Source organism: Leclercia adecarboxylata (genome assembly GCF_023639785.1).
Classification (GTDB): domain Bacteria; phylum Pseudomonadota; class Gammaproteobacteria; order Enterobacterales; family Enterobacteriaceae; genus Enterobacter; species Enterobacter adecarboxylatus_D.
Map to the genome: position 1 here is coordinate 4235311 of NZ_CP098325.1, position 113412 is coordinate 4348722.

Genomic DNA, 113412 nt, shown 5'->3' on the forward strand with positions numbered 1-113412 from the left:
TCCTGCCACCGTTACAGCAAAAAGTTTCTGATAAAGATAAGGCACTGCTTCAGGAGCTGTGCTTTGGTGTCCTGCGCACGTTACCCCAGCTGGAATGGCTGATCGGCAAACTCATGGCGCGTCCGATGGCGGGCAAGCAGCGTGTCGTTCACTATCTGATCATGGTCGGCTTCTATCAGTTACTGCATACCCGTATTCCGCCTCATGCTGCGCTGGCAGAAACCGTAGAAGGCGCGGTCGCAGTAAAGCGCCCGCAGCTTAAAGGGCTAATTAATGGCGTTTTGCGTCAGTTTCAGCGTCAGCAAGATGAGCTGCTGGCTGAATTTGCCGGCACGGAAAAACGTTTTCTGCATCCCGACTGGTTATTAAAACGTCTGCAGAAGGCCTATCCAGAACAGTGGGAAGCGGTAATTAATGCCAATAACCAGCGTCCACCCATGTGGCTACGCGTTAACCGCAATCACCACACACGCGATGCCTGGCTGGCGCTGCTGGAAGAGGCCGGGATGTCCGGGTTCCCGCACCCTGAATACAGCGATGCGGTGCGTCTGGCGGCCCCTGCTCCGGTACATGCCCTTCCAGGATTTGAACAGGGCTGGGTGACCGTTCAGGACGCCTCAGCACAAGGCTGTATGACCTGGCTTGAACCGCAAAATGGCGAGCGGATCCTCGATCTTTGCGCCGCGCCTGGCGGTAAAACAACCCATATTCTGGAAGTTGCGCCGCAGGCAAGCGTGATGGCCATCGACGTTGACGAACAGCGTCTCTCTCGCGTCTATGACAACCTCAAACGTCTGGGAATGAAGGCCGAGGTTAAGCAGGGTGACGGACGAACACCTGCGCAGTGGTGTGGGGATGAGCAGTTTGATCGTATTTTACTGGATGCCCCTTGCTCAGCTACCGGGGTTATCCGTCGTCACCCGGATATTAAATGGTTGCGCCGTGACCGTGATATCAAGGAACTGGCGCAGCTGCAGTCGGAGATCCTTGATGCCATCTGGCCACATCTGAAAACAGGCGGAACGCTGGTTTATGCCACCTGTTCCGTACTGCCGGAAGAGAATAGCCAGCAGATTGCCGCGTTCCTGAAGCGTACCCCAAATGCCCGTCTGCAGCTGACCGGCACACCAGAGCTGCCCGGCAAACAAAACCTGCCAGGGGCAGAAGAAGGCGATGGCTTCTTTTACGCTAAGCTAATCAAAGAGTGATGTTGATAACGGGTCACAAGATATGAAGATAATCATTCTGGGCGCGGGACAGGTAGGCGGTACGCTGGCAGAAAACCTGGTCGGTGAGAATAACGACATCACTATCGTAGATACGAATGGCGATCGTCTGCGCGGGCTGCAGGATAAATTCGATCTGCGTGTGGTCCAGGGCCATGGCTCTCACCCGCGAGTGTTGCGAGAAGCCGGGGCTGATGACGCAGACATGCTGGTTGCTGTCACCAGTTCAGATGAAACCAATATGGTTGCCTGTCAGGTGGCCTATTCGTTATTTAATACCCCGAATCGCATCGCGCGTATCCGTTCTCCGGATTACGTTCGTGATGCCGATAAGTTGTTTAATTCCGAAGCGGTTCCGATCGACCATTTAATCGCACCAGAGCAGCTGGTTATCGACAGTATTTACCGATTGATCGAATACCCAGGCGCATTGCAGGTTGTTAATTTTGCGGAAGGCAAGGTTAGTCTTGCGGTAGTGAAAGCCTATTATGGCGGCCCGTTAATCGGTAACGCACTGTCTACGATGCGCGAACATATGCCGCACATCGATACACGCGTCGCCGCGATTTTCCGTCATGACCGTCCTATCCGACCGCAAGGCTCAACCATTGTCGAAGCGGGTGACGAAGTTTTCTTTATCGCCGCATCACAGCATATCCGCGCGGTAATGAGTGAGCTTCAGCGCCTGGAAAAACCCTACAAGCGCATTATGCTGGTCGGTGGCGGTAATATCGGCGCCGGTCTGGCACGACAGCTTGAAAAAGATTACAGCGTTAAATTGATCGAACGCGATCAACAGCGCGCCGCTGAGCTGGCAGAAAAACTGCAAAATACGATCGTTTTTTATGGCGATGCCTCGGATCAGGAGTTGCTGGCGGAAGAGCACATCGATCAAGTCGATCTCTTTATTGCTGTTACCAATGATGATGAAGCGAACATCATGTCAGCGATGCTGGCGAAACGGATGGGTGCCAAAAAAGTTATGGTGCTGATCCAGCGCAAAGCCTATGTCGATCTGGTGCAGGGCAGCGTGATTGATATTGCGATTTCGCCGCAACAGGCCACGATCTCTGCCCTGCTGAGTCATGTGCGAAAAGCAGATATTGTGGGCGTTTCTTCCCTGCGTCGTGGTGTGGCAGAAGCTATCGAAGCCGTGGCACATGGGGATGAAAGCACATCTCGTGTTGTTGGACGCACCATCGATGAAATTAAGCTCCCGCCGGGCACGATCATTGGTGCAGTAGTGCGGGGTAATGATGTGATGATTGCCAATGACAACTTACGTATTGAACAGGGCGATCACGTCATTATGTTCCTGACGGATAAAAAGTTTATTACCGACGTTGAACGCTTATTCCAGCCAAGTCCTTTCTTCCTGTGATCGACAAAAAGGTGCTGTTATCAGCACCTTTTCTTTTTAACCCAATAATTCGTAAGGGTTATATTTCTGTGACGCATGTCTCTCATCAATGGCAATCCGCTAATGATTTGTTAAACTTGTATTTGTCAGCTGGCACAAGGAGAACAAAATGAGTTTTATTAAAGAATTTCGCGAATTTGCGATGCGCGGAAATGTAGTGGATTTGGCTGTGGGTGTAATTATTGGTGCGGCGTTTGGCAAGATCGTTTCATCTCTGGTTGCCGATATCATCATGCCACCCCTGGGGCTGTTAATTGGCGGGATCGATTTTAAACAATTCGCCTTAACGCTACGTGAAGCACAAGGTGATGTCCCTGCTGTGGTAATGCACTATGGCGTATTCATTCAAAACGTATTTGATTTTGTGATTGTTGCTTTCGCCATCTTCATGGCTATCAAGCTTATCAACAGATTAAATCGTAAGAAAAAAGAAGAACCGGCCGCCCCGGCTGCGCCATCAAAAGAAGAAGTACTGCTTACTGAAATTCGTGACTTGCTGAAAGCGCAGAACAACCGCACTTTGTGATCCTCTTGAAGCAAGAAGGCCAGTGGTAAGAAAGCGATCTGCTTGCTTGCCACTGGCCTCCCAGTTACCCCGTTTTGCATGTTTAGTTTTACGCATATAACTTCCTTTCCCTTTCTTGTTTTTCTCGACTCGCTGTCTGAATAAAGGATCGTGTAATAGTGCTTCGATGGCATTGTCGTTAATCTGACCTTTTTTGTGCTGATAATGGCTCATACTGTCTCCAGTGTTTAAAATATCGACGCGAGTGTAGGTGGAGTTAATAATAAAATCAACATCCGCGAGACCCGCCATTTGCCCCTTGTTCAAGGGTTTCCAGAATAGAACAATAAACGCTACTGTGTGCGGTACCGCAGCACGCATCATTCAGCCTCTGCAACGAGAGACGCATGGTTTGTAGTTCTTCAATGCGCGCTTCGACTTCACTCAGCCTCGTCTGCACAATGCTTTTCGACTCCTGACATGTGTGATGTTCAGGATCGATGCGTATCGACAGCAACTCGCGGATCGACTCCAGCGTAAACCCCAGCTGTCGGGCATGACGAATAAATTTCAGACGCTGAAGATCCTTATCGGTATATAACCGAAAGCCACCTTCAGTGCGAATCTCATGCTCCATCATCTGTTGCTTTTCGTAATAACGAATAGTATCAGGCGTGACGTCAGCCAGCTTCGCAATCTCACCAATACGATACATCGCTACTCCTCATTTATTTTTTGCATTAACCGATTGGCGTAATCGCCATGCAAAAATTCAGTACTGACTCCCGCCTGTCGAAGTTTAAGCTCCAGCAGGGCAAGACGATGAGTGTAGTCCGAATGTTCTGCAGAACCCTGCCTGACGGTAGTGAGCAAGTGAGACAACTCAATAGCCTCTTTACGCTGTTCAATTTCAGGAGGGAGACAACCGGCATTTTTCAACATGCGATAGCCGGCACGCAGGTCAGCAGGTACATGTGAATCATCATCCAGTATCAAAGGCTGGCCGTTGCCGGGCAGGTTATCAAATTCACCCTGACGTTGAGCATCCAGAATGTGTCTCTCTGCCCATTGGTCGAGTAACCACATAGCAAACTCCAGAGAGAAGAAAAAGAATATAACTATTGTAGGAAAGTGGGGATTCAGCAGATATAAAAAAACCCGCCGAGGCGGGTTTTTTTACGTTACTACAGATTACTCTGCAGCAGCTTCTGCTTTCTCTGAACGATCAACCAGCTCGATGTAAGCCATCGGCGCGTTGTCGCCTGCACGGAAGCCACACTTCAGAATGCGAGTGTAACCACCGGCACGGCTCGCGAAACGCGGGCCCAGTTCGTTAAACAGTTTTGCCACGATCTCGTTATCACGAGTACGGGCGAATGCCAGACGACGATTAGCAACGCTGTCAGTCTTGGCAAGAGTAATCAGCGGCTCAACTACGCGACGCAGCTCTTTCGCTTTAGGCAGGGTCGTCTTGATGATTTCATGACGAACCAGTGAACCTGCCATGTTGCGGAACATAGCCTGGCGATGGCTGCTGTTGCGGTTCAGTTGACGACCACTCTTACGATGGCGCATGACCTTATCCTTCTCAGTAAAACCTTAACCTGTGATCCGGTTACTCGTCAGCAATGCTTGCCGGTGGCCAGTTTTCCAGGCGCATGCCCAGAGACAGACCACGTGAAGCCAGCACGTCTTTAATCTCGGTAAGAGATTTTTTACCCAGGTTCGGCGTTTTCAGCAACTCAACCTCGGTACGCTGTACCAGATCACCGATATAGTGGATAGCTTCTGCCTTGAGGCAGTTAGCAGAGCGGACAGTCAATTCCAGATCGTCAACAGGGCGCAGCAGGATCGGATCGAATTCTGGTTTCTCTTCTTTCACTTCCGGCTGACGTACATCACGTAAGTCAACGAAAGCTTCCAGTTGTTCTGCCAGGATGGTTGCCGCACGACGAATCGCCTCTTCAGGATCGATTGTGCCGTTGGTTTCCATTTCGATGACCAGCTTGTCCAGGTCGGTACGCTGTTCTACACGCGCTGCTTCAACATTGTAGGCAATACGCTCTACAGGGCTGTAGCATGCGTCGACCAGCAGACGGCCGATTGGGCGCTCATCTTCTTCCGAATGAATTCGGGCAGAAGCCGGCACATAACCACGACCGCGCTGAACTTTGATACGCATGCTAATAGCTGCGTTCTCATCGGTCAGGTGGCAGATCACGTGCTGCGGCTTGACGATTTCGACATCACCATCATGGGTGATGTCGGCTGCAGTCACAGGGCCAATGCCAGATTTATTCAGAGTAAGAATAACTTCATCTTTACCCTGAACTCTCACCGCCAGCCCTTTCAGGTTGAGCAGGATTTCAAGGATATCTTCCTGAACGCCTTCTTTGGTGCTGTACTCATGAAGTACACCATCAATCTCAACCTCGGTCACCGCGCAACCCGGCATCGATGAGAGCAGAATACGGCGCAGTGCGTTACCCAGAGTATGGCCAAAGCCACGCTCTAAAGGCTCAAGGGTCACCTTGGCGTGCGTCGAACTCACTTGCTCGATATCTACCAGGCGCGGTTTTAGAAACTCTGTCACAGAACCCTGCATTGTGTCCTCTCTTTGGTACTAAGCTTTACTTGGAGTAAAGCTCGACGATCAGGTGTTCGTTAATGTCCGCAGACAGATCAGAACGTTCCGGCTGACGCTTGAACGTGCCTTCCATCTTGCCAGCATCAACTTCCAGCCAGGTTGGCTTTTCACGCTGCTCAGCCAGCTCCAGAGCGGCTTTCACGCGAGATTGCTTTTTCGCTTTCTCACGAATGCTAACAACGTCATTCGCTTTAACCTGATAAGAAGCGATGTTAACAACACGACCGTTTACCATGATTGCTTTATGGCTAACCATCTGACGTGCTTCAGCACGAGTGGCGCCAAAGCCCATACGGTATACAACGTTGTCCAGACGACCTTCCAGCAGAGCCAACAGGTTTTCACCGGTGTTGCCTTTCAGACGTGCTGCTTCTTTATAGTAGTTACGGAACTGACGCTCCAGCACACCGTACATACGGCGAACTTTCTGCTTTTCACGCAACTGCACACCATAGTCAGACAGACGCGGTTTACGCGCACCGTGCTGGCCAGGAGCTTGTTCAATTTTACACTTGGTATCGATCGCGCGAACGCCAGACTTAAGGAATAAGTCGGTGCCCTCACGACGGCTCAGCTTGAGCTTAGGACCCAAATATCTTGCCATTTTCTATCTCCAACAAACCTGGAAAACGAACGCGTTATACGCGACGTTTTTTCGGCGGACGACAACCGTTATGAGGGATCGGAGTCACATCAGTAATATTAGTGATGCGGAAACCAGCGGCGTTCAGAGCACGAACGGTAGATTCGCGACCCGGACCCGGACCTTTTACCATAACTTCCAGATTCTTGATGCCGTATTCTTTTACGGCTTCAGCGCAACGCTCTGCTGCAACCTGAGCTGCGAACGGAGTGGATTTGCGAGAACCACGGAAACCGGAACCACCGGCTGTTGCCCAACCCAGTGCGTTACCCTGACGATCAGTAATAGTAACGATGGTGTTGTTGAAAGAAGCATGGATATGAGCCACGCCGTCAGAGACTTGTTTTCTTACACGCTTACGTGCACGAACTGGTGCCTTTGCCATTATTCAATCACCCCGATTATTTCTTGATCGGTTTGCGCGGACCCTTACGGGTACGTGCGTTGGTCTTAGTACGCTGACCGCGCACTGGCAGACCACGACGATGACGCAAACCGCGATAGCAACCAAGGTCCATAAGGCGCTTGATGCTCATGCTAACTTCACGGCGCAGATCACCTTCAACGACAAATTTGGCAACTTCGTCACGCAGCGTGTCGATTTGTTCTTCAGACAGCTCACTGATCTTAACATCTTCAGCGATACCCGCTGCAGCCAGAATGGCTTTAGAACGGGTCTTGCCGACGCCATAGATCGAAGTTAATGCGATCACAGCATGTTTCTGATCAGGAATGTTAATGCCTGCTATACGGGCCACTATGCACTCCTACTATTTAATATGTACGCACCATGCTGAAAAGCCCGTTTTCAGGATACTCAAATGGAAACGTACAGACATACAAAAGATTGGCTGGCTAATCTAGCCAGCTCAACCCAACTTTGCAAGAAAAATATGCGAAATAATCAGCCTTGGCGCTGTTTATGCTTCGGCTCGGCACTGCAAATCACACGGATGACACCATCACGCTTAACGATTTTGCAGTTACGGCATAATTTCTTGACGGAAGCACGAACTTTCATTTTTACTCTCCGTAACTTCTCGGGCGACCTTTTAGCGGCCGTAGCCTTTCAGGTTCGCCTTCTTCAATGCAGACTCGTACTGACTTGACATCATCAGAGTTTGCACTTGAGCCATAAAGTCCATAATCACGACAACAACGATAAGCAGTGAGGTTCCACCGAAGTAGAACGGTACTTTCATTGCATCACGCATGAACTCCGGGATCAGGCAAATAAAAGTAATATAAAGCGCACCAACCAAAGTCAGGCGAGTCATTACTTTATCGATATACTTCGCCGTTTGCTCTCCCGGACGAATTCCTGGTACAAATGCACCGGACTTCTTCAGGTTATCTGCTGTTTCACGTGGGTTGAAGACCAACGCCGTGTAGAAGAAACAGAAGAAGATGATCGCAGACGCATAGAGTAACACATAAAGCGGTTGCCCAGGCTGCAAATACAGCGAAATTGTTGTCAGCCAGTTCCAACCAGTACCGCCCCCGAACCATGACGCGATGGTCGCCGGGAACAGAATAATACTGGAAGCGAAGATTGCCGGGATTACCCCTGCCATATTCACTTTCAGCGGTAAATGTGTGCTCTGTGCAGCATAGACACGACGACCTTGCTGACGTTTTGCGTAGTTTACCACAATGCGGCGTTGACCACGTTCAACGAAGATAACAAAGAACGTCACTGCAAATACTAATACTGCAACCAACAGCAACAGGAGGAAGTGCAGGTCGCCTTGACGCGCTTGCTCGATCGTATGGGCAATGGCTGGCGGGAGTCCCGCAACAATACCAGCGAAAATAATGATCGAAATACCGTTACCGATACCACGTTCAGTAATTTGTTCGCCGAGCCACATCAGGAACATTGTTCCTGAGACCAGACTTACAACAGCGGTGAAATAGAATGCAAAGCCCGGGTTAATAACCAGGCCCTGCATACCAGGCATATTCGGAAGACCGGTAGCAATACCGATCGACTGAAATATTGCCAGCACCAGAGTGCCGTAACGGGTGTACTGGCTGATCTTACGACGACCAGACTCCCCTTCTTTCTTCAGTTCTGCCAGGGCCGGATGAACGACCGTCAGCAGCTGGATAATAATCGATGCCGAAATATACGGCATGATACCCAGAGCAAAGATAGAAGCACGGCTGAGAGCACCACCAGAGAACATGTTAAACATTTCAATGATGGTGCCACGCTGTTGCTCAAGCAGTTTGGCAAGTACAGCGGCATCAATACCAGGGATCGGAATAAAAGAGCCAATACGGAAAACAATCAGCGCACCGATTACAAACAGAAGTCTGCGTTTCAGTTCACCAAGCCCACCTTTGGCACTTTGAAAATCTAATCCCGGTTGTTTAGCCATCTGCTACTTATTCCTCAATTTTACCGCCAGCAGCTTCGATAGCAGCACGAGCACCTTTAGTAACACGCAGGCCACGAACAGTTACCGGAGTAGAAACTTCACCAGACAGGATCACTTTCGCGAACTCAATCTGAATACCGATAATGTTTGCTGCTTTCAGCGTGTTCAGGTCTACAACGCCGCCTTCAACTTTCGCCAGGTCAGACAGACGAACTTCGGCTGTGATCGCTGATTTGCGAGAAGTGAAGCCGAACTTCGGCAGACGACGGTACAGTGGCATCTGGCCACCCTCGAAACCGCGACGTACGCCACCGCCAGAACGAGAGTTCTGACCTTTGTGACCACGACCACCGGTTTTGCCGAGGCCAGAACCGATACCACGACCCAGGCGTTTACCCGCCTTTTTAGAGCCTTCGGCCGGAGACAGAGTATTTAAACGCATCTCTTACTCCTCAACTTTAACCATGAAGTAAACCGCGTTGACCATACCACGAACAGCAGGAGTATCCTCGCGCTCAACGGTATGACCAATACGACGCAGACCCAGGCCAAGCAGCGTTGCCTTGTGTTTCGGCAGACGTCCGATTGCACTGCGGGTTTGTGTAATTTTAATAGTCTTTGCCATGGTCAATTACCCCAGAATTTCTTCAACGGATTTACCACGCTTGGCAGCGACCATTTCTGGAGATTTCATATTTTCCAGGCCATCAATAGTTGCACGAACCACGTTGATCGGGTTGGTGGAACCGTATGCTTTAGCCAGAACGTTATGAACTCCAGCGACTTCCAGAACGGCGCGCATTGCACCACCGGCGATGATACCGGTACCTTCGGAAGCCGGCTGCATGAAGACACGAGAACCCGTGTGAGTACCCTTAACTGGGTGCTGCAGGGTGCCGTGGTTCAGCGCGACGTTAATCATATTGCGACGGGCTTTTTCCATCGCTTTCTGGATCGCTGCTGGAACTTCACGCGCTTTACCGTAACCAAAACCAACGCGACCGTTACCATCACCAACTACAGTCAGAGCTGTGAAGGAAAAAATACGACCACCTTTAACGGTTTTAGATACGCGGTTAACCGCGATCAGCTTTTCCTGCAGTTCGCCAGCCTGTTTTTCGATGTGAGCCATCTTACACCTCTACCTTAGAACTGAAGGCCAGCTTCACGGGCAGCATCTGCCAGTGCCTGGACGCGACCATGATATTGGAACCCGGAACGGTCAAAGGACACAACTGTGATGCCTTTTTCCAGAGCGCGCTCAGCAACAGCTTTACCTACAGCTGCAGCGGCGTCTTTGTTACCGGTGTACTTCAATTGTTCTGTAATAGCTTTTTCTACAGTAGAAGCAGCTACCAGAACTTCAGAACCGTTTGGTGCAATGACCTGTGCGTAAATATGACGCGGGGTACGATGTACCACCAGGCGAGTTGCACCCAGCTCTTTGAGCTTGCGGCGTGCGCGGGTCGCACGACGGATACGAGCAGATTTCTTATCCATAGTGTTACCTTACTTCTTCTTAGCCTCTTTGGTACGCACGACTTCGTCGGCGTAACGAACACCCTTGCCTTTGTAAGGCTCAGGACGACGGTAGGCGCGCAGATCTGCTGCAACCTGACCGATCAGCTGTTTATCAGCGCCTTTCAGCACGATTTCAGTCTGAGTCGGACATTCTGCAGTGATGCCTGCTGGCAGCTGATGTTCAACAGGGTGTGAGAAGCCCAGAGACAGGCCTACTGCATTCCCTTTGATCGCTGCACGATAACCTACACCAACCAGCTGAAGCTTTTTAGTGAAGCCTTCGGTAACACCAACAACCATTGAGTTCAGCAGGGCACGCGCGGTACCAGCCTGAGCCCAGCCATCAACGTAACCAGTACGTGGGCCGAAGGTCAGAGCGTTGTCTGCATGATTAACTTCAACAGCATCGTTGAGGGTACGAGTCAGCTCGCCATTTTTACCTTTGATCGTAATAACCTGACCGTCGATTTTTACATCAACGCCGGCAGGAATAACGACCGGTGCTTTAGCAACACGAGACATTTTTTCCTCCGATTAGGCTACGTAGCAGATAATTTCGCCACCAAGACCAGCCTGGCGCGCTGCACGATCAGTCATAACACCTTTAGAGGTAGAAACAACTGCGATACCCATGCCGGCCATAACTTTTGGCAGCTCATCTTTTTTCTTATAGATGCGCAGACCTGGGCGGCTGACACGCTGAATGCTTTCTACAACAGCTTTACCCTGGAAATACTTAAGAGTAAGTTCCAGTTCCGGCTTGGTGTCGCCTTCAACTTTAAAATCTTCGATAAAACCTTCTTCCTTCAGCACGTTGGCAATTGCCACTTTCAGCTTGGCGGAAGGCATGGTGACCGCAACTTTGTTCGCGGCCTGACCGTTACGGATACGGGTCAGCATATCCGCGATCGGATCTTGCATGCTCATCTGTCTTTACTCCCGTGATTCAATTGGTAATTACCAGCTAGCCTTTTTCAAGCCTGGTACTTCACCGCGCATGGCGGCTTCACGCAGTTTGATACGGCTCAACCCGAACTTGCCCACGAAACCATGTGGACGACCTGTTTGACGACAGCGGTTACGCTGACGAGACGGGCTGGAATCACGCGGCAGAGACTGCAGCTTGAGAACAGCATTCCAACGATCTTCGTCGGAAGCGTTCACATCAGAAATGATCGCTTTCAGTTCAGCGCGTTTAGCGAAGAATTTATCAGCTAAAGCCACGCGCTTTACTTCGCGTGCTTTCATTGATTGCTTAGCCATTCAGTAACCCTACCTTACTTGCGGAACGGGAAGTCAAACGCAGCCAGCAGAGCGCGGCCTTCTTCGTCAGATTTCGCAGTAGTGGTAATGGTAATATCCAAACCACGCACGCGATCGACTTTATCGTAGTCGATCTCTGGGAAGATGATCTGCTCACGGACACCCATGCTGTAGTTGCCACGACCGTCGAAAGACTTAGCGGACAGGCCACGGAAGTCACGGATACGAGGAACAGCAATAGAGATCAGGCGCTCAAGGAACTCCCACATGCGTTCGCCACGCAGAGTTACTTTACAGCCGATCGGATAGCCCTGACGGATTTTGAAGCCTGCAACAGATTTGCGTGCTTTGGTGATCAGCGGTTTTTGACCGGAGATTGCTGTCAGATCAGCTGCTGCGTTATCCAGCAGTTTCTTGTCAGCGATCGCTTCACCAACACCCATGTTCAGGGTGATCTTCTCGACCCGAGGGACTTGCATGACAGAATTGTAGTTAAACTCAGTCATGAGTTTGTTAACTACTTCGTCTTTGTAGTAATCATGCAGTTTCGCCATCGTACTACTCCAAATTACTTGATAGTTTCGCTGTTAGACTTGAAGAAACGGACTTTTTTGCCGTCTTCGAATCTAAAGCCTACACGGTCAGCCTTACCGGTTGCCGCATTGAAGATTGCAACGTTAGAAACCTGAATTGCAGCTTCTTTTTCAACGATGCCACCTGGCTGGTTCAGGGCCGGAACCGGCTTCTGATGTTTCTTAACCAGGTTGATACCTTCAACGACGAGTTTGCCGGAAGACAGAACATTTTTTACTTTACCGCGTTTACCTTTATCTTTACCGGTTAACACGATAACTTCGTCATCACGACGGATTTTCGCTGCCATGATTCGCTCCTTAGAGTACTTCTGGTGCCAGAGAGATAATTTTCATGAACTTTTCAGTACGAAGTTCACGAGTTACCGGCCCAAAGATACGCGTGCCGATAGGCTGCTCGCTGTTATTGTTTAAAATAACGCATGCATTACCATCGAAGCGAATGACAGAACCGTCAGGGCGACGAACACCCTTCCTGGTGCGCACCACTACCGCTTTCAGCACATCACCTTTCTTGACCTTACCACGTGGAATTGCTTCCTTGATGGTGATCTTGATGATGTCGCCTACGCCTGCGTAGCGACGGTGCGAGCCACCCAGAACCTTGATACACATTACGCGACGTGCACCGGAGTTGTCGGCGACGTTCAGCATAGTCTGTTCTTGGATCATTTCAGTGCTCCGCTAATGTCAACTACTACCTGAGACTCTAAAATCAGAGCCGTTAAAAAGCCCCATATCGAGGGCGCGGCATTATAACACCGCTTCTGCAATATGGGTAGAAAAAATAAACGGCCCATTGCTGAGCCGTTTATTCGTATCGAGAAGGCTACTCTATTACAGAACCGCTTTCTCTACAACGCGAACCAGCGTCCAGGACTTAGTCTTGGACAGTGGACGGCATTCACGGATTTCAACCTTGTCGCCGATACCACATTCGTTGTTCTCGTCATGTACGTGCAGTTTGGTCGTACGCTTGATGAATTTACCGTAGATCGGGTGTTTCACAATGCGTTCGATAGCTACAACGATGGATTTCTCCATTTTGTCGCTAACAACACGACCTTGCAGAGTACGGATTTTATCGGTCATTACGCACCCGCCTTCTGAGTCAGTAAAGTCTTAACGCGTGCAACATCACGACGCACTTGCTTCAGCAGGTGAGTCTGTTGCAGCTGGCCACTTGCAGCCTGCATACGCAGGTTGAACTGCTCACGCAGCAGGTTCAGCAGCTCAGCGTTCAGCTCTTCTACGCTTTTTTCACGCAGCTCATTTGCTTTCATTACATCACCGTCTTAGTTACAAAGGTGGTTTTGATAGGCAGTTTCGCTGCTGCCAGGCCGAAGGCTTCACGGGCCAGCTCTTCCGGAACACCGTCCATTTCATACAGGACTTTGCCCGGCTGAATCAAGGCAACCCAGTACTCCACGTTACCTTTACCTTTACCCATACGAACTTCCAGCGGCTTCTCGGTAATTGGTTTGTCCGGGAATACACGGATCCAAATTTTACCTTGACGCTTAACTGCACGGGTCATAGCACGACGTGCTGCTTCGATCTGACGTGCAGTCAGACGACCACGGCCAACAGCTTTCAGACCGAAAGTGCCGAAGCTAACATCCGTACCCTGCGCCAGACCACGGTTGCGGCCTTTGTGCACTTTACGGAATTTTGTACGCTTTGGTTGTAACATCAGCGACGCTCCTTATTTACGGCCTTTACGCTGCTGCTTTTTAGGTTGCGCAGCCGGTTTTTCCGGTTGTTCAACAGCAGCCATACCACCCAGGATCTCACCTTTGAAGATCCATACCTTAACGCCGATTACACCGTAAGTGGTGTGCGCTTCAGAGGTGTTGTAGTCGATGTCAGCACGCAGAGTGTGCAGCGGTACGCGACCTTCGCGGTACCATTCGGTACGTGCGATTTCCGCGCCGCCCAGACGGCCGCTAACTTCAACTTTGATACCTTTAGCGCCCAGACGCATTGCGTTCTGTACAGCACGCTTCATAGCACGACGGAACATAACACGACGTTCCAGCTGTGAAGTGATGCTGTCAGCAACCAATTTAGCGTCCAGTTCAGGCTTACGAACTTCAGCGATATTGATCTGTGCAGGAACGCCAGCGATATCCGCTACGACCTTGCGCAGTTTTTCTACGTCTTCGCCTTTCTTACCGATTACGATGCCAGGACGAGCAGTGTGAATGGTCACACGGATGCTCTTAGCTGGACGCTCGATAACGATACGAGATACAGACGCTTTAGCCAGTTCCTTAGTCAGGTACTGACGTACTTTAAAATCGCTGTCCAGGTTGTCAGCGAATTCTTTGGTGTTCGCAAACCAGGTTGAGTTCCATGGTTTTACAATACCCAGGCGAATACCATTAGGATGTACTTTCTGACCCATTGCTAGTCTCCAGAGTCTCAGCGATCGGACACAACCACAGTAATGTGGCTGGTGCGCTTCAGGATGCGATCTGCACGACCTTTCGCACGCGGCATAATGCGCTTCATGCTCGGGCCTTCGTCTACGAAGATTTTCGCGACTTTCAGATCGTCAATGTCTGCGCCATCGTTGTGTTCAGCGTTAGCAATGGCAGATTCCAGAACTTTCTTGACCAGTACAGCCGCTTTCTTATTGGTGTAAGTCAGAATATCCAGGGCCTGCGACACTTTCTTACCGCGAATCAGGTCAGCAACAAGGCGAACCTTCTGAGCAGAAGAACGAGCATGGCGATGTTGAGCTAAAGTTTCCATCTCTTCCTCCTACCTTATTTCTTCTTCGCTTTTTTATCAGCAGCGTGGCCGCGATAAGTACGAGTCGGTGCGAATTCACCCAGTTTGTGGCCGACCATTTCGTCGGAAACAAATACTGGAACGTGCTGACGACCATTATGGACAGCGATGGTCAAACCGATCATGTTAGGAAAGATCGTTGAACGACGGGACCAAGTGCGCAGGGGCTTCTTGTCTCCGCTTTCCACCGCTTTCTCTACCTTCTTCAGCAAGTGCAGGTCAATAAAAGGACCTTTCTTGAGAGAACGTGGCATGGCTTATCCTCTAATATTATTTGCTACGGCGACGTACGATAAATTTATCAGTACGCTTGTTGCTGCGGGTCTTCTTACCTTTGGTCTGAACGCCCCACGGAGTTACCGGGTGCTTACCAAAGTTACGACCTTCACCACCACCATGTGGGTGATCGACTGGGTTCATCGCAGTACCGCGAACGGTAGGACGAACACCACGCCAGCGTGCAGCACCTGCTTTACCCAGAACGCGCAGCATATGCTCAGCATTGCCCACTTCGCCCAGGGTAGCGCGGCAGTCTGCTTCGACTTTACGCATTTCACCAGAACGCAGACGCAGGGTGACATAAGCACCATCACGCGCAACGATCTGAACGTAAGTACCAGCGGAACGTGCCAGCTGACCGCCTTTACCTGGTTTCATTTCTACGTTATGAACGGTAGAACCAACCGGGATATTGCGCATCGGCAGGGTGTTACCTGCTTTGATTGCAGCATCAACGCCAGACTGAATCTGGTCGCCAGCTTTCAGGCCTTTAGGGGCCAGGATGTAACGGCGTTCGCCATCTTTGTACAGAACCAGCGCGATGTTCGCGGAACGGTTCGGATCGTACTCAAGACGCTCAACAACTGCTGGGATACCGTCTTTGTTGCGTTTAAAGTCAACAATACGATAAGCCTGCTTGTGGCCACCACCGATGTGACGAGTGGTGATACGGCCATTGTTGTTACGACCACCGGATTTGCTGTTCTTTTCCAGCAACGGAGCAAAAGGCTTGCCCTTGTGCAGCTCAGGGTTAACCACTTTAACAACGTGGCGACGACCCGGAGATGTCGGTTTACATTTAACAACTGCCATTGTATTACTCCTCCGACTTACTCAGCGCCGCCAACGAAGTCCAGATTCTGGCCTTCTTTCAGGGTGACGTAAGCTTTTTTCCAGTCGCTACGACGACCGATACGCTGTCCGTGACGTTTAACTTTCCCTTTAACTACCAGGGTGTTAACGACTTCGACTTCGACTTCAAACAGTTTCTGCACAGCAGCTTTGATTTCTGCTTTGGTCGCGTCTTTAGCAACTTTGAGAACGATGGTGTTAGTTTTTTCCATCGCAGCAGACGCTTTTTCAGAAACGTGCGGTGCACGCAGCACCTTCAGCAGACGTTCTTCACGAATCATGCCAGCATCTCCTCAACTTGCTTAACAGCATCAGCAGTCATTACGACTTTGTCGAAGGCGATCAGGCTAACCGGGTCGATACCAGTTGCATCGCGTACGTCAACCTTGTGCAGGTTGCGCGCAGCCAGGAACAGGTTCTCGTCCAGCTCACCGGTGATGATCAGCACATCTTCCAGAGCCATGTCTTTCAGTTTCTGTGCCAGCAGCTTAGTTTTAGGCGCTTCTACAGAGAAAGATTCGACAACGATCAGACGATCCTGACGTACCAGCTCGGACAGAATGCTTTTCAGCGCGCCGCGGTACATCTTTTTGTTAACTTTTTGACTGTGGTCCTGCGGGCGAGCAGCGAAGGTCACGCCACCGGAACGCCAGATCGGGCTCTTGATAGAACCTGAACGCGCACGGCCGGTACCTTTCTGGCGCCACGGCTTTTTGCCGGAACCAGTTACTTCAGCACGAGTCTTCTGAGCACGAGTACCCTGACGAGCACCAGCTGCATAAGCAACAACAACCTGGTGAACCAGCGCTTCGTTGAAATCACGACCGAAGGTAGTTTCGGAAACAGTCAGCGCGCTCTGCGCGTCTTTCAATACTAATTCCATTGCTATCCCCTTACGCCTTCACAGCTGGTTTAACGATCAGGTCGCTACCGGTTGCACCCGGAACTGCACCTTTAACCAGCAGCAGGTTGCGCTCAGCGTCAACACGTACTACGTCCAGGCTCTGAACGGTTACACGTTCGTTACCCAGCTGACCTGCCATTTTCTTGCCTTTGAACACTTTGCCCGGAGTCTGGTTCTGACCGATAGAACCCGGAACGCGGTGAGACAAGGAGTTACCGTGAGTAGCGTCCTGGGTACGGAAGTTCCAGCGCTTAACGGTACCAGCAAAACCTTTACCTTTAGAGGTACCGGTTACGTCAACTTTTTTAACTTCTGCAAACAGCTCAACGCTAATGTCCTGACCTACGGTGAACTCTTCGCCTTCAGCAAGACGGAATTCCCACAGACCACGGCCAGCTTCTACGCCAGCTTTAGCGAAGTGACCAGCTTCCGGCTTGGTTACACGGTTAGCTTTTTTAGCACCAGTGGTAACCTGAACGGCACGGTAGCCATCGTTAGCCAGATCTTTAACCTGAGTAACGCGGTTTGCTTCAACTTCGATTACGGTTACTGGGATAGAAACGCCATCTTCAGTGAAGATGCGGGTCATACCCACTTTTTTACCGACTAAACCAATCATTGTATCAACCTCTCAATCGCTCGATGACCTGATTAACCCAGGCTGATCTGCACGTCTACACCGGCAGCCAGATCCAGACGCATCAGAGCATCAACGGTTTTCTCAGTTGGCTCAACGATGTCAACCAGACGCTTGTGAGTGCGGATCTCATACTGATCACGCGCGTCTTTGTTAACGTGCGGAGAGATCAGAACGGTAAAGCGCTCTTTGCGGGTCGGCAGCGGGATCGGACCACGGACTTGCGCACCAGTGCGCTTAGCAGTCTCGACGATTTCCGCGGTTGATTGATCGATCAGACGATGATCAAACGCTTTAAGGCGGATACGGATTCTTTGGTTCTGCATGAGACCAGAGCTCCAATTATTTTATAAACGAAAATGATCACTACTCAGACCCATTACGATTGATGGGAGAGTGTAACCGTTCTTACGTAGCCCCCCGATTGGGAGCATTGTTAGGCAACTGAAAAAGATTGCTGCCCGGGGTTCAGATTGAACCAGCTGTCAATTACGACAAGCCCGCGCATTATACGTAAATCTGGGCAAGACGCAAGCCCAGTTTAGAAAATAGACGGCAGGGCTCAATTTTGCGTGGCGCCTCGTAAACGTACTGCAAAATTGCTGCGTCGGGCCAGCAGTCAGGAAGACATTTCGCAGAGTTATATTTTGCTATTTGTTTGGCCGTCAGGTTTGAGAGGAGTATGGACGCACATATTTCATGGAGGTCGAGGCCAATGCTCACTACCCTACCCTTTCTCATTGCCTATCTGGGTTTAACCATCCTGCTTGTTCGTGAGGATATTCGATCGCATCTTCTGCCGGATAAGTACCTTTGTCCGCTACTGTGGATGGGATTGCTTTACCATCTTTGCCTTCGTCCCGGGCAGCTGCCTGCCGCAGTCGCAGGCGCGATTGCGGGCTATGCGGGTTTCGCGGTGATTTATTGGGCTTATAAATTGATTCGAAAACGCGAAGGTCTCGGATACGGTGACGTGAAGTATCTGGGTGCGCTGGGCGCATGGCATGGATGGTGCGTGCTTCCTGTACTGGCTTTATCAGCCGCCCTGCTGGCAACACTTTATCTTTTGATACACGCGATGTGCAAACCTGGAAAACAGATATTAAAAAACCCGCTGCCATTTGGGCCTTTTATGGCGGCAGCGGGTTTAATGGTGGGTATGGACAGCCTGATTAGCTTTCCACTTTAATCTGCGACTGGAGGTAATTTTGCAGTCCAATTTTACCGATAAGGTCCAGTTCAGTTTCCAGCCAGTCAATATGACCTTCTTCATCGGCCAGGATCTGAATCATCATGTCGCGGCTAACGTAATCGTGAACGCTATCCGCATAAGCGATGGCTTCACGCAGATCTTTCGCCCCTTCAAGTTCCAGGGTCAGATCCGAACGCAACATTTCTTCAACGTCTTCACCAATGCCCAGCTTGCCGAGATCCTGCAGGTTGGGGATCCCCTCAAGAAATAAAATACGCTCGATGTACTTATCGGCGTGTTTCATCTCATCGATGGACTCATGGTATTCAACATCGTTGAGGCGGGTTAGCCCCCAGTTCTTGAACATTCTCGCATGGAGAAAGTATTGATTGATTGCGACAAGCTCATTTCCCAATAATTTATTGAGATAACTTATGATTTTAATATCACCTTTCATTATAGTCCCTCCGCTTCCACTCATTGAAGCGTAGATGGGGCTACAGGGATGTCAAAAAAAAGAGTGAGCCTCAGGCAATCTCTTTGTATTCCGGGATCTGCATCAATTCATCCTGCATGATCTCACGGGCAGCACGAACGCACTTACCGCATTGATTTCCTACCGGAATAAACTTTCGCAGCTGCTGAAAAGATTGGGGTTGAAACTGGCGAACGGCCTGCCGAATTTTTTTATCACTTACACCGTTACATAAACAAACGTACATAACCACTCCCGTTCAAAATATGCGCAAAGTGTAAGTGAGAATAATTATGATTACAATAGCACAAGCGTCAGGATACGGGGCGGGAGCGAACAAAAAATGCGAAAATTTGTGACATGGCAAAGCTGCAAAAACAAAAAAGGACGCCGGAGCGTCCTTTTTAATTCAGGGGTAATTAATTAGCCCAGAACTTTAGCAACAACACCCGCGCCAACGGTACGGCCACCTTCACGGATTGCGAAACGCAGACCGTCGTCCATCGCGATTGGGTGGATCAGGGTAACAACCATTTTGATGTTGTCGCCTGGCATTACCATCTCAACGCCTTCTGGCAGTTCGATGGTACCGGTCACGTCAGTAGTACGGAAGTAGAACTGTGGACGGTAGCCTTTGAAGAACGGAGTATGACGGCCGCCTTCGTCTTTGGACAGAATGTACACTTCAGATTCGAACTTGGTGTGTGGCTTGATTGAGCCTGGCTTCGCCAGAACCTGACCACGTTCGATTTCTTCACGCTTGATACCACGCAGCAGAACACCAACGTTCTCACCCGCACGGCCTTCGTCCAGCAGTTTGCGGAACATTTCAACGCCAGTACAGGTAGACTTCGCAGTCTCTTTGATACCAACGATTTCAACTTCTTCGCCAACTTTGATGATACCGCGCTCTACACGACCGGTAACAACGGTACCACGACCGGAGATGGAGAATACGTCTTCGATTGGCAGCAGGAATGGCTTGTCAATCGCACGCTCTGGCTCAGGGATGTAAGAATCCAGGTAGCCAGCCAGCTCGATGATTTTCTCTTCCCACTCAGCTTCGCCTTCCAGCGCTTTCAGCGCGGAACCGCGAACGATTGGGGTGTCATCGCCCGGGAAGTCGTACTGGGACAGAAGTTCACGAACTTCCATTTCTACCAGTTCCAGCAGCTCTTCGTCATCAACCATGTCGCATTTGTTCAGGAACACGATGATGAAAGGAACGCCTACCTGACGACCCAGCAGGATGTGCTCACGGGTCTGAGGCATTGGGCCGTCAGTCGCAGCAACAACCAGGATCGCGCCGTCCATCTGCGCAGCACCGGTGATCATGTTTTTAACATAGTCGGCGTGGCCCGGGCAGTCTACGTGCGCGTAGTGGCGAGTCGGGGTGTCGTATTCAACGTGGGAAGTGTTGATGGTGATACCACGAGCTTTTTCTTCTGGTGCGTTATCGATCTGGTCGAATGCACGAGCAGAACCACCGTAGGTTTTAGCCAGAACGGTAGTGATTGCAGCAGTCAGGGTAGTTTTACCGTGGTCAACGTGGCCGATAGTACCAACGTTGACGTGCGGTTTTGTACGTTCAAATTTTTCTTTAGACACGGCTATATTCCTTACTATAGTGCTCTCCCCTTTGGAGAGAGCACGGGACTTAGGTTTTAATCCTGTGGATTATTTACCACGGGCTTCAATTACGGCCTGAGCAACGTTGTTCGGCGCATCATCATACTTCAGGAATTCCATAGTGTATGATGCACGACCTTTGGTCAGAGAACGCAGCTGAGTTGCATATCCGAACATTTCAGACAGTGGAACTTCAGCGTGGATCTTAACGCCAGTTACTTCAGATTCCTGACCACGCAGCATACCGCGACGACGGCTCAAGTCACCGATAACGTCACCGGTGTTCTCTTCAGGAGTTTCTACTTCAACCTTCATGATCGGCTCAAGCAGAACTGGTTTCGCTTTCTTAAAGCCTTCTTTAAAGGCGATAGAAGCTGCCAGTTTAAACGCCAGTTCAGAGGAGTCAACGTCATGGTAAGAACCGAAGTGCAGACGAACACCCATGTCTACTACCGGATAACCAGCCAGTGGACCAGACTTCAGCTGCTCCTGGATACCTTTATCAACGGCAGGGATGTATTCGCCAGGAATTACACCACCTTTGATGTCGTTGATGAACTCGTAACCTTTCGGATTAGAGCCCGGCTCCAGTGGGTACATGTCGATCACAACGTGACCATACTGACCACGACCACCAGACTGCTTAGCGTGTTTACCTTCAACATCGGTAACTTTCTGACGAATCGCTTCGCGATAAGCAACCTGAGGTTTACCTACGTTAGCTTCAACGTTGAATTCACGCTTCATACGGTCAACGATGATGTCCAGGTGCAGTTCACCCATACCGGCGATGATGGTCTGGTTAGATTCTTCATCAGTCCATACGCGGAATGATGGGTCTTCTTTAGCCAGACGGCCCAGAGCCAGACCCATTTTTTCCTGGTCAGCTTTGGTTTTTGGTTCAACGGCGATAGAGATTACCGGCTCTGGGAACTCCATGCGCTCCAGAATGATTGGGTGATCTGGGTTACACAGGGTGTCACCAGTAGTCACGTCTTTCAGACCGATAGCAGCAGCGATGTCGCCCGCACGAACTTCTTTGATCTCTTCACGTTTGTTCGCGTGCATCTGTACGATACGACCGAAACGCTCACGTGCAGCTTTCACGGAGTTCAGGATGGTGTCACCGGAGTTAACCACACCAGAGTACACGCGGAAGAACGTCAGGTTACCCACGAACGGGTCGGTAGCGATTTTGAACGCCAGAGCAGCGAACGGCTCGTCATCACTTGCGTGACGCTCAGCCGGCGTGTCTTTACCGTCGTCCAGGATACCGTTGATCGCAGGAACGTCTACCGGGGATGGCAGGTAGTCAACTACCGCATCCAGCATCGCCTGAACACCTTTGTTCTTGAACGCAGAACCACAGGTAACCAGGATGATTTCGTTGTTCAGAACACGCTGACGCAGAGCTTTTTTGATCTCTTCTTCAGTCAGTTCTTCACCACCCAGGTATTTCTCCATCAGGTCTTCTGAAGCTTCAGCAGCGGACTCGATCAGGTTCTGGTGCCATTCGTCAGCCAGGTCCTGCATGTCAGCCGGAATATCTTCATAAGTGAAGGTTACACCTGCGTCTTCTTCATTCCAGTTGATGGCTTTCATTTTCACCAGGTCGATAACACCGGTGAAACCTTCTTCAGCACCAATTGCCAGCTGCAGCGGAACAGGGTTCGCGCCCAGACGGGTTTTGATCTGACCAACAACTTTCAGGAAGTTCGCACCCATGCGGTCCATTTTGTTAACGAACGCAATGCGTGGAACTTTATATTTGTTTGCCTGACGCCATACGGTTTCAGACTGTGGCTGAACACCACCAACTGCGCAGTAAACCATTACCGCACCATCAAGAACACGCATGGAACGTTCTACTTCGATAGTGAAGTCAACGTGGCCCGGGGTGTCGATGATGTTTACGCGATGCGGTTCATACTGCTTAGCCATACCAGACCAGAATGCAGTAGTCGCTGCAGAGGTGATGGTAATACCACGCTCCTGCTCCTGCTCCATCCAGTCCATGGTAGCGGCGCCGTCATGAACTTCACCGATTTTGTGGTTTACACCGGTGTAGAACAGAATACGTTCGGTGGTAGTGGTTTTACCGGCGTCGATGTGCGCACTGATACCGATGTTACGGTAGCGTGCGATGGGTGTTGTACGAGCCATTTGATTCCTCGTTTATCTTTTTAGGCGTTCAGTTAAGTAACCCAAAGCGGGCTGCTTCGCTGAAGCGCCCGCCTGGTGACTAATACTCCGAAGGGATTACCAACGGTAGTGTGCGAACGCCTTGTTGGCTTCTGCCATACGGTGAACGTCTTCACGTTTCTTAACTGCAGTACCTTTGTTGTCTGCAGCATCAGAAAGTTCGTTCGCCAGACGCAGAGCCATGGATTTATCACCGCGTTTACGAGCAGCTTCAACGATCCAACGCATTGCCAGAGCATTACGACGGACCGGACGAACTTCAACTGGTACCTGATAAGTAGAACCACCAACGCGGCGAGACTTAACTTCTACAGTCGGGCGCACGTTGTCGAGAGCGACTTCGAAAGCTTCCAGTTCATTTTTACCAGAACGCTGAGCCAGGGTCTCCAGCGCGCTGTATACGATTGCTTCTGCAGTAGATTTTTTACCATCTACCATCAGGATATTTACAAATTTTGCCAGCAGTTCTGATCCGAATTTCGGATCTGGAAGAATTTTACGCTGACCAATGACGCGACGACGTGGCATGGGAATACTCCGTTGTTAATTCAGGATTGTCCAAAACTCTAAGAGTTTAGTGTGACATTAAGATAAATCAGTTTGGCCTTACTTAACGGAGAACCATTAAGCCTTAGGACGTTTCACGCCGTATTTGGAGCGAGATTGCTTACGGTCTTTAACGCCGGAGCAGTCAAGCGCACCACGAACGGTGTGGTAACGAACACCCGGGAGGTCTTTTACACGACCGCCACGGATCAGGATCACGGAGTGCTCCTGCAGGTTGTGACCTTCACCACCGATGTAGGAAGTCACTTCAAAACCGTTGGTCAAACGCACACGGCATACTTTACGCAGTGCGGAGTTTGGTTTCTTAGGAGTGGTGGTATATACACGAGTACATACACCACGTTTCTGCGGGCAGGCTTCCAGCGCAGGCACGTTGCTTTTCACAACTTTGCGTGCACGTGGTTTGCGTACCAGCTGGTTAACTGTTGCCATTAAATAGCTCCTGGTTTTAGCTTTTGCTTCGTAAACACGTAATAAAACGACCTCATACAATATGAGGACGCGAAATTTTAGGGCTACGTCGAAAAGGTGTCAAGAATTATACAGCGATCTCAGATCACCAGTTCATTTGGCCGGCGTGCTGGATGGCCAGATTGACGAAATCAGTATAGCTAACCACGTCAATACTGGTTGAAATTTGACCAGATAAACCGCGTGCATCAATGTCATCTTTAAGCGCTGAGACAGAGATGGGGGCATTGCAGAGAATATCAACATAGCGGCTGCCTTCCACCGCGGCCAGAACGCCATCCTGAATGAGCAGCACAGCGTCGCCCTCACGCAGCATGCTTAACAGGCTTTCGATGTCGCAGTGCCAGGGGGAGTGGCTCAGGGTATGGAGCATGACCGCCTCAGAATGTCAGTATGGTGTCGTAATGGGAGAGCTGTTCACGCAGCAAAGACGGCGCGAGTACGGTGGCGTCCAGCACAAAAGGCGTGCTCTCATTCAGGCCACGCGCCTGCAGTGAAGAAGCACAGACATAAAACGTCTCGATGTCATACAGCGGCAGGACTTTAAACGTGGCGATGTAATCGCGCGCCAGAACAGCTTGTGGCTGCTGGCCGGCAAGCAGCTGAAACACGCCGTCGCCAATAAAGAAAACGCCGATCTCTTCCGTTAACGCAGACGTAGCCAGTAACGCATCCAGCCCTTCCCTTCCGGAAGCGCTGCCATGCGGAGCAGAATTAAATACAAACGCAACGCGGTTCATCAGAATTGCACCATCCGGTCGCAGGTTAATGCAGCCTGAGCCAGCGCGCCAAGGCCGCTCAGGGAAAAGCCGTCATTAAGATTCGCAGCGGGCAAGCCCAGGCGTTGCGCTTCGTTCGCGTCGCTCACGCCCCGACGTAGTGCCGCCGCCACGCAGATATGCAGGGCAACGCCGTGTTCCTGATTCAACGCCTGCCAGGCACGCACCAGATCGAACTCGTCTGAAGCTGGCGACGTCAGCTGGTTAGCGTTATACACCCCTTCCCGATAAAAAAAGACGCTGACAAGCTCGTGACCAGCCGCCAGCACTGCACGGGCAAACTGCAACGCGCTGCTGGCCTGCTGTGTACCGTAAGCCGGGCCTGTCACCATGAGTGCAAAACGCATTACTTCTCTTGCCCCAGGAAATCGCCGCTTTTGAACTGACGGATGTAGAGATACACCGTGTGCTTGGAGATATTGAGACGATCGGCCACCTGGTTAATGGCGTCTTTAATATCGAAAATGCCTTTTTCGTAGAGGTTAAGCACGATCTGACGATTCTTGGCATTGTTAGAGACATTGCGATCGGCATTAACCTCCTCAATGGTGAATTCCAGCGTCTGGGTAACGAGGTCTTCAACGGAAGAGGCGAAGTTGACAGAGGATCCGACATCCGGCGTTTCTGGCGGAATAAAGGTACTCATGATCTGGGAGAACGGCACATCAAGGTTCATGTTGATGCAGAGTAAGCCAATCACGCGATGGTCGCGGTTGCGAATGGCGATGGTCACAGACTTCATGAGAACGCCGCTCTTCGCGCGGGTGAAATAGCATTTGGAGACGCTGCTGTCCGCGCCGGTCATGTCATGCAGCATACGCAGTGCAAGGTCGGTGATTGGCGAGCCAATTTTACGGCCAGTATGCTCACCATTGGCAATGCGGATGGCAGAACATTTCAGATCTTGCAGGGAGTGCAAAACGATTTCGCAGTGGGACCCAATGAGCATCGCTAACCCGTCCACTACCGCTTCGTAGGATTTAAGAATATCGAAATCGGTTTGATCGAAAGGACGTTGATCCAGCAAATCAAGTTCGCTGGTTTCGTTGGTTAAGAGCGACCTGGTCATGAAAAAAACACTCCTTTTCAGGAGCCTGTCGGTAGGTTTTCAGGGCAGGCTCATTATTTACACGGGCAATTAAATTAATACAGCGTAGGTAGCGCTTCCAGTGTTAATTATATCTGCACCACAATAAAAAAACCGCCGCTTTAAAGGCGGCGGTTTTTACCGGTTTACTTCTTGGTGGCTTCTGCCGGCGCTTCTGGCTTCGCGTCAGGCTTAGCATCCGCCTTCGGCGCTGGCTTGATGTCCAGCAGCTCTACGTCGAACACCAGTGTGGAGTTAGCCGGGATACCCGGGACGCCCGTTTTGCCATAAGCCAGATCCGGTGGGATGACCAGCTTGATTTTACCGCCTTTCTTGATGTTTTTCAGGCCTTCGGTCCAGCCAGGGATAACACCATCCAGACGGAAGGAAAGCGGCTCACCACGGGTATAAGAGTTATCGAACTCTTTACCGTCGGTCAGCGTACCTTTGTAGTTAACAACTACGGTATCGCTGTCTTTCGGTGCGTCGCCGGTACCTTCTTTCTCTACTTTGTAGACCAGGCCAGTAGGAGAGGTTTTCGCGCCTTTCTCTTTAGCGAAAGCATCACGGTAGGCTTTGCCTTTCGTTTCGTTCTCAGCCGCGTCTTTCTCCATCTTCTCCTGCGCGGCGCCTTTCACGCGTGCTTCGAAAGCTTGCAGAGTCTGTTCGATTTCCTGGTCAGACAGTTTGCTCTTGTCCGCAAACGCATCCTGAACGCCAGCGATCAGCTGAGCCTGGTCCAGTTTGATGCCCAGTTTTTCCTGCTCTTTCAGAGAGTTTTCCATGTAACGGCCCAGAGATGCGCCCAGTGCGTAGGCTGATTTCTGGTCGTCATTTTTGAACGCCGCATTGCTGTCAGCAGTCGCAGCAGGTTTCGCAGGCGTATCAGCAGCGAAAGTCAGCGGCGCATGCAGAGCGACAGCCATCGTGGTCGCCAGCAGCGTTACTTTAAACAGTGATTTCATCCATTTCTCCAGGGCCGGGGACTCTCACCCCGTGTTAAGCGTAAATGAGTAGCGTACTATAAAACGTTGAGGAACAAATCTACAGGTAGACACCCCTGATTCGCACCACATTTCAGACTATTTTTGTTTAAATTAGTTTCTTAGCGAGGGGATGTTTACTGCGCGCAGGGATAATCTCGGGTAATATTCGCCGCCGCCAGCCCCGGCCGGGGTTAAAGAGACAAACGAGGTGAATCATGCAGAATACAGAAATGGAAGCACGTCTGGCTGAGCTTGAAAGCCGCCTGGCTTTTCAGGAGATCACCATCGATGAGCTGAATCAGACCGTAACCGCACACGAACTGGAAATGGCCAAGCTGCGGGATCTGTTGCGTCTGCTAACAGAAAAAGTGAAAGCGTCGCAGGCATCACACATTGCGTCACAGTCGGAAGAGACGCCGCCGCCCCACTATTAAGACGTAAAAAAAGCGGGAATATCCCGCTTTTTTGCGCTTAAGGCGTAACGATTAGTGGCAACCGCAGCCGCCGTTGCCGCCGCAACCGCCTTTACCGTGGTCGTGACCATGGTCGTGATCGTGGCCGTGCCCGCCGCAGCAGCCATCGTGACCGTGATCGTGGTCATGGCCGTGCGCACCGTGAACGTGGCCGTGAGCCAGCTCTTCTTCAGTGGCTTCGCGGATTGCAACCACTTCAACGTTGAACTTCAGGTTCTGGCCAGCCAGCATGTGGTTGCCGTCAACCACAACGTGGTCGTCTTCAACTTCGGTGATTTCTACTGGAACCGGACCCTGGTCAGTTTCAGCCAGGAAACGCATGCCAACCTGCAGCTCGTCAACGCCCATGAAGACGTCTTTAGGAACACGCTGCACCAGGTTTTCATCGTACTGGCCGTAAGCGTCGTTAGACGCAACTTCTACGTCAAATTTGTCGCCAACTTCATGACCGTTCAACGCGTTTTCCAGACCGGAAATCAGGGAACCGTGACCGTGCAGGTAGTCCAGCGGCGCACTCACCGGAGACTCATCAACCAACACACCGTCTTCTGTACGTACCTGATAGGCCAGGCTGACCACCAGGTCTTTTGCTACTTTCATGATATCTCCTGAGCGTGGGAAAATTGCTGGCGCAGATTGTAACGGAAATCTGCACCCGTGTACCCTTTAGCTTAAAAAAACTCAGGGCATATCGCTAGTCGGGATGAAAAATCCCGATCACTTGCTCTTCTTTGCGAACGTGCTCGCGCGCCTCTTTATCGGCCTCACGCATCTGGTGTCCGCACTTAACACACTCAACAATATCGATATTATTCTCCCGCCACATGGCCAGTGAATCCTGAGCCTGACAGGCCGGGCATTTCGCGCCGGCGATAAAACGTTTACGTACCGCCATTCTCTACCTCGTTATTCAAACTCGTCCCAGCCATCCAACTGCCGCCGCTCCTGCTGCATCTCACGCTGGAAAATCTCTTCCAGCTCACGACGCGCCTCCCGTACGCGAGAGATCTGCACCGTATCGGTATGCACCGGCATCAGCTCGCGCAGCATGCGCATATCCAGACGACGAAAATGTAACTGGGCGCGCTGGGCCTGATGTGGATGCATGCCCAGCGTCACCAATGTTTTACGCCCCAGTTCCAGCGCACTGGAGAAGGTCTCACGGGTAAAATACTTTACCCCGGCCTGGAGCAACTCGTGTGCTTCAACACGTCCTCGCGCACGGGCAAGAATATGCAGATGCGGAAAATGCTGCTGGCAGATTTCCACAAGTTTCATGGTGTCTTCAGGATCATTACAGGTGATGACTATCGACTCTGCCGCCTCTGCCCCTGCGGAGCGCAGCAGTTCGACCTGAGTGGCATCCCCGTAATAGACCTTGTAACCGTATTTGCGCATCAGGTTGACCGCGCTGATGTCGCGCTCCAGTACCGTCACGCGCTTTTTATTCGCCATCAGCAGGCGCCCGATAACCTGACCGAAACGTCCAAAGCCCACCACAATCACCTGGGGTTTATCATCTTCCACCCAGGGCGCTTCGTGCTCATCTTCCGGGGCATTGATGCGGCGGGACAAATGCTTATCGATAAGCTTCATCAGCAGCGGTGTGGTCATCATCGACAGCGTCACGGTCACCAACAGCAAAGCCATCTGATCATGCTGGAACAATCTCTGGGATGATGCTGTGGAGAAGAGCACAAAAGCAAACTCTCCCCCCTGGCTCAGCACCCCGGCCAGCTGTGCACGCTCCGTCTGACGCAAGCCATAAACCCGCGCCAGCACATACAGCACCAGCATTTTGACGCCCACCAGCACGGCAACGCTCATCACGACCCACAGGATATGGGTGTAGAGCACGCCGAGGTTCAGCGCCATGCCGACAGAGATAAAGAACAACCCTAGCAGCAGCCCTTTAAAGGGATCGATGGCAATTTCCAGTTCGTGCCGGTACTCACTCTCCGCCAGCAGCACGCCCGCAATGAAGGTGCCCAGCGCCATCGACAGCCCCAGCGCGTCCATAAACAGCGCCGATCCCAGTACCAGCAGCAGCGTCGCGGCGGTAAACACTTCCCGCACCCCGGATGCCGCAATAAAGCGGAACACCGGGCGAAGCAGATAGCGTCCGCCCACCAGCATGCCGGCAAAGGCCAGCACCTTCATGCCGATCTTCATCCAGTCGAAATGTTCATCTCCCGATCCCGCCAGCAGCGGAACCAGAGCCAGCGCCGGGATCACCGCCAGATCCTGAAACAGCAGAATTGAGAAGCCCAGCTGTCCCGCCTCGCTCCGGTTCATGCCCTTATCGCGCATCAGCTGTAACGCCATTGCCGTGGAGGACATCGCCAGGCCAATCCCGCCTACCACCGCAGCCTGCCATGAGAACTGGGTCAGCATCAGGAGCCCGCCGAGGATCACCGCGCTACACAGCACCTGCGCGGCGCCTACGCCAAAGATAGAACGCCGCAGCTGCCAGAGCTTCGCCGGGTTCAGCTCGAGGCCGATGATAAACATCAGAAAGACGACACCCAGTTCCGAGAAGTGCAGGATTTCATCCACATCGCTGATGAACCCCAGCCCCCACGGGCCGATGGCGATGCCCGCCAGCAGATAACCCAGCACCGCGCCAATCCCCAGACGCGACGCCAGCGGCACCGCCACTACGGCGGCAAGCAGGAACAATACCCCTGCCAGCAAAAGATCAGATCCTTCCATCAGTGGCCTCCCGTCAGCGTTGGCGCCGCCAGCCAGTCGCCGTACGCTCTGGCATGGCTGGCCAGCTGATCCTGGGGCTGTCGGCGCGCCCAGTAGACCACAATCGGGCTTAGCCAGTGCATACGGCACATGGCCGCCGTGAGCTCGAACGGGCGTAAAATATCGTTCATCGAATAGCGATTAAGCCCATCGTGGCGGTAAGCACTCTCCGGCTCGCCGGTGGTAATGACGCTCCGCCAGTACTTTCCCGCCAGCTGGTTTCCTCCCGGACCGCTGGAAAAGCCGCGGCTCAGCACGCGGTCCAGCCACTCCTTCAGCAGCGCCGGGCAGCTGTAGGTATAGAGAGGATGCTGGAACACGATAACGTCGTGCTGGCGCAGCAGCTCCTGTTCACGAGGGATGTCGATAAAAAAATCGGGGTAGTGCGCATAGAGATCGTGCACCGTCACATTACTGAGCTGAAACGCCGGTTGTAGCAAAACCCGGTTGGCGACCGAGTCCTGAGACTCCGGATGGGCATACAGCAGCAGCACTTTTGCTGTCTGGGACATCATTCCTCTCCCGGGTCGTCATCACTGTTGTTTTGGGCTACCATGGCACACCCACGCGGCGCGTGGCGGCACACTTAACCTGATTATAATGACAACTTAACATAGTCGGAACATACGGCGCTCTATGATTGTTTTCTCCTCATTACAAATTCGTCGCGGCGTACGTGTCCTGCTGGACAACGCTACAGCCACCATTAACCCGGGCCAGAAAGTGGGCCTGGTGGGCAAAAACGGCTGTGGTAAATCCACGTTACTGTCATTGCTGAAAAACGAAATCACTGCCGACGGCGGTAACTTCACCTACCCCGGCAACTGGCAGCTGGCCTGGGTAAACCAGGAGACGCCCGCCCTGAGCGTACCGGCGATGGACTATGTTATCGACGGCGACCGTGAGTACCGCAAGCTGGAAGCCGAACTGCACGCCGCTAACGAACGTAACGACGGTCATGCGATCGCCACCGTACACGGCAAACTCGACGCCATAGATGCCTGGACCATCCGTTCCCGCGCCGCCAGCCTGTTGCACGGCCTGGGGTTCAGCAACGAGCAGCTGGAGCGTCCGGTGAGTGATTTCTCCGGTGGCTGGCGCATGCGCCTTAACCTGGCCCAGGCACTGATCTGTCGTTCTGACCTGCTGCTGCTTGATGAACCGACTAACCACCTCGATCTGGATGCGGTCATCTGGCTGGAAAAGTGGCTGAAGAGCTATCAGGGCACGCTGATCCTCATCTCCCACGACCGTGACTTCCTCGATCCGGTGGTGGACAAAATTATTCATATCGAACAGGAAACCATGTTCGAGTACACCGGCAACTACAGCTCGTTTGAGCGCCAGCGTGCGGTGCGACTCTCCCAGCAACAGGCGATGTACGAGAGCCAGCAGCAGCGCGTGGCGCACCTGCAGAGCTTTGTCGATCGCTTCAAAGCGAAGGCGTCAAAAGCAAAACAGGCCCAGAGCCGAATCAAGATGCTGGAACGTATGGAGATGATTGCCCCGGCGCACGTCGACAACCCGTTCCACTTTAACTTCCGGGCCCCGGAAAGCCTGCCCAACCCGCTGCTGAAAATGGAAAAGGTCAGCGCTGGCTATGGCGATCGCATCATCCTGGATTCTATCAAGCTCAACCTGGTGCCGGGTTCCCGTATCGGCCTGCTCGGGCGCAATGGTGCCGGTAAATCGACGCTGATCAAGCTGCTGGCAGGCGAGCTTGCGCCTGTGCGTGGCGATATCGGTCTGGCGAAGGGCATTAAGCTTGGCTATTTCGCCCAGCATCAGCTGGAATTTTTGCGCGCTGACGAATCACCGCTGCAGCATCTGGCGCGTCTGGCGCCGCAGGAGCTGGAGCAGAAGCTGCGCGACTATCTGGGCGGCTTCGGTTTTCAGGGCGATAAAGTCAGCGAAAATACCGAGCGCTTCTCCGGGGGCGAAAAAGCGCGCCTGGTGCTGGCGCTGATCGTCTGGCAGCGCCCTAACCTGCTGCTGCTCGATGAACCGACTAACCACCTCGATCTCGACATGCGTCAGGCGCTGACCGAAGCATTAATTGAATTCGAAGGCGCGCTGGTGGTCGTTTCGCACGACCGCCACCTGCTGCGCTCCACGACCGACGATCTCTATCTGGTGCATGACGGCAAAGTCGAGCCGTTTGATGGCGATCTGGAAGATTATCAGCAGTGGCTGAGCGACATTCAGAAGCAGGAAAGCCAGCCAGCAGAAGGGGCTAAAGATAACGCCAACAGCGCCCAGGCCCGTAAGGATCAGAAGCGTCGCGAAGCGGAACTGCGCACCCAGACCCAGCCGCTGCGTAAAGAGATAACCCGTCTGGAAAAAGAGATGGAGAAGCTCAACGCCACGCTTGCCACGGTAGAAGAGAAGCTCGGTGACAGCGGCCTGTACGATCAGAGCCGCAAGGCGGAACTGACAGAGTGTCTGCAGATTCAGGCAAAAACCAAATCCAGCCTTGAAGAGTGTGAAATGGCCTGGCTCGATGCTCAGGAGCAGCTTGAAGAGATGCTGCAGGCAGAATAATTCCCGCCCGCCCGGCTTATCAGGTGGCAAACCCGCCGCCTGATAAGCCGCGATTTAACAAACGTTAAAGGTCCCGGGCTGTATAGTAAAAGCAGACCACAAAAATACTTCACATCCCTATGACGCAAACAATCCCATCTGATTTCAATTTTTCCCACGACGAGCGCGCGATCTTTGTGCCCATGCGCGGCGTGGCGAACCCCCATCTGCAAACCATGCTCCCGCGCCTGCTGCGCCGCAAGTTACAGTTCACACCCCACTGGCAGCGGCTCGACCTGCCGGATGACGACTTCGTGGATCTGGCCTGGAGTGAAGATCCCGCAGGGGCACAGCATAAACCGCGACTGGTGGTGTTCCATGGTCTGGAGGGAAGCCTGCACAGCCCTTATGCCCACGGCCTGATCCATGCCGCGAAAGCGCGCGGCTGGCTTGGGGTGGTGATGCATTTTCGCGGTTGCAGCGGCGTACCTAACCGGCAGAAACGGATCTACCACTCCGGCGAGATCGAGGATGGCCGCTGGTTCCTGAACTGGCTGGTGCAGACCCACGGTCCGGCCCCCACTGCGGCGGTAGGCTATTCACTGGGGGGCAATATGCTCGCCTGCCTGCTGGCAAAAGAGGGCGATAATGTCCCGCTCGACGCGGCGGCCATTGTCTCTGCGCCCTTCATGCTTGAGCAGTGTAGCTATCATATGGAAAAAGGGTTTTCGCGCGTTTATCAGCGCTACCTGCTGAACTTACTGAAAGCCAATGCCGCCCGCAAACTGAAGGCCTACCCGGACACGCTCCCCGTCAGCCTTCAGCAGTTGAAACGCGTGCGCCGCCTGCGCGAATTTGACGATTTGATCACCGCGAAAATCCACGGTTTTGCCGATGCTATCGACTACTATCGCCAGTGCAGCGCCATGCCGTTGCTGAATCAGATCACCCGGCCTACGCTGATTATTCACGCGAAAGACGATCCCTTTATGGATCATCACTCGATTCCGGCGCCGGAACATTTACCGGCTAACGTAGAGTATCAACTGACCGAACATGGCGGACACGTGGGCTTTATCAGCGGCACGCTGCGTCGACCGCAGATGTGGCTGGAGACGCGTATCCCGGACTGGCTGACCACATATCTGGAAAAATCAAAATGATCATTCCCTGGCAGGATCTGGCTCCCGAAACGCTGGACAATCTGATTGAAAGCTTTGTATTGCGTGAGGGCACAGATTATGGTGAACATGAACGCACGCTTGAAATGAAAGTCGCCGATGTTAAACAGCAGCTTAAAAGCGGTGAGGCCGTTCTGGTGTGGTCCGAATTGCACGAGACGGTGAATATCATGCCCCGTGGTCAGTTTCGCGACTGATCGCACACTCTTTCCACTCAGGGAGTTGCTATGTCCGCCAGACATCCGGTTATTGCCGTTACAGGGTCGAGTGGTGCAGGTACCACTACCACCAGCCTCGCCTTTCGTAAGATTTTCTCGCAGCTACATCTGCGTGCTGCAGAGGTAGAGGGCGACAGCTTTCACCGCTTCACCCGCCCTGAGATGGATATGGCAATCCGTAAAGCGCGCGATTTAGGCAAACATATTAGCTACTTTGGCCCTGATGCGAACGACTTTGGCCTGCTGGAGCAAACCTTTGCAGAATACGGTCGCAGCGGGACCGGCCAGTCGCGCAAATACCTGCATACCTATGATGAAGCGGTGCCGTGGAACCAGGTGCCAGGTACCTTTACCCCCTGGCAGCCGCTGCCGGAGCCTACCGACGTACTGTTTTATGAAGGTCTGCACGGCGGCGTCGTCACGCCGCATCACGACGTGGCGCGCCATGTCGATCTGCTGGTGGGCGTGGTGCCTATCGTCAACCTGGAGTGGATCCAGAAGCTGACGCGGGATACCAGCGAACGCGGCCACTCCCGTGAAGCGGTGATGGATTCCGTGGTTCGCTCCATGGAAGATTACATTAACTTCCTCACGCCGCAGTTTTCCCGCACCCATATTAACTTCCAGCGCGTCCCGACCGTGGACACCTCGAACCCCTTTGCTGCAAAAGCCATCCCTTCGCTGGACGAGAGCTTTGTGGTGATCCATTTCCGCAATCTGGACGAGATCGATTACCCCTGGCTGCTGGCGATGCTGCAGGGTTCATTTATTTCCCACATGAATACGCTGGTGGTGCCTGGCGGCAAAATGGGGCTGGCGATGGAATTGATCATGACGCCGCTGGTGCAGCGGTTAATGGAAGGCAAGAAGATCGATTGAGAAGGTTTGCCGGATAGCGCTGCGCTTATCCGGCCTACGTCCGTGCCGTTGCAGGCCCGGTAAGCGCAGCGCCACCGGGCAACGGACTCACGCCTCAATCACTTCATACGAATGGGTAATCTTGACCGCTTTTTCCAGCATCAGCGCTACGGAACAGTACTTCTCCGCAGAGAGATCTACCGCACGGGAGACCGCCGCGTCTTTAAGGGCTTTGCCGGTCACCACGAAGTGAAGATTGATATGGGTAAACAGGCGCGGCGCTTCATCCCGGCGCTCTGAGGTCAGTTTCACTTCGCAGTCGGTCACATCGTGACGCCCTTTTTGCAGAATCGATACCACGTCGATAGCGCTGCATCCACCCGCCGCCATCAGAACCACTTCCATTGGACTTGGCGCTTTGTCACCGGAGTTGCCATCCATCAAAATCTGGTGCCCCGAGGCGGACTCACCGAGGAACGTTAACCCTTCAACCCATTTCACACGTGCTTGCATTTTAATTAACTCCAGGATTGCATTTTTCCTGACAGATTACGCGTCAGTAACAATTCTGACAACGGAAGTCGACCTGCATCAAGCTGAAGCGAGACACCAGGAGACATGCGGCAAAACCTATGCTAAAACAGTCGTGATGCTACAGTAATACATTGACGTTGCACATGTATGCAGAGGACATCACACATTACAGGCTGCTAATTATTGTGACAGCCGGCTCCCCAGGTAAGGGGAAGAATTCGATTGCAACCCCAGAGCGAAGGTACACAGCCTGACTCTGGAGACAGCTTATAACAGAGGATAACAGCGCATGGTGCTTGGCAAACCGCAAACAGACCCGACTCTCGAATGGTTCTTGTCTCATTGCCATATTCATAAGTACCCATCGAAGAGCACGCTGATTCACCAGGGTGAAAAAGCGGAAACGTTGTATTACATCGTCAAAGGCTCAGTAGCAGTGCTGATCAAAGATGAAGAAGGCAAAGAGATGATCCTCTCTTACCTGAATCAGGGAGACTTTATCGGTGAACTGGGCCTGTTTGAAGAAGGTCAGGAGCGTAGCGCCTGGGTTCGTGCGAAAACCGCGTGTGAAGTGGCTGAGATCTCTTATAAGAAATTCCGCCAGCTGATCCAGGTTAACCCGGATATCCTGATGCGCCTCTCTTCGCAGATGGCTCGCCGTCTGCAGGTCACATCCGAGAAAGTGGGCAACCTCGCCTTCCTGGACGTGACGGGCCGTATCGCTCAGACGCTGCTGAACCTGGCGAAACAGCCAGACGCGATGACCCACCCGGACGGTATGCAAATTAAAATTACCCGTCAGGAAATTGGTCAGATCGTCGGATGTTCTCGTGAGACAGTGGGTCGTATCCTGAAAATGCTGGAAGATCAGAACCTGATTTCCGCCCACGGTAAAACCATCGTGGTTTACGGAACACGTTAATTCCACTCAGACGGCGTGGCATCCCAGGATGACACGCCGTTTTTGTCTCTCTCTCCCATGTGGCGCAGGCTCATTTATCACCCGGAAGTTAACTACGCACTGCGGCAAACCTTGGTGTTGTGTCTCCCTGTGGCTGTGGGTTTAGTTCTCGGTTATCTGCAATACGGTCTCCTGTTCTCCCTCGTCCCTGCCTGCTGCAACATTGCTGGCCTCGACACACCGCACAAACGCTTTTTTAAACGCCTGATGATTGGCGGCTCGCTGTTTGCCGGCTGTAGCCTGGCCGTACAGTTGCTGCTGGCGCGCGATATTCCGCTGCCCCTCATTCTGACGGTGCTGGCGATGACATTAGGCGTCACGGCAGAGATCAGCGCCCTGCATGCCCGCCTGCTGCCCGCCTCGTTGATTGCCGCCATCTTTACCCTGAGTCTGGCGGGAAATATGCCGATCTGGGCACCGCTGCTTATCTACGCGCTGGGTACCCTCTGGTACGGGCTGTTTAACTGGTTCTGGTTCTGGATGTGGCGCGAGCAACCGCTGCGTGAATCCCTGAGCGTGCTCTACCGCCAGTTGGCCGAATATTGCGAAGCCAAATACACCCTGCTGACCCAGCATACCGACCCTGAAAAATCGTTACCGCCGCTGCTGGCCCGGCAACAGAAGGTGGTCGACCTGATTAGCCAGTGTTATCAACAGCTGCACATGCTCGCCGCGAACAGAAATCATGAGTACAAACGCCTGCTGCGCACCTTCCAGGTGGGGCTGGATCTGCAGGAGCACATCTCCGTCAGCCTGCATCATCCGAAGGAGGTGCAAACGCTGGTGGAGCGCAGCCACGCCGAAGCGGTGATCCGCTGGAACGCCCAGACCGTCGCCGCCCGTCTGCGCGTGCTCGCGGATGACATTCTCTATCATCGCTACCCTACCCGCTTCAACATGGACAAACAGCTCGGCGCGCTGGAAAAAATCGCCCGCCAGCACCCGGATAACCCGGTGGGGCAGTTCTGCGCATGGCACTTCAGCCGTATTGCCCGCGTGCTGCGCACTCAGCGCCCGCTCTATCCGCGCGACCTGATGGCGGACAAGCAAAAACGCCTGCCGCTGATCCCCGCCCTGAGAAGCTATCTGTCGCTGAAATCGTCCGCCCTGCGTAATGCGGCCCGCATCAGCGTGATGCTGAGTATCGCCAGCCTGATGGGCATGGCGCTGCATCTGCCGAAGCCGTACTGGATCTTAATGACCGTCCTGCTGGTGACGCAAAACGGCTACAGCGCCACGCGGGTGCGCATTCTCCACCGGGCGGCCGGTACCCTGGCGGGACTGGTTATTGCCGGCGTCACCCTGCACTTCCACGTACCGGAAGGCTATACCCTGGCGGGAATGCTGATGGTCACCCTGGTGAGTTATCTGTTCATTCGTAAAAATTACGGCTGGGCGACGGTGGGCTTTACGGTGACCGCCGTGTACACCCTGCAGCTGATCACGTTGAATGGGGATCAGTTTATTCTCGCCCGGCTGGCCGATACCCTGATTGGCTGTTTGATCGCCTTCGGCGGGATGGTCTGGCTGTGGCCGCAATGGCAAAGCGGGCTGCTGCGCCAGAACGCCCACGACGCGCTGGAGGCCGATCAGGAGGCTATCCGCCTGATCCTCAGCGACGATCCGCAGCCCACGCCGCTGGCGTGGCAGCGCATGAAGGTCAACCAGGCGCACAACGCACTGTTTAACTCCCTCAACCAGGCGATGCAGGAGCCGGGCTTCAACTCAGCCTATCTGGCGGATATGCGGCTGTGGGTGACGCACAGCCAGTTTATCGTCGAACATATCAATGCGATGACGACTCTGGCGCGTGAACATACGATGCTGACGCCCGATCTGGCGCAGCGTTATCTGCAGTCGTGTGAAATTGGGCTTCAGCGCTGTCAGCAGCGTCTGGAGTATGACGCGCCGGGCGAGAGCGGGGACAGTAATATTCTGGAAGCGCCAGAAACCCTGACGCACGGCCCCATGAGTACGCTGGAACAGCATCTGCAACGCATTCTGGGACATCTGAACACCATGCACACCATTTCGTCGGTGGCGTGGCGCCAGCGCCCTCATCACGGTATCTGGTTGATCCGACGGCTGAAGCGCACAGCGCATTAAACGCCGGGTGGCGCTGCGCTTACCCGGCCTACGGTCTTGTAGGCCCGTGCAAGCGTAGCGCCGCCGGGCAACACAGCTACTGCTGAACCACGCGCTTCACCGCGGCGGCAAAGCGGTTCATCCCTTCGTCGATATCCGCGCTTTCCACCAGCAGCGACGGCGCAAAGCGCATCACGTCCGGCCCGGCGTTGAGCACCATCGCCCCTTCACTGGCAGCGGCGTAGAGGAAATCACGCGCCCGGCCTTTGTACTGCGGCTTCAGCTCGGCGCCAATCAACAGCCCCATGCCACGAATATCACTAAAGACATCGTACTGAGCGTCGATCTGCTGGAGATGCTTCACGAACTGCTCGCGCTTCGTATTGACGCCGCTCAGCACTTCCGGGGTATTGATGATATCGAACGCCGCCCCGGCGACCGCACACGCCAGCGGGTTACCGCCGTAGGTGGAGCCGTGAGAGCCTACGTGGAAGGCCGAGGCGATATCCTGCGTGGTGAGCACCGCGCTGACCGGGAACCCGCCGCCGAGCGCCTTGGCGCTGGTCAGAATGTCCGGCGTCACGCCGTAGTGCATGTAAGCAAAGAGATCCCCCGTACGCCCCATGCCGCTCTGCACTTCGTCAAAGACCAGCAGCGCCTGGTGCTGGTCGCACAGATCGCGCAGCCCCTGCAGGAATTCTGGCGTTGCCGCCATCACGCCGCCTTCGCCCTGGATTGGCTCGACGACGACCGCGCAGGTGTGATCGTCCATCACCGCTTTTACCGCATGCAGATCGTTAAACGGCACGTGGATGATGTCGGCCGGTTTCGGGCCAAAGCCGTCGGAATATTTTGGCTGACCGCCCACGGTCACGGTAAACAGCGAACGACCGTGGAACGCGTTGTGGAAGGCGATGATTTTGCTTTTAAACGGGCTGTGGCGCGTGGATGCGTAATACCGGGCCAGCTTGAAGGCGGTTTCGTTGGCTTCGGTGCCGGAGTTCATAAACAGCACGCGCTCAGCAAAGGTGGCGTCGATGATTTTGCGCCCCAGACGTAGCGCGGGTTCGTTGGTAAAGACGTTACTGGTGTGCCACAGGGTTTCGCCCTGGGTTTTCAGCGCCTCGACCAGCGCCGGGTGGCAGTGACCTAACGCCGTCACTGCAATGCCGCCTGCAAAATCAATGTACTCTTTGCCCTGTTGATCCCAGACGCGGCTGCCCTTCCCTTTCACCGGGATAAACTCAGCCGGTGCATAAATTGGCAGAATTACTTCATCGAATGTCGCGCGCGTAATTGCAGATTGTTCAGTTGCCATGTAACCCCACCCTTTTTTAAGCAAAAAGCAGAAGTGAAAATATAATCACGAAATATGCTTAAAAAATCACTTCATGGCAACTAAAAATCAACGATTAAGGAAATTAGCCAGCAGCTGGTGGCCCTGCTCGCTGAGAATACTTTCCGGGTGGAATTGCACTCCTTCCAGATCCCATTCACGGTGGCGGATACCCATGATCTCCTGCGTCTCGCTCCAGGCGGTGACCTCAAAGCAGTCGGGTAAGGTGGGCGGGTCGATGACCAGCGAGTGATAGCGGGTGACGGTAAGGGGGTTATTCAGGCCCTGGAACACTCCCGTACCGGTGTGCGTTACCGGGGAGGTTTTGCCGTGCATCACTTTAGCGGCCCGGACAATGGTGGCGCCAAAGACCTGGGCAATGGCCTGATGTCCCAGGCAGACGCCCAGAATGGGTAAATGACCGGCATAGTGCCGGATCACCGCCAGCGAAACGCCGGACTCGTCCGGCGTGCAGGGGCCAGGAGAGATAACGATTTTCTGCGGATTGAGCGCCGCAACATCCTCCAGAGAGAGCACGTCGTTGCGCCGGACCTCCACCTCCGCACCCAGCTCGCAAAAATACTGGTACAGGTTCCAGGTAAAGGAATCGTAATTATCAATCAGCAGAATCATGGCGGCTCCTGAAAAAATGGCCGCCCTATTCTACTCAGTTTCCCGGGCTTCGCTTACCACTTTACTGAAGATTGCGTTCAACGCGCTCAGATCGCCCATCGCACCGCTCTGGTTGGCCTGCGCCCACTTCTCAGGATCGATATCGCGCCAGTCAAGCTGATAGCCTGCATGAATCGCCAGCTGCTCAAAGAAGATACGCTGAACAATGCCGTTGCCGATGCGGAACGGGTGCAGGACGTTGATTTCGCAATAGTAGTGGCTGAGGCGATTGATAAATTCCGCTTTCTCGAGCCCGACGAGGTATCCCTCCTCCTCCAGATCCTGCATCAGGGCATTGCCCTCTTTTTCGATGTAGGCGAAGTGGCAGAACCGGGTGTCGCCCTGGTAGATATCCATTTCACGAATATCACCCGCCCAGTCGAAGATATCCTGGTAGATGTGCTGGTGAATGGCGCACAGGTGCGGCAGACCACGCAGCGGTGGCCCCAGGCCCAGGGTAGCCGCGCGCAGAGCGGTGAATTCATACGCCGCCTGGGCAAGACGCTCCGCCTGGCGAATGCCCAGCCGGTTGCGCATCACATTGATCCCCGGATACAGATAAGGATCGCGATCGTTGCCGTATTTATCGCTCATAGTGCCTCCTGAGTTCCTCAAGACGCAGCAATGCCTCATCGGCGCTGAGCGTGACTAGCGGACTGTCGACACCTTCAAGACGGCGACTGGCCTGAAAATTCGCGTTTCGCTGTTGCTCCCAGAGACGGGATTTTTGCTTCTCAGTGAGTTTTTTCACCTGTTACCTCCCTGCTTGTGCCCGTGTTGCCACAAGTATAAGCAGCAAACTGCGGTTTCGCAGGGAGATACAGGCAACGCGGGCAACGTCTGCCCGCGCCAAAAGGGATTAAGGCAGGACTTTCGCAGAGAGGATAACAACCGGTTTTGTCGGCACATTCTGGTAAGGGCCTACGTCATGCGTCTGCACCTGAGAAATTTTATCGGCCACATCCATGCCTTTCACAACTTTACCAAATACCGCATAGCCGAAATCACGCTGGCCGTGATCGAGGAAAGCGTTGTCCGCCACGTTGAGGAAGAACTGGCTGGTAGCGCTGTCTTTATCGGCGGTACGCGCCATTGAGATGGTGCCGCGGGTGTTGCGCAGGCCGTTATCGGCTTCGTTCTTGATAGGCGGGTTCGGCTGCTTCTGCTGCATCTGCTCGTTGAAGCCGCCGCCCTGCAGCATAAAGCCTGGGATTACACGGTGGAAAGTGGTGCCGTTATAAAAACCGCTGTTCACGTAATCGAGGAAGTTTTTCACAGAAACAGGGGCTTTCTGACTGTTCAGTTCCAGCTCAATGTTACCGGCAGAGGTGGTCAACAGAACGTGCGGGTCTCCTTTCGCTGCCAGCGCAGCAGGAGAGAGGGCTGAAAGAGCAAGTACAGCCGCGACAGCCGCCAGGGTTGATTTGAGCATGAGAATTCCTTAACAAAGCGCAGTAAAGAAAGCGAATGGCTTGATTCTAAAGAGCAGTATGAACGTAGGCCAGCCATTTACCTAATTTTACCAATTTGAAACAGATGTAACCGCCGGGCAAATTCACGCCAGCGATATTAACGTGATTCATATCACTTATTTTTATGCAATTGATGAATAATTTATCTTAAAAGATTTAATTAGATCACATTCGCGACTAAAATCTGGCCGCTCGCAGCGCAGTCAACGCGCTTTACATATCTATTCACAGGCCAGTCATGACTAACAGCAACCGTATCAAGCTCACATGGATCAGCTTCTTCTCCTACGCCCTCACCGGTGCGTTGGTAATTGTCACCGGGATGGTGATGGGAAATATCGCAGACTATTTCAACCTGCCCGTTTCCAGCATGAGTAACACCTTTACTTTCCTTAACGCCGGGATCCTGATCTCCATTTTCCTTAACGCCTGGCTGATGGAAATCGTCCCGCTGAAAACCCAACTGCGTTTTGGCTTTGTGCTGATGGTGCTTGCCGTGGCGGGCCTGATGCTTAGCCACAGCATTGCCCTGTTCTCCGCCGCCATGTTTGTGCTGGGGCTGGTCAGCGGGATCACCATGTCCATCGGGACCTTCCTCATTACCCATATGTATGAAGGCCGCCAGCGCGGCGCGCGACTGCTGTTCACCGACTCCTTCTTCAGCATGGCCGGGATGATCTTCCCGATGGTGGCCGCCGCGCTGCTGGCCCGCAGCATCGAGTGGTACTGGGTCTATGCCTGCATCGGTCTGGTCTACGTGGCGATCTTTATTCTGACCTTCGGCTGCGACTTCCCGGTACTGGGTAAAAAAGCGCAGACCACCAGCGAACCGGTCGCGAAAGAAAAATGGGGTATTGGCGTGCTGTTCCTCTCCATCGCCGCCCTGTGCTACATCCTGGGCCAGCTGGGCTTTATCTCCTGGGTGCCAGAGTATGCGAAAGGTCTGGGCATGAGCCTGAATGATGCCGGTAAACTGGTGAGTGACTTCTGGATGTCATACATGTTCGGCATGTGGGCGTTCAGCTTTATCCTGCGCTTCTTCGATCTGCAGCGGATCCTCACCGTACTGGCCGGCGCCGCGACCGTGCTGATGTACCTGTTCATCAACGGTTCCCCGGAGCAGATGCCGTGGTTCATTCTGACGCTCGGCTTCTTCTCCAGCGCCATTTACACCTCGATCATCACCCTGGGTTCTTTGCAGACCAAAGTGGCTTCGCCGAAGCTGGTTAACTTCGTGCTGACCTGCGGCACTATCGGCACCATGCTGACCTTCGTGGTAACCGGCCCGATTGTGGCCCACAGCGGCCCGCTGGCGGCGTTACACACCGCTAACGGTCTCTATGCCGTGGTGTTTGTGATGTGTCTGGTGCTGGGCTTTGTGACCCGCCACCGCCAGCACAACGCGGCGGCAGCGGCTCACTAACCCTTAAGCCCCTTTGCGCTCGGTAAAGGGGCTGTTTCTGGTAAAGAACACCTCTTCCCCGCCGCTGTCCATCTGTACCCAGGTCTGCGCCAGCTGGGTCGTCGCAATCACCCTGCCCTGACGAATCGACCAGCGCACCGGCACCTGGCAGCGCACCGCTTCAAAGCCGCTTTCCGCTGGCAGAATAATCAGATTCGCCGGGTTCCCCGTTTCGATACCGTAATCATTCAACCCAAAGGTGCGCGCGCTGTTGTGGGTGATCAGGTTAAGGCCGCTATCAATTTGCTGATAGCCCATCATCTGGCAGACATGCAGCCCCATATGCAGAACCTGCAGCATATTGCCGGTACCCAGCGGATACCAGGGGTCAAACACGTCGTCATGGCCGAAGCAGACGTTAATCCCCGCCTCCAGTAACTCCTTCACCCGGGTGATGCCGCGCCGCTTTGGATAGTCATCAAAGCGCCCCTGCAGGTGGATATTCACCAGCGGATTGGCAACGAAGTTGATCCCGGAGAGCTTCAACAGACGAAACAGCCGTGAGGTATAGGCGCCGTTATAGGAGTGCATTGCGGTGGTATGGCTGGCGGTAACGCGCGGGCCGATCCCCGCTTCATACGCCAGCGCGGCTACCGTTTCGACAAACCGCGACTGCTCGTCGTCGATCTCATCGCAGTGAATATCCAACGGGCGGTCATATTTCTTCGCCAGTTCAAAAGCGATATGCAGCGACTGCACGCCGTATTCCCGGGTGAACTCAAAATGCGGGATAGCGCCTACCACGTCGGCCCCCAGCCGTAGCGCCTCCTCCAGAAGCGCGGCTCCGTTGGGATAGGAGAGGATCCCCTCCTGCGGGAACGCGACGATTTGCAGCTCAACCCATGGCGCGACCTCCCGCTTAACGTCCAGCATCGCCCTGAGGGCGGTGAGAGTCGGGTCGGAGACATCAACATGAGTGCGCACAAACTGGATGCCGTTGGCGATCTGCCACTTCAGGGTTTTCCAGGCCCGGGCTTTAACATCCTCGTGGCTGAGCAGCGCCTTGCGCTCCGCCCATCGTTCAATGCCCTCAAACAGCGTCCCGGACTGATTCCAGCTCGGCTCCCCCGCGGTCTGGGTGGTATCCAGGTGGATATGCGGCTCGATAAACGGCGGAATAGCTAACCCCCCGCGGGCGTTTAACACCTCATAGCTCTCGCTCTGCTTTTCGCCCGTCGGGGTGATTTCGCCAAAATGACCGTTCTCAATAGCCAGTTGCCATAAGCCGTCACGCCCCGGTAAACGGACGTTCTGGATAAGCCATAGCGGTGCTGTAGACATCATATTCTCCCTAAAATGGGGGCTGAAATTCAGGAGTAACTGAAAGCAAAAATTAGCCTTCTATTTTGTACACAAAATCATCGATTACGAAAAGCCTGAGATTTCCACTACTTATAAAAAACCTGACAAATCAAAGATCTACCCATTAAGGAGTAGTGGAAGGCGTATTTGATTTGCATCAATAAGCGGCTTTGCTGAATCGTTAAGGTAGGCAGTAATAGAAAAGAAATCGAGGCAAAAATGAGCAAAGTCAGACTCGCTATTATCGGTAACGGCATGGTCGGCCACCGCTTTATTGAGGATCTTCTTGATAAAGCCGACGCCGCCCGGTTCGACATTACCGTGTTCTGTGAAGAACCCCGTAAGGCGTACGACCGCGTGCACCTCTCCTCCTATTTCTCTCACCACACTGCCGAAGAGCTCTCTTTAGTGCGTGAAGGTTTTTACGAGAAACATGGCGTGAAGGTACTGGTGGGCGAGCGCGCGATCACCATCAACCGTCAGGAAAAAGTGATTCATTCCAGTGCGGGACGCACGGTTTTTTACGACAAGCTGATCATGGCGACTGGCTCATACCCGTGGATCCCACCCATCAAAGGGTCGGAAACTCAGGATTGCTTCGTCTATCGCACCATCGAAGATCTCAACGCCATTGAATCCTGCGCCCGTCGCAGCAAACGCGGCGCGGTTGTCGGCGGCGGCCTGCTCGGCCTCGAAGCCGCTGGCGCGCTGAAAAACTTAGGCGTTGAAACCCACGTCATCGAATTTGCCCCGATGCTGATGGCAGAGCAGCTTGACCACATGGGTGGTGAGCAGCTGAAGCGTAAAATTGAAAGCATGGGTGTGAAAGTTCACACCAGCAAAAATACCAAAGAGATCGTGCAGGAAGGCACCGGGGCGCGTAAAACCATGCGCTTCGCCGACGGCAGCGAGCTGGAAGTCGACTTTATCGTCTTCTCCACCGGTATTCGCCCGCGCGACAAGCTGGCTACCCAGTGCGGTCTGGCCGTGGCCCAGCGCGGCGGGATCATGATCAACGCCACCTGCCAGACTTCCGATCCGGATATCTACGCCATCGGCGAATGCGCCAGCTGGGAAAATCACGTCTACGGTCTGGTTGCGCCGGGCTACAAAATGGCGCAGGTGGCTGCCGACCATATCCTCGGCAATGAAAATGCCTTCACCGGGGCGGACATGAGCGCCAAGCTGAAGCTGCTGGGCGTTGACGTCGGGGGTATTGGTGATGCGCATGGCCGCACGCCAGGCTCCCGCAGCTACGTCTACCTCGACGAAAGCAAAGAAGTTTATAAACGTCTTATCGTCAGCCCGGATAACAAAACCCTGCTCGGTGCGGTGCTGGTGGGTGATACCAGCGATTTCGGCAACCTGCTGCAGCTGGTGCTGAACGCTATCGAACTGCCGGAGAACCCGGATGCGCTCATCCTGCCTGCCCACGCGGCCAGCGGTAAGCCCTCTATCGGTGTCGATAAGCTGCCAGACAGCGCGCAGATCTGCTCCTGCTTCGACGTCACTAAAGGCATGCTGGTTGCCGCCATCAACAAGGGCTGCCACACCGTCGCGGCGCTGAAGGCCGAAACCAAAGCCGGTACCGGCTGCGGTGGCTGTATCCCGCTGGTGACCCAGGTGCTGAACGCCGAGCTGGCGAAACAGGGTATCGAAGTCAACAACAACCTGTGCGAGCACTTCGCTTACTCTCGCCAGGAGCTGTACCACCTTATCCGCGTTGAAGGCATCAAATCCTTCGACGAACTGCTACAGAAACACGGCCAGGGTTATGGCTGCGAAGTGTGTAAACCGACCGTCGGTTCCCTGCTGGCCTCCTGCTGGAATGAGTACGTGCTCAAGCCGCAGCACACCCCGCTGCAGGACACCAACGACAACTTCCTGGCGAACATCCAGAAAGACGGTACCTACTCCGTGATCCCTCGTTCTGCCGGGGGCGAAATTACCCCGGAAGGGCTGGTGGCGGTAGGTCGCATCGCACGCGAATTTAACCTCTACACCAAAATCACCGGCTCCCAGCGTATCGGCCTGTTCGGTGCGCAGAAAGACGATCTGCCAGAGATCTGGCGCCAGCTGATTGAAGCGGGCTTCGAAACCGGCCATGCCTATGCCAAAGCGCTGCGTATGGCGAAAACCTGCGTCGGCAGCACCTGGTGCCGCTACGGCGTGGGCGACAGCGTCGGCTTCGGCGTCGAGCTGGAAAACCGCTACAAAGGCATCCGTACCCCGCACAAAATGAAGTTCGGCGTCTCTGGCTGTACCCGTGAATGTGCTGAAGCGCAGGGTAAAGACGTGGGGATCATCGCCACTGAGAAAGGCTGGAACCTGTATGTGTGTGGTAACGGCGGGATGAAACCGCGTCATGCGGATCTGCTGGCGGCGGATATCGATCGTGAAACGCTGATCGCATACCTCGACCGCTTCATGATGTTCTACATCCGCACCGCAGACAAACTGACCCGTACCGCACCGTGGCTGGATAACCTGGAAGGCGGCATCGACTACCTGAAGTCCGTCATCATCGACGACAAGCTGGGCCTGAACGCAACGCTGGAAGAAGAGATGGCCCGCCTGCGCGATGCCGTAATTTGCGAATGGACCGAAACCGTCAACACGCCGTCGGCGCAGGTTCGCTTCAAACACTTTATCAACAGCGACCAGCGCGACCCGAGCGTGCAGGTGGTGCCTGAGCGCGAACAGCATCGTCCGGCGACGCCGTATGAACGCATTCCGGTTACTCTGGTGGAGGAAAACGCATGAGCCAGTGGGTAAACATCTGCAACATCGACGAGATCCTGCCTGCCACCGGCGTGTGCGCGCTGTTGGGTCATGAGCAGGTTGCCATTTTCCGTCCGCGTCACGACGAACAGGTTTTTGCCATCAGCAATATCGACCCGTTCTTTGAAGCCAGCGTGCTGTCTCGCGGGATCATTGCGGAACATCAGGGCGAGCTGTGGGTTGCCAGCCCGCTGAAAAAGCAGCGTTTCCGCCTGAGCGACGGTCACTGCATGGAAGATGAAAGCCACTCCGTGAAGCACTATGACGTGCGCGTGAAGGACGGCAAGGTGCAGTTGAGAGGCTAACCCTCACCTTATCAATACGAAAGGCTTATGACCCCTTATGGGTAACGGCAGGAAAAACCGTATGTTCTGTACATTTCCTGCTGTTATCCTGACGTCAATTCTTCTCCCCCGCCATGAATGCTGTGAGGTAATGTCGTGGATCACCTGCCGATTTTCTGTCAATTACGCCATCGCGACTGCCTGCTCGTGGGTGGTGGCGATGTGGCTGAGCGCAAAGCCCGCCTGCTGTTAGACGCAGGTGCCCGACTCACCGTTAACGCCCTCGACTTCGCCCCGCAATTTACCGTCTGGGCGCAGGAAGGGATGCTCACCCTTGTTGAAGGTGAGTTCAACGAATCCCTGCTCGATACCTGCTGGCTGACCATCGCCGCCACCGATGACGATGCGGTTAACCAGCGCGTCAGTGACGCCTGTGAAACCCGGCGGATCTTCTGCAACGTGGTGGATGCGCCGAAAGAGGCAAGTTTCATCATGCCGTCGATTATTGACCGCTCGCCGCTGATGGTCGCCGTCTCCTCCGGCGGCACCTCGCCGGTGCTGGCACGCCTGCTGCGCGAAAAGCTCGAGGCGATTCTGCCGCAGCATTTAGGCCAGGTGGCCCACTATGCGGGGCAGCTGCGCGCGCGGGTGAAAAAGCAGTACGCCACCGTAGGCGAACGCCGTCGCTTCTGGGAAAAATTCTTCGTCAACGACCGGCTGGCGCAGTCGCTGGCTAACCAGGATCGGAAAGCCGTGGACGAGACCACCGAGCAGCTGTTGAATGCACCGCTCGATCACCGTGGCGAAGTGGTGCTGGTGGGCGCCGGGCCGGGAGATGCCGGTCTGTTAACCCTGAAAGGACTGCAGCAGATCCAGCAGGCCGATATCGTGGTCTATGACCGTCTGGTCTCCGACGACATCATGAACCTGGTACGCCGGGATGCCGATCGGGTGTTTGTCGGCAAGCGCGCCGGTTATCACTGCGTTCCGCAGGAAGAGATTAACCAGATCCTGCTTCGTGAAGCGCAAAAGGGTAAACGCGTGGTGCGTCTGAAAGGCGGCGATCCCTTTATCTTCGGACGCGGCGGCGAAGAACTCGAGACGCTGTGTGACGCGGGCATTCCGTTCTCGGTGGTGCCGGGCATTACCGCCGCCTCTGGCTGTTCCGCCTATTCCGGCATTCCGCTGACCCACCGTGATTACGCCCAGAGCGTGCGCCTTGTGACTGGCCACCTGAAAACCGGCTGCGAACTGGACTGGCATAACCTGGCCGCAGAGCAACAGACCCTGGTGTTCTATATGGGGTTAAATCAGGCGGCGACCATTCAGGCCAAACTGCTGGAACACGGGATGGAAGCAGAAATGCCGGTTGCGCTGGTGGAGAACGGCACGTCGATCAAACAGCGCGTGGTCAGCGGCGTGTTAACCCAGCTTGGCGAGCTGGCCCGGCAGGTTGAAAGCCCGGCGCTGATCGTCGTAGGCCGCGTGGTGGCGCTGCGTGACAGACTCAACTGGTTCTCCAACCATTAAGACAGACTGAACATAAACCCCGCTCAATGAGTAGTCCTGTTATGGACTACTCCTCTCTTGCCGCTGTCGATAACATACCTTCCGCGAAAGCATATTTTCTATATATTCCCTCATGTTATACACAAGGAAGCGTTATGTTCAAACTGGCAAAGATTGCCCTGGTTGCAGGCATCTTAACAACTCTGACAGCGTGCACCGGCCACGTGCAAAACACCAAAAATAACTGCAGCTACGATTACCTGCTGCACCCGGCGATCTCTGTCTCCAAGATCATCGGCGGCTGTGGCCCGGCAGCAAATCAGTAAGCCTTTTTCAGGCATAAAAAAACCGGGAATTTCCCGGTTTTTTTTTCGCCGGGTGGCGCTACGCTTACCCGGCCTACACTGCCCCGTAGGCCGGGTAAGGCGAAGCCGCCACCCGGCAAACAAGCTTAAGGTTTAGCCACAAACCCAATCGCCTCGTACACCGCTTTCAGCGTTTCAGAGGCACGTGCGCTGGCTTTCTCTGCGCCCTCTTTCATCACTTTCTGCAGGAAGGCTTCGTCATTACGGAACTGGTGATAGCGCGCCTGCAGGTCGGTGAGCATGCCGGACACCGCGTCAGCCACTTCACCTTTCAGGTGACCATACATTTTGCCTTCAAAGTGCTGCTCCAGCTCTGGAATGCTGCGACCCGTCACGGCAGAGAGAATATCCAGCAGGTTAGAGACGCCCGCTTTGTTCTGCACGTCGTAACGCACAACAGGCGGCTCGTCCGAGTCGGTAACCGCACGCTTGAGCTTCTTAACGACCGCTTTCGGATCTTCCAGCAGGCCGATAACGTTGTTGCGGTTATCGTCTGACTTGGACATCTTTTTGGTTGGCTCCAGCAGGGACATCACGCGGGCACCGGACTTTGGAATAAACGGCTCTGGCACCTTAAAGATGTCGCCGTAGATCGCATTGAAGCGCTGCGCGACATCGCGGCTCAGCTCCAGGTGCTGCTTCTGGTCTTCCCCCACCGGGACCTGGTTGGTCTGGTACAGCAGGATGTCAGCGGCCATCAGCACCGGGTAGTCGAACAGACCGGCGTTAATGTTTTCAGCGTAACGGGATGATTTATCCTTGAACTGGGTCATGCGGCTCAGTTCGCCGAAATAGGTGTAGCAGTTCAATGCCCAGCCCAGCTGCGCGTGTTCCGGCACATGGGACTGAACGAAAATGGTGCTTTTCTCAGGATCGATACCGCAGGCCAGATACAGCGCAAGGGTGTCGAGCGTCGCTTTACGCAACTGCTGCGGATCCTGGCGCACGGTAATGGCGTGCTGGTCAACGATGCAGTAGATACAGTGATAATCATCCTGCATGTTCACCCACTGACGCAGCGCACCCATATAGTTGCCAATGGTCAGTTCACCTGAGGGCTGTGCGCCACTAAATACGATGGGCTTAGTCATTTTTCAATTCCTGATTTTCACTGTGCGTAAGCCCGAGAACGGGCAGTAAATCTTTGAAGTGGTCGAAGACAAAATCCGGCTCACTCAGCGTAATGGATTCACCGTAGTTATAACCATAGGTGAGGCCAACGGACGGGCAGCCTGCGGCCCTGGCAGCCAGAATATCATTGCGCGAATCACCGACAAAGAGCAGGGCTTCAGGCGATAAAGATAATTTTCCTGCCACCAGCAGTAGCGGTTCCGGATGCGGTTTCTTATTCTGCACATCATCGCCACCGACAATCACCGAGAAATAGTGGGCGATATCCAGCGCTTCCAGTAACGGCGCGACGAATGCCGTCGGCTTGTTGGTCACCAGCGCCAGCGGCATACCCTTGGCATGCAGTGCGCTCAGCGTACCGGCGACATCCGGGAACAGGAAGCTGCCCTCTTCCACCGTCTCTTCATAAAAGCGGTTAAACAGCTTACGCAGGATACGGACCTGCTCTTCCTGCGGGATATCCGCATGATCGACACCCGGCTTACCCTGTGCCGCACGTTGAATCGCGCGTTCCTGACGGGCCCAGGTCAGCGCGCGCTCCATCAGCACGTCCGCCCCGTTACCGATCCACGTAATCACGCGCTCTTCGCCCGCGACCGGCAGCTCCAGCGCGTACAGCGCCTGATCGACTGCCGCCGTTAAACCCGGTGCGCTGTCCACCAGCGTACCGTCGAGGTCAAATGCAACACCCCGAATTGCCTGCAAATTATCCATGACTTACCTTCGCCAGTTCACTGCGCATTTCATCGATGACTTTTTTGTAGTCCGGCTGGTCGAAGATTGCCGACCCCGCGACAAACATATCCGCGCCCGCCGCAGCAATTTCGCCAATGTTGCTCACCTTCACGCCGCCATCCACTTCGAGGCGAATATCAAAGCCAGACTCATCGATGCGGCGGCGTACTTCACGCAGCTTATCCAGGGTTTGCGGAATGAAGGACTGCCCGCCAAAGCCCGGGTTTACGGACATCAGCAGGATCACGTCCAGCTTGTCCATGACGTAATCAAGATAACTGAGCGGCGTGGCCGGGTTAAAGACCAGGCCCGCTTTACAGCCGTGCTCTTTGATCAGCTGCAGCGTGCGGTCAACGTGTTCGGAGGCTTCAGGATGGAAGGTGATGATGCTGGCGCCCGCGGCGGCAAAGTCCGGCACGATGCGATCAACCGGTTTCACCATCAGATGCACGTCAATGGGTGCGGTGATGCCATAGTTGCGCAGCGCCTTCAGGACCATCGGGCCGATGGTCAGGTTAGGCACGTAGTGGTTATCCATAACGTCGAAATGAACGACATCCGCACCGGCAGCCAGTGCTTTCGCGGTGTCTTCGCCCAGCCGGGCAAAATCAGCCGAAAGAATTGAGGGTGCAATCAAATACTGTTTCATCCGCATCTCCTTGAACTTTGTTTAACGGCGGGCGAAACGGCTCAGGGCAGATAGAGAGCCAGCAGTTCGTCCACCTTTTTACGTGTACCGCCGTTGCTGCTGATGCTGCGCCGGACTTTGACCTGAAAATGCTGTGCGGCCTTGTACCATTCGCGCGTATCGGGCGTGTCGTGATTCGAAATTAACACCGGGATACTTTTGCTGACCAGTTTTTCCGCCATCTCCGCCAGACGCGCCTGCTCGGCAGGGCTAAAGCTGTTGGTGTGATACGCGGTGAAGTTCGCCGTTGCCGACAGTGGAGCGTAAGGCGGATCGCAGTAGACTACCGAATTGGTGTCAGCCTTATCCATACACTCTTCATACGAGAGGCAGTGGAACTCCGCATTCTGCGCTTTTTCAGCAAAGTGATACAACTCGGCCTGCGGGAAATAAGGACGCTTGTAGCGACCAAACGGCACGTTGAATTCGCCACGCAGGTTATACCGGCACAGGCCGTTGTAGCCATGGCGGTTAAGATAGAGGAACAACAGCGCACGGCGGAACGTATCCTGGCTCTGATTAAACTCCGCACGGTACTGATAGTAAACGTCCGGGTTGTTGTTCTCTGGGGTAAACAGCTTGCGCGCCTCATCGACGTACTCATCGGTACGCTCTTTGACGATGGTATAGAGGCTAATGAGATCGCTGTTGATATCCGCAAGGATATAGCGGGAGTAGTGGGTATTGAGAAATACCGAGCCCGCGCCAACAAAGGGTTCGACAAGACACTCGCCGTCTGGCAGGTGTTTTTGAATATCATCGAGCAGGGGGTATTTCCCCCCTGCCCATTTCAGAAAAGCGCGATTTTTTTTCATGCTGACTAACTGATTACACCTTCTCCGGCTGTGGAGAAAGCTCCGACAGCATCCTGCGCTTCACAGATTACTTCAAATCGGACTGAACCTGACGGATCGGCTTCGCCCACGGGTTTTTCGCCTGAACGTCGGCTGGCAGCGTGGCAACCGCGCGTTTGGCTTCATCTTTCGAAGAGTACACGCCGCTCACCAGCACATACCACGGCTGGCCGTTACGGGTCGTCTCGTAAACAACGAAGTTTTTCAGGTTCGATTTTTTCGCCCAACCGTTGAGGTTGTCATAGCTGGAAGAGCTGCTCAGCTGCAACGTGTAGTTGGTGGATGGCGCAGACTTCAGTGAACCCACGTTGCCTGTCGATTTCCCGGTGCTTGCAGAGGCTGCCGGCGCCGCGGCGGCAGGCGTCGATGCGGTTGCCGTAGGCGTAGCCGTCGCTTTCGGTGCCGTCACGGTTGCCGCTGGCGCTTTGACCGGGGCGCTGGTTGCCGTTTCAGTGTGCTTCGGCTGCGCGGCCGCTTTCGGCGCTTCGGCTTTGGCAACGGGCTGTGGCTTCACTTCACGCTTCGGCTCGATGACCGTCTGCTTACGTTCCTGATGCTGTGCAGGCTTAGTCTGGCGTGGCGCAGATTCTGTGGCCGCCGTCTGCTGCTGCCCGCTGGCACCACGAATCGGCGCGACGGTGGCAGGCTCGGTCGGCAGCGTGGAATTGACCGCCACGTTGTTAATCTGCTGCTGGTTCTGCGGCTGCGTCAGGGCATTATTCAGATCGCCCTGCACTTCAACACGCTGCTGGCCTTCCGGGGTCGCCGGAGCCTGGCCCTGAGTAGGCGTGGAGGCAACAGGCGGCAGAGAGATATCCTGCTGGGTATTCCCGGCGGTATTCTCTGCAGAAGTGGTGCCTGGCGCAGGCTGCGTGCCATTCGCCTGATCGGCAGCACTGCCGGAAAGATCGATGCTCTTCTCACCGGAAGCGGTCTGTTCAGCAGGCGTGGTGGACGGGGCTTTCAGTGCTGAGCCGACGCCGATAATCAGCAGCAGCAGGACCAGCACACCCAGACCCATCATAATGTACTGGCGGGAAGCGGGCTTCGCCGGAGCAGCTTTACGCTTACGCGGGCGACGCTCTACGGGCTCTTCGTCCATTGAATCTTCTTCGGACTCATAATCCTCTTCGTCACGCTCGTTGCGGGCAGCGCGGCCACGCGAAGGACGAGGATCGTCATTGTCCAGATCGACCTCATCAAAGTTAATTTGCGGATCGTTATCACGTTCTGAAGATTGGCGAGTACGACCAGTACGACGATCGCTGGGATCGGGTTTCAGCTCGTCTTCTGGTTTGAATTCATCCATTTAACACCCCACTAAAAGGCTTATGCCTACAACTTTGCATATCACCTGAAGCAAAATGGCTACGTTTTACCGCAGCCGGACCTTTCTAATAGTTACGCTTGCTGGCAATCAGCAATAGCGCCAAGAACGACATCGTGCGGCACACCGCCACGAACTTCACTCTTTCCGATTGCAAGCGGGAGTACCAGACGCATCTCGCCTGCTAAGACTTTTTTATCACGCATCATGTGCGGCAAGTAGGCCTGCGCAGACATTTCTCGCGGCCCCGTCACCGGCAAACCGGCGCGCTCAAGCAGCGTGATAATGCGTTGTGTATCCGCCTTGCTGAACTGACCCAGACGCTCCGAGGTACGTGCGGCCATTACCATTCCCGCCGCCACGGCCTCGCCATGCAGCCAGTTACCGTAGCCCATTTCAGCTTCGATAGCATGACCGTAGGTGTGCCCCAGATTCAGTAAAGCACGTAAGCCTGTTTCGCGCTCGTCTGCGGCAACCACTTCTGCTTTCAGCTCACAACAACGGCGAATACAATACGCCATCGCCTGACCCTCCAGGCGCAATAAGGCGTCCATATTCTCTTCCAGCCAGCTGAAGAACTCGCCATCCAGAATAATGCCGTACTTGATTACTTCCGCCAGGCCCGAAGCCAGTTCACGCTCAGGCAGCGTTTGCAGACAGTCGAGATCCACCACCACCGAAGCGGGCTGGTAGAACGCGCCAATCATGTTTTTGCCAAGCGGATGGTTTACGGCGGTTTTGCCGCCAACCGAAGAGTCGACCTGCGACAACAGCGTGGTAGGAATTTGAATAAAACGCACGCCGCGCTGATAGCTCGCCGCAGCAAACCCCGTAAGATCGCCAACGACCCCGCCGCCTAATGCCAGCAGTGTCGTGTCGCGACCGTGCGGTTTTTGCAGTAATGCGCTGAAGACGGTATCAAGTACCGTCAGGCTTTTATTCTGCTCGCCATCAGGCAGAATCACACTGTCGACCTTCACGCCAGCCTGTTCGAGCAGCTGACGCACGCGGTCGAGATAAAGCGGAGCCAGAGTCTCATTGGTGACCAGCATTGCCTGATCACCCGCTTTCAGTGGTAAGAAGGAAGCTGGGTCGTTAAACAAACCAGCCGCGATAGTGATAGGGTAACTCCGTTCACCGAGAGTGACTGTAATCCTCTCCATAGCGCGACATCCACCTTAAATGCTTTTACCCGCAGGCGAGTGTATATAAAGCCAGAATCAGTTGCTTTCCAGCATATGAATAATCTGGTTTGCGACCACTTTTGCGCTCTGGTCGTCTGTGCGAATGGTGACGTCAGCAATCTCTTCATACAGCGGATTACGTTCACCAGCCAGGGCTTCCAGAACTTCACGTGGAGGCGTCTCAACCTGCAGCAACGGGCGTTTTTTATCACGCTGCGTACGCGCCAGTTGTTTTTCGATGGTCGTTTCGAGATAGACCACGACACCGCGGGCGGAGAGACGGTTGCGAGTTTCGCGAGATTTTACAGAGCCGCCGCCGGTAGCCAGCACAATGCCCTGCTTTTCCGTAAGTTCATTGATGACTTTTTCTTCTCGGTCACGGAAACCCTCTTCGCCTTCTACATCGAAGACCCAGCCCACATCAGCTCCGGTTCGTTTCTCAATCTCTTGATCAGAATCGTAAAATTCCATATTGAGTTGTTGAGCTAACTGGCGCCCAATAGTGCTTTTGCCGGCACCCATAGGCCCAACCAGAAAGATATTGCGTTTCTCTGCCATTTTTTCGGTACTACTAAGACTATTCGTTAATGGTAAACCCGCTTCGCCGATACCTGGCGTAACAGGACATGAACTGAAACCTCATATGCGATAGAGCGAGAGTCAGACTAAAAATTATCTCAATACTCCAGCTTGTTTGGCAACAGAATAAATCACCAGGCTTGCCGCTTAAGTTAATAAGGCGTGAGATTAGGTAAGCTGATTCTCAAATCGGTACTCCTTGTATGCTAATTCATGCCCCACGTCAAACATCTGCAACAAACAGAATGCAAAATCACGTGGGGCATTTCTGCCCATTATGGCGTGGCAACCAGACGCGGGGTGATAAAAACCACTAACTCCCGGCGCTCGTTGTCTTTACCCTGATGGCGAAAAAGCTGCCCCAGGAGAGGAATACGGCTCAAGCCTGGCACATTTTCGCTTCCGCTTTTATGTCGTTGAGAAAAAATTCCCCCTAAGGCCAGCGTTTCACCACTTTTGACCTCTACCTGGGTTTCAATCTCCTGCTTATCGATCGTCAGGGTTTCACTGTCGGCCTGCTGCAGCACCTGGCCCGGACTGTTCTCGCTGATGCGCAGCTTCAGGCGTACCCGACCGTTGGCCAGCACCACCGGCGTCACCTCCATGCCCAGCACCGCCTCTTTAAACTCCACCGACGTCGCGCCACTCTCTCCGCTGGAGACCTGATAAGGTATCTCGCTGCCCTGCTTGATGCTGGCGGGCTGCATGTGGGATGCCAGCAGTCGCGGGCTGGCGATAATATCCACCTGCTGCTTTTGTTCGAGGGCGGAGAGTTCAATATCCAGCAGCCGGCCATTAATCCGCCCGATATTAAAGCCCGCCTGCGTGGTGGCGGCGTTAACGGCAAGATCGGTGCTGAGTATCGTCAGTTGCCCTGGCTTACCGGCCTGCTGCGCCTGGGCCAGACTCCACTTCACCCCTAGCTCGCGCAGGCTTTTTTCACTCATGCTGACGATGTGCGCCGCCAGCTCGACCTGGGCAACCGGCAGATCCATCTGCGTCACCCAGTGCTGTAATGCGTCCAGCGCAGCCCGGGTGTCGCGCACCAGCAGACGATTGGTGCGTTTGTCCACGGCGAGGCTGCCTTTGGGGCTAAGGAGCTTTTCAGCAGCCTGCTGGAGATCGCCCGCATCCGCATAGGAGAGAGGAAAGCCGCGCGCCTCCAGCGGCACGCTGAGCTGGCGCTTCGCCCGCTCCGCCTCCTTTCTCGCCTGCTGTTGCTGTTGCCAGGCGGCGCTATGGATATAAACGATGCCCTCCTGCTGGCGCATTACCAGCCCGGCGCTGGTGACCACCGTCTGTAGCGCCTGTAGCCAGGGCACCTTCTGCAGACGCAGCGAGACATTGCCGCTTACGTCCGGCGCGATAATCATGTTGCGGTTCTCCTGCTCCGCCAGCGCCTGCAGAAGCTGGGCCACCGGCACATCATCCACCACCAGATTGACTGCCGCCGGTTCCGCTGCCAGTGTCCGGCTGCCGATCAGCAGCAGTGCCACGATCCATGTTTTCATTTTTTGTTCCTTGTCGTTGCCATCGCCACAGCGGCTGGTCACAGGCCTCAGACGTATCAATAACCAGCTCCTTTTCATCCAGCGTTATTACCCGCCAGCCCTGAGGCAGCGTGGCGCCGCGACGCACGCGCAGCCAGCGCGACCTTTCATCCCTGACGATCCCTACCGGCACCGCACCGGACACCAGCCCGGCATAGCGCCACTGGCTCAGGGCGGCGTCGGGGCAGCGTGAAACCGGGGCCTGAAACGGATCGCGCATGCCAAGAAGCAGCGGCAGTAAAAGCAGCACGCCCCGGCTAACCCGCATTCTGGCGCTCCAGTTGCAAAGTGAGCCGTAGCTTTTGCTGTTCTGGCTGGAGGCTAAAACGCACGACCGCCACGTCGCGCCGGGCGAGAGTGGAAAACAGCGCGGGAATTTGCGGCCATACCGCATCCACCACCAGCTCTCCGCCAGCGCTGGCGGGCTGCCAGCGCACCATCTGCATCTCAGCGGTATTGAACTCCAGCGGCGAAAAAGGAGGTGGCGCCACGGTCGATGGGGTGTCTTCTGCTGGCGGGAGCTTACGCACCGCGGCCCATAAGCGGGCGTTGAGGGCCGCGTCTTGCATCTGCTGAGCCTGCTGCGTCGTGAGCTGTTGATGCTGAATGTGCAGCTGCGCGCCGATCGCGCAGAGCAGCATTAGCCCTGAGCAGATGAGCCAGCACAAACCGCGCCAGCGTGGAGACAATGCATACCAGATTTCAGGATGGATCCGCATCAGCCTGCTCCTTTCGGGTGAGCGTCCAGCTAAACTGCCAGCGTCCCTGCGCGTCCTGGCGCATCTCTCCCGGCGCGCCCGGCCTTAGTCCGGGCAGCTGGCGTAGCGCCGTCTCCAGCGCCGCCAGTGCCGGTAAGGTGGTAGCGTACCCGCTCAATGAGAGCGTGGACTGCTGAAAGCGTAGCTGCGCCAGCCATGCCTGCTCCGGCAGGGCCTGGGCTAAGGCGGTAAGCTCCGCCTGCCAGGCTGCCGTCTTAGCTTTTTGCTGTGCCCAGCGCTGTCGTTGCTGGCGCTGAACGCTGAACGCCGTCCACTGCTTTTGCCGCAGCGTTAGCCCCTGTCGCAGCGCCAGATCGCTGGCCTGTCGCTGCGCGTAAATTTGCACCTGCAGAGATGAGTTGACCCTGAGAGCCGTCCAGAGCATCAGCGTTAACAGCAGCGAGCCGGTAAACATCCCGGCCCAGAAACGCAGGCAGTGACGTTTTTGTTGCTGACGCCACGGCAGCAGGTTGGCGCTCCTCATACCGGATTACCTCCCGCTGCCAGCGCCAGCGCGACGCTAAAATCCGCGCCATTTTCAGGTAGCGGCGGCTGTCGGTGAGGCACCACGCACCAGGGATCGAAACTGGCCATATCGCAGCAGGCAATCTCCTCAACCCTGAGCGCCAGCAGCGCGGCCAGCCGCTCGACATCGGGCGCCTCCGCCAGCGCTCGCCTGCCCCACTGGTGACGCATCGCCCAGAGCCACTGATCCCGATCGCGCCAGGCGACGCACTGGGCCGGGGCCTGCACAAAAGGCAGCAGATGCGCCAGCGCCCCGGCATCGGGCGTGATGGTGGTGAGTTGCAGGCGCAGGACTCGCGCCAGCTCCAGCAGCGCGTCGATCTCCTTGTTTTGTGCGGCAGTGACCTGAAAGGTCTGGCTGAAGGTATCTTCCGCATAGTCAAAACGCAGGGTATCGGGTGCCATCTCCAGTTCACGGCTCAAGGCAGAGGCAATCCAGGCCGTCTGCTCACTGTCACGCAGGGTCATCGCCGGGCGCGGCAGCGTGCGTTGCAGGGTGCGGGCGGCCGGAAAGGCGAGAAATATTTGATGCTGATGGGGCAACAGCTGGCGCCACTCGCGCAGCGCCGCAGCCAGTTGTTCGGGCTGAAGAATTTGCCCGTCGCGGATAATGCCTTTGGCCAGGGGAAGCTGCCACCAGCGCCGCAGCCCCCACCCCGATTTTTCGCGCACCAGCGCGACGGCCAGAACCTTATCCTGTTGAATATGAACGCCTGTTTTCCATGTTTTAAATGCCATGTTTCACGATCTCCTTATCGTCCCTGGGGATGACGGCTATATCAATGCTACAGGCTTGCCTTTATACTACCGCGCGATTGTTTAGAAACTGCCCAGTTCAAACTAAATGGGAAATCTCCAGTGAAGTTCGTAAAGTATTTATTGATCCTTGCAGTCTGTTGCATTCTGCTTGGAGCAGGCTCGATTTTTGGTTTGTACAAATATATTGAGCCGCAACTACCTGATGTCGCTACGCTTCGTGATGTACGACTTCAGATCCCGATGCAGGTTTATAGCGCCGATGGCGAGCTGATTGCCCAGTACGGTGAAAAGCGCCGTATCCCGCTGACGCTGAATCAAATTCCGCCAGTAATGGTGAAAGCCTTTATTGCCACCGAAGACAGCCGCTTTTATGAGCACCACGGCGTTGACCCGGTGGGGATTTTCCGTGCCGCAAGCGTAGCGCTGTTCTCCGGCCATGCTTCACAGGGGGCGAGTACCATCACCCAGCAGCTGGCGCGTAACTTCTTCCTCAGTCCTGAAAAAACGCTGATGCGTAAGATTAAGGAAGTGTTCCTTGCGATCCGCATTGAGCAACTGCTGAACAAAGATGAGATCCTTGAGCTTTACCTCAACAAGATCTACCTCGGCTACCGTGCCTATGGCGTGGGCGCGGCGGCGCAGGTCTATTTCGGTAAGTCTATTGAACAGCTCACCCTGAGCGAGATGGCTACCATCGCCGGTCTGCCAAAGGCGCCTTCAACCTTCAACCCGCTCTACTCCCTGGATCGCGCTACGGCGCGTCGCAACGTGGTGCTGTCGCGTATGCTGAGCGAGGGCTACATCACCCAGGCGCAGTACGATCAGGCGCGCAATGACGTGATTGATGCCAACTACCATGCGCCGGAAATTGCCTTCTCCGCACCGTATCTCAGCGAGATGGTTCGCCAGGAGATGGTCTCCCGCTACGGCGAGCAGGCCTACGAAGATGGCTACCGCGTCTACACCACCATCAGCCGCCACGTCCAGCAGGGCGCGCAGCAGGCAGTGCGTAACAACGTGATTGATTATGATATGCGTCACGGCTACCGCGGCCCGTCAAACGTGCTGTGGAAAGTGGGTGAAGCCGCGTGGAGCAGCAAAAAAATCACCGACACCCTGAAGCCGCTGCCGGGCTACGGGCCGTTCGTCGCGGCCGTGGTGACCCAGGCTAATCCGCAGGAAGCCACGGCGATGCTCGCCGACGGCACCTCGGTGTCGCTGCAGATGGAAGGGGTGCGCTGGGCGCGTCCGTATCGCTCTGATACGCAGCAGGGTGCAACCCCGCGTAAAGTGACCGATGCAGTCCAGGTGGGCCAGCAAATCTGGGTTCGCCAGGTGAACGACGCCTGGTGGCTGGGGCAGATTCCTGACGTTAACTCGGCGCTGGTTTCCATCGATCCGCATAACGGCGCGGTGCTGGCGCTGGTTGGCGGTTTCGACTTCAACCAGAGCAAATTTAACCGTGCCACTCAGGCGCTGCGTCAGGTCGGTTCCAATATCAAACCCTTCCTCTACACAGCAGCAATGGACAAGGGGCTGACCCTCGCCAGTATCCTCAATGACGTGCCGATCTCCCGCTGGGATGCCGGGGCCGGTTCCGACTGGCGTCCGAAAAACTCACCGGCACAGTACGCCGGTCCGATTCGCCTGCGTCAGGGGCTGGGCCAGTCGAAAAACGTGGTAATGGTGCGCGCCATGCGTGCCATGGGCGTTGATTATGCGGCAGAGTATCTGCAGCGCTTCGGCTTCCCGGCACAGAATATCGTGCACACCGAGTCGCTGGCGCTGGGCTCCGCGTCCTTTACCCCGCTGCAGGTCGCGCGCGGCTATGCGGTAATGGCCAACGGCGGCTTCCTGGTCGACCCGTTCTTCATCAGCAAAATCGAGAACGACCAGGGCGGCGTGCTGTTTGACGCCAGACCGAAAATCGCCTGCGCAGAGTGTGATATTCCGGTGATCTACGGTGACACGCCTAAGTCAGAGGCGCTGAACAACCAGGACATGGAAGATGTCGCAATTTCTCGGGAGCAGCAAAATGCGGCAGTGCCGATGCCGCAGCTCCAGCAGGCGAACCAGGCGCTGGTTGCCCAGACCGGTGCTCAGGAATATGCCCCGCACGTGATTAACACCCCGCTGGCGTTCCTGATCAAGAGCGCGTTAAACAGCAATATCTTTGGTGAACCGGGCTGGCAGGGCACAGGCTGGCGTGCGGGTCGTGATCTTCAGCGTAAGGATATCGGCGGCAAAACCGGGACCACCAACAGCTCAAAAGATGCATGGTTCTCCGGGTACGGTCCGGGTGCGGTGACGTCGGTGTGGATCGGCTTTGACGATCACCGTCGTGATTTAGGCCGTACCACGGCGTCCGGGGCGATCAAAGATCAGATCTCCGGTTACGAAGGCGGGGCCAAAAGCGCTCAGCCTGCGTGGGATGCTTTTATGAAGATCGTGCTGGATGGCGTACCGGAGGAGCCGCTCACGCCTCCACCGGGCATCGTTACGGTCAATATCGATCGCAGCAGCGGTCAGCTGGCTAACGGCGGTAACAGTCGCGAAGAGTATTTCATCGAAGGCACGCAGCCAACGCATCAGGTGGTGCATGAGGTGGGTACAACGTTGATTGATAACGGCGAAACGCAAGAGCTCTTCTGATACATCGTCCCCCTTTCCCTGTGGAGAGGGGGATGTTCCGCTACAGCCTTCCCTGCCCTTTCAGCCATTCACGTACCAGGAACAACGCGCTCACGTTCCGGGCTTCGTTAAAATCGGGCTCTTCCAGCAGATCCATCAGATGCGCCAGCGGCCAACGTACCTGCGGCAGCGGCTCGGGCTCATCGCCTTCCAGCGACTCAGGATAGAGATCTTCCGCCAGCACAATATTCATTTTGCTGGAGAAATAAGAAGGCGCCATGCTGAGCTTTTTCAGGAAGGTGAGTTCCTTCGCACCAAAACCGACCTCTTCTTTCAGCTCACGGTTGGCAGCCTCATAAACCGACTCGCCCGGATCGATAAGCCCCTTCGAGAAGCCCAGCTCGTAAGATTCTGTTCCTACCGCGTACTCGCGGATTAAAATCAGATGCTCGTCGACAATGGGCACAATCATGACGGCTTCGCGCGTGGAGGGACGCATACGCTCGTAGACGCGGCGCACGCCGTTACTAAACTCCAGGTCCACGCTCTCAACGTTAAACAGGCGCGATTTGGCGACGGTTTCAACATTCAGGATGGTGGGCTTTTGTAAGGGTTTGCTCATTTTGACGGGTCTTTGCTGGGTGAACTGGCGTCATTGTGCGATATGCCGCACGGTTTCGGCAATGTCAATCGCGCTTTATTTACATTATTGCAACTTTATGAGATTCATTCCTCATTTCAAGTCAAAAGTCAATAGGTTGAAATTGTTCCAGGAATTTGCTGATATTCCGCCACGGTTGCCTTTGTTATCATCAGCCATGACTGGGATGCGCTTCAAATTGCTCAAGTTCAACACCTTACATGCCGATAGCCAACCACAGACACGCATTCACTGTTAAGGTGCTACTGACTACACCTGTAAGTAAAAGTAAGATGGGGAAAGCATGAGCACCATTTTGATTGTCATCGCTGCTATGCTGGCCTGCGCATTCATTGCAGGGTGGTTGTACAGACGTCGGACGCAGCGTCGATATCGTCTGCCTTATCTCAATGCCTTTACCGGGGCGAGCACACGCAAACTCACCGCAGAAGAACGCAGCGCGATCGAGCAATATCTCGAGTCGTTTAACCGTATCCAGCAGACGCCTGCGACAGGTGCCAGCGCCGCGCCGGTATCGCTAAGCCTGAATACCCAGAGCAATACCGTACACTGCCTGACGCGCTCCATTACCCGCTACGGTATTACCACCGACGATCCCAATAAATGGCGTTACTACCTCGACTCCGTCGAAGTGCATCTCCCGCCGTTCTGGGAACAGTACATCAATGATGAAAACAGCGTTGAGCTGATCCATACCGACTCTATCCCGCTGGTGATTGCCCTGAACGGCCACTCCATCGCCGAATATGTTCAGGAAGCACCGCACCTGGCGCTGGAACACGTCAGCTCAACTCAGGCCTCGATTCGTGGCGAAGAGACAGAGCAGATTGAGCTGCTGAATATTCGCCAGGAGACCCACGAAGAGTACGCTCTCAGCCGTCCGGATGGGATCCGTGAAGCGCTGCTGATTGTCGCCGCCTTCCTGCTGTTTTTCTTCTGCTTGCTAAGCCCGGATGTGTTTGCCCCCTGGCTTGCCGGGGGCGGCGTGCTGCTGCTGGCGGCAGGATTATGGGGACTCTACGCGCCACCCGCAAAAACCGCGCTGCGTGAGATCCACTGCCTGCGCGGCACTCCTAAGCGCTGGGGTCTGTTTGGCGAGAACGATCAGGACCATGTCAATAATATCTCGATGGGCATTATTGACCTGATCTACCCGCGCCACTGGCAGCCGTGGCTGGCCCAGGATTTAGGTCAAAAGACCGACGTTGATATCTATCTTGACCGGCATGTGGTACGCCAGGGGCGTTATTTATCCCTGCATGATGAGGTGAAGAACTTCCCGCTGCAGCACTGGCTGCGCAGCACGGTGATTGCCGGTGGCGCAGGGATCGTGCTGGCGATGCTGATTTTCCTCGTACCGCTGGATATGCCAATCAAGTTTACCCTGTCATGGATCAAAGGCGCCCAGACCATCGAGGCTACCAGCGTCAATCAGCTTGAAAACGCCGGGGTGCGCGTCGGTGATACGCTGCAACTCAAAGGCACCGGGATGTGCAATATCCATACCCCGGGCAGCTGGAATGCCCGCCAGAGCTCGCCTTTTGCACCCTTTGACTGCTCGCAGCTGATCTGGAACGACGCGGCGCCGCTGCCGCTGCCGGAATCGGATACCGTTAACAAAGCCACGGCGCTGACCCAGGCCCTGAGCCGCCAGCTCCACCCAAAACCAGAAGATGAGACGCGCGTCAGCCCGTCATTACGCTCCGCCATTCAGAAATCGGGCATGATCCTGCTGGATGATTTTGGTGATATCGTGCTGAAAACCCAGGATCTATGCGCCGAAGCGGACGAGTGCGTCAGGCTGAAGAACGCGCTGGTGAACCTCGGTAACAGTAAGGACTGGGAAGCGCTGGTGAAGCGCGCTACCGCTGGCCGTCTTGATGGCGTTAACGTCCTGCTGCGTCCGGTGAGCGCCGAGTCGCTGGAAAACCTGGTCGCCACCTCTACCGCGCCGTTCGTGATGCGCGAAACCTCCCGTGCCGCCCAGGCCCTTAACAGCCCGGCGCCCGGCGGCTTTATTATCGTTAGCGATGAAGGCAGCGATCTGGTCGATCAGCCTTACCCGCCGGTGGCGCTCTATGACTACCCGGCCCAGGAGCAGTGGGGTGAGTTTCAGCGGCTGGCACAGATGCTCATGCGCACGCCGTTCAGCGCCGAAGGGATTGTGACCGGCATCTTTACCGATGCCAACGGTACCCGCCATATTGAGTTGCACCGCATGCCGGACAGCGCAGGCTTGTGGCGTTACATTGCCACCTCGCTGCTGATGCTGACGATGGTTGTGTGCATTATCTGGAACGGTGTTATGGCATTGCGCCGCTATCAGCGCTCGCGCACCCGCCTGGCTGAAATCCAGCAATACTACGAAAATTGCCTCAATCCGAAGCTTATTCACACCCCTGAAAGCCTGATCGGATAACCGCTGCGCGCGACAAGATATGCTACCCTGTCGCGCACGTTTCTTCTGGCTGGAGTACTCCCCATGCATCTTGATATCGCCTGGCAGGACGTTGATACCGTCCTGCTGGATATGGACGGCACGCTGCTCGATCTCGCGTTTGATAACTACTTCTGGCAAAAACTGGTGCCGGAAACCTACGGCGAGCAGCAAGGGATCACCCCGCTGGAGGCGCAGGAATTCATCCGCCAGCAATATACCGCCGTACAACATACGCTAAACTGGTACTGCCTGGACTACTGGAGCGAACGCCTCGGTCTGGATATTTGCGCGATGACTACCGCTCAGGGCGCGCGCGCCGTATTGCGTGAAGATACCGTCCCCTTTCTGGACGCACTTAAAGCCAGCGGCAAGAGGCGCATTCTGTTGACCAACGCGCATCCACACAATCTGGCGGTGAAGCTGGAACATACCGGACTGGGTTCACACCTTGATTTATTACTTTCCACCCACACATTTGGTTATCCGAAAGAGGATCAGCGACTGTGGCAGGCGGTGGCAGAAGAGACCGGCCTGCAGCCAGAGAGAACGTTGTTCATTGATGACAGCGAACCCATTCTGGATGCGGCGGCAAAATTTGGCATTCGTTATTGCCTTGGCGTGACTAATCCTGATTCTGGCCTGGCTGAAAAAAGCTATCTGCGCCATCCGGGGATGAACGACTATCGCCGGATGATCCCCTCACTCACCGTGAAGGAGAAGCCATGAAAGAGAAACCCTCCGAAGGGGTAAGACTGGATAAATGGCTGTGGGCTGCCCGCTTTTACAAAACGCGCGCCCTCGCCCGCGAAATGATTGAAGGCGGCAAGGTGCATTACAACGGGCAGCGCAGCAAACCGAGCAAGCTCGTGGAGCTGAACGCCACCCTGACCCTGCGTCAGGGCAACGATGAACGGACGGTGATCGTAAAAAACGTCACCGAACAGCGTCGCCCGGCAGCGGAAGCCAGCACCCTGTACGAAGAGACGGCAGAAAGCGTTGAAAAGCGCGAGAAGATGGCCCAGGCGCGTAAGTTGAATGCCCTGACCATGCCGCATCCCGACAGGCGACCGGACAAGAAAGAACGTCGCGATCTGATTAAATTTAAAAATGGCGAGAATGAGTGATTCTTGCTGAACGAGAGATGACTATGGCCCAACACGACCAATTACACCGCTATCTGTTTGAACAATTTGCCGTTCGCGGCGAGCTGGTTACGGTATCCGAAACCTGGAAACAGATCCTGGAAAACCACAACTATCCGCTGCCGGTTAAAACCGTGCTGGGTGAGCTGCTGGTCGCCACCAGCCTGCTGACCGCGACCCTGAAATTTGCCGGTGACATCACCGTGCAGCTACAGGGTGATGGCCCGATGAGCCTGGCGGTGATCAACGGCAACAACCAGCAGCAGATGCGCGGCGTGGCGCGCGTTCAGGGTGACGTCCCGGAAGATGCCGATCTGAAAACGCTGGTCGGCAACGGCTATCTGGTGATCACCATCTCCCCGGAAGAGGGTGAGCGCTATCAGGGCGTGGTGGGTCTGGAAGGAGATACCCTGGCGGCCTGCCTGGAAGATTACTTCATGCGTTCAGAACAGCTGCCGACGCGCCTGTTTATCCGTACCGGCGAAGTCGACGGCCAGCCGGCAGCAGGCGGGATGCTGCTGCAGGTTCTGCCTGCGCAGGACGCTCAGACCAATGATTTCGAGCACCTGGCGACCCTGACTGAAACCATCAAAGCCGAAGAGCTGTTCACCTTACCGGCGAACGACGTGCTGTGGCGTCTGTATCATGAAGAAGAGGTGACTCTGTACGATCCGCAGGACGTTGAGTTCAAGTGCACCTGTTCCCGTGAACGCTGCGCGGGTGCCCTGAAAACCCTGCCTGATGAAGAGATCGACAGCATTCTTGAGGAAGATGGCGAGATCGACATGCACTGCGATTACTGTGGCTCACACTACGTCTTCAACGCAATGGACATTGCCGAGATCCGCAACAACGCCTCTCCGGCAGATCCCCAGCTTCACTAAGTCCTGCCGTTAACTGCCCTCCCGCGAGGGCAGTTGACCTCTCCCCTTTCCTGCTACCCTTTAATTTCATTCACTATTCCCTCTCCCACTGCTGAATCGTTATCAGTGATGTAAGGCTTACGTAATTTTCTTTCATGTATGCGCTTACATTCACATTCTCGTAGTTAAATTTACCGCCTATTAACCTTTTAAGAACATTTTCCCCAACCGAAAAGTGATTCCTGCCATAATCTGCCCCGCGAGTGACAGGAGTCACAGCGTTTTCCGTCATAAAGGGTTTTTATCCAGATACGCAAATCTATGAGCCCGGTCGCGGTTAACATTCGAAGAAAAACCCTACAATTTCAGGCAGTATAAATTGGCTAAGGAGCAGTGATATGCGTGTTAATGGTTTAACCCCGCAAGATCTCAAGGCTTATGGTATCAACGACGCCCAGGATATCGTCTACAACCCCGATTACGATACGCTGTATCAGGAAGAGCTTAATCCAGCGCTGGAAGGATACGAGCGCGGGATCCTGACGACGACCGGCGCCGTTGCTGTCGATACCGGTATCTTTACTGGCCGTTCGCCGAAAGATAAATACATCGTTCGTGACGATACCACCCGCGACACCCTGTGGTGGGCCGATAATGGCAAAGGGAAGAACGACAACAAAGCGATCTCCCCTGAAACCTGGCTGCACCTGAAAAATCTCGTCACCCAACAACTTTCCGGCAAGCGTCTGTTCATTATCGACGCTTACTGCGGCGCCAATGCCGACACCCGCCTTTCCGTTCGCTTTATCACCGAGGTAGCCTGGCAGGCGCATTTCGTGAAGAACATGTTCATTCGCCCAACCGACGAAGAGCTGCAGAGCTTCAGGCCGGACTTTGTGGTAATGAACGGTGCGAAGTGCACTAACCCGAACTGGAAAGAGCAGGGACTGAACTCCGAAAACTTTGTCGCTTTTAACCTGACGGAACGTATCCAGCTGATCGGCGGCACATGGTACGGCGGCGAAATGAAGAAAGGGATGTTCTCGGTGATGAACTACCTGCTGCCGTTACAGGGCATTGCCTCTATGCACTGCTCGGCGAACGTGGGCGAGAAAGGCGACGTGGCGGTCTTCTTCGGCCTCTCCGGCACCGGTAAAACCACCCTCTCCACCGATCCGAAACGCCGTCTTATTGGCGATGACGAACACGGCTGGGACGATGACGGCGTGTTTAACTTTGAAGGCGGCTGCTACGCCAAGACGATTCGTCTGTCGGCAGAGGCGGAGCCGGACATCTTCCAGGCGATCCGCCGCGATGCGCTGCTGGAGAACGTGACGGTACGCGCCGACGGCACGGTAGATTTTGACGATGCGTCAAAAACTGAAAACACCCGCGTCAGCTACCCGATCTATCACATCGACAACATCGTTAAACCGGTATCAAAAGCGGGCCACGCGACCAAGGTGATCTTCCTCACCGCCGACGCGTTTGGTGTGCTGCCGCCGGTTTCTCGCCTGACCGCCAGCCAGACTCAGTATCACTTCCTCTCCGGTTTTACCGCCAAGCTGGCCGGTACCGAACGGGGTGTCACTGAGCCAACGCCAACCTTCTCCGCCTGCTTCGGTGCCGCTTTCCTGTCGCTGCACCCGACGCAGTACGCCGAAGTGCTGGTGAAACGCATGCAGGCCTCGGGTGCCCAGGCGTACCTGGTCAATACCGGCTGGAACGGCACCGGCAAACGTATCTCGATCAAAGATACCCGCGCCATTATCGACGCCATTCTGAACGGTTCGCTCGATGATGCGGAAACCTTCACCCTGCCGATGTTCGATCTGGCGATCCCGACCGAACTGCCAGGCGTAGACAGCCGCATCCTCGATCCGCGTAACACCTACGCGTCGCCGGAGCAGTGGCAGGAAAAAGCCACTCAGCTTGCGAAACTGTTTGTGGAAAACTTCGAGAAGTACACCGATACGCCAGCGGGTGCGGCGTTGGTGAGTGCAGGACCAAGGTAAACGCAAAAAGGCAACCTCGGTTGCCTTTTTTAATGTTTTCTCCCTCTCCCTGTGGGAGAGGGACGGGGTGAGGGCATCAGACCGCACAGTTTAAGGCTTAGCTCTCTTTCACCTGCCCACGCGGAAACGGAACCGGCAACCAGGCGCGGATACTTAAACCGCCCCGCTCGCTGGTACCAATCTCCAGCAGACCGTTATGGTTATCCACGATACGCTGCACAATCGCCAGGCCCAGACCGGTGCCGCTGGTACTGCGCGCGCTGTCGCCACGCACAAAGGGCTGGAACAGATGTTTGCGCTGTTCCGGTTTGATCCCCGGGCCGTCATCTTCCACCTGGAACCAGGCGCGATTCAGTTCCGAGCCGCTGCTGACCTTGATCCAGCCGTTGCCGTAGCGAGCGGCGTTCACCACCATATTCGCTACGGCGCGCTTAATGGAGAGCGGGTGCATGCGCACGGTGATATCGCCCGGCTGCAGATCGGTCTCGATCTCACGCTCGTAGCCGCTCTCGGCCGCCACCACTTCGCCCAGCACCGCGTTCAGTTCCGCGATCTCCATCGGCATCTCCTGCCCGGTGCGCAGGTAGTCGATGAACTGCTCGATAATGGCGTTGCACTCTTCGATGTCCTTGTTGATGGACTCCGCCAGATAGCCGTCCTCCTCGCCCATCATCTCGGTCGCCAGACGAATACGTGTCAGCGGCGTGCGCAGGTCGTGACTGACCCCGGCCATCAGCAGGGTACGGTCATCCGCCAGCTGCTTCACCCCGGCCGCCATATGGTTGAAGGCGCGGGTCACCGAACGGACTTCCGAAGCGCCATATTCGCGCAGCGGAGGCGGAATAATCCCTTTACCGACCTGAAGCGCCGCATGCTCCAGGTCGACCAGCGGTCGGTTCTGAATACGGATAAACAGCCATGCGCCGCCTATCGCCAGCAGCATGATCGCCAGGGTGTAACGGAACAGCGGCGAGAAGTCGCCCTGATGGATTTCGGTCAGCGGGACGCGCACCCAGATATTGGGTGACAGCCAGGTTTTCAGCCAGACGACCGGCGAGCTTTTGTTGACCTCAACGCGCACTTCCGTTGGGCCACCCAGCTGCTGCGCCATCTGCTGGCTGAGGAATTCATAATGCTGCGCCCAGCGCAGGCCTGCGTCTTCCGCCGCTTCGTTAGAATAGAGCGATATCCCCAGCTCACGGTAGATTTCACGGCGAAACGCCGGAGGCACCACCAGCTGCGTGCCGTCTTCCAGCTGTAGCTTATCGGTCATCAGCATACGGACTTCGTAGGCCAGGACCTTATTAAACTGCTGCAGGCTCGGCAGGATCGCAAAGTTCAGCACGACCAGATAGGTCGTCACCAGGCTGACAAACAGCAGGGTGACGATCAGTAACAGGGTGCGGGCAAACGAGCTACGCGGCGAGAAACGCATTCGCCTCATGCTTTAGAGCCGTCCGGGACAAACACGTAGCCCAGACCCCAGACGGTCTGGATATAGCGCGGATGCGCCGGGTCCTCTTCCACCATGCGGCGCAGGCGGGAGATCTGCACGTCGATGGAACGCTCCATCGCGGAATATTCACGGCCACGCGCCAGGTTCATCAGCTTATCGCGGGAGAGCGGCTCACGCGGATGGCTGACCAGCGCTTTCAGTACCGCGAACTCACCGCTGGTCAGCGGCATTGGCTCATCTTCACGGAACATCTCGCGGGTGCCGAGGTTAAGCTTGAACTTACCGAAGGCAATAACCGCCTCTTCCTGCGACGGCGCGCCCGGCAGTTCGTTCGCCTGACGGCGCAGGACGGCACGAATACGGGCCAGCAGCTCGCGCGGGTTGAAGGGTTTTGGGATGTAGTCGTCGGCGCCAATTTCCAGGCCCACGATACGGTCAACCTCTTCCCCTTTCGCCGTCACCATAATGATTGGCATCGGGTTACTCTGGCTACGCAGACGACGGCAGATGGAGAGACCATCTTCGCCCGGCAGCATCAGATCCAGCACCATCAGGTGGAAGGATTCGCGCGTCAGCAGGCGGTCCATCTGTTCGGCGTTGGCAACGCTACGAACCTGGAAGCCCTGCTCGGTCAGATAACGCTCGAGGAGCGCACGCAGGCGCATGTCGTCATCCACCACCAGAATCTTATAATTCTCTTGCATTGTCAGTACTCCCAAAGGTTCGGATAATCTTGAACAGCGTATTCTAAAAAAGTGCGCGTCCACGACCAGCTAATTCTGGTATAAATTCTAGTCGAAATTGTTACAAAGCATATTTAACAGCAGCTTATCTGTACATTCCATCACATAACTCATTATTAATCCTGTCTGTTAAGATAAGTGATACGTAATGTGCGCAAGGTAAGCAACCTCGTCGTAAGGCCAAAGAATGAAAACGCCCCTGATCACCCGCGAAGGGTATGAAAATCTGAAGAAAGAGCTGGACACCCTGTGGCGTGAAGAGCGCCCGGAGGTGACCAAAAAAGTCACCTGGGCGGCAAGCCTCGGCGACCGCAGCGAGAATGCCGACTACCAGTACAACAAGAAACGGCTGCGGGAAATCGACCGCCGGGTGCGGTATCTGACCAAATGCCTCGAGAACCTGAAAATCGTCGATTATTCCCCGCAGCAGGAGGGCAAGGTCTTCTTCGGCGCGTGGGTCGAGATCGAAAACGACGAGGGCGATCTCAAGCGCTTTCGTATTGTCGGCTACGATGAAATTTTTGGTCGTAAGGATTACATCTCCATCGATTCACCGATGGCCCGGGCGCTGCTGAAAAAAGAGGTAGGCGATCTGGCCGTCGTCCATACCCCGGCGGGTGAAGCCAGCTGGTATGTAAATGAAATCGAGTACGTAAAATAGTCCGAGAGCGCCCTCCACGGCTGGCATTTTGCTGTGCCAGTCCGTATAACTATCCCCTGATTTTTCGACCCACAAGATGAAATAGCCATGATGAAAGATTCGCTCTGCCGCATTATTGCGGGTGAACTTCAGGCAAGGGCTGAACAGGTAGAAGCTGCCGTTCGCCTGCTTGATGAAGGGAACACCGTGCCGTTTATTGCACGTTATCGTAAGGAAGTGACTGGCGGTCTGGATGATACGCAGCTGCGTAACCTGGAGACCCGCCTCGGCTATCTCCGTGAACTGGAAGACAGGCGTCAGGCGATTCTGAAATCCATCGGCGAACAGGGCAAGCTGACCAGCGAGCTGGAGGCAGCCATCAACGGCACCCTGAATAAAACCGAACTCGAAGATCTCTATCTGCCGTATAAACAAAAGCGCCGCACCCGCGGACAGATTGCCATTGAAGCAGGCCTGGAGCCGCTGGCCGATCTGCTGTGGACAACGCCGTCCCACGACCCGGAAACCGAAGCCGCGAAGTTTATTGATGCCGATAAAGGCGTGGCCGACACCAAAGCTGCCCTCGATGGCGCCCGCTACATTCTGATGGAGCGCTTTGCCGAAGACGCGGCCCTGCTGGCAAAAGTGCGTGATTATCTGTGGAAGAACGCCCACATCGTCGCCACCGTGGTCAGCGGCAAAGAGGAAGAAGGGGCGAAATTCCGCGACTACTTCGATCATCATGAACCGATCTCAACCGTGCCGTCTCACCGCGCGCTGGCGATGTTCCGCGGCCGCAACGAGGGCATTCTGCAGCTCTCCCTGAACGCCGACCCGCAGTTCGATGAGCCGCCAAAAGAGAGTCACGGCGAGCAGATCATCACCGACCATCTCGGCCTGCGCCTGAACAACGCCCCGGCGGACAGCTGGCGCAAAGGAGTGGTGAGCTGGACCTGGCGTATCAAGGTGCTGATGCACCTCGAAACCGAACTGATGGGCACCGTGCGCGAACGCGCCGAAGACGAGGCGATTAACGTCTTTGCCCGTAACCTGCACGACCTGCTGATGGCGGCCCCGGCTGGCCTGCGCGCCACCATGGGTCTCGATCCGGGCCTGCGTACCGGCGTGAAGGTAGCCGTCGTGGATGGCACCGGCAAGCTGGTGGCCACCGACACCATTTATCCCCATACCGGTCAGGCAGCGAAAGCCGCCGTCGCCGTGGCGGCGCTGTGCGAGAAGCACAACGTTGAGCTGGTGGCGATCGGTAACGGCACCGCCTCCCGCGAAACCGAGCGCTTCTTCCTCGATCTGCAAAAGCAGTTCCCGAAAGTAACGGCGCAAAAGGTGATTGTCAGCGAAGCGGGCGCCTCGGTGTACTCGGCCTCCGAGCTGGCGGCGCAGGAGTTCCCGGATCTGGACGTCTCCCTGCGTGGTGCGGTCTCTATCGCCCGCCGCCTGCAGGATCCGCTGGCGGAACTGGTGAAGATCGACCCGAAATCCATCGGGGTGGGCCAGTACCAGCACGACGTCAGCCAGACGCAGCTGGCGCGTAAGCTGGATGCGGTGGTGGAAGACTGCGTTAACGCCGTGGGCGTTGACCTGAACACCGCCTCCGTCGCCCTGCTCACCCGCGTGGCGGGTTTAACCCGCATGATGGCGCAGAACATCGTCGCCTGGCGCGATGAGAACGGACAGTTCCAGAACCGCCAGCAGCTGCTGAAGGTCAGCCGTCTGGGACCGAAAGCGTTTGAACAGTGCGCGGGCTTCCTGCGTATTAACCACGGCGACAACCCGCTGGACGCCTCTACCGTTCACCCGGAAGCTTATCCGGTGGTGGAACGCATTCTGGCGGCCACTCAGCAGGCGCTGAAAGCGCTGATGGGCAACAGCAGCGAGCTGCGTAACCTGAAAGCGGTCGACTTCACCGATGAAAAATTCGGCGTGCCGACGGTGACCGACATCATCAAAGAGCTGGAGAAACCTGGCCGCGACCCGCGTCCGGAGTTCAAAACCGCGCAGTTTGCGGAAGGCGTCGAGACGATGAACGACCTGCTGCCGGGCATGGTGCTGGAAGGCGCCGTCACCAACGTCACCAACTTTGGTGCCTTTGTGGATATCGGCGTCCATCAGGACGGTCTGGTGCACATCTCCTCTCTTGCCGACAAGTTTGTGGAAGATCCGCATACGGTGGTGAAAGCCGGCGACATCGTGAAGGTAAAAGTGCTGGAGGTGGATCTGCAGCGCAAGCGTATCGCCCTGACCATGCGTCTGGACGAGCAGCCTGGCGAGACCAACGCCCGTCGCGGCGGCGGAAACAGCGAGGCGCGCCAGCAGCGTCCGGCGGCAAAACCTCGCGGTCGCGAAGCACAGCCATCCGGTAACAGCGCGATGATGGATGCGCTGGCAGCGGCGATGGGTAAAAAGCGTTAATACTGGCAGTGCCCGGTGGCGCTTCGCTTACCGGGCCTACAAAACCGTAGGCCGGGTAAACGCAGTGCCGCCCGGCAAACAGAGGGCACGAATTAAATAAATATGGAACCGATTGCATATCCATATTTAAACCGATAATTATCACTCCATTAACAATAAGTCTTTTTTTCTCTCACCCGCAGTCTTCGCAAATATTGAGCAAGGTCAATCAGGCTGCAAATTAATAGCGCCATGCACATTCCGTCACAGTTTTAATATTGATGATAGAAACTATTCTCATTACCATTGTGCCTGTAGATTATTTAACCGTTCGTTAAGTAGGCACTATGCAATTCACTCCAGACAGCGCGTGGAAAATTACCGGTTTTACCCGCGAAATCAGCCCGGCCTATCGGCAGAAACTGCTCTCTTTAGGGATGCTTCCCGGCTCCTCTTTTAACGTTGTGCGCGTTGCCCCGCTGGGCGATCCGGTCCATATCGAAACCCGACGTGTGAATCTGGTTCTGCGTAAGAAAGATCTCGCATTAATAGAAGTTGAAGCTCTGTCTCAATAACACGCCAGCTCTTGTAGCGAGTCTGAAATAAATGAAAAAATTAACCATTGGCTTAATTGGCAATCCCAATTCCGGCAAGACAACCCTGTTTAATCAGCTTACCGGTGCGCGTCAGCGCGTCGGTAACTGGGCAGGCGTCACGGTCGAGCGTAAAGAAGGTTTGTTCACGACCACCGATAACCAGGTCACGCTCGTCGATCTGCCCGGCACCTACTCGTTAACCACCATTTCATCCCAGACGTCACTGGATGAGCAGATCGCCTGCCACTATATTCTGAGCGGCGACGCCGACCTGCTGATCAACGTGGTGGATGCCTCGAACCTCGAGCGCAACCTCTACCTGACGTTACAGCTGCTGGAGCTGGGCATTCCCTGTGTGGTGGCGCTGAACATGCTCGATATTGCCGAGAAACAGCAGATCCGTATCGACGTTGACGCCCTCTCTGCCCGCCTGGGTTGCCCGGTGGTGCCGCTGGTCTCAACCCGCGCCCGGGGTATCGACGCCCTGAAGCTCGCCATTGACCGTCACGGCCGTAACGCCGACGTGGAGCTGGTGCACTACCCTCAGCCGCTGCTGCGTGAAGCCGGGATCCTGGCGAAGGCCATGGCACACAGCATGTCGTTCAAACAGCGCAACTGGCTCGGCCTGCAGATGCTGGAAGGCGATATCTACAGCCGCGCCTATGCCGGTGACGCCGCGCAACAGCTCGACGCGTCCCTTGCACGCCTGAACGACGAGCTGGACGACCCGGCCCTGCACATCGCCGACGCCCGCTATCAGAGCATTGCCGCTATTTGCGATGTGGTCAGCAACGCCCTCACCGCCGAGCCAAGCCGCTTCACCCGGGCGATGGACAGGGTGATCCTCAACCGTTTTCTCGGCCTGCCGGTGTTTCTGCTGGTGATGTACGTGATGTTCCTGCTGGCCATCAACATTGGCGGCGCGCTGCAGCCGCTGTTTGACGTTGGCTCCGTGGCGATCTTCATTCACGGCATTCAGTGGCTGGGCTATACCCTGCACCTGCCGGAATGGCTGACCATTTTCCTCGCCCAGGGGCTGGGCGGCGGGATCAACACCGTGCTGCCGCTGGTGCCGCAGATCGGCATGATGTATCTGTTCCTCTCCTTCCTGGAGGACTCCGGTTACATGGCCCGGGCGGCCTTCGTGATGGATCGCCTGATGCAGGCCCTCGGTCTGCCGGGTAAATCCTTCGTGCCGCTGATTGTCGGTTTTGGCTGCAACGTGCCGTCGGTAATGGGTGCCCGCACCCTGGATGCGCCCCGCGAACGCCTGATGACCATCATGATGGCGCCGTTTATGTCCTGCGGCGCGCGGCTGGCGATTTTTGCCGTCTTTGCCGCCGCCTTCTTCGGTCAGGAGGGGGCGCTGGCGGTCTTCTCGCTTTACGTGCTGGGTATCGTCATGGCGATCCTCACCGGCCTGATGCTCAAGCACACCATCATGCGCGGCGAAGCCACGCCGTTCGTGATGGAGCTGCCGGTTTACCACGTCCCACACCTGAAAAGCCTGCTGATCCAGACCTGGCAGCGCCTGAAAGGCTTTGTCCTGCGGGCGGGTAAAGTGATTGTGGTGGTGAGCATTTTCCTGAGCGCGCTTAACAGCTTTACCCTCAGCGGCCAGGCGGCGGATAACATTAACGACTCGGCGCTGGCCTCCGTCAGCCGCGTCATCACCCCGCTGTTCAAGCCCATTGGCGTACATGAAGATAACTGGCAGGCCACCGTCGGGCTGTTCACCGGCGCAATGGCAAAAGAGGTGGTCGTCGGTACGCTGAACACCCTCTACACCGCCGAAAATATTCAGGAAGCGGAGTTTAACCCGGCGGAATTTCACCTCGGGGACGAACTCTTCAGCGCCGTGGATGAAACCTGGCAGAGCCTGAAAGAGACCTTAAGCCTGAGCGTGCTGGCGAACCCGATTGAAGCCAGCAAAGGCGACGGTGAGATGGCAACCGGCGCAATGGGCGTGATGAGCGAGAAGTTTGGCAGCGCCTCGGCGGCGTACAGCTACCTGATCTTTGTTCTGCTCTACATTCCATGCATCTCGGTGATGGGCGCCATCGCCCGCGAATCAAGCCGCGGCTGGATGGGCTTCTCCGTGCTGTGGGGACTGAATATCGCTTACTCGCTGGCAACGGTCTACTACCAGACGGTCAATTTCAACCAGCATCCGCAGTACAGCCTGGTGTGTATCCTGGCCGTGGTGCTGTTTAACGTGCTGGTGATCGGGCTGTTGCGCCGGGCGCGCAGCCGCGTGGACGTCAATCTGCTGGCGAAAGGCAGGACCGCGGCGGCCTGCTGCGAAAGTCCGGCCAGCGACTGTCATTAGGAGGCGGCATGGCATCGTTAATTGAGGTGCGTGATTTGCTGGCGCTGCAGGGAAGAATGGAGGCCACCCAGCTCAGCCAGATCCTGCATACCCCGCAGGCGATGATCGAGGCCATGCTGCAGCGTCTGGAGGCGATGGGCAAAGCGAAGCGCATTCAGGAAGAGGCCGACGGCTGCTTAACCAGCAGCTGTAAAAGCTGCCCTGAAGGAAAAGCCTGCCTCAGGGAGTGGTGGGCGCTTCAGTAGCCTGAAGCGCCAGATTATTCACAACGAATTATTTGAACACTTCCGCCGTGGCACGAATGTCTTTTTCATTCTTCGTGCCGCTGGTGATCACATAGTAAGTGCCGCCCATTTCATCTGCTTTATCAGACAGCTCTTTTTTGGCATCCATCGGCGCAGTTTTGTCAGAGGTAGAAACATCCCCGACCTTTGTCAGATTCATCTTTTTAGCTTCATCGCGTTGCAGCTCTTTCGCCGCAAAAGCACCAAAAGACAGCGACCCAATAACCAGTGAAGCGACAATTCCTGTGACAAGTTTCATATCCATACTCTCCATCGATTGGTAATTGTGTTTATCGCTGGCGTTACCGCCACCACGACGTAATCAGTATCGTAGCGGCTGGCGACTTTTTCCACGCTGAATACGAAACAATCAGAGTATTCGTTGACGCAGCGCCGTTAAGGCGGCGCAAAAGGCCTGCGGATGCGAGATGAAGGGCGCATGGGCGGCTTTCGCGATGATCTGCGACTCGCTTTGCGGCCACAGTGCATCCAGCAGCGGTACCACCTTACGCGGCACCAGCCCGTCCAGCGCGCCATACAGGCGCAGATGCGGTAGCGACAGCGTCGCCAGCGGGACGCGCAGGTCGATGGTTTTGAGGATCTCCAGCCCGCCATTCAGCACATCCACTTCCGGCATCGGCAAGGCGAGCACCGTGGTTTTCAGCGCGCGGGCATCCTGACGCGCGGTCTCTGTGCCCATGGTCTGTAGCGCCAGAAAACGCTCCACCGTGCGCTGGAAATCATCGCTGAGCTGCTGCTGGAAACCGGCCAGCACCTCGGGTTTGATCCCCGGCCAGTCGCTGCGGGCGCTGAAACAGGGAGATGACGCCACGGTCACCAGCGCCTGCACCCGCTCCGGGTGCGTCAGGGCAATCTGGCTGGCAACCAGCCCACCCAGACTCCAGCCCAGCCAGATCGCCTGTTCAGGGGCCTGAGCCAGCACCTGCTCCGCCATTGCCTCAAGTGACATCGCCGCAAAATCGCGGCTGCGGCCAAAGCCCGGCAGGTCCACCAGGTGCAGCGTAAATTGCGAGGCCAGTTCCTCACTGACGCAACGCCAGACCTCGGCATTCAGTCCCCATCCGTGCAGCAGCACAAGATGACAATTTCCTGTTCCGACGGTCTGCCACCAAAGCGTGTTCATCGATTACTGTTCTCTTTTTTTCACAAGGAGGTTGCCTATGCTAACAGTGCCCGGCTTGTGCTGGCTATGCCGGATGCCGTTGTCGCTCGGCCACTGGGGGGTCTGTTCCCTGTGCGAAAGGGGGATGACGACGCGGGCATGCTGTTGCCCCCAGTGCGGCCTGCCGGCCCTCCATCCCCACCTGCCCTGCGGCCGCTGCCTGCACAAGCCGCCGCCGTGGCAGGCGCTGGTGGCGGTGTGCGGCTATACGCCGCCGATAAGCGCCCTCATACACCAGCTCAAATTTTCCCGACGCACTCAGCTGGCCCAGCCGCTGGCGAGGCTATTACTGCTGGCGCTGTTGCGCGCCAGGCGCAGCCGGGATTTGCCGCGTGTCGATATGATGGTCTGTGTGCCGCTCTGGTCCCGGCGTCACTGGCGGCGCGGGTTTAACCAGAGCGATCTGCTCTGTCGCCCGCTGGCCCGCTGGCTGAACTGCCGCTATGTGCCCGATGCTATTCGCCGTATCCGCGCCACCCCGGCGCAGCATCAGCTGAGCGCGAGATTGCGCAAACGCAACCTGCAGCACGCTTTTGCGCTTGAATTACCGGTCGTCGGGCGCCATATCGCTCTGGTGGATGATGTCGTGACAACAGGCGCTACCGTCGCGGAACTCTCCCGCCTGCTTTTGCGAAGCGGCGCGGCGTCGGTTCAGGTATGGTGTCTGTGTCGAACCTTGTAGCGCCCTCTGGTTGGGCGTATTATACCCAGGTAATTTAGTCAACTATTAGGCCAATGCTATGATCCGTATTTCCGATGCTGCACAAGCGCACTTTGCCAAACTGCTGGCAAATCAGGAAGAAGGGACCCAGATCCGCATATTCGTGATCAACCCGGGCACCCCGAATGCAGAATGCGGCGTCTCTTATTGCCCACCGGATGCTGTGGAAGCAACTGACACCGCCCTGAAATTTGAGCAGCTCACTGCCTATGTCGATGAGCTGAGCGCCCCGTATCTGGAAGATGCGGAAATTGATTTTGTGACCGACCAGCTGGGCTCCCAGTTAACGCTGAAAGCGCCAAACGCCAAAATGCGTAAAGTGACCGATGACGCCCCGCTGATGGAGCGCGTTGAGTACCTGCTGCAGTCCCAGATTAACCCGCAGCTGGCTGGCCACGGTGGTCGCGTCTCCCTGATGGAGATCACCGAAGACGGCCTGGCCATTCTGCAGTTTGGCGGCGGCTGTAACGGCTGTTCCATGGTCGACGTCACCCTGAAAGAAGGGATCGAGAAGCAGCTGCTGAACGAGTTCCCGGAGCTGAAAGGCGTACGCGATCTGACCGAACACCAGCGCGGCGAACACTCCTACTACTGATGCCTGTCTGTTGGCCCGGTGGCGCTACGCTTACTGGGCCAAAAATTCTCTCCCCTGCTTTCCCTGCCTCATAACATGACCTGCGTCTCAGAATTCACATTTTGACCGCCAGGGCCATTCTCAAGCCGCATATGTTACCCGTATCATTCTCGTGGGCACTAAAACAGCTTTACGCCGACCGACTAAACTAAAGATTTAGAAGGCAGCCAGACTGTGTGCCATCAGTTAGCTGTTCCCAGTTGGGGCAACATTAATATGTCGTTGAAACAATGACGTTACCCATAACAATTTTAAGGCCAGATAATCATGCCATTAGTCATCGTCGCTATCGGTGTAATCCTGTTACTGCTCTTGATGATCCGTTTCAAAATGAACGGCTTTATCGCCCTTGTTCTGGTGGCACTTGCTGTCGGCCTGATGCAGGGTATGCCGCTGGTAAAAGTTATCAGCTCCATTAAAGCTGGGGTGGGCGGTACGCTCGGTAGCCTGGCGCTGATCATGGGCTTCGGTGCCATGCTCGGTAAAATGCTGGCTGACTGCGGTGGCGCACAGCGCATCGCGACCACGCTGATTGCCAAATTCGGTAAAAACAACATTCAGTGGGCGGTGGTCTTAACCGGCTTTACCGTTGGTTTCGCCCTGTTCTACGAAGTGGGCTTCGTGCTGATGCTGCCGCTGGTGTTCACCATCGCGGCCTCTGCCAGCATCCCGCTGCTCTATGTGGGCGTGCCGATGGCCGCTGCGCTGTCCGTCACGCACGGCTTCCTGCCGCCGCACCCGGGCCCGACCGCAATCGCGACCATCTTCCATGCGGACATGGGTAAAACCCTGCTGTTCGGTACCATCCTTGCCATCCCGACCGTTATTCTGGCCGGCCCGGTATTTGCCCGCTGCCTGAAAGGTATCGACAAGCCGATCCCGGAAGGTCTGTACAACGCGAAAACCTTTACCGAAGCCGAGATGCCAAGCTTTGCGGTCAGCGTCTGGACCTCTCTGGTACCGGTCGTCCTGATGGCCCTGCGTGCCGTCTGTGAAATGGTCCTGCCGAAAGGCCATCCGGTTCTGGGCGTGGCCGAGTTCCTGGGTGACCCGGTGATGGCAACCCTGATCGCCGTTCTGATTGCGCTGTTCACCTTCGGTCTGAACCGTGGCCGCTCCATGGACCAGATCAACGATACCCTGGGCTCATCGATCAAAATCATCGCTATGATGCTGCTGATCATCGGTGGTGGCGGTGCGTTCAAACAGGTTCTGGTTGATAGCGGCGTGGATAAATACATCGCCTCTATGATGCATGATACCAATATCTCCCCAATCCTGATGGCGTGGTCTATCGCGGCGGTCCTGCGTATCGCGCTGGGTTCTGCCACCGTTGCCGCTATCACTGCGGGCGGTATCGTTGCCCCCCTGATCGCAACTACCGGCGTCAGCCCTGAGCTGATGGTTATCGCGGTCGGTTCCGGTAGCGTGATTTTCTCTCACGTAAACGATCCGGGCTTCTGGCTGTTCAAGGAGTACTTCAACCTGACCATCGGTGAAACCATCAAGTCCTGGTCCATGCTGGAAACCATCATCTCCGTCTGCGGCCTGATCGGGTGTCTGCTGCTGGGTATGGTAGTGTGATGTGATAGTGCCGGGTGGCGGCTGCGCCTTACCCGGCCTACAAAAGCAGAGCATGTACATTCCGTAGGCCCGGATCGCTACGCGTCACCGGGCACTAAAAAACCCGCCTTCTGGCGGGTTTTTTATCACTTCTTCGCGGCCGCTTTTCGCCGCTTATCGATATCCTTAATCAGCTTGTTCACCCCTTCGTCCGCAAACATCGCTTCAAGGGAGGTGGAGAGCTTACGCCGCCAGTTCTTGTACTGGTAGCTGGTACCCGGAATGTTCACCGGTTCTGCCATGTCAATCCAGTCTTCCGGCTGCAGCCCTAACAGGGCGCTGTTACTGTCGGCGATATAACGCTGCAGGCCACGGTTAAGGGTGGGGGTCATCGACATCATCGACGCCTTATGCCCGGTGCGTTTCGGCAGGCAGCCGTGCGCGTGCAGCGCATCGAGCAGCCCCTGCTTCGACAGCTCGCGATCCTGGTACAGCCCGCGCAGCATTACGTCATCAGGGTAGAGACCCAGCGTCTTGCCCAGGGTAAGGTCGCCGCTGTCCCACCAGCCCCGAAGCGTAGGAAGGTCATGCGTCGTCGCGACTGCCATTGATTGTTCTGGATACGCCTCCGGCGCGCGGAAGTTCTTTTCAAGGTCGTTTTCAAAATAGAGCACCTTGTAAGAGTAAACGCCGCTGTCACGCAGCTTGCTGACGATTTCCACCGGCACGGTGCCGAGGTCTTCGCCGATCACCATGCAGTTGTGGCGTTTGCTCTCCAGGGCAAGGATAGAGAGCAGATCGTCCACCGGATAATGCACGTAGGCGCCGTGATCGGCGGTTTCGCCGTACGGGATCCACCACAGGCGCAGGACCGACATCACGTGGTCGATACGCAGCGCCCCGCAGTTCTGCATGTTGGCGCGCAGCAGTTCGATAAACGGCTCATAGGCGCGGGCCGCAATCACGTGCGGATCCATCGGCGGCAGGCCCCAGTTCTGACCCAGCGGGCCTAAAATATCCGGCGGCGCACCGACGGACGCTTTCAGGCAGTAGAGCTCGCGATCGCACCAGGTCTCCGCCCCGCCCTCGGCCACGCCCACCGCCAGGTCGCGGTAGAGGCCAATCGGCATGTTGTAACCCTGGCTCTCCTGCCAGCAGGCCGCGAACTGGCTGTACGCCAGCCACTGCAGCCAGAGGTAGAAATCGACCTCTTCAGCATGCTCTTCGCAAAACGCTTTCACCGCCGGGGAATCCACGGACTGATACTGCTCAGGCCAGACCGGCCAGCCCCAGCGCATTTCGTCCTCTTTCACCTGGTACGCATGCAGGGCATCAAACGCCGCCTGCCAGTAGAGGCTCTCTCCTTCACGGGCAACAAACTCGCGGAACGCCGCCATCTGGTCGTCGTTACGCCGGGCAAAGCCTTTCCACGCCATGCGCAGGGCGGCCATTTTCAGGGCGGTGACGGTGGCGTAATCCACCCACTGGGCATCGCGGGCGCGCTGCAGCGCCTGACGCGTGGTCTCCATGCCCCACCATGCCTGGGCTTCGTCGCTGTTGCGGAAATCTTCAACGGCGTTTACGTCGATATAAATCACGTTCAGCCAGCGACGGGACGACGGGCTGTACGGGCTGGCGCTCTCCGGGTTAGCCGGATAGAGTGCGTGGATGGGGTTGAGGCCGATAAAGGCCCCGCCGCGCTTGCCGACATCGGTCAGCATCTGTTTCAGATCGCCGAAGTCGCCGATCCCCCAGTTATTCTCAGAGCGCAGCGTGTAGAGCTGCACGCAGGCGCCCCACAGCTTTTTGCCCTCTTTCAGCGCCTGCGGCTCGTAGCAGCGTTTTGGCGCCACAATCACCCGACAGTGCCAGCGGCTGCCGTCCTGGGTCAGCGTCAGGGTGTGGTAACCCTCCGGCAGTTTTGCCGGAAGGTTGAGCGTTTTACCGCCTGTGGTATGGCCCTTATGCTGATGCCCCTCCTCGGTGGTCAGCAGCCAGCTATAGTCGCCGCTGCCTTCGAGGGTCAGCGGCATCTTTTTCCCCGCGGTGTAGACCATCACGTTCGGGACGGGGGTGACCGCCGCTTTCACGACGGGTTTGGCTTTATGCATGGCATCCAGCAGACGTCTCTTGGTTTCAGCACCAATCGACTGCGGTTTACCATGAGCATTGATGTAGCTGGGGCTGATCCCCGCCGCCAGCGCGGCATTATCGAGACGTTTACTTTCCATCGCGCTTCCTTAGCGTTTTGCCTGCCAGATGCGGGCCTGGTAGTCGCGGATTGAGCGGTCAGAGCTGAACATGCCGCAGCGTGCGGTGTTCAGAATGCACGCCCGGGTCCAGGCTTCCTGGTCGCGGTACAGGACATCAACCTGCTTCTGCGCCTCGACGTAGCCCGCAAAGTCCGCCATCAGCAGATACGGATCGCCGCCCTGCTTGCCGATGCTGTGCAGCATCTGGTCAAACGCATGCTTGTCGCCGTCGCTGTATTTACCGCTCTCCAGCTCTTTCAGTACCGCGTCCAGCAGTTTGTCTTTTTTACGCCATTTCACCGGGTCGTAACCCTTAGCTTTAATGGCTTTCACCTCTTCCACAGTATGGCCGAAGATAAAGATGTTCTCGTCGCCCACCTGCTCGGCGATCTCTACGTTCGCGCCGTCGAGGGTTCCCACCGTCAGGGCACCGTTCAGGGCCAGCTTCATGTTGCCGGTACCGGAGGCCTCTTTACCGGCAGTAGAAATCTGCTCGGAGACGTCCGCCGCCGGGATCAGCAGCTCAGCCGCAGAGACGCAGTAATCCGGCAGGAAGACCACCTTCAGCTTGTCGCCCACCTGCGGATCGTTATTCACCGCGTCGGCCACTTTATTGATAGCGAAGATAATATTTTTTGCCAGGTAGTAGCCCGGCGCCGCTTTCGCGCCAAACAGGAACACGCGCGGCACGCGGTCGGCCTGCGGGTTCTCGCGGATCTCTTTGTAGAGCGCCAGAATGTGCAGCAGGTTCAGGTGCTGACGCTTGTACTCATGCAGACGTTTAATCTGGATATCAAAAATCGCGTTCGGGTTGATCTCAATCCCGGTGCGGGTTTTAACGAACGCCGCCAGGCGCACTTTGTTGTCCTGCTTGATGGTGCGGTACGTCTCGCGGAACGCTGCATCGTCAGCATACTTTTCCAGGTTGATCAGCTGGTCGAGATCGTTGGCCCACTCTTTGTCCAGGGAGGCGTCCAGCAGCGCGGCCAGCTTCGGGTTGCACTGTTTGATCCAGCGGCGCGGCGTGATGCCGTTGGTGACGTTGTGGAACTTGTTCGGCCACAGCTGGTGATATTCCGGGAACAGATCTTTCACCACCAGGTCGGAGTGCAGTGCCGCCACGCCGTTTACCGCAAAGCCGCTCACTACGCAGAGGTTAGCCATGCGCACCTGCTTATCGAACACCACCGCCAGCTTCGCCCAGACGGCTTTATCGCCCGGCCAGGTTTTATCCACCAACTTTTTAAACTGGTCGTTGATCTTGTTGATGATCTGCATATGGCGCGGCAGCAGGGTTTTAATCAGCTTCTCGTCCCAGCACTCCAGCGCCTCTGGCATCAGGGTGTGGTTAGTGTAGGCGAAAGTTTTGCTGGTAATGGCCCAGGCGTCGTCCCAGCTCAGCTGATGCTCGTCGATCAGCACGCGCAGCAGTTCCGGGATGGCAATGGTCGGGTGAGTATCGTTCAGCTGGATCACTTCGTAATCCGCCAGCTCGGCCAGTTTGCGGCCCGCCAGGTGATGGCGACGCAGGATATCGGCCACGGAACAGGCGCACTGGAAGTACTGCTGCATCAGGCGCAGCTTTTTACCCGCCAGATGGTTGTCGTTCGGGTAGAGGACTTTAGTCAGCTTGTCGGCGTCGATGCCCTGCTGTTCGGCACGCAGGAATTCGCCGTCGTTGAATCGGGTCAGATTGAACGGGTGAGCGTGCGTCGCCTGCCACAGGCGCAGCGGCTGTGCCACGCCGTTACGGTAGCCCAGCACCGGCAGATCCCAGGCCTGGCCGGTGATGGTGAAGCCCGGCTCCCACTGGCCCGCTTTCGTCACTTTACCGCCAATGCCCACCTGCACATCCAGCGCTTCGTTGTGACGGAACCACGGGTAGCTGCCACGATGCCAGTCATCCGGGGCTTCCATCTGCTGGCCGTCAGCGAAGGACTGACGGAACAGACCGTACTGGTAGTTCAGGCCATAGCCGGTAGCCGACTGCCCTACCGTCGCCATGGAGTCGAGGAAGCAGGCCGCCAGACGCCCCAGACCGCCGTTACCCAGCGCCGGGTCGATCTCCTCTTCCAGCAGGTCGGTCAGGTGGACGTTGTGCGTGTTCAGTACATCGCTCACCTCCTGATACCAGCCGAGGTTCAGCAGGTTGTTGCCGGTCAGGCGGCCAATCAGGAACTCCATCGAGATATAGTTGACGTGGCGCTGGCCTTTCGCCGGTTTTACCGCGGGTTGGGCGCTCAGCAGCTCTGCGAGCGCTCCGCTGACGGCCTGCCACCACTGGCGGGAGGTCATCTCTTCAGCGGCATGTAGTCCAAAACGCTGCCACTGACGCGTCAGGGCAGCCTGGAATTGAGCTTTGTTGAAAGTAGGCTGTGACATAGGGAATCTGCATCCTGTAGAGAGAAAATAAAACGTTGGTGCTAGTGTGCCTGGCTACTTATGGCTCTTCCTCCTCCTGCCGGGGATTAGGCGGGGAGGAGTAGCAGGGATGAGCGATAAAGTGTGATCGCGGCCACTTTCTGTTGCCGGAGTGTGGGGCATTGAGGATGAGATTACCGGGAAGGAAGTCAAAGAAATGAAATGCAGTTTCGACTGAAATATACCGGCAGGAAATAATTACTTACCCGACGTAATATCATTCAGAATTTACTGCCTTCCGGATTGTTATTTCAGGCAAGTTATCATTCCAGGACTTTATTAACTTTTCACAGCATTTACGATTCTATATTCCTTTTTATGCTTAACCGTCCGGCATCTCACCAGGCCAGTATCCATGCGCTTTCGGGGCTCATTTAAAAAGTTCCCTTCCCCCTTCTGACTTTTTGTGACAGAGTGCAAATTAAGGGACATAAAACCCGGACATAACTTGCAATAAAGAAGTTTCTGACCGACCTTATATGCATTAATTACGAAGCGCAAAAAAAATCAAAAATCTCGATTTCCACACAGTGAAGTGAAACCTATGTTGATTCCGTCCAAATTAAGTCGCCCGGTTCGTCTTGACCATACTGTGGTCCGCGAACGCTTGCTGGCGAAACTTTCCGGCGCGAACAATTTCCGACTGGCGCTGGTAACGAGCCCTGCCGGGTACGGCAAAACAACGCTCATTTCGCAGTGGGCATCCGGCAAAACCGATCTCGGCTGGTACTCCCTGGATGAGGGCGACAACCAGCAGGAGCGTTTTGCCAGCTATTTGATCGCTGCCGTTCAGCAGGCGACCAACGGACACTGCGTGACCAGCGAAAGCATGGTGCAAAAGCGGCAGTACGCCAGCCTCTCCTCGCTGTTCTCGCAGCTGTTTATCGAGCTGGCCGAATGGCATCGCCCGCTCTATCTGGTCATTGACGATTACCACCTGATCACCAACCCGGTTATTCATGAGTCGATGCGCTTCTTCCTGCGCCATCAGCCAGAGAACCTGACCCTGGTGATCCTGTCGCGCAATCTGCCGCAGCTGGGCATCGCCAACCTGCGCGTGCGCGACCAGCTGCTGGAAGTGGGCAGCCAGCAGCTCTCCTTCACCCATCAGGAAGCGAAGCAGTTCTTCGACTGCCGACTGAAATCCCCTATCGAGGTGGCTGAGAGCAGCCGCCTGTGCGACGACGTGGCAGGCTGGGCGACCGCCCTGCAGCTGATTGCCCTTTCCGCACGGCATAACAACAGCTCGACGCAGCAGTCCGCCCGCCGTCTGTCGGGGATCAATGCCAGCCATCTCTCCGATTATCTGGTGGATGAAGTGCTCGACAGCGTCGATCAATCCACCCGCCAGTTCCTGCTGAAAAGCTCCCTGCTGCGCTCGATGAACGATGCGCTGATTGTGCGCGTCACCGGCGAAGACAACGGCCAGATGCGCCTGGAAGAGATTGAACGTCAGGGGTTGTTCCTGCAGCGTATGGACGACTCCGGGGAATGGTTCAGCTATCACCCGCTGTTCGGCAGCTTCCTGCGCCAGCGCTGCCAGTGGGAGCTGGCGACCGAGCTGCCGGAAATCCACCGCGCCGCCGCCGAGAGCTGGATGGCGCAGGGCTTCCCGAGCGAGGCCATTCACCACGCCCTGGCAGCGGGCGACGCCCATATGCTGCGCGATATCCTGCTCAACCACGCCTGGAGCCTGTTTAATCACAGCGAGCTGGCCCTGCTGGAGGAGTCGCTCCGCGCCCTGCCGTGGGAAAGCCTGCTGGAAAATCCGCGTCTGGTGCTGCTGCAGGCCTGGCTGATGCAGAGCCAGCACCGCTACAGCGAAGTGAACACCCTGCTGGCCCGCGCCGAGCAGGAGATGAAAGGCGAGATGGACGCCGCCCTGCACGGCGAATTTAACGCCCTGCGCGCGCAGGTAGCCATCAACGACGGCGACCAGGAAGAGGCCGAGCGCCTGGCGATGGTCGCGCTGGAAGAGCTGCCGCTGGCGAACTTCTACAGCCGCATCGTTGCCACCTCGGTGCATGGCGAAGTGCTGCACTGTAAAGGCGATCTCACCCGCTCCCTGTCGCTGATGCAGCAGACCGAGCAGATGGCGCGCCGTCACGACGTCTGGCACTACGCCCTGTGGAGCCTGATCCAGCAGAGCGAAATTTTATTTGCCCAGGGCTTCCTGCAGGCCGCCTGGGAGACGCAGGAAAAAGCGTTCAACCTGATCCGCGATCAGCATCTGGAACAGCTGCCGATGCACGAGTTCCTGCTGCGCATTCGCGCCCAACTGCTGTGGGCGTGGGCACGTCTGGACGAAGCCGAAAGCACCGCCCGCATGGGGGTCAATGTGCTTTCCACCTACCAGCCGCAGCAGCAGCTGCAGTGTCTGGGCCTGCTGGTTCAGTGTTCCCTGGCGCGCGGCGATCTGGACAATGCCCGTAACCACCTTAACCGTCTGGAAAACCTGCTCGGCAACGGCCAGTACCACAGCGACTGGGTATCCAACGCCGATAAGGTGCGGGTGATCTACTGGCAGATGACCGGCGATAAGAAATCGGCGGCCAACTGGCTGCGCCAGACGCCGAAACCGGCGTTTGCCAATAACCACTTCCTGCAGAGCCAGTGGCGCAACATCGCCCGGGCGCAGATCCTGCTGGGCGAGTTTGAACCGGCAGAGATGGTGCTGGAAGAGCTGAACGAGAATGCCCGCAGCCTGCGTCTGATGAGCGATCTCAACCGCAACCTGCTGCTGCAAAACCAGCTCTACTGGCAGGCTGGCCGTAAGAATGACGCCCAGCGCGTGCTGCTGGAAGCGCTGCAGCTGGCGAACCGCACCGGGTTTATCAGCCACTTTGTGATTGAAGGCGAGACCATGGCGCAGCAGCTGCGCCAGCTTATTCAGCTCAATACCCTGCCGGAGCTGGATCAGCATCGCGCCCAGCGTATCCTGCGCGAGATTAACCAGCATCATCGCCACAAGTTTGCCCACTTTGACGAAACCTTCGTCGAGCGGCTGCTGACTCACCCGGAAGTGCCGGAGCTGATCCGCACCAGCCCGCTGACCCAGCGCGAATGGCAGGTGCTTGGGCTGATTTACTCAGGCTACAGCAATGAGCAGATTGCCGGTGAGCTGGCCGTGGCGGCCACCACCATTAAAACGCACATTCGTAATCTGTATCAGAAGCTGGGGGTTGCCCACCGTCAGGATGCGGTACAGCATGCGCAGCAGCTGTTGAAGATGATGGGGTATGGGGTGTAATGCATCGCCCGGCGGCGCTACGCTTGCCGGGCCTACGCTTTGTAGGTCGGGTAAGCGCAGCGCCACCCGACACCACAGTCAGCACAGTTCTAACTGCACATTATTGTCTTTAATTACCTGCAACACTCCCGCCGGCGGCATCACGTCCGTATAGACCGCATTCACCATGCTGATGCTGCCCATATTCACCATCGCGTTACGGCCAAACTTGGAGTGATCCACCACCAGCATGACGTGGCGCGAGTTCTCAATGATGGCCCGCTTGGTGCGCACTTCGTGGTAGTCAAACTCCAGCAGCGAGCCGTCCGTATCGATGCCGCTGATCCCCAGAATGCCAAAGTCGAGGCGGAACTGGGAGATGAAGTCGAGGGTCGCCTCACCGATAATGCCGCCGTCACGGCTGCGCAGCTCACCGCCTGCCAGAATGATGCGAAAATCCTCTTTCTGCATCAGGGTGGTGGCCACGTTCAGGTTGTTGGTCACGATGCGCAGGTTTTCATGGCCGAGCAGAGCATGGGCCACCGCTTCCGGCGTGGTGCCGATGTCGATAAACAGCGTCGCGCCGTTGGGGATCTGGCTCGCCACTTTACGGGCGATGCGCTCCTTCTCGGAGGTCTGCGTCGCTTTGCGGTCGTGCCAGGAGGTGTTTACTGAACTGGACGGCAGCGCCGCGCCGCCGTGGTGGCGCAGAATGCGGTTCTGATCGGCCAGGTCGTTAAGGTCGCGGCGGATGGTCTGCGGGCTAACGGCAAACTGCTCCACCAGCTCTTCGGTACTGACGTATCCCTGCTTTTTCACCAGATCGATAATGGCGTCGTGACGTTGTGTTTGTTTCATCGGAGTTCCCTGCCAGAATTATGTTCGTTTTCGCGCATTTAGCGTATCGGCAAACGCCATCGCCAGCCCGACCGCCAGCCCGGCCACGTGGGCGCCGTTGGCAATCGCCATTCCAAACAGATCGAACCATCCGGCAATAATCCAGATTAACGCAAAGGTCATCAACCCGCGCTGCAGGTAGATACCGCTCTCGGGATCGCGCTCGCCGCGCAGCCAGACGTAACCCATCAGCGCGTAAACCACGCCGGAAAGCCCACCGAACCACGGACCGCCAAACTTATGCTGGATAAAGCCGCTGAGCAGCGCGCTGATAAGGGTGAGCACGATAAGCTTGCCGCTGCCGAGCCGCTTCTCCACCGCCCCGCCGAGATACCACCACCACAGCAGGTTAAAGAGAATATGCAGGAACGAGAAGTGCATCAGCGCGTGGGTAAAGTAGCGCCAGAATTCGAACTCCACCGAGGCGTCATACGGCCAGGACAGCATCAGCATCACCTGCTGATCCCCCGCCACGCTCATCATAATGAAGACCAGGATACAGGCCGCCATTAACCCCAGGGTGAACGGCCCCGCGCGTTCGCGCACGGTGGCAAGAAAAGGAAAGCGCTGGTAGCGCAGGCCGCTGCCGGTATGGCCGGACTGCCAGCTTGCCGCCAGATAGCGCGCATCGCCGGGGTTTTCCAGAAAACGCGCCAGTTCAGCGTTAACCCGGCTGGCCTGGCTCTCATCCGCCAGCCAGACGTCGGTTTGCGTATGTTGTTGAATAGTGAGGATGACCCCCTGCGTCGCCATATAGTCGACAAACGCCTGGGCCACGCGCGGGTTGTTAAAAGAGGTAATCAGTAGCATCGGCGGCAGTCGCTTATTCCACACAAAAGGGGACAGTATATACCCTAAATGCCGGCGTGCTCGACTTCTGCCGGGAAATGACGGTGCCAGGCATCGAATCCACCGTCCACGCTGTAAACCGCGTCATAGCCCTGCTGCAGCAGATACTGCGCCGCACCTTTGCTGCTGTTGCCGTGATAGCACATCACCATCACCGGGGTATCGAAATCGTGGTCGCGCATAAACTCGCTGAGGGAGGCGTTGGTCAGATGGAATGCGCCCGGCGTGTGGCCCATCGCAAAACTTTGCGGATCGCGAATATCCACCAGCACCGCCGTGCCCTGGTGCATCTTCTGATGGGCTTCTTCTACGTTAATACATTCAAATTGTTCCATAGTGTTCTCTTTCATCGAGTGCAAATTCATTTCCCCTCACCCCGGCCCTCTCCCTCAGGGAGAGGGAGCAAACCATCCCCTCGCCCCTCTGGGGAGAGGGTTAGGGTGAGGGGAAAAATATACCGCGTAGTGTACGTCGTGGCGGCGGGTAAACGCCATTATGTTAGCTCTATCACTCAAAATTGTTTTTTTGATGTTACAAAAATCCATTTCCTTTGCTAATATGAGCGATATCGAACATTTGTGAGCTTTAACGAAAGTGCGTGAGGATACAATGGAAACCAAAGATCTGATTGTTATCGGTGGCGGAATTAACGGGGCGGGCATTGCGGCTGACGCTGCCGGACGCGGGCTATCTGTCCTGATGCTGGAAGCGCAGGATCTCGCCTGTGCCACCTCCTCCGCCAGCTCCAAACTGATTCACGGTGGCCTGCGTTACCTGGAACATTACGAGTTCCGCCTGGTGAGTGAAGCCCTGGCCGAACGTGAAGTGCTGCTGAAAATGGCCCCGCATATCGCCACGCCAATGCGTTTTCGCCTCCCGCACCGCCCGCATCTGCGTCCGGCATGGATGATCCGCATTGGTCTGTTTATGTACGACCATCTGGGCAAACGCACCAGCCTGCCGGCCTCTGCGGGTGTGCGTTTTGGCGCAGATTCCGTGCTGAAGCCTGAAATCGTGCGCGGATTCGAATATTCCGACTGCTGGGTGGACGATGCCCGTCTGGTGCTCGCCAACGCGCAGATGGTTGAGCGCAAAGGCGGCGAGGTCAAAACCCGCACCCGGGCCGTTTCGGCGCGTCGGGAAAAAGGGCTGTGGATCGTTGAAGCCGAAGATATCGATACCGGCGAGCGTTTCAGCTGGCAGGCGCGTGGGCTGGTTAACGCCACCGGTCCGTGGGTAAAACACTTCTTTGACCACGGGATGCAGCTGCCGTCGCCATACGGTATCCGTCTCATCAAGGGCAGCCATATCGTGGTGCCGCGCGTGCACACCCAGAAGCAGGCCTACATTCTGCAGAACGAAGACAAACGTATCGTGTTTGTGATCCCGTGGATGGATGAGTTCTCCATCATCGGCACCACCGACGTGGAGTACAAAGGCGATCCGAAGAACGTCGAGATCGACGAGAGCGAAATCAGCTATCTGCTGAAGGTTTATAACGCGCACTTTAAGAAGACGCTGACGCGCGACGACGTGGTCTGGAGCTACTCCGGCGTGCGTCCGCTGTGCGATGACGAGTCTGACTCACCGCAGGCCATCACCCGCGACTACACGCTTGATATTCATGATGACCAGGGCAACGCGCCGCTGCTGTCGGTGTTTGGCGGCAAGCTGACTACCTACCGTAAGCTGGCGGAGCATGCGATGGAAAAACTGGCCCCGTACTATAAGGGTATCGGCCCGGCATGGACCAAAGGGGCAGTATTGCCTGGCGGCGAAATCGGCGGCAACCGCGATGACTACGCGGCCAGACTGCGCCGTCGCTATCCGTTTATCAGCGAATCCATGGCCCGCCACTTTGCCCGCACCTACGGCAGCAACAGCGAGCTGATCCTGAACGAGGCGAAAGATCTGACCGATCTGGGCGAACATTTTGGTCATGAGTTCTATGAGGCGGAGCTGCGTTATCTGGCCGACCACGAGTGGGTACGCCGCGCGGACGATGCGCTGTGGCGTCGCACTAAAGAGGGGATGTGGCTGAACGCGGAGCAGCAGTCCCGCGTGGCGCTGTGGCTGGCGGAACGTGTGGGAAAGCGTGAGCTGTCGTTAGCGTCGTAATGTGAGTAAAGCCGAAAAGTAGGCCGGGTAAGGCGAAGCCGCCACCCGGCTTTTTTTCTGGCGCGACCCTCTCCCACAGGGAGAGGGTGCAAACACTAAAAAAGGCAACTGTTGTTGCCTTTTTGCTTTTATAACCGCACCGGTTTGATATGCCAGATGTTCTCGGCATACTCCTGGATGGTGCGATCCGACGAGAAGTAGCCCATGTTGGCGATGTTGTGCATCGCTTTGGTGGCCCACTCTTCCGGCTTACGGTACAGCTCGTCGACACGATCCTGGCAATCCACATAGCTACGGTAGTCCGCCAGCACCTGGTAGTGATCCCCGAAGTTAATCAGCGAATCCACCAGGTCGCGATAACGGCCAGGCTCGTCCGGGTTAAAGACCCCGGTGGCAATCTGGGTCAGTACCTGACGAAGCTCTTCATCCTTCTCGTAATAGTCACGCGGAGAGTACCCCTTCGCACGCAGGGCCTCCACCTCTTCCGTGGTGTTACCGAAGATAAAGATATTCTCTTCCCCCACGTGCTCCAGCATCTCGACGTTGGCGCCGTCGAGCGTGCCGATGGTCAGCGCGCCGTTCAGGGCAAACTTCATGTTACTGGTGCCGGAGGCCTCGGTGCCTGCGGTAGAGATCTGCTCAGAGAGGTCCGCCGCGGGAATGATCAGCTGCGCCAGGCTCACGCTGTAGTTCGGGATGAAGACGACCTTCAGCTTGTCACCAATCTGCGGATCGTTGTTGATCACCTTCGCCACGTCGTTGATCAGATGGATGATGTGCTTCGCCATGTAGTAGGCCGAGGCCGCTTTACCGGCGAAGATGTTGACGCGCGGCACCCAGTCGGCATCCGGCTCGGCCTTGATGCGGTTGTAGCGGGTGATCACGTGCAGCACGTTCATCAGCTGACGCTTGTACTCGTGAATACGTTTGATCTGCACGTCGAACAGCGCTTTCGGGTTGGCTACCACGTTCAGGTGTAGCGCCATCCACACCGCCAGCCGCTTTTTGTTCAGCAGCTTGGCATCGCGCACCGCTTTATTCACCGTCGGGAAGTCAGCGTGCTGTTCCAGCTCGCTCAGCTGGCTTAAATCGGTGCGCCAGGTGCGGCCGATGTTCTCGTCCAGCACCTCGGAGAGCGGCTGGTTCGCCAGCGCCAGCCAGCGGCGTGGCGTTACGCCGTTGGTAACGTTGCAGAACCGCATCGGGAAGATTTTGGCAAAGTCGGCAAACAGCGACTGCACCATCAGGTTAGAGTGCAGCTCAGACACGCCGTTGACCTTGTGGCTGATCACCACCGCCAGCCACGCCATGCGCACCCGGCGGCCATTCGATTCATCAATAATCGAGGTGCGGCTCAGCAGGCCGGTGTCGTGCGGATACTGCTCCTGCAAGGTTTTCAGGAAGAAGTCGTTAATCTCAAAGATGATCTGCAGGTGGCGCGGCAGGATCTTGCCCAGCATATCCACCGGCCAGGTTTCCAGCGCTTCGCTCATCAACGTATGGTTGGTGTAGGAGAAGACCTGGCAGGTCACCTCGAACGCCTCGTTCCAGCTGAACTTATGCTCGTCAATCAACACGCGCATCAGCTCCGGAATCGACAGCACCGGGTGAGTGTCATTGAGGTGAATCGCGGTTTTCTCCGCCAGATTGGCGTAGGTTTTGTGCAGCTGATAGTGACGGTTCAGGATATCCTGAATGGTCGCAGAGACCAGGAAGTACTCCTGACGCAAACGCAGCTCGCGCCCCGAGTAGGTGGAGTCGTCCGGGTAAAGTACACGGGAGACGTTCTCGGAGTGGTTTTTGTCTTCCACCGCCGCGAAGTAGTCGCCCTGGTTAAATTTACCCAGGTTGATCTCGCTACTGGCCTGGGCGTTCCACAGGCGCAGCGTGTTGGTAGCGTCGGTGTCGTAGCCGGGGATAATCTGATCGTACGCCACGGCCAGGATCTCTTCGGTCTCGACCCAGCGGCTCTTCTTGCCTTCCTGCTGAATACGACCACCAAAGCGGACTTTATAGCGGGTGTTGTGGCGCTTGAACTCCCACGGGTTACCGTACTCCAGCCAGTAGTCCGGGGACTCTTTCTGTCGGCCATCGACGATGTTCTGCTTGAACATGCCGTAATCGTAGCGAATGCCGTAGCCACGCCCCGGCAGAGCGAGGGTCGCCAGCGAATCCAGGAAGCAGGCCGCCAGACGCCCCAGACCGCCGTTGCCGAGGCCGGGGTCGTTCTCTTCGTCAATCAGCTCTTCTAAATCGAGCCCCATCTCTTCCAGCGCGGTTTTGACATCGTCATAGATACCCAGCGACAGCAGCGCGTTGGAAAGGGTGCGGCCAATCAAAAACTCCATCGACAGATAGTAAACCTGGCGGGTCTCCTGCGAGAGCTGGGCGCGGTTGGAGCGCAACCAGCGTTCAACCAGCCGGTCACGCACCGCAAACAGCGTGGCGTTAAGCCACTCGTGTTTATTGGCGATGACCGGATCTTTGCCGATGGTGAACATCAGCTTGTAAGCGATAGAGTGCTTTAACGCCTCAACGCTTACCGTGGGAGACGCATAGGTAAAGGGTGCATTCATATCTCTGATTCCAGCATTGTTACATCAAGCGTTGATAAAGATCGCGGTAGGACTGCGCCGCAACTTGCCAGCTAAAATCCATGGCCATCGCCTGGCGTTGAACAAAGCGCCATAAAGAAGGACGTGACCACAACACGAAGGCACGACGAATCGCGCGTAACAGCGACCAGGCATTACTGTCCTCAAAGACAAATCCGCTGGCTATTCCGTCCGCCAGGTTTTCCAGCGAGGTGTCGGATACGGTATCCGCCAGCCCGCCTGTACGACGCACCAGAGGCAAGGTGCCGTACTTCAGGCCATACAGCTGGGTTAAGCCGCAGGGCTCAAAACGGCTCGGTACCAGGATAACGTCGGCTCCGCCCATGATGCGGTGGGAGAACGCCTCGTGATAGCCAATCTGGACCCCTACCTGTCCCGGATGCTCGGCGGCGGCAGCGAGGAAGCCCTCCTGCAGCACCGGATCGCCCGCACCCAGTAGCGCCAGCTGGCCGCCCTGCTCCAGCAGGCCCGGCAGCGCTTCGAGCACCAGGTCGAGCCCTTTCTGGCTGGTCAGACGGCTCACCACCGCAAACAGCGGCACCTTGTCGTTGACCTTCAGCCCCATTGCAATCTGCAGCTGACGTTTGTTCTCGGCCTTATCCTCCACCGAGTCGCGGTTATAGCGCGCGCTCAGCAGCAGATCGGTCTCCGGGCTCCAGATTTTTTCATCCACGCCGTTGAGAATGCCCGACAGGCGGCCTTCGCGATGGCGCTGGGTCAGCAGCCCCTCCATGCCGTAGCCGAACTGCGCCTCGGTAATCTCCCGCGCGTAGGTTGGGCTCACCGCGGTGATGTGATCGGCGTAGTACAGCCCGGCCTTGAGGAACGAAATCTGCCCGTTAAACTCCAGCCCATGAATATTAAAGAACGACCATGGCAGTTCGATTTCATCCATGTGTTTGGCTAAATACATCCCCTGATACGCCAGGTTGTGCACGGTAAAGACCGATTTCGCCGGATGGCCACGCACGGCCAGATACGCGGGAGCTAACCCGGCGTGCCAGTCGTGGGCATGCACCACATCCGGACGCCAGAACGGATCCAGCCCGCAGGCCATCTCAGCGCCAACCCAGCCGAGCAGCGCGAAACGCAGCACGTTGTCGGTATAGGCAAACAGGTTGGTGTCGTGGTACGGGCTCCCTGGGCGGTCATAGAGGTGTGGGGCATCAATCAGGTAGATGCCCACGCCGTTGTAATGGCCAAACAGTAATGTGATGCGCCCGGCAAAGGTGTCGCGACGGCTGACAATCTGGGCGTCAGGGATGCCGCGACGAATATCTGGAAAAGCGGGTAACAGTACGCGAGTATCGACCCCACCGGCAATTTGCGCCGCCGGTAACGCCCCAATCACATCCGCCAACCCGCCGGTTTTCAGCAACGGGAACATCTCAGAACAAACGTGTAAAACCTGCATCATCGCTCCTGTTTGATCTGCAGTTTACGCAGCATTTCACGCGTAACCAGCACGATGCCTTCTTCTGAGCGGTAGAAACGGCGCGCGTCCTCTTCCGCATTTTCTCCAATTACCATGCCTTCCGGGATAATGCAGGCACGGTCGATAACGCAACGACGCAGGCGGCACGAGCGGCCCACCCAGACGTCGGGTAACAATACTGATGAATCAATGTTGCAGAAGGAGTTCACCCGCACGCGCGGGAACAACACCGACTGCACCACCACCGAGCCCGAGATAATGCATCCGCCGGACACCAGCGAGTTCAGCGTCATGCCGTGGCTGCCCGAGCGGTCCTGAACAAATTTTGCCGGAGGCAGGGACTCCATGTGGGTGCGGATCGGCCAGTTATGGTCGTACATGTCGAGTTCTGGCGTCACAGAGGCCAGGTCGAGGTTGGCCTTCCAGTACGCTTCCAGGGTGCCCACATCGCGCCAGTACGGTTCTGAATTCGGATCGGACTGTACGCAGGAGAGTGGGAATGGATGTGCATAGGCCATGCCAGATTTGGTGATTTTCGGAATGATATCTTTGCCGAAGTCGTGGCTGGATGTCTCGTCCTTGTCATCCTCTTCCAGCAGCTGGTAAAGGTAATCTGCATCAAAGACATAGATCCCCATACTGGCAAGCGACTTAGTGTCATCCCCCGGCATTGAAGGCGGGTTCGCAGGTTTTTCCACGAACTCGATGACTTTGTCGTTTTCATCGACCGCCATGACGCCAAACGCCGTCGCCTCCGCAACGGGCACCGGCATGCAGGCCACGGTGCAGCGCGCCCCTTTTTCGACATGGTCGATCAGCATGCGAGAGTAGTCCTGCTTGTAGATGTGGTCCCCGGCAAGGATCACCACGTACTCGGCGTCGTAGCGACGAATAATGTCGAGGTTCTGGGTGACCGCATCGGCGGTGCCGCGATACCAGTTTTCGCCGTGTACACGCTGCTGGGCAGGCAACAGATCGACAAACTCGTTCATCTCCTCACTGAAGAACGACCAGCCGCGCTGGATGTGCTGCACCAGGGTGTGGGATTGATACTGGGTGATCACGCCAATGCGGCGAATACCTGAGTTAATACAATTGGAAAGCGCAAAATCGATGATACGGAATTTACCGCCGAAGTGGACGGCGGGTTTGGCACGCTTGATCGTTAAATCTTTTAATCGGGTACCGCGTCCACCAGCAAGAATCAGGGCAACAGACTTCAATGGCAGCTGACGCGCCAACATTAGAGGGTCGTTCTTATCTAACCTAACCATGATCAACTCCTTTTATTATCATCTCTGGAATACACATACACCGTGCGCAGGCCCATGCCAGGCAGTCATAACGACCGGATTATCCTCTCCGGCAAATGGGGGGATTGCCCGCCACTCCCCTTCGGGTAAAGCAATTTCTGCGACCTCATTGGTGGCGTTGAACGTGATGAGCCAGCTATCCGAAAGCAGGATCTGCAGGCACGGCACGCCGCACTGCCACTCTTGCGCGTCCAGGGGTTGCGCCTTTCTATTCAACCAGCGAACATTGCCGTCCCCCTCTTCCCACCACTGATTTTGGGTGAGCGCCGGGATCTGCTTACGCAGATGGACAAGCGCGGCCGTAAACGCGAACAATCCCTCATTGGCCTGTTGCCAGTCCAGCCAGGTTAACGCGTTATCCTGGCAATACGCGTTGTTGTTGCCGTGCTGACTGTGGCCATGCTCATCGCCCGCCAGCAGCATCGGCGTACCCTGTGACAGCAAAAGCGTGGTCAGCAGCGCATGCACGCTCGCGCGCCGCCGTTCAATCACATCCAGATTGCCACTTAAGCCTTCAACACCATGATTAAAACTGTGGTTATTGAAGGTGCCGTCACGGTTTTCTTCGCCGTTTGCTTCATTGTGTTTCTGATTGAAACAAACGCAGTCACGCAGGGTGAATCCGTCGTGTGCCGTCAATAAATTGATCGACGCAGAAGGCAGACGCCCGTTGCGTTTAAACAGATCGCTGGATGCCGCGAAACGTCCGGCAAAGGCCCCCAGCGACAGATCGCGCGCCAGCCAGAAGCGGCGCGCCGCATCACGAAAGTGATCGTTCCACTCGGCAAACAGCGGCGGGAAATTCCCCACCTGGTAGCCGCCCGGGCCGATATCCCAGGGTTCAGCAATCAGCTTCACGCCCGAAAGTAGCGGGCAGTTTTTTATGGCCTCAAACAGCGGCGCCTGCTGGCTGTATTCCGGCGTGCGTCCCATCACCGGGGCCAGGTCAAAACGAAAACCGTCGATGTGGAAGGTTTCAACCCAGTATTTCAGGCACGCATACGCGTAGTCTGTTACCGCCGGATGGTTGAGATTGAGCGTGTTACCGCAGCCGGTCCAGTTGTAATAATCACCGTCCTCTCTTAACCAATAATAGCTAGGGTTATCAATTCCGCGCAGGGAGAACGTCGGCCCCTCAAGATCCAGCTCGGCGCTGTGGTTAAGGACGATATCCAGAATGACCTCGATACCCGCTTCGTGTAGCGCCTTCACCGCATCACGAAACTCATCTCTTGCCCGGTCAGGATGCGAGGCGTAGCGCGGCTCGAGGGCAAACATCGCCATCGGGTTATAGCCCCAGTAGTTCGTCAGGCCGAGGCGCTGCAGGCGCGGCTCGCTGGCGAAATGGGCCACCGGCAATAATTCCAGAGCCGTGATGCCAAGCTGCTTAAAGTAGGCAATCATCACCGGATGGCTGAGCGCTTTATAGGTGCCGCGGATCTCTTCCGGGATGTCAGGGTGCAAATAAGTCAGCCCTTTAACGTGGGCTTCATAGATGACCGTGCTGCCCCACGGCGTGTTGGGCGGGGCATCCTCTTCCCAGTCATAATGATCGTTGACCACCACGCTTTTCGGCGCGACGGCGGCGCTGTCCCGATGGTCCGGGGCGTCTTTGCCGCTGTGCAGAAGAACGTCATCATTCAGCGTGCCATCAACCTGATACGCGCACGGGTCGAGCAGCAGTTTCGCCGGGTTAAAGCGCAGCCCTTTTGCCGGATCCCAGGGGCCATACACCCGATAGCCATAGCGCATGCCGGGACGGGCATGTTCCAGATAGCCGTGCCAGATATCGCCGCTACGCGCCACCAGATCGTAGCGATGCTCAATGCCTTTATCGTCAAACACACAGAGTTCAACCCGATCCGCGTGGGCGGAAAAGAGCGTGAAGTTCACCCCTTTCCCGTCGTAGCACGCGCCGAGCGGGGCGGGTTTACCTGCGGTGAGTTGCGTCATTCCCCCTCCCGGACCAGCCAGATAGTGGACAGCGGCGGCAGCGTCAGGCTCAGGGATTGTGGACGGCCATGGCTCTCCTGCTCATCGCTCTGCACCAGCCCGCCGTTACCCGCATTGCTGCCGTGATAGTGCATGGAGTCGGTGTTCAGCACCTCACGCCATTTACCCGGCTGATTGATGCCGAACCGGTAGTGATGCCGCGTGACAGGCGTGAAGTTGCTGGCGACGATGATTTCGTTACCCGCTTTGTCACGACGGACAAAGATCAGCACCGAACGTTCTTTATCGTCCACCACCAGCCACTCGAAGCCGTAATCATCGAAGTCCAGCTCGTGCAGGGCTTTGTGATGACGGTAGGTATGGTTCAGGTCGCGAACCAGGCGCTGAACGCCGTGGTGCCAGTTATCGCCCCCTTCCAGCAGATGCCAGTCGAGGCTCGTATCGTGGTTCCACTCGCGGCCCTGGGCGAACTCGTTGCCCATAAACAGCAGCTTTTTGCCCGGGAAGGCGAACAACCAGCCGTAGTAGGCGCGCAGGTTGGCAAATTTCTGCCACGCGTCCCCCGGCATACGGTCGAGAATCGATTTTTTGCCGTGGACCACTTCGTCGTGGGAGAGCGGCAGAACAAAGTTTTCGGTGCCGTTATAGAGCATGCCGAAGGTCAGCTTGTCGTGGTGATACTGGCGATGCACCGGATCCAGCTTCATATAATCCAGGGTGTCGTGCATCCAGCCCAGGTTCCACTTGTACCAGAAGCCGAGGCCGCCCATTGAAGGCGGACGGGAGACGCCCGGGAAGTCGGTGGACTCTTCAGCCATCGTCACCGCGCCCGGCGACTGCTCGCCAAGAATACGGTTGGTATTACGCAGGAACTCAATCGCTTCGAGGTTTTCGCGGCCACCAAATTCGTTCGGGATCCATTCACCCTCTTTGCGGCTGTAGTCGCGATAGATCATCGACGCCACCGCATCAACGCGCAGGGCATCAATGCCGAAACGCTCGATCCAGTAGAGCGCATTGCCCACCAGATAGTTGGTCACTTCCCGGCGACCGTAGTTGTAGATCAGGGTATTCCAGTCCTGGTGATAGCCTTCCCGCGGGTCGCTGTGCTCATACAGGCTGGTGCCGTCGAACTGCGCCAGGCCAAAATCATCGGACGGGAAGTGGCCCGGTACCCAGTCGAGGATCACGTTCAGCCCGGCGGCGTGCGCGGCGTTGATAAAGTAGCGGAAGTCATCGCGGGTGCCGAAACGGCGGGTCGGAGCATACATCCCGGTGGGCTGGTAGCCCCAGCTGCCGTCGAACGGATGCTCGTTAATCGGCAGCAGCTCCAGATGGGTAAAGCCCATCCATTTCACATAGGGGATCAGCTGGTCGGCCAGCTCCCGGTAGCTGAGCCAGAAATTGTTATCGGTATGACGACGCCAGGAGCCAAGGTGGACTTCGTAAATGGAGATCGGCATATCGAACTGGTTAGCCCGGGCACGCTCTTCGCTCTGGGCGACTTTCTCCGGCAGGCCGCAAATCAGTGACGCCGTTTCCGGGCGCATCTGCGCCTCAAAGGCGTAAGGATCGGCCTTGATGCGCAGCTTGCCGTGCGCGTCGATCATCTCATATTTGTACAGCTGGCCGTTTTGCGCCCCGGGGATAAACAGCTCCCAGATGCCGGTTTCACGGCGCAGGCGCATGGGGTGGCGGCGGCCATCCCAGTAGTTGAACTGCCCCACCACGGAGACGCGTTGGGCATTCGGTGCCCAGACGGTAAAGCGGGTGCCGGTGACGCCGTCCATCGTGTCGGCGTGAGCGCCGAGGGTTTCATAAGGCCGCAGATGCGTGCCTTCCGACAGCAGCCAGGCGTCCATCTCCTGCAACAGCGGACCAAAGCGATAGGGATCGTCGATCAGATTCTGCTGACCATGCCAGATCACGGCGAGCTGATAGCGGAAGAGGTTTTTACGGCGGGCCATCACGCCAGCAAAGAAGCCGCGTGAATCGATACATTCGAGTTTACCGACCTTGCGACCGGTTTTAGGCTCAATCACCCACACTTCCGTTGCGTCAGGTAACAGTGCCCGGACTTCCAGCCCGGCGTCAGTGCGATGCATGCCAAGTACAGAAAACGGATCCGCAAAGTGACCCGCAATAAGCGCATTAATCACGTCTCTATCAATACGAACAGACATGGTGTTCATCCTGTTTTTTTAGTTGCCGCCCCTTTCGCGCGCCGGGTACGACCTTGATGTGACCTGGACGGAACAGCACACTGTGCATCCTCTCTGTTCCATCCAACCTCCAGGCGGAATATGTGGCATCCCGCCATAAAGCATAGCCAACGCTTTATATGACTCCCGAAAAATTATGGACCATTTGGCGTTTACTCCATGTAGTACGCAAAAAAAGGGGTGATAAATCACCCCTAAGTATTAAGTATTTATTACGCCAGCTGACGCAGCATTCTGCGCAGCGGCTCGGCGGCACCCCACAGGAGCTGGTCGCCGACGGTAAAGGCGGAAAGGTATTCCGGCCCCATATTGAGCTTACGCAGGCGGCCAACCGGAGTGGTTAATGTGCCGGTCACTGCCGCAGGGGTCAGCTCGCGCATGGTGATGTCGCGATCGTTTGGCACCACTTTCGCCCACTCATTGTGTGACGCGAGCAGCTCTTCCACCGTCGGGATAGACACATCTTTTTTCAGTTTGATGGTGAATGCCTGGCTGTGGCAGCGCAGCGCGCCGATGCGCACGCACAGACCGTCAACCGGGATCACGGACGAGGTACTCAGGATCTTGTTGGTCTCTGCCTGGCCTTTCCACTCTTCACGGGTCTGGCCGTTATCCAGCTGTTTGTCGATCCATGGGATCAGGCCACCGGCCAGCGGTACGCCGAAGTTATCTACCGGCAGCTCGCCGCTGCGGGTGAGCTGAGTGACTTTACGCTCGATATCGAGGATCGCGGACGCCGGGTTAGCCAGCTCGGTCGAGACGCTCTGGTGCAGCTGGCCCATCTGGGTCAGCAGCTCGCGCATATGACGCGCCCCGCCGCCGGAGGCCGCCTGGTAGGTGGCGACAGAGACCCACTCCACCAGATCCTGGGCAAACAGGCCGCCCAGCGACATCAGCATCAGGCTGACGGTGCAGTTGCCGCCCACGAAGGTTTTCACGCCTTTGTTCAGGCCGTCGGTGATGACATCCTGGTTAACCGGGTCAAGAATGATGATGGCGTCGTCTTTCATGCGCAGCGAGGAGGCCGCGTCAATCCAGTAGCCCTGCCAGCCGCTTTCACGGAGCTTTGGATAAATTTCGTTGGTATAATCGCCGCCCTGGCAGGTCACGATAATGTCCAGTGCCTTCAGCGCTTCCAGATCGAATGCATCCTGCAACGTGCCTGTGGTGCCCCCAAAGGACGGAGCAGCCTGGCCAAGCTGGGAAGTGGAGAAGAAGACCGGACGGATAGCGTCGAAATCGCGCTCTTCAACCATGCGTTGCATGAGTACAGAGCCGACCATACCGCGCCAGCCGATAAAACCAACGTTTTTCATAGCATTTTTTCCTGCAGAGGGTGTGTGCTGTTTATGCAAGCCAGTATTGAACTGGGATATGCTTCACATTACAAAATGCTGCCAAAGTCGCAAGCGAAATTAATCGATGATTGCCCGGCTATCAGAAAAAGAGCTAATCATCGGATAAACCATACAAGTATCAGGGATAATCTACGATGAGCGAAATCATTTCCGCAGCTGTTTTATTGATCCTAATTATGGATCCACTCGGAAACCTGCCAATTTTCATGTCGGTGCTGAAGCACACCGAGCCGAAGCGTCGTCGGGCCATCATGATCCGCGAGCTGCTCATCGCCCTGCTGGTGATGTTTATCTTCCTGTTTGCCGGCGAGAAAATCCTCGCGTTCCTGAATTTACGCGCTGAAACGGTTTCCATTTCCGGCGGGATTATTCTGTTCCTGATCGCCATCAAAATGATTTTCCCGAGCAGCGAAGGCAGCAGCAGCGGCCTGCCAGCGGGCGAAGAGCCGTTTATTGTGCCGCTGGCGATTCCGCTGGTCGCCGGGCCGACCATTCTGGCGACGCTGATGCTGCTGTCGCATCAGTATCCAAACCAGATGAGCCATCTGGTGATTGCCCTGTTGATAGCCTGGGGCGGGACCTTCATCATCCTGCTGCAGTCGTCGCTGTTTTTGCGCCTGCTGGGCGAGAAAGGGGTTAATGCGCTGGAACGGCTGATGGGGTTGATCCTGGTGATGATGGCGACGCAGATGTTTCTGGACGGGATTCGGGCGTGGATGAAGGGATAGCACGGACAATCCCCTCGCCCCTTTGGGGAGAGGGTTAGGGTGAGGGGAACATGCAGCAGAAGTGGTAATTCCGTTCACTTCATGTTCACCCCGGAGCCAGACGCCGGGTGGCGCTTGCGCTTACCCGGCCTACGCCCCTGCCCTCATATCCAGAAATTAAATCTTCAGCGGCGAAAATAGTCAGATAAGCACAACACCCGCAGCGGCTCCCTGGTCCGGCTGAAAATCGCTGAGTCGTTGACTGGAGGCCGGGGCGAGGCGCATGGACGCGCCGAGAGGGCATAGCCTGCATGGATGCAGGCTGGTGCCCGACCCGATAGCCGAAGGAACCGCGAAGCGGCGATTTTCTTTGCCGGGAGCCGGGGTGGTCAGGGGGGCGGCGGCAAGCCCCCCTGACACGTTCACGGGTGACGTGGCATACAGAGCAGCATTGAACGTAAGGTGAACGGAACCACCGCCGTTGCCGCATGTTCCCTGCACACACAAAAAAGCCGGGTGGCGCTTGCGCTTACCCGGCCTACGGGAACTGAATTTTTTGTAGGTCGGGTAAGGCGAAGCCGCCACCCGACAAAATAAGATCTCTGCGGCCTGATGCCCTCACCCCAACCCTCTCCCACAGGGAGAGAGAGAAAACCAGGGTTAGCTCAACAAGGTAAACGCAATCATCCCCACAATCGCCCCGGTCGTCCCGAGGATCGTCTCCATCATCGTCCAGGTCTTCAGCGTCTGCGCTTCCGTCGCTCCGGTAAATTTACCGAACAGCCAGAAACCCGCGTCATTAACGTGGGACACCACGATAGACCCGCCCGCGATACAGACAGAGAGCGCGGCCATCTGCGCGCCGGAGTAGTTCAGTTGTTCAATCACCGGCATCACCAGCCCGACGGCGGTTAAACACGCCACGGTCGCGGAGCCCTGAATGATACGCACCGCCGCCGCCAGCACGAAGCAGGTCACCGCAATCGGCAGCCCCATGCCGGTGAGCGCCCCGCCCAGTGCCGGGCCAACGCCGGAATCAACCAGCACCTGCTTGAACACCCCGCCCGCACCGATCACCAGCAGGATAATGCCCGCCGGCTGCAGCGCGTGACCGCAGATTTCCATCACGCGGTCTTTCGCCATGCCCTGGCGCATCGCCAGACCGTAAATCGCCACCAGACAGGCGACCAGGATCGCGGTGAACGGATGGCCGATAAACTCAAACCATTCATAGGCGGTAGAGCCTTCAGGTACAAAACGGGCGGCAATGGTTTTCAGCCCCACCAGCACCAGCGGCAGCAGGATCAGCGCGAGGCTAAAGCCGAAGGAGGGCATTTTGTTCTCGCCCAGATGCGGCTCGGTGACGTCATCAGGAATGTGCAACTCAACGTAACGGCTGATGAAGTTGCCCCACAGCGGACCGGCAATCAGCATGCCCGGGATCGCCGCGCACAGGCCAATCAGGATCATCCAGCCAAAGTCGGCGTGCATCTGGGATGCCAGCAGCATCGGCGCAGGCCCCGGCAGCAGAAACGCCGCCGCTGCGGCTACGCCTGCAAACAGCGGAATAACCAGCTTCACAAGGTTGGTGCCGGTATGGCGGGCCATGGAAAACGCCACGCTAATCAGCAGCACCACCGCCACCTCAAAGAACAGCGGCAGGGCGCAGATCAGACCGGCCAGACCAATGGCGTAGTGCGCCCGGCTGTGACCGAAGGATTTCAGCATTTTGACGGCGATCTGATCGACCGCCCCGGTTTCGTGCAGGATTTTGCCGAACATCGCACCAAGCGCGACCACAATCGCCAGGAAGCCTAACGTGCCTCCCATCCCTTTTTCCATGGTCGCCGCGATTTTATCGAGCGGCATTCCGGAAAAAAGACCTGCACCAACAGAAACCACCATCAAAGCAACAAAGGCGTGCATACGGGCCTTCATCACTAAAAACAGCAGCAACAGCACGGAGCCGACTGCTGTTAAAACAAGCGTTAACGTACTCAAAACTTACTGCCTTTTGTTAATGACCTCAATGGTGCTTGCTACAACACCGTCCAGCGGTTGATCGATATCCACCACCAGTACATCGCTTTCATCAGCGCCCGGTTCCTGCAGGGTTTCGAACTGCGTCACCAGCATCTGGGTTTTGAAGAAGTGCCCTTTGCGCGCTTTCAGGCGGGTTTCGATCACGTCGAAGTCGCCCTTCAGGTAGATAAAGGAGAGGTTGGCGTTACCTTCGCGCAGCTGGTCGCGGTAGGTCTTTTTCAGCGCCGAGCAGACGATCAGCGACACTTTATTGGTGCGCTGCATGGCAAATGCGGCGTCGTTCAGCGCCTGCAGCCAGGGTTTACGATCGTCGTCGTTCAGCGGCTCACCGGAGGCCATTTTGGTGATGTTGCTGCGCGGGTGGAGAAAGTCTCCATCAAGGAACGCAGCATGAATTTGATGCGCCACTTCGCTGGCAACGGCAGACTTACCGCTACCGGAAACGCCCATCAGGACATAAACGTGGTGATCAGGATTAGTGGTGCTCAAGGTATGTCCCTCAGTCAATTGTTACGGGTAACAGTTATCGGTAACATTGTCCTGCCGGGGCTGACGAGAAGCAATATCCAAACGTGCGCGAAGTGAATAAGTGTGAGCTAGTTCAAACTTGTCAGACTAAATAGATCCACCTGGTGACAGCGTGAAACCTAAATCTAACATTTTAGGCGTCACGGTCTCACCGCGAATGCGCGCCAGCAGGCGTTCTGCACCGATACGGCCCATGCGCTCACGCGGCGTCAGGACGCTCGCCAGACGCGGCTCCATCACCTGGCCGATATCATGACCGTGGAAACCGGCAATCGCCATATCCTGCGGGATGGAAAGCCCCAGACGCTGGCATTCGAAAGCGGCGCCCACCGCGAGGTCATCGTTGGTACAGAAGATGCCATCAAGCTGCGGATATTCACGACGCGCCTGACGCATCAGCTCAATGCCGGAGGTGTAGGAAGAGGACTGCTCTACCATCACACTGTACGGCGTTAAGTTCGCGTCGAGCATCGCCTGCTCGTACCCCTTCTGTTTGATGATAGTACGTTCATCCAGACGTGCGCCAAGATAGGCCACATGACGATGGCCGCGGGCGATGATCGCCGCCGTCATCTGGCGTGCGGCTTCAAAGTTGTCGAATCCGACCGCGATATCGAGACAAGGCGACTGGCTGTCCATCAGTTCGACCACCGGAATACCTGCCACTTCGATCATCTTCAGCGTGCGAGGGGTATGGGTGCGTTCGGTGAGGATCAGGCCGTCAATGTTCCAGGAGAGCATCGACTCCAGACGCTCCTCTTCCAGCTCCGGCTTATAACCGTAGTGGGCGAGCATGGTCTGATAGCCAAAGGCGTCGGTCACGCTTTCAATGCCGCGAAGCACTTCGGCGAAAACCTGGTTGGTCAGGGAAGGAAGCAGGACACCCACCGCGCGGCTGGTGGCGTTGGAGAGAATATCCGGGGCGCGGTTAGGAATATAACCCAGTTCATCGAGAGCAGCGGCAATCTTGCCACGTAACGCCACGGAGACCTGCTCCGGGTTACGTAAGAAACGGCTGACCGTCATTTTAGTCACACCGACGCGATCGGCTACATCCTGAAGTACGGGTCTTTTCTTTTTCATCGTCCTGAGAGAAATCGGTAGCAATAGATTTCCTCAGTTTATCACGGACAAAGACCAACCTTCCCCTGCGAAAGGAGAAGGCTGGAAATTATTTGTGATTTAGACCGGCGGCAGGTCGAACAGCAGGATTTCAGCCGCGCTGTCGGCATGCACAGAGATCGCCTGCTCATCCCAGACAGCCAGACCGTCGCTGGTGGTGGCTTTGGTGCCGTTGATGGTCACATCGCCTTTCACCACCTGGATCCACACTTTGCGGTTGGCGGCAATCTGGTGCACAGACTGCTCGTCTTTCGCCAGCGCCCAGCGGTAAAGCTCCATATCCTGATGCACTTTCAGCGAGCCGTCACGGGCATCCGGAGACAGAACCAGCTGTTTGCCCTGCTCGGCGTCAAAGCGGCGCTGCTCGTAGCGCGGGGTGATGCCTTTCGCTTCCGGAATGATCCAGATCTGGTACAGACGCAGACGGTCGGTTTTGCTTGGGTTGTATTCGGAGTGACGTACCCCGGTACCCGCGCTCATAATCTGGAACTCACCCGCCGGAACCTGCTCTTTGTTACCCATGCTGTCCTGGTGCTCAACCGCGCCGTCCAGAACGTAGGTCAGGATTTCCATGTCTTTGTGCGGGTGGGTACCAAAGCCCTGGCCCGCATCAATGACGTCATCGTTAATCACTCGCAGCGCCGAGAAGCCCATAAAATTCGGGTCGTAATAATCGGCGAACGAGAAGCTGTGCCATGAGTCCAGCCAGCCATGGTTTGCGTGACCGCGGTCGTTTGCTTTGCGTAAGAAGATCATCGTTTTTACCCTCAGTTCGTTTCGATGGAGTAAGTGTGGACGCAATCGACCTGGGATCATAGAGGGTGAAAATTGACTCCTCTGTTCAAAATATCTGAACAAGAACAGAGGAGTCGTTCAGGCTTATCTGGCAAGGGTTATCGTGGCAGGTGATGCCTGTTCGAAGGCGCGCTCGAGGATTTCCAGGTTGGTCATCACTTCAATTTCCTTGACGTAATTTGGGGTGCCGCGGGTGAGCGTCTCAAACAGCGCGTCGTAGACCTGGCCATAGTCGCCGGTGCCCGGTTTGATCTCCTCTTTTACCGTCACGCCCGCGTCGTTAACGTACTCCAGCACGCCCACGGAATCATCTGCCGCAAACCCGGGCTCGCCCGGCATGATGTTGGCTTTCAGGCTGGTCTCCTGCTGGTCGATACCGTATTTGATAAACGAGCCTTTAGTGCCATGGACGATAAATTTCGGGTAGTCCGTCTTCACCAGATGGCTGGTTTTGACGATCGCCTTCAGGTCGCCGTAGAACAGCTGCGCTTCAAAGGTATCGTCCGGGTTAGCTTTGTTACGCAGGCTGCGGATGTCATAGGCCACGTGATCCGGACGACCAAACAGGGAGATGATTTGATCCATGGTGTGCACGCCGAGACCATAGAACGAGCCATCCTGCGGCAGGCCGGGTTTGGTCTCGGCCACCGGACGGTAATAATCAAAATGGCTTTCAATTTCGACGATCTCGCCCAGCTTGCCGCTCTCAATGGCCTGTTTCGCGGTGAGGAAGCAGGTATCGAAGCGGCGGTTCTGATAGGGGCTAACGGTCAGCCCTTTGCTGCGGGCCAGCTCGAAGAGTTCTTTGGCTTCGGCCATCGTCGGGGTGAAGGGTTTTTCCACCAGCACGTTTTTACCGGCTTCCAGGGCGCGTTTCGCGTACTCAAAATGGCTGTCGGCATGGGTGCAGACGATCACCAGTTTCACTTCCGGGTCGTTCAGCACCTCGTCAAGATCGCTGGTGAAATGAATATGGGCGTACTGCGGGGACTGCTCTTCCGGTTTCGGGTGGCGGCGGAAGATATGCGCCACGTGCCAGCTGGCTTTACGGGTGAGGACGTACGGAAGGTGATAGCGGGTGGTGCTTTTGCCAAATCCAATAAATGCGCAGTGTAGTGTCATGGTGTTGTTCCTGGCTAAGGTCTCTGCGTTCAACCATAGCGCAACCTGCCGGTGAAATTAACCCCGTCATTCTTTTACCGTTATCTCCCGCAAAAACAGGCCCGTGAATATATTGCTATATCGAATCCGAAAAAGGCGGCCGGAGCCTTGACCCTGACTCTCAATCTCAGGATAAGGAGGCAGTCAAATCAACCTGCTCGCGAATGGAGTCGCGCTCATTTTCTATGGACAGAAAATACCTCGCTTTAAATAGCGCACTTCTCTTCTGGCTGCTCGCCCTGGTCGCCTGGTGCTTAAACGCCCGCTCCCTGACGTGGCTGTTCGCGGCATTGACCCTGATGGCTTTTGGTATATCCCTCTTATCTAACCAGGTTAATCTCATGTTTAAAAAGCAAAAAACCACCGAAATTGACAAGCCAGAGATGCTCCCCCCGGCTCCGGTCATTGAAAAAGAAACCCCTGCAGTGGAGAAACACGGCACCACCGTTATCGCCAGCGATGTGCACTTTGAAGGCAATATCGTCTCCGGGGGGCACGTCTACGTTCACGGGACGCTGACTGGCAATATCGATTCCAAAGAGAGCCTGATAAAAATTATGCGCGGGGGTCAGGTGGAGGGGAACATCACCTGCCGGGAGTTGATTGTCGATGGCAAGGTTATCGGCCAGTGCAGCAGCGACGCCATTGAAATCTGCGAACACGGTCAGGTCACGGGCACCCTGCTCTACCGGACGCTGGCGGTCAAAAAAGGCGGCGTGTTCTCCGGCACGGCGGAGGTATTACCTGCGACAGCGGAGAAGAACAACGTTGTGGGCCTGATGAAAGAGACCCAGCCTGACATGCCTGAGTTCATCCAGCTGCAAAAGCTATAGGCAAAAAAAAGCCAGCGAGAAGCTGGCTAAAATAATACTGGAAGCAATGTGAGCAATGTCGTGCTTTCAGGTTTCCGTCGTGGACTCCCTGAACGCAAGACAATAATAATCATTCTCATTCGCACTTGTCTACTCATTTTTTGCAAAAAATGCTTGTTGACTCACATTTCAAACTCAGAGATGTTGGAAAGGAACCTAACTAACTGAGGAAGAAGGAATGAGTGAGATAGTGATACGCCACGTTGAAGCCGCCGATGCCGAAGCTTTACGCCTGCTTAATGCCCATCCAGGGGTGTATCACGATACGCTACAACTTCCTCATCCTTCGATGGAGATGTGGCAGGAACGGGTGATGAAAAAGCCGGGCAGACGCCATCTGGTGGCCTGCCTGGACGGACAGGTTATCGGACACCTGGCGCTGGACGTGATGGAAAATCCACGCCGCAGCCATGTGGCAACCTTTGGCATCGGCGTTTCAGCCGAGGTTCAGGGTCGCGGAGCGGGGAGCGCGTTAATGCGGGAGATGATCAACCTGTGCGACAACTGGCTGCGCATCGAACGCATTGAGCTGACGGTGTTTGCCGACAACGCCCCGGCCATTGCCCTGTATCGCAAATATGGGTTTGTGGTGGAAGGCACCGGGAAGAAGTTCGCCCTGCGTAACGGCGAGTTTGTGGATGCGCTCTATATGGCGCGGATGAAGTAATTTTTTGCCGGGTGGCGGCTTCGCCGTACCCGGCCTACGTTCGTGCAGTTGTAGGCCCGGTAAGCGTAGCGCCACCGGGCAACAGGCTAGTATCCCGCCGTTAAATCATCCACCGAACGCGGATCCGATGCTCCATACAGCGTGCCATCCGGTCCGACCATAATGCTCTGGGTGCTGCCCATCGCCTCTTTCACCGCCACTTTTTGCCCGCGCTGCTCCAGCAGCTTCAGCGTGTCAGGGCTGAAGCCCTTCTCCACCCGCAGCTCATCCGGCAGCCACTGGTGATGGAAGCGCGGCGCGTTGGTCGCTTCCGCCACGTTCATCCCGAAATCGATGCTGTTGACCACCATCTGCAGTACGGTGGTGATGATGCGGCTGCCGCCCGGGCTGCCGGTCACCAGCCAGGTTTTCCCGTCTTTCACCACAATGGTGGGTGACATCGACGACAGCGGACGCTTCTTCGGCCCGACGGCGTTAGCATCCCCGCCCACCAGCCCGTAAACGTTCGGCACGCCCGGTTTGGCCGAGAAGTCATCCATTTCGTTGTTCAGCAGAATGCCGCTGTTGCCCGCCACGATGCCGGTCCCGAAAGTGGTGTTGAGGGTATAGGTCACCGCCACCGCATTACCGTCT

General features: G+C 55.9%; 122 protein-coding genes (2 of these 122 cut by a window edge). 35 read left to right on the top strand and 87 right to left on the bottom strand.

Annotation, left to right across the window (positions count from 1 at the left end):
* From rsmB to mscL, 3 genes are all read left to right on the top strand, one after another.
* On the top strand, positions 1-1208 hold the 3' portion of the coding sequence (gene rsmB / locus NB069_RS19975) for a 16S rRNA (cytosine(967)-C(5))-methyltransferase RsmB (RefSeq protein WP_250586378.1). The gene continues 79 nt to the left of window position 1, outside the view; 1208 of the gene's 1287 nt are visible here — the last part of the coding sequence; its start codon lies beyond the left edge, outside the window; its stop codon occupies positions 1206-1208.
* A gap of 22 nt (positions 1209-1230) precedes the next feature.
* Positions 1231-2607 (top strand): Trk system potassium transporter TrkA, encoded by a 1377-nt coding sequence (trkA, locus tag NB069_RS19980; protein ID WP_250586379.1) that lies wholly within the window; start codon positions 1231-1233, stop codon positions 2605-2607.
* Between the two features lie 148 nt (positions 2608-2755).
* A complete protein-coding gene (gene mscL / locus NB069_RS19985; protein ID WP_250586380.1) occupies positions 2756-3172 on the top strand; it encodes a large-conductance mechanosensitive channel protein MscL in 417 nt (138 codons plus the stop codon).
* Here the strand turns inward: mscL and NB069_RS19990 are convergent.
* The 31 genes from NB069_RS19990 to rpsJ all read right to left on the bottom strand — a co-directional run bounded on the left by NB069_RS19990 (position 3104) and on the right by rpsJ (position 17996).
* Positions 3104-3385, bottom strand: a complete 282-nt coding sequence (locus tag NB069_RS19990) for an alternative ribosome-rescue factor A (RefSeq protein ID WP_250589549.1) — start codon at positions 3383-3385, stop codon at positions 3104-3106. The genes mscL and NB069_RS19990 overlap by 69 nt on opposite strands.
* Positions 3386-3440: 55 nt before the next feature.
* Positions 3441-3866 carry a Zn(2+)-responsive transcriptional regulator gene (zntR, locus tag NB069_RS19995; protein WP_250586381.1) on the bottom strand — a complete coding sequence of 142 codons (426 nt, stop codon included), beginning with the start codon at positions 3864-3866 and terminating at the stop codon, positions 3441-3443.
* Positions 3867-3868: 2 nt separating this feature from the next.
* Positions 3869-4237, bottom strand: a complete 369-nt coding sequence (locus NB069_RS20000) for a DUF1992 domain-containing protein (protein ID WP_250586382.1) — start codon at positions 4235-4237, stop codon at positions 3869-3871.
* A 105-nt stretch (positions 4238-4342) separates the two neighbouring features.
* Positions 4343-4726 carry a 50S ribosomal protein L17 gene (gene rplQ / locus NB069_RS20005; RefSeq protein WP_001216368.1) on the bottom strand — a complete coding sequence of 128 codons (384 nt, stop codon included), beginning with the start codon at positions 4724-4726 and terminating at the stop codon, positions 4343-4345.
* Positions 4727-4766: 40 nt separating this feature from the next.
* Positions 4767-5756: a DNA-directed RNA polymerase subunit alpha gene (locus tag NB069_RS20010; RefSeq protein ID WP_002919219.1), complete on the bottom strand. Its 990-nt coding sequence runs from the start codon at positions 5754-5756 to the stop codon at positions 4767-4769.
* 25 nt (positions 5757-5781) lie between these two features.
* The gene (gene rpsD / locus NB069_RS20015; protein WP_032614687.1) at positions 5782-6402 is read right to left on the bottom strand and encodes a 30S ribosomal protein S4; all 621 of its coding nucleotides are present in this window, start codon (positions 6400-6402) and stop codon (positions 5782-5784) included.
* Positions 6403-6436: 34 nt separating this feature from the next.
* Entirely contained in the window at positions 6437-6826 is a 390-nt protein-coding gene (gene rpsK / locus NB069_RS20020; protein WP_003863312.1) for a 30S ribosomal protein S11, read from the bottom strand.
* A 16-nt stretch (positions 6827-6842) separates the two neighbouring features.
* Complete coding sequence (gene rpsM, locus NB069_RS20025; protein WP_003031135.1) at positions 6843-7199, bottom strand: 30S ribosomal protein S13; 357 nt, start codon at positions 7197-7199, stop codon at positions 6843-6845.
* A gap of 146 nt (positions 7200-7345) precedes the next feature.
* Complete coding sequence (gene rpmJ, locus NB069_RS20030; RefSeq protein WP_000868187.1) at positions 7346-7462, bottom strand: 50S ribosomal protein L36; 117 nt, start codon at positions 7460-7462, stop codon at positions 7346-7348.
* 31 nt (positions 7463-7493) lie between these two features.
* A complete protein-coding gene (gene secY / locus NB069_RS20035; protein ID WP_103177265.1) occupies positions 7494-8825 on the bottom strand; it encodes a preprotein translocase subunit SecY in 1332 nt (443 codons plus the stop codon).
* 7 nt (positions 8826-8832) lie between these two features.
* Positions 8833-9267 carry a 50S ribosomal protein L15 gene (rplO, locus tag NB069_RS20040; RefSeq protein ID WP_039032065.1) on the bottom strand — a complete coding sequence of 145 codons (435 nt, stop codon included), beginning with the start codon at positions 9265-9267 and terminating at the stop codon, positions 8833-8835.
* Positions 9268-9270: 3 nt separating this feature from the next.
* On the bottom strand, positions 9271-9450 hold the full coding sequence (gene rpmD, locus NB069_RS20045; RefSeq protein WP_003863301.1) for a 50S ribosomal protein L30: 180 nt from the start codon (positions 9448-9450) through the stop codon (positions 9271-9273).
* A 6-nt stretch (positions 9451-9456) separates the two neighbouring features.
* The gene (gene rpsE / locus NB069_RS20050; protein ID WP_007369821.1) at positions 9457-9957 is read right to left on the bottom strand and encodes a 30S ribosomal protein S5; all 501 of its coding nucleotides are present in this window, start codon (positions 9955-9957) and stop codon (positions 9457-9459) included.
* A gap of 14 nt (positions 9958-9971) precedes the next feature.
* Complete coding sequence (gene rplR, locus NB069_RS20055) at positions 9972-10325, bottom strand: 50S ribosomal protein L18 (RefSeq protein WP_032614694.1); 354 nt, start codon at positions 10323-10325, stop codon at positions 9972-9974.
* Positions 10326-10334: 9 nt separating this feature from the next.
* The gene (rplF, locus tag NB069_RS20060; RefSeq protein ID WP_039032066.1) at positions 10335-10868 is read right to left on the bottom strand and encodes a 50S ribosomal protein L6; all 534 of its coding nucleotides are present in this window, start codon (positions 10866-10868) and stop codon (positions 10335-10337) included.
* A gap of 12 nt (positions 10869-10880) precedes the next feature.
* Positions 10881-11273, bottom strand: coding sequence for a 30S ribosomal protein S8 (gene rpsH, locus NB069_RS20065; protein WP_032614699.1), 393 nt, complete (start codon positions 11271-11273; stop codon positions 10881-10883).
* 30 nt (positions 11274-11303) lie between these two features.
* Entirely contained in the window at positions 11304-11609 is a 306-nt protein-coding gene (rpsN, locus tag NB069_RS20070) for a 30S ribosomal protein S14 (protein ID WP_032614701.1), read from the bottom strand.
* A gap of 14 nt (positions 11610-11623) precedes the next feature.
* Entirely contained in the window at positions 11624-12163 is a 540-nt protein-coding gene (gene rplE / locus NB069_RS20075; RefSeq protein WP_039032067.1) for a 50S ribosomal protein L5, read from the bottom strand.
* Positions 12164-12177: 14 nt separating this feature from the next.
* Complete coding sequence (gene rplX, locus NB069_RS20080) at positions 12178-12492, bottom strand: 50S ribosomal protein L24 (RefSeq protein WP_003863287.1); 315 nt, start codon at positions 12490-12492, stop codon at positions 12178-12180.
* 10 nt (positions 12493-12502) lie between these two features.
* Entirely contained in the window at positions 12503-12874 is a 372-nt protein-coding gene (gene rplN, locus NB069_RS20085) for a 50S ribosomal protein L14 (RefSeq protein ID WP_004160583.1), read from the bottom strand.
* A gap of 165 nt (positions 12875-13039) precedes the next feature.
* A complete protein-coding gene (gene rpsQ, locus NB069_RS20090) occupies positions 13040-13294 on the bottom strand; it encodes a 30S ribosomal protein S17 (RefSeq protein WP_008503489.1) in 255 nt (84 codons plus the stop codon).
* The gene (gene rpmC / locus NB069_RS20095; protein ID WP_032614707.1) at positions 13294-13485 is read right to left on the bottom strand and encodes a 50S ribosomal protein L29; all 192 of its coding nucleotides are present in this window, start codon (positions 13483-13485) and stop codon (positions 13294-13296) included. Before rpmC ends, rpsQ begins: the two co-directional genes overlap by 1 nt.
* The gene (gene rplP, locus NB069_RS20100) at positions 13485-13895 is read right to left on the bottom strand and encodes a 50S ribosomal protein L16 (protein WP_002919759.1); all 411 of its coding nucleotides are present in this window, start codon (positions 13893-13895) and stop codon (positions 13485-13487) included. Before rplP ends, rpmC begins: the two co-directional genes overlap by 1 nt.
* 12 nt (positions 13896-13907) lie before the next feature.
* Positions 13908-14609: a 30S ribosomal protein S3 gene (rpsC, locus tag NB069_RS20105; protein WP_000529945.1), complete on the bottom strand. Its 702-nt coding sequence runs from the start codon at positions 14607-14609 to the stop codon at positions 13908-13910.
* 17 nt (positions 14610-14626) lie between these two features.
* On the bottom strand, positions 14627-14959 hold the full coding sequence (rplV, locus tag NB069_RS20110; protein WP_002919773.1) for a 50S ribosomal protein L22: 333 nt from the start codon (positions 14957-14959) through the stop codon (positions 14627-14629).
* Between the two features lie 14 nt (positions 14960-14973).
* Positions 14974-15252 (bottom strand): 30S ribosomal protein S19, encoded by a 279-nt coding sequence (rpsS, locus tag NB069_RS20115; protein WP_001138115.1) that lies wholly within the window; start codon positions 15250-15252, stop codon positions 14974-14976.
* A gap of 16 nt (positions 15253-15268) precedes the next feature.
* The gene (gene rplB / locus NB069_RS20120) at positions 15269-16090 is read right to left on the bottom strand and encodes a 50S ribosomal protein L2 (RefSeq protein ID WP_000301859.1); all 822 of its coding nucleotides are present in this window, start codon (positions 16088-16090) and stop codon (positions 15269-15271) included.
* A 17-nt stretch (positions 16091-16107) separates the two neighbouring features.
* Complete coding sequence (gene rplW / locus NB069_RS20125; RefSeq protein WP_004868363.1) at positions 16108-16410, bottom strand: 50S ribosomal protein L23; 303 nt, start codon at positions 16408-16410, stop codon at positions 16108-16110.
* A complete protein-coding gene (gene rplD, locus NB069_RS20130; protein WP_003031119.1) occupies positions 16407-17012 on the bottom strand; it encodes a 50S ribosomal protein L4 in 606 nt (201 codons plus the stop codon). Before rplD ends, rplW begins: the two co-directional genes overlap by 4 nt.
* 10 nt (positions 17013-17022) lie before the next feature.
* The gene (gene rplC, locus NB069_RS20135) at positions 17023-17652 is read right to left on the bottom strand and encodes a 50S ribosomal protein L3 (RefSeq protein ID WP_016538466.1); all 630 of its coding nucleotides are present in this window, start codon (positions 17650-17652) and stop codon (positions 17023-17025) included.
* Positions 17653-17684: 32 nt separating this feature from the next.
* Entirely contained in the window at positions 17685-17996 is a 312-nt protein-coding gene (rpsJ, locus tag NB069_RS20140; RefSeq protein ID WP_001181005.1) for a 30S ribosomal protein S10, read from the bottom strand.
* Between the two features lie 389 nt (positions 17997-18385).
* On the opposite strand from rpsJ, the gene NB069_RS20145 reads away from it, so the two are divergent.
* A complete protein-coding gene (locus NB069_RS20145) occupies positions 18386-18859 on the top strand; it encodes a prepilin peptidase (protein ID WP_250586383.1) in 474 nt (157 codons plus the stop codon).
* On the opposite strand, the gene bfr is transcribed toward NB069_RS20145, so the two are convergent.
* The 11 genes from bfr to fkpA form a co-directional block, all read right to left on the bottom strand.
* The gene (bfr, locus tag NB069_RS20150; RefSeq protein WP_106996079.1) at positions 18843-19319 is read right to left on the bottom strand and encodes a bacterioferritin; all 477 of its coding nucleotides are present in this window, start codon (positions 19317-19319) and stop codon (positions 18843-18845) included. The two genes, NB069_RS20145 and bfr, sit on opposite strands and share 17 nt — an antisense overlap.
* 70 nt (positions 19320-19389) lie before the next feature.
* Positions 19390-19584 carry a bacterioferritin-associated ferredoxin gene (gene bfd, locus NB069_RS20155; RefSeq protein WP_039032069.1) on the bottom strand — a complete coding sequence of 65 codons (195 nt, stop codon included), beginning with the start codon at positions 19582-19584 and terminating at the stop codon, positions 19390-19392.
* A 176-nt stretch (positions 19585-19760) separates the two neighbouring features.
* Positions 19761-20945, bottom strand: coding sequence for an elongation factor Tu (gene tuf, locus NB069_RS20160; protein WP_114316183.1), 1185 nt, complete (start codon positions 20943-20945; stop codon positions 19761-19763).
* A gap of 69 nt (positions 20946-21014) precedes the next feature.
* Entirely contained in the window at positions 21015-23129 is a 2115-nt protein-coding gene (gene fusA / locus NB069_RS20165; protein WP_039031553.1) for an elongation factor G, read from the bottom strand.
* A gap of 96 nt (positions 23130-23225) precedes the next feature.
* Positions 23226-23696 carry a 30S ribosomal protein S7 gene (gene rpsG, locus NB069_RS20170; RefSeq protein WP_004106370.1) on the bottom strand — a complete coding sequence of 157 codons (471 nt, stop codon included), beginning with the start codon at positions 23694-23696 and terminating at the stop codon, positions 23226-23228.
* 96 nt (positions 23697-23792) lie between these two features.
* The gene (gene rpsL / locus NB069_RS20175) at positions 23793-24167 is read right to left on the bottom strand and encodes a 30S ribosomal protein S12 (RefSeq protein WP_036111075.1); all 375 of its coding nucleotides are present in this window, start codon (positions 24165-24167) and stop codon (positions 23793-23795) included.
* A gap of 124 nt (positions 24168-24291) precedes the next feature.
* On the bottom strand, positions 24292-24579 hold the full coding sequence (gene tusB / locus NB069_RS20180) for a sulfurtransferase complex subunit TusB (RefSeq protein WP_250586384.1): 288 nt from the start codon (positions 24577-24579) through the stop codon (positions 24292-24294).
* A 7-nt stretch (positions 24580-24586) separates the two neighbouring features.
* Positions 24587-24946, bottom strand: a complete 360-nt coding sequence (gene tusC, locus NB069_RS20185; RefSeq protein ID WP_250586385.1) for a sulfurtransferase complex subunit TusC — start codon at positions 24944-24946, stop codon at positions 24587-24589.
* Positions 24946-25332 (bottom strand): sulfurtransferase complex subunit TusD, encoded by a 387-nt coding sequence (gene tusD / locus NB069_RS20190; protein ID WP_250586386.1) that lies wholly within the window; start codon positions 25330-25332, stop codon positions 24946-24948. The genes tusC and tusD overlap by 1 nt, the downstream gene beginning before the upstream one ends.
* Entirely contained in the window at positions 25332-26054 is a 723-nt protein-coding gene (locus tag NB069_RS20195) for a helix-turn-helix transcriptional regulator (protein ID WP_039031549.1), read from the bottom strand. Before NB069_RS20195 ends, tusD begins: the two co-directional genes overlap by 1 nt.
* A 164-nt stretch (positions 26055-26218) precedes the next feature.
* Positions 26219-27037 (bottom strand): FKBP-type peptidyl-prolyl cis-trans isomerase, encoded by an 819-nt coding sequence (gene fkpA, locus NB069_RS20200; RefSeq protein WP_250586387.1) that lies wholly within the window; start codon positions 27035-27037, stop codon positions 26219-26221.
* 236 nt (positions 27038-27273) lie between these two features.
* Between fkpA and NB069_RS20205 the strand changes: the two genes are divergently transcribed.
* Positions 27274-27492 carry a protein SlyX gene (locus tag NB069_RS20205; RefSeq protein WP_039031547.1) on the top strand — a complete coding sequence of 73 codons (219 nt, stop codon included), beginning with the start codon at positions 27274-27276 and terminating at the stop codon, positions 27490-27492.
* Between the two features lie 51 nt (positions 27493-27543).
* Here the strand turns inward: NB069_RS20205 and slyD are convergent, their stop codons facing one another.
* The 4 genes from slyD to kefG form a co-directional block, all read right to left on the bottom strand.
* On the bottom strand, positions 27544-28131 hold the full coding sequence (gene slyD / locus NB069_RS20210; RefSeq protein WP_039031546.1) for a peptidylprolyl isomerase: 588 nt from the start codon (positions 28129-28131) through the stop codon (positions 27544-27546).
* A gap of 94 nt (positions 28132-28225) precedes the next feature.
* Positions 28226-28426 carry a YheV family putative zinc ribbon protein gene (locus tag NB069_RS20215; RefSeq protein ID WP_039031545.1) on the bottom strand — a complete coding sequence of 67 codons (201 nt, stop codon included), beginning with the start codon at positions 28424-28426 and terminating at the stop codon, positions 28226-28228.
* Positions 28427-28437: 11 nt separating this feature from the next.
* The gene (kefB, locus tag NB069_RS20220) at positions 28438-30243 is read right to left on the bottom strand and encodes a glutathione-regulated potassium-efflux system protein KefB (RefSeq protein WP_250586388.1); all 1806 of its coding nucleotides are present in this window, start codon (positions 30241-30243) and stop codon (positions 28438-28440) included.
* Positions 30243-30797 (bottom strand): glutathione-regulated potassium-efflux system ancillary protein KefG, encoded by a 555-nt coding sequence (gene kefG, locus NB069_RS20225; protein WP_250586389.1) that lies wholly within the window; start codon positions 30795-30797, stop codon positions 30243-30245. Before kefG ends, kefB begins: the two co-directional genes overlap by 1 nt.
* Positions 30798-30918: 121 nt before the next feature.
* Here kefG and NB069_RS20230 point away from each other — a divergent pair, with 121 nt between their 5' ends.
* From NB069_RS20230 to NB069_RS20245, 4 genes are all read left to right on the top strand, one after another.
* A complete protein-coding gene (locus NB069_RS20230) occupies positions 30919-32823 on the top strand; it encodes an ABC transporter ATP-binding protein (protein ID WP_250586390.1) in 1905 nt (634 codons plus the stop codon).
* A gap of 119 nt (positions 32824-32942) precedes the next feature.
* Positions 32943-33965, top strand: coding sequence for a hydrolase (locus NB069_RS20235; RefSeq protein WP_250586391.1), 1023 nt, complete (start codon positions 32943-32945; stop codon positions 33963-33965).
* Complete coding sequence (locus NB069_RS20240) at positions 33962-34180, top strand: YheU family protein (RefSeq protein WP_039031541.1); 219 nt, start codon at positions 33962-33964, stop codon at positions 34178-34180. Before NB069_RS20235 ends, NB069_RS20240 begins: the two co-directional genes overlap by 4 nt.
* A gap of 30 nt (positions 34181-34210) precedes the next feature.
* Positions 34211-35080: a phosphoribulokinase gene (locus NB069_RS20245; protein WP_250586392.1), complete on the top strand. Its 870-nt coding sequence runs from the start codon at positions 34211-34213 to the stop codon at positions 35078-35080.
* 87 nt (positions 35081-35167) lie between these two features.
* Here the strand turns inward: NB069_RS20245 and NB069_RS20250 are convergent, their stop codons facing one another.
* Positions 35168-35572 carry an OsmC family protein gene (locus tag NB069_RS20250; RefSeq protein ID WP_250586393.1) on the bottom strand — a complete coding sequence of 135 codons (405 nt, stop codon included), beginning with the start codon at positions 35570-35572 and terminating at the stop codon, positions 35168-35170.
* A 310-nt stretch (positions 35573-35882) separates the two neighbouring features.
* On the opposite strand from NB069_RS20250, the gene crp reads away from it, so the two are divergent.
* Positions 35883-36515: a cAMP-activated global transcriptional regulator CRP gene (gene crp, locus NB069_RS20255; RefSeq protein WP_000242758.1), complete on the top strand. Its 633-nt coding sequence runs from the start codon at positions 35883-35885 to the stop codon at positions 36513-36515.
* A 57-nt stretch (positions 36516-36572) separates the two neighbouring features.
* Positions 36573-38660, top strand: coding sequence for a YccS/YhfK family putative transporter (locus tag NB069_RS20260; protein ID WP_250589550.1), 2088 nt, complete (start codon positions 36573-36575; stop codon positions 38658-38660).
* 76 nt (positions 38661-38736) lie between these two features.
* On the opposite strand, the gene argD is transcribed toward NB069_RS20260, so the two are convergent.
* The 5 genes from argD to ppiA form a co-directional block, all read right to left on the bottom strand.
* A complete protein-coding gene (gene argD / locus NB069_RS20265; protein ID WP_250586394.1) occupies positions 38737-39957 on the bottom strand; it encodes a bifunctional acetylornithine/succinyldiaminopimelate transaminase in 1221 nt (406 codons plus the stop codon).
* A gap of 87 nt (positions 39958-40044) precedes the next feature.
* Complete coding sequence (gene pabA, locus NB069_RS20270) at positions 40045-40608, bottom strand: aminodeoxychorismate synthase component 2 (RefSeq protein WP_250586395.1); 564 nt, start codon at positions 40606-40608, stop codon at positions 40045-40047.
* A 30-nt stretch (positions 40609-40638) separates the two neighbouring features.
* Positions 40639-41241, bottom strand: coding sequence for a putative adenosine monophosphate-protein transferase Fic (locus tag NB069_RS20275; protein WP_250586396.1), 603 nt, complete (start codon positions 41239-41241; stop codon positions 40639-40641).
* Entirely contained in the window at positions 41231-41398 is a 168-nt protein-coding gene (locus NB069_RS20280; RefSeq protein ID WP_250586397.1) for a YhfG family protein, read from the bottom strand. The genes NB069_RS20275 and NB069_RS20280 overlap by 11 nt, the downstream gene beginning before the upstream one ends.
* Positions 41399-41506: 108 nt before the next feature.
* Positions 41507-42079 carry a peptidylprolyl isomerase A gene (ppiA, locus tag NB069_RS20285; RefSeq protein WP_250586398.1) on the bottom strand — a complete coding sequence of 191 codons (573 nt, stop codon included), beginning with the start codon at positions 42077-42079 and terminating at the stop codon, positions 41507-41509.
* 278 nt (positions 42080-42357) lie between these two features.
* On the opposite strand from ppiA, the gene tsgA reads away from it, so the two are divergent.
* On the top strand, positions 42358-43542 hold the full coding sequence (tsgA, locus tag NB069_RS20290; protein ID WP_250586399.1) for an MFS transporter TsgA: 1185 nt from the start codon (positions 42358-42360) through the stop codon (positions 43540-43542).
* A 3-nt stretch (positions 43543-43545) separates the two neighbouring features.
* Here tsgA and NB069_RS20295 read toward each other — a convergent pair whose 3' ends face one another.
* Positions 43546-44862, bottom strand: coding sequence for a cytosine deaminase (locus tag NB069_RS20295; RefSeq protein WP_250586400.1), 1317 nt, complete (start codon positions 44860-44862; stop codon positions 43546-43548).
* Positions 44863-45102: 240 nt separating this feature from the next.
* On the opposite strand from NB069_RS20295, the gene nirB reads away from it, so the two are divergent.
* The 4 genes from nirB to NB069_RS20315 all read left to right on the top strand — a co-directional run bounded on the left by nirB (position 45103) and on the right by NB069_RS20315 (position 49783).
* Positions 45103-47646 carry a nitrite reductase large subunit NirB gene (nirB, locus tag NB069_RS20300; protein WP_250586401.1) on the top strand — a complete coding sequence of 848 codons (2544 nt, stop codon included), beginning with the start codon at positions 45103-45105 and terminating at the stop codon, positions 47644-47646.
* Positions 47643-47969 (top strand): nitrite reductase small subunit NirD, encoded by a 327-nt coding sequence (nirD, locus tag NB069_RS20305; protein ID WP_250586402.1) that lies wholly within the window; start codon positions 47643-47645, stop codon positions 47967-47969. The genes nirB and nirD overlap by 4 nt, the downstream gene beginning before the upstream one ends.
* A gap of 135 nt (positions 47970-48104) precedes the next feature.
* Complete coding sequence (cysG, locus tag NB069_RS20310; protein ID WP_250586403.1) at positions 48105-49478, top strand: siroheme synthase CysG; 1374 nt, start codon at positions 48105-48107, stop codon at positions 49476-49478.
* A 134-nt stretch (positions 49479-49612) separates the two neighbouring features.
* On the top strand, positions 49613-49783 hold the full coding sequence (locus NB069_RS20315) for a YhfL family protein (protein ID WP_250586404.1): 171 nt from the start codon (positions 49613-49615) through the stop codon (positions 49781-49783).
* Positions 49784-49908: 125 nt separating this feature from the next.
* Here NB069_RS20315 and trpS read toward each other — a convergent pair whose 3' ends face one another.
* The 12 genes from trpS to pilM all read right to left on the bottom strand — a co-directional run bounded on the left by trpS (position 49909) and on the right by pilM (position 59891).
* Entirely contained in the window at positions 49909-50913 is a 1005-nt protein-coding gene (gene trpS / locus NB069_RS20320) for a tryptophan--tRNA ligase (RefSeq protein ID WP_250586405.1), read from the bottom strand.
* A complete protein-coding gene (gene gph, locus NB069_RS20325; RefSeq protein WP_250586406.1) occupies positions 50906-51667 on the bottom strand; it encodes a phosphoglycolate phosphatase in 762 nt (253 codons plus the stop codon). Before gph ends, trpS begins: the two co-directional genes overlap by 8 nt.
* Entirely contained in the window at positions 51660-52337 is a 678-nt protein-coding gene (rpe, locus tag NB069_RS20330) for a ribulose-phosphate 3-epimerase (protein WP_250586407.1), read from the bottom strand. Before rpe ends, gph begins: the two co-directional genes overlap by 8 nt.
* Positions 52338-52378: 41 nt before the next feature.
* Entirely contained in the window at positions 52379-53191 is an 813-nt protein-coding gene (gene dam, locus NB069_RS20335; protein ID WP_250586408.1) for an adenine-specific DNA-methyltransferase, read from the bottom strand.
* A gap of 67 nt (positions 53192-53258) precedes the next feature.
* Positions 53259-54539, bottom strand: a complete 1281-nt coding sequence (gene damX, locus NB069_RS20340) for a cell division protein DamX (RefSeq protein WP_250586409.1) — start codon at positions 54537-54539, stop codon at positions 53259-53261.
* 92 nt (positions 54540-54631) lie between these two features.
* Positions 54632-55720, bottom strand: coding sequence for a 3-dehydroquinate synthase (gene aroB / locus NB069_RS20345; RefSeq protein WP_250586410.1), 1089 nt, complete (start codon positions 55718-55720; stop codon positions 54632-54634).
* Positions 55721-55777: 57 nt separating this feature from the next.
* Positions 55778-56299 (bottom strand): shikimate kinase AroK, encoded by a 522-nt coding sequence (gene aroK, locus NB069_RS20350; protein WP_010436374.1) that lies wholly within the window; start codon positions 56297-56299, stop codon positions 55778-55780.
* 296 nt (positions 56300-56595) lie between these two features.
* Complete coding sequence (gene hofQ, locus NB069_RS20355; protein WP_250586411.1) at positions 56596-57831, bottom strand: DNA uptake porin HofQ; 1236 nt, start codon at positions 57829-57831, stop codon at positions 56596-56598.
* Positions 57746-58138: a HofP DNA utilization family protein gene (locus NB069_RS20360; protein WP_250586412.1), complete on the bottom strand. Its 393-nt coding sequence runs from the start codon at positions 58136-58138 to the stop codon at positions 57746-57748. Before NB069_RS20360 ends, hofQ begins: the two co-directional genes overlap by 86 nt.
* Positions 58128-58589 carry a hypothetical protein gene (locus tag NB069_RS20365; protein ID WP_250586413.1) on the bottom strand — a complete coding sequence of 154 codons (462 nt, stop codon included), beginning with the start codon at positions 58587-58589 and terminating at the stop codon, positions 58128-58130. Before NB069_RS20365 ends, NB069_RS20360 begins: the two co-directional genes overlap by 11 nt.
* Positions 58573-59112 (bottom strand): PilN domain-containing protein, encoded by a 540-nt coding sequence (locus NB069_RS20370; protein ID WP_250586414.1) that lies wholly within the window; start codon positions 59110-59112, stop codon positions 58573-58575. Before NB069_RS20370 ends, NB069_RS20365 begins: the two co-directional genes overlap by 17 nt.
* Positions 59109-59891, bottom strand: coding sequence for a pilus assembly protein PilM (gene pilM, locus NB069_RS20375; protein ID WP_250586415.1), 783 nt, complete (start codon positions 59889-59891; stop codon positions 59109-59111). Before pilM ends, NB069_RS20370 begins: the two co-directional genes overlap by 4 nt.
* Before the next feature lie 120 nt (positions 59892-60011).
* Between pilM and mrcA the strand changes: the two genes are divergently transcribed.
* Positions 60012-62564, top strand: coding sequence for a peptidoglycan glycosyltransferase/peptidoglycan DD-transpeptidase MrcA (mrcA, locus tag NB069_RS20380; protein WP_250586416.1), 2553 nt, complete (start codon positions 60012-60014; stop codon positions 62562-62564).
* A 40-nt stretch (positions 62565-62604) separates the two neighbouring features.
* Here the strand turns inward: mrcA and nudE are convergent, their stop codons facing one another.
* Positions 62605-63165: an ADP compounds hydrolase NudE gene (gene nudE / locus NB069_RS20385; protein ID WP_039031517.1), complete on the bottom strand. Its 561-nt coding sequence runs from the start codon at positions 63163-63165 to the stop codon at positions 62605-62607.
* Between the two features lie 322 nt (positions 63166-63487).
* Between nudE and NB069_RS20390 the strand changes: the two genes are divergently transcribed.
* The 5 genes from NB069_RS20390 to pckA all read left to right on the top strand — a co-directional run bounded on the left by NB069_RS20390 (position 63488) and on the right by pckA (position 69664).
* The gene (locus tag NB069_RS20390; RefSeq protein WP_250586417.1) at positions 63488-65623 is read left to right on the top strand and encodes an intracellular growth attenuator family protein; all 2136 of its coding nucleotides are present in this window, start codon (positions 63488-63490) and stop codon (positions 65621-65623) included.
* A 63-nt stretch (positions 65624-65686) separates the two neighbouring features.
* Positions 65687-66370 (top strand): GMP/IMP nucleotidase, encoded by a 684-nt coding sequence (yrfG, locus tag NB069_RS20395; RefSeq protein WP_039031515.1) that lies wholly within the window; start codon positions 65687-65689, stop codon positions 66368-66370.
* Entirely contained in the window at positions 66367-66768 is a 402-nt protein-coding gene (gene hslR / locus NB069_RS20400; protein ID WP_039031514.1) for a ribosome-associated heat shock protein Hsp15, read from the top strand. Before yrfG ends, hslR begins: the two co-directional genes overlap by 4 nt.
* A 17-nt stretch (positions 66769-66785) precedes the next feature.
* Complete coding sequence (gene hslO / locus NB069_RS20405) at positions 66786-67670, top strand: Hsp33 family molecular chaperone HslO (protein WP_250586418.1); 885 nt, start codon at positions 66786-66788, stop codon at positions 67668-67670.
* 377 nt (positions 67671-68047) lie between these two features.
* The gene (gene pckA, locus NB069_RS20410) at positions 68048-69664 is read left to right on the top strand and encodes a phosphoenolpyruvate carboxykinase (ATP) (RefSeq protein WP_250586419.1); all 1617 of its coding nucleotides are present in this window, start codon (positions 68048-68050) and stop codon (positions 69662-69664) included.
* 97 nt (positions 69665-69761) lie between these two features.
* Here the strand turns inward: pckA and envZ are convergent, their stop codons facing one another.
* On the bottom strand, positions 69762-71108 hold the full coding sequence (gene envZ / locus NB069_RS20415) for a two-component system sensor histidine kinase EnvZ (RefSeq protein WP_250586420.1): 1347 nt from the start codon (positions 71106-71108) through the stop codon (positions 69762-69764).
* Positions 71105-71824 (bottom strand): osmolarity response regulator transcription factor OmpR, encoded by a 720-nt coding sequence (gene ompR / locus NB069_RS20420; protein WP_001157751.1) that lies wholly within the window; start codon positions 71822-71824, stop codon positions 71105-71107. The genes envZ and ompR overlap by 4 nt, the downstream gene beginning before the upstream one ends.
* A 226-nt stretch (positions 71825-72050) precedes the next feature.
* On the opposite strand from ompR, the gene greB reads away from it, so the two are divergent.
* The 5 genes from greB to feoC all read left to right on the top strand — a co-directional run bounded on the left by greB (position 72051) and on the right by feoC (position 78082).
* Complete coding sequence (greB, locus tag NB069_RS20425) at positions 72051-72524, top strand: transcription elongation factor GreB (RefSeq protein WP_139563749.1); 474 nt, start codon at positions 72051-72053, stop codon at positions 72522-72524.
* Positions 72525-72611: 87 nt separating this feature from the next.
* Positions 72612-74933, top strand: a complete 2322-nt coding sequence (locus NB069_RS20430) for a Tex family protein (RefSeq protein ID WP_250586421.1) — start codon at positions 72612-72614, stop codon at positions 74931-74933.
* A gap of 326 nt (positions 74934-75259) precedes the next feature.
* Positions 75260-75487: a ferrous iron transporter A gene (gene feoA, locus NB069_RS20435; RefSeq protein ID WP_250586422.1), complete on the top strand. Its 228-nt coding sequence runs from the start codon at positions 75260-75262 to the stop codon at positions 75485-75487.
* 31 nt (positions 75488-75518) lie between these two features.
* Complete coding sequence (feoB, locus tag NB069_RS20440; protein ID WP_250586423.1) at positions 75519-77837, top strand: Fe(2+) transporter permease subunit FeoB; 2319 nt, start codon at positions 75519-75521, stop codon at positions 77835-77837.
* An 8-nt stretch (positions 77838-77845) separates the two neighbouring features.
* Positions 77846-78082, top strand: a complete 237-nt coding sequence (gene feoC / locus NB069_RS20445) for a [Fe-S]-dependent transcriptional repressor FeoC (RefSeq protein WP_250586424.1) — start codon at positions 77846-77848, stop codon at positions 78080-78082.
* A 28-nt stretch (positions 78083-78110) separates the two neighbouring features.
* Here the strand turns inward: feoC and NB069_RS20450 are convergent, their stop codons facing one another.
* Positions 78111-78380 carry a YdgH/BhsA/McbA-like domain containing protein gene (locus NB069_RS20450; RefSeq protein ID WP_250589551.1) on the bottom strand — a complete coding sequence of 90 codons (270 nt, stop codon included), beginning with the start codon at positions 78378-78380 and terminating at the stop codon, positions 78111-78113.
* A 111-nt stretch (positions 78381-78491) separates the two neighbouring features.
* On the bottom strand, positions 78492-79265 hold the full coding sequence (gene bioH / locus NB069_RS20455) for a pimeloyl-ACP methyl ester esterase BioH (protein WP_250586425.1): 774 nt from the start codon (positions 79263-79265) through the stop codon (positions 78492-78494).
* 37 nt (positions 79266-79302) lie between these two features.
* Here bioH and gntX point away from each other — a divergent pair, with 37 nt between their 5' ends.
* The 3 genes from gntX to gntT all read left to right on the top strand — a co-directional run bounded on the left by gntX (position 79303) and on the right by gntT (position 82243).
* Positions 79303-79986, top strand: a complete 684-nt coding sequence (gntX, locus tag NB069_RS20460) for a DNA utilization protein GntX (protein WP_250586426.1) — start codon at positions 79303-79305, stop codon at positions 79984-79986.
* A 58-nt stretch (positions 79987-80044) separates the two neighbouring features.
* Positions 80045-80620, top strand: coding sequence for a Fe-S biogenesis protein NfuA (gene nfuA / locus NB069_RS20465; RefSeq protein ID WP_250586427.1), 576 nt, complete (start codon positions 80045-80047; stop codon positions 80618-80620).
* A gap of 306 nt (positions 80621-80926) precedes the next feature.
* The gene (gene gntT / locus NB069_RS20470; protein WP_250586428.1) at positions 80927-82243 is read left to right on the top strand and encodes a gluconate transporter; all 1317 of its coding nucleotides are present in this window, start codon (positions 80927-80929) and stop codon (positions 82241-82243) included.
* 125 nt (positions 82244-82368) lie between these two features.
* Here the strand turns inward: gntT and malQ are convergent, their stop codons facing one another.
* Positions 82369-84453: a 4-alpha-glucanotransferase gene (malQ, locus tag NB069_RS20475; protein WP_250586429.1), complete on the bottom strand. Its 2085-nt coding sequence runs from the start codon at positions 84451-84453 to the stop codon at positions 82369-82371.
* Positions 84454-84462: 9 nt separating this feature from the next.
* Positions 84463-86856, bottom strand: coding sequence for a maltodextrin phosphorylase (gene malP / locus NB069_RS20480; RefSeq protein WP_250586430.1), 2394 nt, complete (start codon positions 86854-86856; stop codon positions 84463-84465).
* A 583-nt stretch (positions 86857-87439) separates the two neighbouring features.
* Here malP and malT point away from each other — a divergent pair.
* The gene (malT, locus tag NB069_RS20485; protein WP_250586431.1) at positions 87440-90145 is read left to right on the top strand and encodes an HTH-type transcriptional regulator MalT; all 2706 of its coding nucleotides are present in this window, start codon (positions 87440-87442) and stop codon (positions 90143-90145) included.
* A 78-nt stretch (positions 90146-90223) separates the two neighbouring features.
* Here malT and NB069_RS20490 read toward each other — a convergent pair whose 3' ends face one another.
* Genes NB069_RS20490 through glpE form a run of 3 tightly spaced genes read right to left on the bottom strand, consistent with a single transcriptional unit; the run spans position 90224 to position 92205 of the window.
* The gene (locus NB069_RS20490; protein ID WP_250586432.1) at positions 90224-90982 is read right to left on the bottom strand and encodes a DeoR/GlpR family transcriptional regulator; all 759 of its coding nucleotides are present in this window, start codon (positions 90980-90982) and stop codon (positions 90224-90226) included.
* An 18-nt stretch (positions 90983-91000) separates the two neighbouring features.
* Positions 91001-91831 carry a rhomboid family intramembrane serine protease GlpG gene (gene glpG, locus NB069_RS20495; protein ID WP_250586433.1) on the bottom strand — a complete coding sequence of 277 codons (831 nt, stop codon included), beginning with the start codon at positions 91829-91831 and terminating at the stop codon, positions 91001-91003.
* 44 nt (positions 91832-91875) lie between these two features.
* Complete coding sequence (gene glpE, locus NB069_RS20500) at positions 91876-92205, bottom strand: thiosulfate sulfurtransferase GlpE (RefSeq protein ID WP_250586434.1); 330 nt, start codon at positions 92203-92205, stop codon at positions 91876-91878.
* Positions 92206-92479: 274 nt separating this feature from the next.
* Here glpE and glpD point away from each other — a divergent pair, with 274 nt between their 5' ends.
* Entirely contained in the window at positions 92480-93988 is a 1509-nt protein-coding gene (gene glpD / locus NB069_RS20505; protein WP_250586435.1) for a glycerol-3-phosphate dehydrogenase, read from the top strand.
* 128 nt (positions 93989-94116) lie between these two features.
* Here glpD and glgP read toward each other — a convergent pair whose 3' ends face one another.
* The 6 genes from glgP to asd all read right to left on the bottom strand — a co-directional run bounded on the left by glgP (position 94117) and on the right by asd (position 104842).
* Complete coding sequence (gene glgP / locus NB069_RS20510) at positions 94117-96564, bottom strand: glycogen phosphorylase (RefSeq protein WP_250586436.1); 2448 nt, start codon at positions 96562-96564, stop codon at positions 94117-94119.
* Between the two features lie 19 nt (positions 96565-96583).
* Positions 96584-98017: a glycogen synthase GlgA gene (gene glgA, locus NB069_RS20515; protein ID WP_250586437.1), complete on the bottom strand. Its 1434-nt coding sequence runs from the start codon at positions 98015-98017 to the stop codon at positions 96584-96586.
* Positions 98017-99312, bottom strand: coding sequence for a glucose-1-phosphate adenylyltransferase (glgC, locus tag NB069_RS20520; protein WP_250586438.1), 1296 nt, complete (start codon positions 99310-99312; stop codon positions 98017-98019). Before glgC ends, glgA begins: the two co-directional genes overlap by 1 nt.
* An 18-nt stretch (positions 99313-99330) precedes the next feature.
* Positions 99331-101304: a glycogen debranching protein GlgX gene (gene glgX, locus NB069_RS20525; RefSeq protein ID WP_250586439.1), complete on the bottom strand. Its 1974-nt coding sequence runs from the start codon at positions 101302-101304 to the stop codon at positions 99331-99333.
* On the bottom strand, positions 101301-103487 hold the full coding sequence (glgB, locus tag NB069_RS20530; protein ID WP_250586440.1) for a 1,4-alpha-glucan branching enzyme: 2187 nt from the start codon (positions 103485-103487) through the stop codon (positions 101301-101303). The genes glgX and glgB overlap by 4 nt, the downstream gene beginning before the upstream one ends.
* A 251-nt stretch (positions 103488-103738) precedes the next feature.
* On the bottom strand, positions 103739-104842 hold the full coding sequence (gene asd / locus NB069_RS20535) for an aspartate-semialdehyde dehydrogenase (RefSeq protein WP_250586441.1): 1104 nt from the start codon (positions 104840-104842) through the stop codon (positions 103739-103741).
* Between the two features lie 176 nt (positions 104843-105018).
* Between asd and NB069_RS20540 the strand changes: the two genes are divergently transcribed.
* Complete coding sequence (locus NB069_RS20540; protein ID WP_032614883.1) at positions 105019-105612, top strand: YhgN family NAAT transporter; 594 nt, start codon at positions 105019-105021, stop codon at positions 105610-105612.
* A 639-nt stretch (positions 105613-106251) separates the two neighbouring features.
* Here NB069_RS20540 and gntU read toward each other — a convergent pair.
* The 5 genes from gntU to NB069_RS20565 all read right to left on the bottom strand — a co-directional run bounded on the left by gntU (position 106252) and on the right by NB069_RS20565 (position 111201).
* Positions 106252-107592: a gluconate transporter gene (gene gntU, locus NB069_RS20545; protein WP_250586442.1), complete on the bottom strand. Its 1341-nt coding sequence runs from the start codon at positions 107590-107592 to the stop codon at positions 106252-106254.
* Between the two features lie 3 nt (positions 107593-107595).
* On the bottom strand, positions 107596-108123 hold the full coding sequence (gene gntK, locus NB069_RS20550) for a gluconokinase (RefSeq protein ID WP_039032525.1): 528 nt from the start codon (positions 108121-108123) through the stop codon (positions 107596-107598).
* A gap of 126 nt (positions 108124-108249) precedes the next feature.
* A complete protein-coding gene (gene gntR, locus NB069_RS20555) occupies positions 108250-109245 on the bottom strand; it encodes a gluconate operon transcriptional repressor GntR (RefSeq protein WP_039032524.1) in 996 nt (331 codons plus the stop codon).
* Positions 109246-109344: 99 nt separating this feature from the next.
* Entirely contained in the window at positions 109345-110040 is a 696-nt protein-coding gene (locus NB069_RS20560; RefSeq protein WP_250586443.1) for a pirin family protein, read from the bottom strand.
* 123 nt (positions 110041-110163) lie between these two features.
* A complete protein-coding gene (locus tag NB069_RS20565) occupies positions 110164-111201 on the bottom strand; it encodes an oxidoreductase (protein ID WP_250586444.1) in 1038 nt (345 codons plus the stop codon).
* Between the two features lie 224 nt (positions 111202-111425).
* On the opposite strand from NB069_RS20565, the gene NB069_RS20570 reads away from it, so the two are divergent.
* On the top strand, positions 111426-112073 hold the full coding sequence (locus tag NB069_RS20570) for a bactofilin family protein (RefSeq protein WP_250586445.1): 648 nt from the start codon (positions 111426-111428) through the stop codon (positions 112071-112073).
* 217 nt (positions 112074-112290) lie between these two features.
* Positions 112291-112779 carry an N-acetyltransferase gene (gene yhhY / locus NB069_RS20575; RefSeq protein WP_250586446.1) on the top strand — a complete coding sequence of 163 codons (489 nt, stop codon included), beginning with the start codon at positions 112291-112293 and terminating at the stop codon, positions 112777-112779.
* An 86-nt stretch (positions 112780-112865) separates the two neighbouring features.
* Here yhhY and ggt read toward each other — a convergent pair whose 3' ends face one another.
* A protein-coding gene (ggt, locus tag NB069_RS20580) for a gamma-glutamyltransferase (RefSeq protein WP_250586447.1) crosses the window boundary here: on the bottom strand, positions 112866-113412 show its end. The gene runs 1199 nt beyond the window's last position; the window shows 547 of its 1746 coding nt (coding positions 1200-1746); its start codon lies beyond the right edge, outside the window; the stop codon is at positions 112866-112868.

Coding starts and splice junctions, on each gene's coding strand:
- trkA (WP_250586379.1), top strand. CDS start 1,231: ATGAAGATAATCATTCTGGGCGCGGGACAGGTAGGCGGTACGCTGGCA.
- mscL (WP_250586380.1), top strand. CDS start 2,756: ATGAGTTTTATTAAAGAATTTCGCGAATTTGCGATGCGCGGAAATGTA.
- NB069_RS19990 (WP_250589549.1), bottom strand. CDS start 3,385: ATGAGCCATTATCAGCACAAAAAAGGTCAGATTAACGACAATGCCATC.
- zntR (WP_250586381.1), bottom strand. CDS start 3,866: ATGTATCGTATTGGTGAGATTGCGAAGCTGGCTGACGTCACGCCTGAT.
- NB069_RS20000 (WP_250586382.1), bottom strand. CDS start 4,237: ATGTGGTTACTCGACCAATGGGCAGAGAGACACATTCTGGATGCTCAA.
- rplQ (WP_001216368.1), bottom strand. CDS start 4,726: ATGCGCCATCGTAAGAGTGGTCGTCAACTGAACCGCAACAGCAGCCAT.
- NB069_RS20010 (WP_002919219.1), bottom strand. CDS start 5,756: ATGCAGGGTTCTGTGACAGAGTTTCTAAAACCGCGCCTGGTAGATATC.
- rpsD (WP_032614687.1), bottom strand. CDS start 6,402: ATGGCAAGATATTTGGGTCCTAAGCTCAAGCTGAGCCGTCGTGAGGGC.
- rpsK (WP_003863312.1), bottom strand. CDS start 6,826: ATGGCAAAGGCACCAGTTCGTGCACGTAAGCGTGTAAGAAAACAAGTC.
- rpmJ (WP_000868187.1), bottom strand. CDS start 7,462: ATGAAAGTTCGTGCTTCCGTCAAGAAATTATGCCGTAACTGCAAAATC.
- secY (WP_103177265.1), bottom strand. CDS start 8,825: ATGGCTAAACAACCGGGATTAGATTTTCAAAGTGCCAAAGGTGGGCTT.
- rplO (WP_039032065.1), bottom strand. CDS start 9,267: ATGCGTTTAAATACTCTGTCTCCGGCCGAAGGCTCTAAAAAGGCGGGT.
- rpmD (WP_003863301.1), bottom strand. CDS start 9,450: ATGGCAAAGACTATTAAAATTACACAAACCCGCAGTGCAATCGGACGT.
- rpsE (WP_007369821.1), bottom strand. CDS start 9,957: ATGGCTCACATCGAAAAACAGGCTGGCGAACTGCAGGAAAAGCTGATC.
- rplR (WP_032614694.1), bottom strand. CDS start 10,325: ATGGATAAGAAATCTGCTCGTATCCGTCGTGCGACCCGCGCACGCCGC.
- rplF (WP_039032066.1), bottom strand. CDS start 10,868: ATGTCTCGTGTTGCTAAAGCACCGGTCGTTATTCCTGCCGGCGTTGAT.
- rpsH (WP_032614699.1), bottom strand. CDS start 11,273: ATGAGCATGCAAGATCCGATCGCGGATATGCTGACCCGTATCCGTAAC.
- rpsN (WP_032614701.1), bottom strand. CDS start 11,609: ATGGCTAAGCAATCAATGAAAGCACGCGAAGTAAAGCGCGTGGCTTTA.
- rplE (WP_039032067.1), bottom strand. CDS start 12,163: ATGGCGAAACTGCATGATTACTACAAAGACGAAGTAGTTAACAAACTC.
- rplX (WP_003863287.1), bottom strand. CDS start 12,492: ATGGCAGCGAAAATCCGTCGTGATGACGAAGTTATCGTGTTAACCGGT.
- rplN (WP_004160583.1), bottom strand. CDS start 12,874: ATGATCCAAGAACAGACTATGCTGAACGTCGCCGACAACTCCGGTGCA.
- rpsQ (WP_008503489.1), bottom strand. CDS start 13,294: ATGACCGATAAAATCCGTACTCTGCAAGGTCGTGTTGTTAGCGACAAA.
- rpmC (WP_032614707.1), bottom strand. CDS start 13,485: ATGAAAGCAAATGAGCTGCGTGAAAAAAGCGTAGAAGAGCTGAACGCT.
- rplP (WP_002919759.1), bottom strand. CDS start 13,895: ATGTTACAACCAAAGCGTACAAAATTCCGTAAAGTGCACAAAGGCCGC.
- rpsC (WP_000529945.1), bottom strand. CDS start 14,609: ATGGGTCAGAAAGTACATCCTAATGGTATTCGCCTGGGTATTGTAAAA.
- rplV (WP_002919773.1), bottom strand. CDS start 14,959: ATGGAAACTTTAGCTCAACATCGCCATGCTCGTTCTTCTGCTCAGAAG.
- rpsS (WP_001138115.1), bottom strand. CDS start 15,252: ATGCCACGTTCTCTCAAGAAAGGTCCTTTTATTGACCTGCACTTGCTG.
- rplB (WP_000301859.1), bottom strand. CDS start 16,090: ATGGCAGTTGTTAAATGTAAACCGACATCTCCGGGTCGTCGCCACGTT.
- rplW (WP_004868363.1), bottom strand. CDS start 16,410: ATGATTCGTGAAGAACGTCTGCTGAAGGTGCTGCGTGCACCGCACGTT.
- rplD (WP_003031119.1), bottom strand. CDS start 17,012: ATGGAATTAGTATTGAAAGACGCGCAGAGCGCGCTGACTGTTTCCGAA.
- rplC (WP_016538466.1), bottom strand. CDS start 17,652: ATGATTGGTTTAGTCGGTAAAAAAGTGGGTATGACCCGCATCTTCACT.
- rpsJ (WP_001181005.1), bottom strand. CDS start 17,996: ATGCAGAACCAAAGAATCCGTATCCGCCTTAAAGCGTTTGATCATCGT.
- NB069_RS20145 (WP_250586383.1), top strand. CDS start 18,386: ATGCTCACTACCCTACCCTTTCTCATTGCCTATCTGGGTTTAACCATC.
- bfr (WP_106996079.1), bottom strand. CDS start 19,319: ATGAAAGGTGATATTAAAATCATAAGTTATCTCAATAAATTATTGGGA.
- bfd (WP_039032069.1), bottom strand. CDS start 19,584: ATGTACGTTTGTTTATGTAACGGTGTAAGTGATAAAAAAATTCGGCAG.
- fusA (WP_039031553.1), bottom strand. CDS start 23,129: ATGGCTCGTACAACACCCATCGCACGCTACCGTAACATCGGTATCAGT.
- rpsG (WP_004106370.1), bottom strand. CDS start 23,696: ATGCCACGTCGTCGCGTCATTGGTCAGCGTAAAATTCTTCCAGATCCG.
- rpsL (WP_036111075.1), bottom strand. CDS start 24,167: ATGGCAACAGTTAACCAGCTGGTACGCAAACCACGTGCACGCAAAGTT.
- tusB (WP_250586384.1), bottom strand. CDS start 24,579: ATGCTCCATACCCTGAGCCACTCCCCCTGGCACTGCGACATCGAAAGC.
- tusC (WP_250586385.1), bottom strand. CDS start 24,946: ATGAACCGCGTTGCGTTTGTATTTAATTCTGCTCCGCATGGCAGCGCT.
- tusD (WP_250586386.1), bottom strand. CDS start 25,332: ATGCGTTTTGCACTCATGGTGACAGGCCCGGCTTACGGTACACAGCAG.
- NB069_RS20195 (WP_039031549.1), bottom strand. CDS start 26,054: ATGACCAGGTCGCTCTTAACCAACGAAACCAGCGAACTTGATTTGCTG.
- fkpA (WP_250586387.1), bottom strand. CDS start 27,037: ATGAAATCACTGTTTAAAGTAACGCTGCTGGCGACCACGATGGCTGTC.
- NB069_RS20205 (WP_039031547.1), top strand. CDS start 27,274: ATGCAGAATACAGAAATGGAAGCACGTCTGGCTGAGCTTGAAAGCCGC.
- slyD (WP_039031546.1), bottom strand. CDS start 28,131: ATGAAAGTAGCAAAAGACCTGGTGGTCAGCCTGGCCTATCAGGTACGT.
- NB069_RS20215 (WP_039031545.1), bottom strand. CDS start 28,426: ATGGCGGTACGTAAACGTTTTATCGCCGGCGCGAAATGCCCGGCCTGT.
- kefB (WP_250586388.1), bottom strand. CDS start 30,243: ATGGAAGGATCTGATCTTTTGCTGGCAGGGGTATTGTTCCTGCTTGCC.
- kefG (WP_250586389.1), bottom strand. CDS start 30,797: ATGATGTCCCAGACAGCAAAAGTGCTGCTGCTGTATGCCCATCCGGAG.
- NB069_RS20230 (WP_250586390.1), top strand. CDS start 30,919: ATGATTGTTTTCTCCTCATTACAAATTCGTCGCGGCGTACGTGTCCTG.
- NB069_RS20235 (WP_250586391.1), top strand. CDS start 32,943: ATGACGCAAACAATCCCATCTGATTTCAATTTTTCCCACGACGAGCGC.
- NB069_RS20240 (WP_039031541.1), top strand. CDS start 33,962: ATGATCATTCCCTGGCAGGATCTGGCTCCCGAAACGCTGGACAATCTG.
- NB069_RS20245 (WP_250586392.1), top strand. CDS start 34,211: ATGTCCGCCAGACATCCGGTTATTGCCGTTACAGGGTCGAGTGGTGCA.
- NB069_RS20250 (WP_250586393.1), bottom strand. CDS start 35,572: ATGCAAGCACGTGTGAAATGGGTTGAAGGGTTAACGTTCCTCGGTGAG.
- crp (WP_000242758.1), top strand. CDS start 35,883: ATGGTGCTTGGCAAACCGCAAACAGACCCGACTCTCGAATGGTTCTTG.
- NB069_RS20260 (WP_250589550.1), top strand. CDS start 36,573: ATGTGGCGCAGGCTCATTTATCACCCGGAAGTTAACTACGCACTGCGG.
- argD (WP_250586394.1), bottom strand. CDS start 39,957: ATGGCAACTGAACAATCTGCAATTACGCGCGCGACATTCGATGAAGTA.
- pabA (WP_250586395.1), bottom strand. CDS start 40,608: ATGATTCTGCTGATTGATAATTACGATTCCTTTACCTGGAACCTGTAC.
- NB069_RS20275 (WP_250586396.1), bottom strand. CDS start 41,241: ATGAGCGATAAATACGGCAACGATCGCGATCCTTATCTGTATCCGGGG.
- ppiA (WP_250586398.1), bottom strand. CDS start 42,079: ATGCTCAAATCAACCCTGGCGGCTGTCGCGGCTGTACTTGCTCTTTCA.
- tsgA (WP_250586399.1), top strand. CDS start 42,358: ATGACTAACAGCAACCGTATCAAGCTCACATGGATCAGCTTCTTCTCC.
- NB069_RS20295 (WP_250586400.1), bottom strand. CDS start 44,862: ATGTCTACAGCACCGCTATGGCTTATCCAGAACGTCCGTTTACCGGGG.
- nirB (WP_250586401.1), top strand. CDS start 45,103: ATGAGCAAAGTCAGACTCGCTATTATCGGTAACGGCATGGTCGGCCAC.
- nirD (WP_250586402.1), top strand. CDS start 47,643: ATGAGCCAGTGGGTAAACATCTGCAACATCGACGAGATCCTGCCTGCC.
- NB069_RS20315 (WP_250586404.1), top strand. CDS start 49,613: ATGTTCAAACTGGCAAAGATTGCCCTGGTTGCAGGCATCTTAACAACT.
- trpS (WP_250586405.1), bottom strand. CDS start 50,913: ATGACTAAGCCCATCGTATTTAGTGGCGCACAGCCCTCAGGTGAACTG.
- gph (WP_250586406.1), bottom strand. CDS start 51,667: ATGGATAATTTGCAGGCAATTCGGGGTGTTGCATTTGACCTCGACGGT.
- rpe (WP_250586407.1), bottom strand. CDS start 52,337: ATGAAACAGTATTTGATTGCACCCTCAATTCTTTCGGCTGATTTTGCC.
- dam (WP_250586408.1), bottom strand. CDS start 53,191: ATGAAAAAAAATCGCGCTTTTCTGAAATGGGCAGGGGGGAAATACCCC.
- damX (WP_250586409.1), bottom strand. CDS start 54,539: ATGGATGAATTCAAACCAGAAGACGAGCTGAAACCCGATCCCAGCGAT.
- aroB (WP_250586410.1), bottom strand. CDS start 55,720: ATGGAGAGGATTACAGTCACTCTCGGTGAACGGAGTTACCCTATCACT.
- aroK (WP_010436374.1), bottom strand. CDS start 56,299: ATGGCAGAGAAACGCAATATCTTTCTGGTTGGGCCTATGGGTGCCGGC.
- hofQ (WP_250586411.1), bottom strand. CDS start 57,831: ATGAAAACATGGATCGTGGCACTGCTGCTGATCGGCAGCCGGACACTG.
- NB069_RS20360 (WP_250586412.1), bottom strand. CDS start 58,138: ATGCGGGTTAGCCGGGGCGTGCTGCTTTTACTGCCGCTGCTTCTTGGC.
- NB069_RS20365 (WP_250586413.1), bottom strand. CDS start 58,589: ATGCGGATCCATCCTGAAATCTGGTATGCATTGTCTCCACGCTGGCGC.
- NB069_RS20370 (WP_250586414.1), bottom strand. CDS start 59,112: ATGAGGAGCGCCAACCTGCTGCCGTGGCGTCAGCAACAAAAACGTCAC.
- pilM (WP_250586415.1), bottom strand. CDS start 59,891: ATGGCATTTAAAACATGGAAAACAGGCGTTCATATTCAACAGGATAAG.
- nudE (WP_039031517.1), bottom strand. CDS start 63,165: ATGAGCAAACCCTTACAAAAGCCCACCATCCTGAATGTTGAAACCGTC.
- NB069_RS20390 (WP_250586417.1), top strand. CDS start 63,488: ATGAGCACCATTTTGATTGTCATCGCTGCTATGCTGGCCTGCGCATTC.
- yrfG (WP_039031515.1), top strand. CDS start 65,687: ATGCATCTTGATATCGCCTGGCAGGACGTTGATACCGTCCTGCTGGAT.
- hslR (WP_039031514.1), top strand. CDS start 66,367: ATGAAAGAGAAACCCTCCGAAGGGGTAAGACTGGATAAATGGCTGTGG.
- hslO (WP_250586418.1), top strand. CDS start 66,786: ATGACTATGGCCCAACACGACCAATTACACCGCTATCTGTTTGAACAA.
- pckA (WP_250586419.1), top strand. CDS start 68,048: ATGCGTGTTAATGGTTTAACCCCGCAAGATCTCAAGGCTTATGGTATC.
- envZ (WP_250586420.1), bottom strand. CDS start 71,108: ATGAGGCGAATGCGTTTCTCGCCGCGTAGCTCGTTTGCCCGCACCCTG.
- ompR (WP_001157751.1), bottom strand. CDS start 71,824: ATGCAAGAGAATTATAAGATTCTGGTGGTGGATGACGACATGCGCCTG.
- greB (WP_139563749.1), top strand. CDS start 72,051: ATGAAAACGCCCCTGATCACCCGCGAAGGGTATGAAAATCTGAAGAAA.
- NB069_RS20430 (WP_250586421.1), top strand. CDS start 72,612: ATGATGAAAGATTCGCTCTGCCGCATTATTGCGGGTGAACTTCAGGCA.
- feoA (WP_250586422.1), top strand. CDS start 75,260: ATGCAATTCACTCCAGACAGCGCGTGGAAAATTACCGGTTTTACCCGC.
- feoB (WP_250586423.1), top strand. CDS start 75,519: ATGAAAAAATTAACCATTGGCTTAATTGGCAATCCCAATTCCGGCAAG.
- feoC (WP_250586424.1), top strand. CDS start 77,846: ATGGCATCGTTAATTGAGGTGCGTGATTTGCTGGCGCTGCAGGGAAGA.
- NB069_RS20450 (WP_250589551.1), bottom strand. CDS start 78,380: ATGAAACTTGTCACAGGAATTGTCGCTTCACTGGTTATTGGGTCGCTG.
- bioH (WP_250586425.1), bottom strand. CDS start 79,265: ATGAACACGCTTTGGTGGCAGACCGTCGGAACAGGAAATTGTCATCTT.
- gntX (WP_250586426.1), top strand. CDS start 79,303: ATGCTAACAGTGCCCGGCTTGTGCTGGCTATGCCGGATGCCGTTGTCG.
- nfuA (WP_250586427.1), top strand. CDS start 80,045: ATGATCCGTATTTCCGATGCTGCACAAGCGCACTTTGCCAAACTGCTG.
- gntT (WP_250586428.1), top strand. CDS start 80,927: ATGCCATTAGTCATCGTCGCTATCGGTGTAATCCTGTTACTGCTCTTG.
- malQ (WP_250586429.1), bottom strand. CDS start 84,453: ATGGAAAGTAAACGTCTCGATAATGCCGCGCTGGCGGCGGGGATCAGC.
- malP (WP_250586430.1), bottom strand. CDS start 86,856: ATGTCACAGCCTACTTTCAACAAAGCTCAATTCCAGGCTGCCCTGACG.
- malT (WP_250586431.1), top strand. CDS start 87,440: ATGTTGATTCCGTCCAAATTAAGTCGCCCGGTTCGTCTTGACCATACT.
- NB069_RS20490 (WP_250586432.1), bottom strand. CDS start 90,982: ATGAAACAAACACAACGTCACGACGCCATTATCGATCTGGTGAAAAAG.
- glpG (WP_250586433.1), bottom strand. CDS start 91,831: ATGCTACTGATTACCTCTTTTAACAACCCGCGCGTGGCCCAGGCGTTT.
- glpE (WP_250586434.1), bottom strand. CDS start 92,205: ATGGAACAATTTGAATGTATTAACGTAGAAGAAGCCCATCAGAAGATG.
- glpD (WP_250586435.1), top strand. CDS start 92,480: ATGGAAACCAAAGATCTGATTGTTATCGGTGGCGGAATTAACGGGGCG.
- glgP (WP_250586436.1), bottom strand. CDS start 96,564: ATGAATGCACCCTTTACCTATGCGTCTCCCACGGTAAGCGTTGAGGCG.
- glgA (WP_250586437.1), bottom strand. CDS start 98,017: ATGCAGGTTTTACACGTTTGTTCTGAGATGTTCCCGTTGCTGAAAACC.
- glgC (WP_250586438.1), bottom strand. CDS start 99,312: ATGGTTAGGTTAGATAAGAACGACCCTCTAATGTTGGCGCGTCAGCTG.
- glgX (WP_250586439.1), bottom strand. CDS start 101,304: ATGACGCAACTCACCGCAGGTAAACCCGCCCCGCTCGGCGCGTGCTAC.
- glgB (WP_250586440.1), bottom strand. CDS start 103,487: ATGTCTGTTCGTATTGATAGAGACGTGATTAATGCGCTTATTGCGGGT.
- asd (WP_250586441.1), bottom strand. CDS start 104,842: ATGAAAAACGTTGGTTTTATCGGCTGGCGCGGTATGGTCGGCTCTGTA.
- NB069_RS20540 (WP_032614883.1), top strand. CDS start 105,019: ATGAGCGAAATCATTTCCGCAGCTGTTTTATTGATCCTAATTATGGAT.
- gntR (WP_039032524.1), bottom strand. CDS start 109,245: ATGAAAAAGAAAAGACCCGTACTTCAGGATGTAGCCGATCGCGTCGGT.
- NB069_RS20560 (WP_250586443.1), bottom strand. CDS start 110,040: ATGATCTTCTTACGCAAAGCAAACGACCGCGGTCACGCAAACCATGGC.
- NB069_RS20565 (WP_250586444.1), bottom strand. CDS start 111,201: ATGACACTACACTGCGCATTTATTGGATTTGGCAAAAGCACCACCCGC.
- NB069_RS20570 (WP_250586445.1), top strand. CDS start 111,426: ATGGACAGAAAATACCTCGCTTTAAATAGCGCACTTCTCTTCTGGCTG.
- yhhY (WP_250586446.1), top strand. CDS start 112,291: ATGAGTGAGATAGTGATACGCCACGTTGAAGCCGCCGATGCCGAAGCT.